This window comes from Sphingobacterium corticibacterium, assembly GCF_004208525.1.
Lineage (GTDB): Bacteria > Bacteroidota > Bacteroidia > Sphingobacteriales > Sphingobacteriaceae > Sphingobacterium > Sphingobacterium corticibacterium.
The window spans coordinates 288,358-403,700 of sequence record NZ_SGIT01000002.1; the positions used below are offsets into that span (position 1 = coordinate 288,358).

106 protein-coding genes and 3 tRNA genes (2 of these 109 only partly in view) are annotated in these 115,343 nt (G+C 40.7%); 64 read left to right on the forward strand and 45 right to left on the reverse strand.

Annotated elements, in window-relative coordinates; genetic code table 11:
• The 5 genes from EWE74_RS09935 to EWE74_RS09955 form a co-directional block, all read left to right on the forward strand.
• On the forward strand, window positions 1-603 hold the 3' portion of the coding sequence (locus EWE74_RS09935) for a FecR family protein (RefSeq protein ID WP_130141401.1). 537 nt of this gene lie to the left of the window's left edge; the window shows 603 of its 1,140 coding nt (coding positions 538-1,140); its start codon lies off the left edge, out of view; the stop codon is at window positions 601-603.
• A 204-nt stretch (window positions 604-807) separates the two neighbouring features.
• Window positions 808-4,023, forward strand: coding sequence for a TonB-dependent receptor (locus EWE74_RS09940; protein ID WP_165384685.1), 3,216 nt, complete (start codon window positions 808-810; stop codon window positions 4,021-4,023).
• Window positions 4,024-4,044: 21 nt separating this feature from the next.
• The gene (locus EWE74_RS09945) at window positions 4,045-5,697 is read left to right on the forward strand and encodes a RagB/SusD family nutrient uptake outer membrane protein (RefSeq protein ID WP_130141403.1); all 1,653 of its coding nucleotides are present in this window, start codon (window positions 4,045-4,047) and stop codon (window positions 5,695-5,697) included.
• Between the two features lie 101 nt (window positions 5,698-5,798).
• The gene (locus EWE74_RS09950) at window positions 5,799-8,231 is read left to right on the forward strand and encodes an endo-1,4-beta-xylanase (RefSeq protein WP_130141404.1); all 2,433 of its coding nucleotides are present in this window, start codon (window positions 5,799-5,801) and stop codon (window positions 8,229-8,231) included.
• Window positions 8,232-8,248: 17 nt separating this feature from the next.
• A complete protein-coding gene (locus EWE74_RS09955) occupies window positions 8,249-9,109 on the forward strand; it encodes a sugar phosphate isomerase/epimerase family protein (RefSeq protein WP_130141405.1) in 861 nt (286 codons plus the stop codon).
• 148 nt (window positions 9,110-9,257) lie between these two features.
• Here EWE74_RS09955 and tsf read toward each other — a convergent pair whose 3' ends face one another.
• From tsf to rplM, 4 genes are all read right to left on the reverse strand, one after another.
• On the reverse strand, window positions 9,258-10,094 hold the full coding sequence (gene tsf, locus EWE74_RS09960) for a translation elongation factor Ts (RefSeq protein WP_130141406.1): 837 nt from the start codon (window positions 10,092-10,094) through the stop codon (window positions 9,258-9,260).
• A gap of 181 nt (window positions 10,095-10,275) precedes the next feature.
• Window positions 10,276-11,082, reverse strand: coding sequence for a 30S ribosomal protein S2 (gene rpsB / locus EWE74_RS09965; protein ID WP_130141407.1), 807 nt, complete (start codon window positions 11,080-11,082; stop codon window positions 10,276-10,278).
• An 18-nt stretch (window positions 11,083-11,100) separates the two neighbouring features.
• A complete protein-coding gene (gene rpsI / locus EWE74_RS09970) occupies window positions 11,101-11,487 on the reverse strand; it encodes a 30S ribosomal protein S9 (protein WP_130141408.1) in 387 nt (128 codons plus the stop codon).
• Window positions 11,488-11,498: 11 nt separating this feature from the next.
• Window positions 11,499-11,942: a 50S ribosomal protein L13 gene (gene rplM, locus EWE74_RS09975; RefSeq protein WP_130141409.1), complete on the reverse strand. Its 444-nt coding sequence runs from the start codon at window positions 11,940-11,942 to the stop codon at window positions 11,499-11,501.
• A gap of 138 nt (window positions 11,943-12,080) precedes the next feature.
• Between rplM and EWE74_RS09980 the strand changes: the two genes are divergently transcribed.
• Window positions 12,081-13,172: an SGNH/GDSL hydrolase family protein gene (locus EWE74_RS09980; protein WP_130141410.1), complete on the forward strand. Its 1,092-nt coding sequence runs from the start codon at window positions 12,081-12,083 to the stop codon at window positions 13,170-13,172.
• A gap of 38 nt (window positions 13,173-13,210) precedes the next feature.
• Entirely contained in the window at window positions 13,211-14,269 is a 1,059-nt protein-coding gene (locus tag EWE74_RS09985; RefSeq protein WP_130141411.1) for an AI-2E family transporter, read from the forward strand.
• Between the two features lie 33 nt (window positions 14,270-14,302).
• On the opposite strand, the gene EWE74_RS09990 is transcribed toward EWE74_RS09985, so the two are convergent.
• The 17 genes from EWE74_RS09990 to EWE74_RS10075 form a co-directional block, all read right to left on the reverse strand.
• On the reverse strand, window positions 14,303-16,927 hold the full coding sequence (locus EWE74_RS09990; RefSeq protein WP_130141412.1) for an alpha-L-rhamnosidase: 2,625 nt from the start codon (window positions 16,925-16,927) through the stop codon (window positions 14,303-14,305).
• Between the two features lie 27 nt (window positions 16,928-16,954).
• Window positions 16,955-18,247 carry a bifunctional folylpolyglutamate synthase/dihydrofolate synthase gene (locus EWE74_RS09995; protein WP_130142359.1) on the reverse strand — a complete coding sequence of 431 codons (1,293 nt, stop codon included), beginning with the start codon at window positions 18,245-18,247 and terminating at the stop codon, window positions 16,955-16,957.
• A 10-nt stretch (window positions 18,248-18,257) separates the two neighbouring features.
• A complete protein-coding gene (locus tag EWE74_RS10000; RefSeq protein WP_130141413.1) occupies window positions 18,258-19,079 on the reverse strand; it encodes an energy transducer TonB family protein in 822 nt (273 codons plus the stop codon).
• Between the two features lie 48 nt (window positions 19,080-19,127).
• Window positions 19,128-19,535 (reverse strand): ExbD/TolR family protein, encoded by a 408-nt coding sequence (locus EWE74_RS10005; RefSeq protein ID WP_130141414.1) that lies wholly within the window; start codon window positions 19,533-19,535, stop codon window positions 19,128-19,130.
• Window positions 19,536-19,546: 11 nt separating this feature from the next.
• A complete protein-coding gene (locus EWE74_RS10010; RefSeq protein WP_223857538.1) occupies window positions 19,547-20,221 on the reverse strand; it encodes a MotA/TolQ/ExbB proton channel family protein in 675 nt (224 codons plus the stop codon).
• Window positions 20,222-20,276: 55 nt separating this feature from the next.
• A complete protein-coding gene (locus tag EWE74_RS10015) occupies window positions 20,277-21,356 on the reverse strand; it encodes an HU domain-containing protein (protein ID WP_130141416.1) in 1,080 nt (359 codons plus the stop codon).
• Between the two features lie 40 nt (window positions 21,357-21,396).
• A complete protein-coding gene (locus EWE74_RS10020; RefSeq protein ID WP_130141417.1) occupies window positions 21,397-23,136 on the reverse strand; it encodes a porin family protein in 1,740 nt (579 codons plus the stop codon).
• A 15-nt stretch (window positions 23,137-23,151) separates the two neighbouring features.
• Window positions 23,152-26,181: a tetratricopeptide repeat protein gene (locus EWE74_RS10025; RefSeq protein WP_130141418.1), complete on the reverse strand. Its 3,030-nt coding sequence runs from the start codon at window positions 26,179-26,181 to the stop codon at window positions 23,152-23,154.
• Window positions 26,182-26,443: 262 nt separating this feature from the next.
• Window positions 26,444-27,382 carry an aspartate carbamoyltransferase catalytic subunit gene (locus EWE74_RS10030; protein ID WP_130141419.1) on the reverse strand — a complete coding sequence of 313 codons (939 nt, stop codon included), beginning with the start codon at window positions 27,380-27,382 and terminating at the stop codon, window positions 26,444-26,446.
• Between the two features lie 22 nt (window positions 27,383-27,404).
• On the reverse strand, window positions 27,405-27,950 hold the full coding sequence (gene pyrR, locus EWE74_RS10035) for a bifunctional pyr operon transcriptional regulator/uracil phosphoribosyltransferase PyrR (protein ID WP_130141420.1): 546 nt from the start codon (window positions 27,948-27,950) through the stop codon (window positions 27,405-27,407).
• A 50-nt stretch (window positions 27,951-28,000) separates the two neighbouring features.
• Window positions 28,001-31,030, reverse strand: a complete 3,030-nt coding sequence (locus EWE74_RS10040) for a glycosyltransferase family 117 protein (RefSeq protein ID WP_130141421.1) — start codon at window positions 31,028-31,030, stop codon at window positions 28,001-28,003.
• A gap of 515 nt (window positions 31,031-31,545) precedes the next feature.
• Window positions 31,546-32,004 (reverse strand): immunoglobulin-like domain-containing protein, encoded by a 459-nt coding sequence (locus EWE74_RS10050; RefSeq protein WP_130141422.1) that lies wholly within the window; start codon window positions 32,002-32,004, stop codon window positions 31,546-31,548.
• Window positions 32,005-32,067: 63 nt separating this feature from the next.
• Window positions 32,068-32,559, reverse strand: coding sequence for a YeeE/YedE family protein (locus tag EWE74_RS10055; protein ID WP_130141423.1), 492 nt, complete (start codon window positions 32,557-32,559; stop codon window positions 32,068-32,070).
• Between the two features lie 15 nt (window positions 32,560-32,574).
• Window positions 32,575-33,138, reverse strand: coding sequence for a YeeE/YedE family protein (locus EWE74_RS10060; RefSeq protein WP_130141424.1), 564 nt, complete (start codon window positions 33,136-33,138; stop codon window positions 32,575-32,577).
• Window positions 33,139-33,297: 159 nt separating this feature from the next.
• The gene (locus tag EWE74_RS10065) at window positions 33,298-34,887 is read right to left on the reverse strand and encodes a peptidase associated/transthyretin-like domain-containing protein (protein ID WP_130141425.1); all 1,590 of its coding nucleotides are present in this window, start codon (window positions 34,885-34,887) and stop codon (window positions 33,298-33,300) included.
• A 154-nt stretch (window positions 34,888-35,041) separates the two neighbouring features.
• Window positions 35,042-35,971: a FecR domain-containing protein gene (locus EWE74_RS10070; protein WP_130141426.1), complete on the reverse strand. Its 930-nt coding sequence runs from the start codon at window positions 35,969-35,971 to the stop codon at window positions 35,042-35,044.
• Window positions 35,968-36,498, reverse strand: a complete 531-nt coding sequence (locus EWE74_RS10075; RefSeq protein WP_130141427.1) for an RNA polymerase sigma-70 factor — start codon at window positions 36,496-36,498, stop codon at window positions 35,968-35,970. The genes EWE74_RS10070 and EWE74_RS10075 overlap by 4 nt, the downstream gene beginning before the upstream one ends.
• 226 nt (window positions 36,499-36,724) lie before the next feature.
• Between EWE74_RS10075 and EWE74_RS10080 the strand changes: the two genes are divergently transcribed.
• From EWE74_RS10080 to EWE74_RS10120, 9 genes are all read left to right on the forward strand, one after another.
• Complete coding sequence (locus EWE74_RS10080) at window positions 36,725-37,309, forward strand: porin family protein (RefSeq protein ID WP_239018618.1); 585 nt, start codon at window positions 36,725-36,727, stop codon at window positions 37,307-37,309.
• Window positions 37,310-37,681: 372 nt separating this feature from the next.
• A complete protein-coding gene (locus tag EWE74_RS10085; RefSeq protein ID WP_130141428.1) occupies window positions 37,682-39,013 on the forward strand; it encodes a site-specific integrase in 1,332 nt (443 codons plus the stop codon).
• Window positions 39,014-39,016: 3 nt separating this feature from the next.
• The gene (locus tag EWE74_RS10090) at window positions 39,017-39,919 is read left to right on the forward strand and encodes a hypothetical protein (RefSeq protein ID WP_130141429.1); all 903 of its coding nucleotides are present in this window, start codon (window positions 39,017-39,019) and stop codon (window positions 39,917-39,919) included.
• A gap of 164 nt (window positions 39,920-40,083) precedes the next feature.
• The gene (locus tag EWE74_RS10095; RefSeq protein ID WP_099372537.1) at window positions 40,084-40,383 is read left to right on the forward strand and encodes a helix-turn-helix domain-containing protein; all 300 of its coding nucleotides are present in this window, start codon (window positions 40,084-40,086) and stop codon (window positions 40,381-40,383) included.
• Window positions 40,380-41,429, forward strand: coding sequence for an AAA family ATPase (locus EWE74_RS10100; RefSeq protein WP_239018619.1), 1,050 nt, complete (start codon window positions 40,380-40,382; stop codon window positions 41,427-41,429). The genes EWE74_RS10095 and EWE74_RS10100 overlap by 4 nt, the downstream gene beginning before the upstream one ends.
• Window positions 41,430-41,499: 70 nt before the next feature.
• Window positions 41,500-42,453: a toprim domain-containing protein gene (locus tag EWE74_RS10105; protein ID WP_130141430.1), complete on the forward strand. Its 954-nt coding sequence runs from the start codon at window positions 41,500-41,502 to the stop codon at window positions 42,451-42,453.
• Between the two features lie 70 nt (window positions 42,454-42,523).
• On the forward strand, window positions 42,524-42,886 hold the full coding sequence (locus EWE74_RS10110) for a plasmid mobilization protein (RefSeq protein ID WP_130141431.1): 363 nt from the start codon (window positions 42,524-42,526) through the stop codon (window positions 42,884-42,886).
• The gene (locus EWE74_RS10115) at window positions 42,867-43,778 is read left to right on the forward strand and encodes a relaxase/mobilization nuclease domain-containing protein (protein ID WP_130141432.1); all 912 of its coding nucleotides are present in this window, start codon (window positions 42,867-42,869) and stop codon (window positions 43,776-43,778) included. Before EWE74_RS10110 ends, EWE74_RS10115 begins: the two co-directional genes overlap by 20 nt.
• A gap of 4 nt (window positions 43,779-43,782) precedes the next feature.
• Window positions 43,783-44,481: a hypothetical protein gene (locus tag EWE74_RS10120; RefSeq protein WP_130141433.1), complete on the forward strand. Its 699-nt coding sequence runs from the start codon at window positions 43,783-43,785 to the stop codon at window positions 44,479-44,481.
• Between the two features lie 67 nt (window positions 44,482-44,548).
• Here the strand turns inward: EWE74_RS10120 and EWE74_RS10125 are convergent, their stop codons facing one another.
• The 6 genes from EWE74_RS10125 to EWE74_RS10150 all read right to left on the reverse strand — a co-directional run bounded on the left by EWE74_RS10125 (window position 44,549) and on the right by EWE74_RS10150 (window position 49,419).
• Window positions 44,549-45,031 (reverse strand): hypothetical protein, encoded by a 483-nt coding sequence (locus EWE74_RS10125; protein ID WP_130141434.1) that lies wholly within the window; start codon window positions 45,029-45,031, stop codon window positions 44,549-44,551.
• A 20-nt stretch (window positions 45,032-45,051) separates the two neighbouring features.
• The gene (locus EWE74_RS10130) at window positions 45,052-45,294 is read right to left on the reverse strand and encodes a hypothetical protein (RefSeq protein WP_130141435.1); all 243 of its coding nucleotides are present in this window, start codon (window positions 45,292-45,294) and stop codon (window positions 45,052-45,054) included.
• 5 nt (window positions 45,295-45,299) lie between these two features.
• On the reverse strand, window positions 45,300-46,442 hold the full coding sequence (locus EWE74_RS10135) for a clostripain-related cysteine peptidase (RefSeq protein WP_130141436.1): 1,143 nt from the start codon (window positions 46,440-46,442) through the stop codon (window positions 45,300-45,302).
• Window positions 46,442-47,017, reverse strand: coding sequence for a DUF5025 domain-containing protein (locus EWE74_RS10140; RefSeq protein ID WP_130141437.1), 576 nt, complete (start codon window positions 47,015-47,017; stop codon window positions 46,442-46,444). The genes EWE74_RS10135 and EWE74_RS10140 overlap by 1 nt, the downstream gene beginning before the upstream one ends.
• 75 nt (window positions 47,018-47,092) lie before the next feature.
• The gene (locus EWE74_RS10145; protein WP_130141438.1) at window positions 47,093-48,691 is read right to left on the reverse strand and encodes a hypothetical protein; all 1,599 of its coding nucleotides are present in this window, start codon (window positions 48,689-48,691) and stop codon (window positions 47,093-47,095) included.
• Window positions 48,692-48,789: 98 nt separating this feature from the next.
• Window positions 48,790-49,419, reverse strand: coding sequence for a hypothetical protein (locus EWE74_RS10150; RefSeq protein ID WP_130141439.1), 630 nt, complete (start codon window positions 49,417-49,419; stop codon window positions 48,790-48,792).
• Between the two features lie 166 nt (window positions 49,420-49,585).
• Here EWE74_RS10150 and EWE74_RS10155 point away from each other — a divergent pair, with 166 nt between their 5' ends.
• Window positions 49,586-50,335, forward strand: coding sequence for a helix-turn-helix domain-containing protein (locus EWE74_RS10155; RefSeq protein WP_130141440.1), 750 nt, complete (start codon window positions 49,586-49,588; stop codon window positions 50,333-50,335).
• Here the strand turns inward: EWE74_RS10155 and EWE74_RS10160 are convergent.
• Window positions 50,332-51,096 (reverse strand): HesA/MoeB/ThiF family protein, encoded by a 765-nt coding sequence (locus EWE74_RS10160; RefSeq protein WP_130141441.1) that lies wholly within the window; start codon window positions 51,094-51,096, stop codon window positions 50,332-50,334. The two genes, EWE74_RS10155 and EWE74_RS10160, sit on opposite strands and share 4 nt — an antisense overlap.
• Before the next feature lie 208 nt (window positions 51,097-51,304).
• Window positions 51,305-51,378: transfer RNA gene (locus EWE74_RS10165), tRNA-Pro, on the reverse strand.
• A gap of 379 nt (window positions 51,379-51,757) precedes the next feature.
• Here EWE74_RS10165 and rplS point away from each other — a divergent pair.
• From rplS to yidC, 3 genes are all read left to right on the forward strand, one after another.
• Complete coding sequence (gene rplS, locus EWE74_RS10170) at window positions 51,758-52,105, forward strand: 50S ribosomal protein L19 (RefSeq protein ID WP_130141442.1); 348 nt, start codon at window positions 51,758-51,760, stop codon at window positions 52,103-52,105.
• Window positions 52,106-52,263: 158 nt separating this feature from the next.
• On the forward strand, window positions 52,264-53,871 hold the full coding sequence (locus EWE74_RS10175; protein WP_130141443.1) for a CTP synthase: 1,608 nt from the start codon (window positions 52,264-52,266) through the stop codon (window positions 53,869-53,871).
• A 42-nt stretch (window positions 53,872-53,913) separates the two neighbouring features.
• The gene (gene yidC / locus EWE74_RS10180; RefSeq protein WP_130141444.1) at window positions 53,914-55,734 is read left to right on the forward strand and encodes a membrane protein insertase YidC; all 1,821 of its coding nucleotides are present in this window, start codon (window positions 53,914-53,916) and stop codon (window positions 55,732-55,734) included.
• A 37-nt stretch (window positions 55,735-55,771) separates the two neighbouring features.
• Here the strand turns inward: yidC and EWE74_RS10185 are convergent, their stop codons facing one another.
• Window positions 55,772-56,560 (reverse strand): M48 family metallopeptidase, encoded by a 789-nt coding sequence (locus EWE74_RS10185; protein ID WP_130141445.1) that lies wholly within the window; start codon window positions 56,558-56,560, stop codon window positions 55,772-55,774.
• 90 nt (window positions 56,561-56,650) lie between these two features.
• Window positions 56,651-58,000 carry an acyl-CoA dehydrogenase family protein gene (locus EWE74_RS10190; protein ID WP_130141446.1) on the reverse strand — a complete coding sequence of 450 codons (1,350 nt, stop codon included), beginning with the start codon at window positions 57,998-58,000 and terminating at the stop codon, window positions 56,651-56,653.
• Between the two features lie 234 nt (window positions 58,001-58,234).
• Here EWE74_RS10190 and EWE74_RS10195 point away from each other — a divergent pair, with 234 nt between their 5' ends.
• The 10 genes from EWE74_RS10195 to EWE74_RS10240 all read left to right on the forward strand — a co-directional run bounded on the left by EWE74_RS10195 (window position 58,235) and on the right by EWE74_RS10240 (window position 66,470).
• Complete coding sequence (locus tag EWE74_RS10195; protein ID WP_130141447.1) at window positions 58,235-58,453, forward strand: hypothetical protein; 219 nt, start codon at window positions 58,235-58,237, stop codon at window positions 58,451-58,453.
• A 157-nt stretch (window positions 58,454-58,610) separates the two neighbouring features.
• Entirely contained in the window at window positions 58,611-59,960 is a 1,350-nt protein-coding gene (gene purB / locus EWE74_RS10200) for an adenylosuccinate lyase (protein WP_130141448.1), read from the forward strand.
• A 74-nt stretch (window positions 59,961-60,034) separates the two neighbouring features.
• Window positions 60,035-60,589, forward strand: coding sequence for a NifU family protein (locus EWE74_RS10205; protein ID WP_130141449.1), 555 nt, complete (start codon window positions 60,035-60,037; stop codon window positions 60,587-60,589).
• Between the two features lie 128 nt (window positions 60,590-60,717).
• Entirely contained in the window at window positions 60,718-61,566 is an 849-nt protein-coding gene (locus EWE74_RS10210) for a transketolase (RefSeq protein ID WP_130141450.1), read from the forward strand.
• 21 nt (window positions 61,567-61,587) lie between these two features.
• Window positions 61,588-62,541, forward strand: a complete 954-nt coding sequence (locus EWE74_RS10215) for a transketolase family protein (RefSeq protein WP_130141451.1) — start codon at window positions 61,588-61,590, stop codon at window positions 62,539-62,541.
• A 13-nt stretch (window positions 62,542-62,554) separates the two neighbouring features.
• Window positions 62,555-63,100, forward strand: a complete 546-nt coding sequence (locus EWE74_RS10220; RefSeq protein WP_130141452.1) for an RNA polymerase sigma factor — start codon at window positions 62,555-62,557, stop codon at window positions 63,098-63,100.
• A gap of 35 nt (window positions 63,101-63,135) precedes the next feature.
• Window positions 63,136-63,954 (forward strand): hypothetical protein, encoded by an 819-nt coding sequence (locus tag EWE74_RS10225; protein WP_130141453.1) that lies wholly within the window; start codon window positions 63,136-63,138, stop codon window positions 63,952-63,954.
• Window positions 63,954-64,406: a hypothetical protein gene (locus EWE74_RS10230; protein ID WP_130141454.1), complete on the forward strand. Its 453-nt coding sequence runs from the start codon at window positions 63,954-63,956 to the stop codon at window positions 64,404-64,406. The genes EWE74_RS10225 and EWE74_RS10230 overlap by 1 nt, the downstream gene beginning before the upstream one ends.
• An 87-nt stretch (window positions 64,407-64,493) precedes the next feature.
• The gene (locus tag EWE74_RS10235) at window positions 64,494-65,681 is read left to right on the forward strand and encodes an aspartate aminotransferase family protein (protein ID WP_130141455.1); all 1,188 of its coding nucleotides are present in this window, start codon (window positions 64,494-64,496) and stop codon (window positions 65,679-65,681) included.
• A 36-nt stretch (window positions 65,682-65,717) separates the two neighbouring features.
• Window positions 65,718-66,470, forward strand: a complete 753-nt coding sequence (locus EWE74_RS10240; protein WP_130141456.1) for an SGNH/GDSL hydrolase family protein — start codon at window positions 65,718-65,720, stop codon at window positions 66,468-66,470.
• A 23-nt stretch (window positions 66,471-66,493) separates the two neighbouring features.
• On the opposite strand, the gene EWE74_RS10245 is transcribed toward EWE74_RS10240, so the two are convergent.
• From EWE74_RS10245 to EWE74_RS10255, 3 genes are read right to left on the reverse strand one after another with little or no spacing between them, the layout of a single operon-like run.
• Window positions 66,494-68,395, reverse strand: coding sequence for a RecQ family ATP-dependent DNA helicase (locus EWE74_RS10245; protein ID WP_130141457.1), 1,902 nt, complete (start codon window positions 68,393-68,395; stop codon window positions 66,494-66,496).
• Complete coding sequence (locus tag EWE74_RS10250) at window positions 68,395-70,485, reverse strand: ComEC/Rec2 family competence protein (protein WP_130141458.1); 2,091 nt, start codon at window positions 70,483-70,485, stop codon at window positions 68,395-68,397. The genes EWE74_RS10245 and EWE74_RS10250 overlap by 1 nt, the downstream gene beginning before the upstream one ends.
• Complete coding sequence (locus EWE74_RS10255; protein ID WP_130141459.1) at window positions 70,479-72,533, reverse strand: helix-hairpin-helix domain-containing protein; 2,055 nt, start codon at window positions 72,531-72,533, stop codon at window positions 70,479-70,481. The genes EWE74_RS10250 and EWE74_RS10255 overlap by 7 nt, the downstream gene beginning before the upstream one ends.
• A gap of 328 nt (window positions 72,534-72,861) precedes the next feature.
• Here EWE74_RS10255 and EWE74_RS10260 point away from each other — a divergent pair.
• Together EWE74_RS10260 and EWE74_RS10265 are read left to right on the forward strand one after the other, a co-directional pair.
• A tRNA-Met gene (locus EWE74_RS10260) sits at window positions 72,862-72,934 on the forward strand.
• Window positions 72,935-72,983: 49 nt separating this feature from the next.
• Window positions 72,984-73,056 (forward strand) — tRNA-Met (locus EWE74_RS10265).
• A gap of 108 nt (window positions 73,057-73,164) precedes the next feature.
• Here the strand turns inward: EWE74_RS10265 and EWE74_RS10270 are convergent.
• Window positions 73,165-74,121, reverse strand: a complete 957-nt coding sequence (locus tag EWE74_RS10270) for a ribose-phosphate pyrophosphokinase (protein ID WP_130141460.1) — start codon at window positions 74,119-74,121, stop codon at window positions 73,165-73,167.
• 394 nt (window positions 74,122-74,515) lie between these two features.
• On the opposite strand from EWE74_RS10270, the gene EWE74_RS10280 reads away from it, so the two are divergent.
• Together EWE74_RS10280 and pth are read left to right on the forward strand one after the other, a co-directional pair.
• Window positions 74,516-75,112 (forward strand): 50S ribosomal protein L25/general stress protein Ctc, encoded by a 597-nt coding sequence (locus EWE74_RS10280; RefSeq protein WP_130141461.1) that lies wholly within the window; start codon window positions 74,516-74,518, stop codon window positions 75,110-75,112.
• 89 nt (window positions 75,113-75,201) lie between these two features.
• Complete coding sequence (pth, locus tag EWE74_RS10285) at window positions 75,202-75,765, forward strand: aminoacyl-tRNA hydrolase (protein ID WP_130141462.1); 564 nt, start codon at window positions 75,202-75,204, stop codon at window positions 75,763-75,765.
• 23 nt (window positions 75,766-75,788) lie between these two features.
• On the opposite strand, the gene EWE74_RS10290 is transcribed toward pth, so the two are convergent.
• Both EWE74_RS10290 and EWE74_RS10295 read right to left on the reverse strand, forming a co-directional pair.
• Window positions 75,789-77,774, reverse strand: a complete 1,986-nt coding sequence (locus tag EWE74_RS10290; protein WP_130141463.1) for a M56 family metallopeptidase — start codon at window positions 77,772-77,774, stop codon at window positions 75,789-75,791.
• Window positions 77,775-77,777: 3 nt separating this feature from the next.
• Window positions 77,778-78,140 (reverse strand): BlaI/MecI/CopY family transcriptional regulator, encoded by a 363-nt coding sequence (locus EWE74_RS10295; protein WP_130141464.1) that lies wholly within the window; start codon window positions 78,138-78,140, stop codon window positions 77,778-77,780.
• A gap of 184 nt (window positions 78,141-78,324) precedes the next feature.
• Between EWE74_RS10295 and EWE74_RS10300 the strand changes: the two genes are divergently transcribed.
• Window positions 78,325-79,611, forward strand: a complete 1,287-nt coding sequence (locus EWE74_RS10300; RefSeq protein WP_130141465.1) for a citrate synthase — start codon at window positions 78,325-78,327, stop codon at window positions 79,609-79,611.
• Between the two features lie 46 nt (window positions 79,612-79,657).
• Here EWE74_RS10300 and EWE74_RS10305 read toward each other — a convergent pair whose 3' ends face one another.
• Window positions 79,658-80,434 (reverse strand): META domain-containing protein, encoded by a 777-nt coding sequence (locus tag EWE74_RS10305; protein WP_130141466.1) that lies wholly within the window; start codon window positions 80,432-80,434, stop codon window positions 79,658-79,660.
• Between the two features lie 399 nt (window positions 80,435-80,833).
• On the opposite strand from EWE74_RS10305, the gene nuoH reads away from it, so the two are divergent.
• The 9 genes from nuoH to EWE74_RS10350 are packed head-to-tail and all read left to right on the forward strand — an operon-like array spanning window position 80,834 to window position 90,093.
• On the forward strand, window positions 80,834-81,907 hold the full coding sequence (gene nuoH, locus EWE74_RS10310; protein ID WP_206365198.1) for an NADH-quinone oxidoreductase subunit NuoH: 1,074 nt from the start codon (window positions 80,834-80,836) through the stop codon (window positions 81,905-81,907).
• A gap of 13 nt (window positions 81,908-81,920) precedes the next feature.
• Window positions 81,921-82,484, forward strand: a complete 564-nt coding sequence (locus EWE74_RS10315) for a 4Fe-4S binding protein (protein WP_130141467.1) — start codon at window positions 81,921-81,923, stop codon at window positions 82,482-82,484.
• A 5-nt stretch (window positions 82,485-82,489) separates the two neighbouring features.
• Window positions 82,490-83,032: an NADH-quinone oxidoreductase subunit J family protein gene (locus tag EWE74_RS10320; RefSeq protein ID WP_239018620.1), complete on the forward strand. Its 543-nt coding sequence runs from the start codon at window positions 82,490-82,492 to the stop codon at window positions 83,030-83,032.
• Complete coding sequence (gene nuoK, locus EWE74_RS10325; RefSeq protein ID WP_130141469.1) at window positions 83,029-83,334, forward strand: NADH-quinone oxidoreductase subunit NuoK; 306 nt, start codon at window positions 83,029-83,031, stop codon at window positions 83,332-83,334. Before EWE74_RS10320 ends, nuoK begins: the two co-directional genes overlap by 4 nt.
• A 2-nt stretch (window positions 83,335-83,336) precedes the next feature.
• Window positions 83,337-85,346 carry an NADH-quinone oxidoreductase subunit 5 family protein gene (locus EWE74_RS10330; protein WP_130141470.1) on the forward strand — a complete coding sequence of 670 codons (2,010 nt, stop codon included), beginning with the start codon at window positions 83,337-83,339 and terminating at the stop codon, window positions 85,344-85,346.
• A gap of 3 nt (window positions 85,347-85,349) precedes the next feature.
• Window positions 85,350-86,954: a complex I subunit 4 family protein gene (locus tag EWE74_RS10335; protein ID WP_130141471.1), complete on the forward strand. Its 1,605-nt coding sequence runs from the start codon at window positions 85,350-85,352 to the stop codon at window positions 86,952-86,954.
• A 13-nt stretch (window positions 86,955-86,967) separates the two neighbouring features.
• Window positions 86,968-88,431, forward strand: coding sequence for an NADH-quinone oxidoreductase subunit N (locus EWE74_RS10340; protein ID WP_130141472.1), 1,464 nt, complete (start codon window positions 86,968-86,970; stop codon window positions 88,429-88,431).
• Between the two features lie 31 nt (window positions 88,432-88,462).
• Window positions 88,463-89,068: a DUF4254 domain-containing protein gene (locus tag EWE74_RS10345; protein WP_130141473.1), complete on the forward strand. Its 606-nt coding sequence runs from the start codon at window positions 88,463-88,465 to the stop codon at window positions 89,066-89,068.
• A 5-nt stretch (window positions 89,069-89,073) separates the two neighbouring features.
• Window positions 89,074-90,093, forward strand: coding sequence for a glycosyltransferase family 9 protein (locus EWE74_RS10350; protein WP_130141474.1), 1,020 nt, complete (start codon window positions 89,074-89,076; stop codon window positions 90,091-90,093).
• Between the two features lie 12 nt (window positions 90,094-90,105).
• Here EWE74_RS10350 and EWE74_RS10355 read toward each other — a convergent pair whose 3' ends face one another.
• Window positions 90,106-90,873: a glycosyltransferase family 32 protein gene (locus EWE74_RS10355; protein WP_165384688.1), complete on the reverse strand. Its 768-nt coding sequence runs from the start codon at window positions 90,871-90,873 to the stop codon at window positions 90,106-90,108.
• A 160-nt stretch (window positions 90,874-91,033) separates the two neighbouring features.
• Between EWE74_RS10355 and EWE74_RS10360 the strand changes: the two genes are divergently transcribed.
• The 5 genes from EWE74_RS10360 (at window position 91,034) to EWE74_RS10380 (ending at window position 95,740) form a co-directional block, all read left to right on the forward strand.
• Window positions 91,034-91,789 carry a glycosyltransferase family 2 protein gene (locus EWE74_RS10360; RefSeq protein WP_130141476.1) on the forward strand — a complete coding sequence of 252 codons (756 nt, stop codon included), beginning with the start codon at window positions 91,034-91,036 and terminating at the stop codon, window positions 91,787-91,789.
• Between the two features lie 74 nt (window positions 91,790-91,863).
• On the forward strand, window positions 91,864-92,961 hold the full coding sequence (locus tag EWE74_RS10365; protein ID WP_130141477.1) for a glycosyltransferase family 8 protein: 1,098 nt from the start codon (window positions 91,864-91,866) through the stop codon (window positions 92,959-92,961).
• Between the two features lie 32 nt (window positions 92,962-92,993).
• Entirely contained in the window at window positions 92,994-94,019 is a 1,026-nt protein-coding gene (locus EWE74_RS10370) for a CgeB family protein (RefSeq protein ID WP_130141478.1), read from the forward strand.
• Between the two features lie 15 nt (window positions 94,020-94,034).
• Window positions 94,035-94,880, forward strand: a complete 846-nt coding sequence (locus EWE74_RS10375) for a glycosyltransferase family 2 protein (protein ID WP_130141479.1) — start codon at window positions 94,035-94,037, stop codon at window positions 94,878-94,880.
• A 59-nt stretch (window positions 94,881-94,939) separates the two neighbouring features.
• Window positions 94,940-95,740: a glycosyltransferase gene (locus EWE74_RS10380; protein ID WP_130141480.1), complete on the forward strand. Its 801-nt coding sequence runs from the start codon at window positions 94,940-94,942 to the stop codon at window positions 95,738-95,740.
• Window positions 95,741-95,764: 24 nt separating this feature from the next.
• On the opposite strand, the gene EWE74_RS10385 is transcribed toward EWE74_RS10380, so the two are convergent.
• Window positions 95,765-96,625 carry a glycosyltransferase family 2 protein gene (locus EWE74_RS10385; protein ID WP_165384689.1) on the reverse strand — a complete coding sequence of 287 codons (861 nt, stop codon included), beginning with the start codon at window positions 96,623-96,625 and terminating at the stop codon, window positions 95,765-95,767.
• Window positions 96,626-96,857: 232 nt separating this feature from the next.
• Between EWE74_RS10385 and EWE74_RS10390 the strand changes: the two genes are divergently transcribed.
• Complete coding sequence (locus EWE74_RS10390) at window positions 96,858-97,637, forward strand: glycosyltransferase family 2 protein (RefSeq protein WP_130141482.1); 780 nt, start codon at window positions 96,858-96,860, stop codon at window positions 97,635-97,637.
• A 307-nt stretch (window positions 97,638-97,944) separates the two neighbouring features.
• Window positions 97,945-99,015, forward strand: a complete 1,071-nt coding sequence (locus tag EWE74_RS10395) for an MAC/perforin domain-containing protein (protein ID WP_130141483.1) — start codon at window positions 97,945-97,947, stop codon at window positions 99,013-99,015.
• A gap of 299 nt (window positions 99,016-99,314) precedes the next feature.
• Here EWE74_RS10395 and EWE74_RS10400 read toward each other — a convergent pair whose 3' ends face one another.
• Window positions 99,315-99,698, reverse strand: a complete 384-nt coding sequence (locus tag EWE74_RS10400; RefSeq protein ID WP_130141484.1) for an HU family DNA-binding protein — start codon at window positions 99,696-99,698, stop codon at window positions 99,315-99,317.
• 467 nt (window positions 99,699-100,165) lie between these two features.
• Between EWE74_RS10400 and EWE74_RS10405 the strand changes: the two genes are divergently transcribed.
• From EWE74_RS10405 to EWE74_RS10415, 3 genes are all read left to right on the forward strand, one after another.
• A complete protein-coding gene (locus EWE74_RS10405; protein WP_130141485.1) occupies window positions 100,166-101,035 on the forward strand; it encodes an alpha-1,2-fucosyltransferase in 870 nt (289 codons plus the stop codon).
• A gap of 170 nt (window positions 101,036-101,205) precedes the next feature.
• Entirely contained in the window at window positions 101,206-102,246 is a 1,041-nt protein-coding gene (locus tag EWE74_RS10410; RefSeq protein WP_130141486.1) for a glycosyltransferase family 2 protein, read from the forward strand.
• A 266-nt stretch (window positions 102,247-102,512) separates the two neighbouring features.
• Complete coding sequence (locus EWE74_RS10415) at window positions 102,513-103,496, forward strand: glycosyltransferase family 2 protein (protein ID WP_165384691.1); 984 nt, start codon at window positions 102,513-102,515, stop codon at window positions 103,494-103,496.
• Window positions 103,497-104,409: 913 nt separating this feature from the next.
• Here EWE74_RS10415 and EWE74_RS21445 read toward each other — a convergent pair.
• Both EWE74_RS21445 and EWE74_RS21450 read right to left on the reverse strand, forming a co-directional pair.
• Window positions 104,410-104,811 carry a PD-(D/E)XK nuclease family transposase gene (locus EWE74_RS21445; protein ID WP_262708748.1) on the reverse strand — a complete coding sequence of 134 codons (402 nt, stop codon included), beginning with the start codon at window positions 104,809-104,811 and terminating at the stop codon, window positions 104,410-104,412.
• Window positions 104,812-104,831: 20 nt separating this feature from the next.
• Window positions 104,832-105,350 (reverse strand): Rpn family recombination-promoting nuclease/putative transposase, encoded by a 519-nt coding sequence (locus EWE74_RS21450; protein ID WP_262708749.1) that lies wholly within the window; start codon window positions 105,348-105,350, stop codon window positions 104,832-104,834.
• Window positions 105,351-105,759: 409 nt separating this feature from the next.
• On the opposite strand from EWE74_RS21450, the gene EWE74_RS10425 reads away from it, so the two are divergent.
• The 6 genes from EWE74_RS10425 to purE all read left to right on the forward strand — a co-directional run bounded on the left by EWE74_RS10425 (window position 105,760) and on the right by purE (window position 110,741).
• Window positions 105,760-106,446 (forward strand): zinc metallopeptidase, encoded by a 687-nt coding sequence (locus tag EWE74_RS10425; protein WP_130141488.1) that lies wholly within the window; start codon window positions 105,760-105,762, stop codon window positions 106,444-106,446.
• 157 nt (window positions 106,447-106,603) lie between these two features.
• On the forward strand, window positions 106,604-107,947 hold the full coding sequence (ffh, locus tag EWE74_RS10430) for a signal recognition particle protein (protein WP_130141489.1): 1,344 nt from the start codon (window positions 106,604-106,606) through the stop codon (window positions 107,945-107,947).
• Between the two features lie 23 nt (window positions 107,948-107,970).
• Window positions 107,971-108,558 carry an NADH-quinone oxidoreductase subunit A gene (locus EWE74_RS10435; RefSeq protein ID WP_130141490.1) on the forward strand — a complete coding sequence of 196 codons (588 nt, stop codon included), beginning with the start codon at window positions 107,971-107,973 and terminating at the stop codon, window positions 108,556-108,558.
• A 3-nt stretch (window positions 108,559-108,561) separates the two neighbouring features.
• Window positions 108,562-109,068, forward strand: coding sequence for an NADH-quinone oxidoreductase subunit B (locus EWE74_RS10440; protein ID WP_130141491.1), 507 nt, complete (start codon window positions 108,562-108,564; stop codon window positions 109,066-109,068).
• 18 nt (window positions 109,069-109,086) lie between these two features.
• Window positions 109,087-110,229, forward strand: a complete 1,143-nt coding sequence (locus tag EWE74_RS10445; RefSeq protein ID WP_130141492.1) for a 5-(carboxyamino)imidazole ribonucleotide synthase — start codon at window positions 109,087-109,089, stop codon at window positions 110,227-110,229.
• A gap of 2 nt (window positions 110,230-110,231) precedes the next feature.
• Complete coding sequence (gene purE / locus EWE74_RS10450; RefSeq protein WP_130141493.1) at window positions 110,232-110,741, forward strand: 5-(carboxyamino)imidazole ribonucleotide mutase; 510 nt, start codon at window positions 110,232-110,234, stop codon at window positions 110,739-110,741.
• Here purE and EWE74_RS10455 read toward each other — a convergent pair.
• Window positions 110,738-111,328, reverse strand: a complete 591-nt coding sequence (locus EWE74_RS10455; protein WP_130141494.1) for an RNA polymerase sigma factor — start codon at window positions 111,326-111,328, stop codon at window positions 110,738-110,740. The two genes, purE and EWE74_RS10455, sit on opposite strands and share 4 nt — an antisense overlap.
• A 283-nt stretch (window positions 111,329-111,611) precedes the next feature.
• Window positions 111,612-112,883, reverse strand: a complete 1,272-nt coding sequence (glyA, locus tag EWE74_RS10460; protein WP_130141495.1) for a serine hydroxymethyltransferase — start codon at window positions 112,881-112,883, stop codon at window positions 111,612-111,614.
• Window positions 112,884-113,056: 173 nt separating this feature from the next.
• Here glyA and EWE74_RS10465 point away from each other — a divergent pair, with 173 nt between their 5' ends.
• The 4 genes from EWE74_RS10465 to ileS form a co-directional block, all read left to right on the forward strand.
• Window positions 113,057-113,410 carry a HesB/IscA family protein gene (locus EWE74_RS10465; RefSeq protein WP_130141496.1) on the forward strand — a complete coding sequence of 118 codons (354 nt, stop codon included), beginning with the start codon at window positions 113,057-113,059 and terminating at the stop codon, window positions 113,408-113,410.
• Window positions 113,411-113,467: 57 nt separating this feature from the next.
• Window positions 113,468-113,665, forward strand: coding sequence for a hypothetical protein (locus EWE74_RS10470; protein WP_130141497.1), 198 nt, complete (start codon window positions 113,468-113,470; stop codon window positions 113,663-113,665).
• A complete protein-coding gene (locus tag EWE74_RS21545) occupies window positions 113,665-113,937 on the forward strand; it encodes a type II toxin-antitoxin system RelE/ParE family toxin (RefSeq protein WP_130141498.1) in 273 nt (90 codons plus the stop codon). Before EWE74_RS10470 ends, EWE74_RS21545 begins: the two co-directional genes overlap by 1 nt.
• A 104-nt stretch (window positions 113,938-114,041) precedes the next feature.
• Window positions 114,042-115,343: the start of an isoleucine--tRNA ligase gene (gene ileS / locus EWE74_RS10480; RefSeq protein ID WP_130141499.1), read on the forward strand. 2,115 nt of this gene lie beyond the right edge of the window; 1,302 of the gene's 3,417 nt are visible here — the first part of the coding sequence; its start codon is at window positions 114,042-114,044; the stop codon falls past the right edge of the window.

The following is a 115,343-nucleotide window of genomic DNA, read 5'->3' on the forward strand; positions in this document are numbered from 1 at the left end:
AAGGTTGTCCTACCGGACAATTCCATCGTGTGGCTCAATGCCGCTTCCTCTCTTCGGTTTCCGATTGCCTTTACAGGGAATACACGTGAAGTAGAGCTCGTTGGCGAGGGGTATTTTGAGGTCGCCCATCATAAACAAAAACCTTTTATCGTTACATCCACAGATCAGCAAACCATCGTCAAAGGAACCAAATTTAATATTACGTCCTATCCAGATGATGTCAAAAAAACGACTACGTTGCTAGAGGGATCGGTGTTGGTGAAAAAAACATCCGATATGGGACATGATGATCTATTGCTTCAACCTAATGAACAAGTAGTATTACAGCATAACCGCTTTACTAAATCACATGTTAACGCTGCTGATGCTATCTCTTGGAAAAACGGGAAGTTTGTGTTTAACGATACACCTTTAAAGAATATCATGCAACAACTTGCACGTTGGTATGATGTGGAGATTGTTTATTTGGAATCTACAGAAGGAATTACTTTCACTGGCTCCATATCTCGATTCGATGACATACAAGATGTATTACGTAAGATATCACTCACCGAAAGCGTACAATTTCAAACAAAAGAAAGGAGGATTATGGTACGACGCTAACGCCAATCTGTGGAGTATCCCAAAATGAAAACCGGATTCCGATTGCAGCGGAACCCGGCGAAAATCATTAGGGAGTCGCAGATCAAATCTTATAATAAGGACATAAAATATATTGCTAACCCTAAAATTCAATTCAAATATATGAATTTTTACAACCATGTTATTGTATGGAGGGGATTTATACACACAATAACATTTAGAAGAATGATGATGAGAATACAGCTCGTATTACTATCTCTTTTTTTAATCATACAAATACATGCCAACGACCTGAAGGCACAAAGATTGACATTGAATGCCAACCAAATGTCGTTGGAAAATGTACTAAAAGAGGTAACAAAACAGACCGCTTATGATTTTCTGTACAATCCGGATTTGCTAATAAAACATGCTGTACCGGTAACGCTAAGCCAGATAAACAAACCGTTGGAAGACGTGCTCGAGTACATTTTCAAAGGACAACCACGTCTCACTTATACCGTGGATCAGAAAACGGTTATTATTCGACCAAAAAAAGAAACAGCGACACCTATCAGCACAACAAACACAGCCACATTGCAAGCGGTTATTCGCGGCCGTGTGATCAACGAACAAGGTGAACCAATGTCAGATGTGACTGTGCAATTCCAAGGGACGACAAGGGGAACCAAGACAAATGAACAGGGATTGTACGACATCGAAATTATCGGAAATAACACGACCTTAGTCTTCAGTTATGTAGGTTATACCACAGAAGAAGTTTCCATTGCCGGGAAACAGGAAATAAATGTGGTATTGAAAATACAGGACGCCAACCTAGATGAAGTTGTCGTGGTTGGATATGGCACACAGAAAAGAAGCGACGTAACAGGTGCCATTGTATCCATCAGACCACAAGAACTCGAAAATATGCCCTACTCCAATGTGGTGCAATCGTTACAAGGCAAGCTTCCGGGGGTGAACATCACCAACACCGGAACCAGTGCCGAAGGAGATACCCGGCTACGGGTACGCGCACAGAATTCGATCAACGCCGATGCCGGACCATTGATCGTATTGGACGGTATCCAGTTCGAAGGATTCCTTTCGGAAATCAGTCCGAACGATATCGAATCGATCGAAGTACTAAAGGACGCTTCTTCTGCCGCGATCTATGGGGCACGTGGAGCTAATGGTGTCATGTTGATCACCACTAAGCGGGGCCTTGCAGGTAAAACCCGTATCGCGCTGGAATCCATGTTCAGCACCAGCAACATCATCAACCGGCCGGATATGATGGATGCTACACAGTTTTATAATTTCAAACAACAGCGCATGGGGTTCGTCAGTTCGTTTGAGGAACAGCAATACCAAAACGGCGTGAATACCGATTGGCTGGACTATGCGACACAGACCGGCTTTAAACAGGATCACAACCTATCCATTTCGGGTGGAGCGGAAAAAACAAAGTTTTTTATCGCCGGAAATGCTTCCCGAACCGATGGTGTCGCCCGTAATGACGTATACAATCGTTATGCATTGCGGATCAATATGGATACCGAGATCACCCCGTGGCTAACGTTCGGTACAGCATCTACCATAGGCTATTACGATCGTCCCGGTGAGGGAGCCAATATCAGCAACGCCAGCCGGATGAATCCGCTGACAGCACCCTATGACGAGGACGGAAACTTGAATTTCCAACCCAATCCGGACGACTTGAACATTGTAAGTCCATTGGAAGGATTAAACATCCAAAAAGAAGATGTAGCCAGACGGATATTGACCAACAACTACATTCAGGTCGATTTCCCCTTTGTCGAAGGGCTTTCGTTCAAGACGTTGACGGGCTACAATTACCGAACCAGGCTAATCGAACAATACAGTTCTGCCTCCAACACGCTACGAGGCAGCCAGGTGGGTGGCTCTGCAACGGTAAACAATCAAAACCGAGAAGAATGGTCCATTGAAAACATCCTAAGTTATACGCGGGATTTCGGGCCGCATAATATCTTCCTAACTGGGGTCTATACCGCCCGGGCGTACGAAACGAAGTTTCACGACAATTCCGGTGTAGGGTTTCCGGGCGATCACATGTCGTACTACCAATTCAGGTTGGCCACCACCCTGACCCCATCGGATCAATATACCAAAGAATCTTCCTTATCACAAATGTTTCGTGCGAACTACAGCTACGACAGCAGGTATCTGTTTACCTTCACGGTGCGCCGCGATGGCTTTTCCGCTTTTGGCGCGAACAACAAATACAGCGTCTTTCCTTCTGCAGCTGTTGGGTGGAATATGGAACGGGAATCTTTTATGCAATCCCTCACTTGGCTAAATCGCTCGAAGCTGCGGCTTTCGCTGGGCGAAAGCGGCAACCAGGCCATCAGTGCCTATTCGTCAATGCCGACCATGGCCAACCAATATTACCTGGATAACGCTGGCGACCCATTGATCGGCTTCTATCCTAACCAGCTGGCCGATCCCACCCTTAGTTGGGAAACCACGCGCCAGCTCAATATCGGATGGGATTTCGCCCTACTCAAAAATCGGTTATCCGGAACTGTGGACGCCTATTTTTCCAATACCCGGTCCTTGTTACTGAACAAACAAATCCCTCAAATCAACGGCGTGACTACCATCCGGCAGAACATTGGTCAGACAAAGAGTAACGGTATTGAGGTGGCGTTATCTTCAATCAATGTACAAAGCGATAACTTCTCTTGGCAAACCAATGCCAACTTTACCTACGCCAAAAACGAAATTGTAGACGTCGGATTGTTTGATGAAGCAGGGAATCCGTTGGATAACGTGGCCAGCAGTTGGTTTATCGGCAAGCCAATAGGTGTCATTTATACCTATGGGTTTGACGGGATATGGCAGGAAACCGACGATATACTCAACTCGCACATGCCCACGGCAAGACCAGGCGATGTTCGGGTAAAGGACTACAACAACGACGGTGCCATCACGGTGGATGACCGGCATATAATCGGCCAGAACTTCCCGAAATACACGATTGGCTTCACCAACACGTTCGCTTACAGGGATCTCTCGCTAAGCTTCTTCATCTATGCATCTCAGGGGGCTACTCGTTATACCGAACATATGAATACCTACTTCAATGGATCAACAACCATCCGTCAACGGGAATGGTGGACACCGGAAAATAAAATCAACACTTACCCCGCGAATCGGGACGATTCCAACCCCTATGGCCTCAATTATTTCGGGAAGACGAACGACGCTTCGTTTATTCGCTTGAGCGATATTTCGCTGGCGTATAAACTGCCCCTATCGATTACCAATAAAATACATGTAGATCGTCTAGAACTTTTTAACAACGTGAAAAATGTACTAACGTTAACTCGTTACATAGGGATGGATCCCGAATACGAATCTGACTTCGGCATTCCGCAAATACGAACATTTCTTTTCGGTGCGCGAATCGGATTTTAATCATTTCAATCACACCCAATCATGAAAACATACGCATACAAGCTATTCATACTACTGACACTGACCGTATTACTGGTCGGATGCAGCGACAGCTTTCTTGACGAAGTTGCAAAAGACGAGACTTACGCAGATAACCTCTATACCGACCTGAACGGCTTTAAACTGGCCAAAAACGCACTGCTCCATTTCCCAAGGCAGGAACGCATGGAGCCCATTCAATCCGCCGAGTTAGGTGTAATATGGAAAATCGGCACGGACATCGGCTGGGCAAATACAGAACTTTCGTGGACGAGAGGCCTCAATCAATATACGACAGCCGACCTAAACGGAATGATGCAATTTTTAAATGGTGACACCGAAGGAAGACCAGGAATATTCCTCATCCTGTACAGATGTATCAGTTCCGCCAATTTACTGATTGCCCGTTCGGACAACCCCGAGGTCGATTGGCAAGGGGGAAATGAAGTGGAAAACGAGGCAAATAAGAATGAAATGGTCGCCCATGCCAGGCTCATCCGTGCGTGGGCCTATCGTCATCTGGTCATGACGTTCGGACCCGTTCCGATCAATACGACCGAAATCACCGGAGAGAATTACCGGGACGATTGGCAACGGGATCCGGTAGAAAGCATCCAAGCCTTAATTGAAGAGGATCTGCTTTTTGCAGAACAATGGTTGCCAGATAATTCCAACGATGTCGCTCGGTTGTCAAAGGCGATTGCGCAGCATTATCTCGCTGAATTGTATCTTTGGCAAAATAAACCCGAACAGGCAGAGGCCAAGGCTAGGGCAGTAGTTGATAACCCAAACTACCGATTGATTACCGAGCGCTACGGCGTCCGCAGAAACGAGCCAGGATGCGCGTTTATGGATCAATTCTATGACGGCAACATCCTACCCAGCCAGGGCAATACCGAAGCTCTTTGGGTATTTCCAAATTCCGATGTCGACAATATCCTGGGGGCGTACGGCAATACGATGCGTCGCACGTGGGTCTCGGCATACAACAACCGAAACATCGAGTATTCGCCTGAGTATGGCGGAAGGGGTATCGGGCGTGCCGCAATTACGGCTTGGGTATTTTCTATATATGAGTCGTCGGACGATCGGTTTAGCGAACATGCTATTCGGAAAAGCTATGTGGATCGGGATGGAAATACCATCATGTGCCACATGTCTGCATCTCAAATGACAACCAATAACCACATTTGGGCTAGTACCCGAAAATGGGATTGGACGTACGATAATCCTTCGCGGTATGGAGAGAGCTATTCCTATGCTGACCAGACCTATCTGCGATTGGCGGACACCTACCTGTTACTTGCCGAAGCACTACATATGCAAGGAAATAATAGTGAGAGTAATGGTGCCGCATTTTTCATCAACCAAGTGCGCCAACGCGCCAATGCAACGCCTGTTTCCACGGGCGACGTTACATTGGATTATATCCTTGACGAAAGAGCCCGCGAGCTTGTGACGGAAGAACCGCGTCGGGAAACACTCATGCGTACCGGTAAATTGATCGAGCGGACACGATTGTACAACCCGATTGCATCTGGTCAGCGCGACGGTGGTACAGGCATTCAATCGTTCCATACGCTCTTGCCGTTCCCACAGCGAATCATTGACGCCAATACCGGGCATCCACTTAAACAGAATCCTGGGTATAACTAATAGAAACCTAAACGATGAAACCGAGATGTAAATAAGCATTGACAAACCAGGCAGTAATTATATACTCGAGCTCTCATCAGCCATAAGAAAAAAATAAATAGATGAAAACGATACTATATCTAACATTTTTTTTGACCGCCTTTACCACATGTAAAGTCGAAAAATTTGAATCAGACAACCGTATTTCCGGCTACCCTGAAGCAGCTATTGAAACACTACGTGAGGCTCCATACCCCATGGGAGCAGCCATCACAATGGGCGCGCTGCGCGATAACGAAACCTACCGTCAAACGGTAATTAAAGAAATGAGCAGCATCACAGCCGAAAATGCCATGAAAATGAATTTCATCAGCACAGGCCGTGGGGAATACTTCTGGGACGATGCCGACTATTTGGTTGATTTTGCAGTACAAAACGACATCCGGATACATGGCCACACGTTACTGTGGTACCGACATACACCAGATTGGGTCAGCGGATTTTCGGGAACCAAAGAAGAATGGATAGCGATTATGCGTGAATATATTCAGACCGTAGTAGGTCGCTACCGAGGGAAAATCGCCTCCTGGGATGTCCTCAATGAAATCATCCTGGATGACGGTTCCTTACGCCCTTCGGTTTGGTTGACCAATATTGGCCAGGAGTACATTGGCTTAGCTTACCAGTTTGCACACGAAGCTGATCCCGACGCACTGCTTTTCTACAATGATTATGGGCATGAATACAGCCACAACCGTCGGTTAGCAACCAAACAATTGGCAGACAGCTTGGTGGATGCCGGTGTTCCTATCCATGGCATCGGACTGCAAATGCATACCAACACCAACCGGTCGATCAACGATCTGCGGTATGCCATCATGTCCGCGGCCACAACCAAACTGTTGATACATGTGTCAGAGCTCGATGTTGCAGTAAACCCGGATCAAAATCCTAACGCGACATTTACAGAGGCTTTAGCGATCCGGCAACAGGAGGCTTATCGGGCGGTAGCCCAGGCCATGTTGGATTTGCCGGAAGAACAGCAGTTCGGCATTACTTTTTGGGGAGTATCTGATGCCAATTCGTTCATGCGGGATAATCCGGATTGGCCATTGGTTTTCGACAGCAACTATCAACGGAAAACAGCCTATCGAGGACTTTTGCAAGGAATTTACCGAAAAGGCGATAAAATGGTACCCGTATCTCTTGACCAAGCATCACTGAATTTGTTTTCGGATGCCCAAGTGGAAATAGCCATTTCGGGGGGGATGTCACCGTATGTTGTAAGCGAAAATTCCAACCCGGCGGCAGCAACGGCTGTTATTAAAGGAACTAAACTTGTCATAACGGGTACAACAGAAGGAACAACAAACATTGCCATCACAGGAGAAGACGGAAGCAGTGCCCAGCTACTGGTAACAGTAAAGAGGACGCCAAATCTGATTACTTTTGAACAATTGAAAGCTAACTTATCATCACAAGAATCTATTATTTTACCTGATGACATTAAAATCAAAGGCATCGTTATCTCGGATAATAAAAGCAGAAATATTGACAATAAAACTATTGTATTACAAGAAGATAACAACAAAGGGGGGCTTTTTATAGAGATGACAGGAGAAGCCGATTTGAATATAGGAGATGAAGTAGAAGTGATTGTATCACAACGTACGCTGGCGAAGGTATATGATGAGTTTACATTAAAGGATATTCCGACGGATCATATTCAAAAACTGGGAGACAAAATCATTATACCTAATGAAACAACTATCGACCAGATACTTGCCAACAAAAAAGATTGGACAGGTACATTGGTAAAATTAGGTAGCGGCAGTTTTTCGGGAGGAAATGGGAAGTATACCGGGATATTGGAATATACCAATGCAAGTGGTGCCGTTAAATCAATGATACGACAAAACGCGACTTTTGCAGGTAATGATTATCCGGAACAGGTTGACAACCTCATCGGTATCATACGAAGTGAAGGAGGTGATATCAGATTGGATATTCGGAATACCGACGACGTCATGGGGAAAGTAAGGCCGCACACCTTTATTTTAGATAATTTTGAAAGTGGGGTGAAGGATATCAAATTTAGAGGAGGACCGGATGCTGCCGTTGTAGAAGTGGTGAACAACCCCTTGAAATCGGGCTTAAATACCAGTGATAAAGTGCTCATGGTAACAAAGAGCTTTGCAAGCCAGCAATTAAATATTTATATTAGAAGAGCGAGCAATCCAACCGTGGATATATCCGACGAGGTATGGGGGAAGAATTTCAACCGTGTCAGGTTTATGTATTACAACCCGATTACCTCCGGAAGGTTTGTTAGCTGGAAGTATAATGGACAAGATCCGACACTCAATATTACGCCTCAACCGGAATTTGGTGTTTGGTCTTACGTAGATATAGCCGTGACACCAAATCAGATGGATGCCCTTACGTCAATACATTTACGTTTAAATGACGGAGGAAATAGCGATAATGATGTCGTCTATATAGATAATATTGAATTTTATAACGCAGAGCTTATGGAAGAATGGATGGGGCAATAAGAATAACTAAATTAAATATGAAAAAACTATTTGTGCCGGCAATAGCCTCAGGACTATTATCAATTATGATTTTATGTTCCTTTACCTGGAAACCGCTTACTCCCGAAACAATCGGCATGGTATCTTATACCTATCGGAAGAGTTTACAGAAAGATATGGCTGCAACTCTTGATACGATCAAGTCCCTAGGTGTTGTGGATATGGAGTTTTCTAACCTATTCGGTAAAACTGCCGGGGAAATACGTAAGCTACTTGACGAAAGAGGAATGTATTGTTCGTCTTTCGGCGTCGGCTATGATGATTTGACCAATAAAACAAGAGAGGTAGGCGAGAATGCCCGGATATTAGGTGCGAAATACGTACGAGTCGCTTGGATATCCCACAACGCGCCATTTTCTATTGAAGATGCTCAAAAAGCGGTGAAAGATTTCAATACAGCGGGGAAAATATTGAAGGATGAGTTTGATATTACGTTCTGTTACCATAACCACGGATACGAGTTTCATCCGTATGAAAACGGGACCATTTTTGATTATATCATGAAAAACACAAACCCTGAATATGTTAGCTTCGAACTGGATATATTTTGGGCATTCTTTCCGGGAGCAGATCCGATACAACTGTTAGAGAACTACGGAAAAAGATTCAAGTTAATGCATCTGAAGGATCTAAAAAAAGGGGTTACTGGAAATTTATCGGGGGGAACGGATGTGAAAAATGGCGTAGCATTGGGAACCGGGCAGTTGGATCTACCTGCTATCTTGAAGGCAGCAGAACAATCTGCTATTGAACATTATTATATTGAAGATGAAAGTCCGATTTATTACAAACAGGTACCTCAGTCTATTGCTTATTTAAACGACATTCTTCAGAAATAACAGGATTTTTTCTGTGTAACAAGGATAAAAACTGTAAAGTGTTTGCAAAAAACGCTTTACAGTTCCTTCGGGATCGAATCACGTTTTCGTAATATAAAATCCCCGACACAAAAATGTATCGGGGATTTCCTTATTTTAAACACTAAAATTACGCGCCTAACTGTACACGTTTAAACGCTGTAACAGTCAATCCTTTCGATACAGAATCTAAGAATTGAGCAATATTTTTAGAAGAATCTTTCACAAATTCCTGGTTCAACAATGTTGTGTCTTTGAAGAATTTGTTCAATTTCCCTTGTGCAATTTTCTCTGCCATCTCAGCAGGCTTTCCTTCAGCAATTATTTGCTCTTTTGCAATGGCAATTTCACGATCAATTGTTTCTTGATCTACACCATCTTTATCAATAGCAATAGGATTCATAGCAGCAATTTGCATCGCCACATCTTTACCAGCTTCATCAGCACTAGCCGCATCCGCAGAAAGACCAACCAATACCCCTAGACGGTAATTTCCGTGGATATACGCAACAACTTTTTCCGCAGAAACAGCTTCATATTTAGAAACATCAATTTTCTCACCGATTACACCTGTTTGCTCGATTAAAGCATCGGCAATTTTCTTACCGTCCAATTCTAGATCTTTTAGTTCTTCTACGGAAGTAGGACCATTTTGCAATGCAACGTCAGCAATTTTTTCTGCGAAAGCGACGAAGTCTGCATTTTTTGCGACGAAATCTGTCTCACAGTTTACTTCTACGACGATGCCTGATTTACCATCAGCAGAAGCTTTAGCGATAACAACACCTTCGTTAGAATCACGGTCCTGACGACTAGCTGCTACCTTAGCACCTTTTTTACGCAAGTAGTCGATAGCCGCTTCGAAATCACCGTTTGATTCTACTAATGCTTTTTTACAATCCATCATACCAGCGCCAGTTTGTTGACGCAATTTGTTTACATCTGATGCAGAAATTTGTACTGACATGTTTTTATTTCTTTAATAAATTTTACGATTCGATAGCCTGACAAGTATAACATATACATGCAACACAGGCATTAAACTTTTGTTAAATAATAAAAAACCGGACAAACTTATGTAGACTCCGCGAAGCAAGGCTTCATAAAGGCTAACACTTGTTTATCCGGCTTCCACACGGAGAGGAATATTATTCTCCGTCTTTTGCTTTACGAGGACGTTTTCCAGTGTTAGCTTCTTCAGCTTCACCGTTATCTATTGCAGCTTTAGCAGCTACAGCTTCTTTTTCAGCCTCTTCTTCTTTATCGCGTTTGCGTTCTTCCAAGCCTTCTTGAATAGCTTTTCCTATAATTCCCGCGATCAAGCTAATTGATTTTGTAGCATCATCATTTGCCGGAATAGGAAAATCGATATTGGAAGGATCAGAGTTGGTATCTACCATTGCGAACGTAGGAATATTCAACTTAATTGCTTCCGAAACTGCGATATGTTCTTTTTTCACATCGATGATAAACAAAGCAGCAGGTAGACGGTTCAAATCAGCGATACCTCCTAAAAGGCTCTCTAACTTCACGCGCTCGCGTTGAATCATCAACTTCTCCTTTTTAGACAATACAGCATATGTACCGTCTTTTTGCATTTTGTCAATGTTAGACATTTTCTTGATAGACTTACGCACTGTTGCAAAGTTTGTAAGCATACCACCCAACCATCTTTCCGTAACGAAAGGCATGTTTACCGCTTTCGCCTGCTCAGAGATGATTTCTTTTGCTTGTTTTTTCGTTGCTACGAATAGCACTTTACGACCCGATTTCACGATTTGTTTGATAGCTGAAGCAGCTTCTTCTAATTTCGTTAAGGTTTTATTCAAGTCGATAATGTGGATACCGTTGCGTTCCATGAAAATGTACTTAGCCATTTTCGGATCCCACTTACGAGTAAGGTGACCAAAGTGAACACCTGCATCCAATAGTTCTTGATATGTTGTTCTTGCCATTTTTTGATCCTCCTTTGATTAACGTTTACTGAATTGGAATCTTCTACGTGCTTTACGACGTCCTGGTTTTTTACGCTCAACCATACGGTCATCACGTGTCATTAAACCTTTAGCACGCAAAGCTGGTTTTACTTCTGGGTCAAGTTCCACTAAAGCTTTAGCTATTGCTAAACGTACTGCTTCAGCCTGTCCTTTAACACCACCCCCATTTACGTTAACTTTCACATCAAAATTTCCTGCAGCACCCGCTACCTCAATAGATTGCGTAACGATGTATTGCAATGGCAATGTTGGGAAATATTCTTTATAATCTTTACCATTTACGGTAATGTTTCCGCCACCAGCAGATAAGTAAATGCGGGCAACAGCTGTTTTTCTTCTTCCTGAAGTATTCGTTGTTGACATATTTGCTCTCCTTAAAATTTAACTGGTTTCGGTTTTTGGGCCTCATGTTTGTGCTCTGTTCCTGCATAAACAAAAAGGTTTTTGAATAATTGACGACCTAAACGGTTTTTAGGTAACATCCCGCGAACTGCTTTTTCAACAAGACGCTCTGGGTGTTTAGCCAACAACTCTTTTGGAGAGATAAAGCGCTGACCACCCGGGTAGCCTGTGTAGCGTACGTACACTTTGTCGCTTAATTTGTTCCCAGTCAACTTAACTTTGTCTGCGTTGATAACAATAACGTTATCTCCACAGTCTACGTGTGGGGTGAACTCCGGCTTATGCTTACCACGAATCACTTTCGCAATCTGGCTTGCTAAGCGCCCCAAAATCTCTCCTTCAGCGTCAACAACAATCCACTCCTTGTTAACGGTGTTTTTGTTGGCAGAGACAGTTTTGTAACTTAACGTATTCACTTGCTTTTGCTTAAATAAAATAATTAATAAAATGTTCTATTCCCTTGTAATCTCTACAATAAGGTCTGCAAAGGTACAATAATGAATTTGAAAATACAAAACATTTTATCTAAGTTTGAGAAACCTAATAGATAGCATATGCGCATGAAGTATCTCCTGATGATTATAGTATTGTTGAGTAGCCTAGCTGAGGTACAGGCGCAACAAATCATCCCATCGTCCAAACTTACTATTCAAGGCCGAGCATTTCCAGAAAGCCCTGCTTTCCATCGAATTGACACCGCAAAATATGCCAATCTCCCAATTACCGTAAAGCAACTATACACCCATGCTGCAGGCCTGTTTATCACATTCCGCACGAATAGCACAAAGCTTTCCATCGACTGGGAAACGGCGGATGCAGCGCTAGGCAACAACTCTACCCCGATCATGTCCCGTGGCTTTGATGCTTATGTCAAAGAACCTGATGGCTGGCGTTTTGCTGGTGTAGCACGTCCAAACTTGAAGAAGGCGGAGAGTAGCTATACCATAGTGGAAAATATGGAGAAAACCGAAAAAGAATTCCTCCTTTACTTTCCGCTTTATAAGGAACTTCGTTCGTTTCAGTTGCGTATAGACGAGGAAGCCAACTTTTCGCCCACCGTACAGCAATTCCATAAAAAAATAATTGTTTACGGTTCTAGTATTGTACATGGGGCATCGGCAAGTCGCCCGGGCCTCGCGTACCCGGCGAAGATCTCCCGTAATATGCACGCCGATGTCATTAACATGGGCGTAAGTGGAAATGCACGTATGGAAATCGCCGTTGCACAAATGATAAATGACATCCAAAATGTGGATCTCATCGTCATGGACTGCGTACCGAACTGTTCACCAGAACAGGTTACCGAACGTACTTTTGCTTTTGTACAGGAGCTTCGAAAAACACATCCGCAAACACCGATTCTAATGATGGAAAGTATCATTAGACAAATCGGAAATTACAACCTAGAGTGGAAGAAAAAGCGACATGAACAAAATGTCAATTTCAGAACGGAATACGACCGATTGTTGGCAGCAGGATATAAAAACCTTTTTTATCTTCCAGCTGATCACTTACTCGGCGACGATTATGAAGGTACGATAGATGGCACACACCCTACAGATGTAGGCTTCGAACGCATGGTAAAAATCATTCAACCTGAAATAGAAAAGATATTAAATTTCAGGTCAAAAATAGGTGAAAAATAAAGCGAATTATGTATTTTGTGACAGTATAGCGTCACACCATGAAATACAAACAAATTAATAACAATTCCATCAATCAGATTATGCTGATCATTATCATTGTATTGATATTGATCCTCGTTTTTAGTAATCTATTGTACTATCTACCTGGTTTTCTGGGAGCTATTACACTTTATATCTTGTTCCGTAAATCTTATTTTCATCTTACGGAAGTTCGTCGCTGGAAAAAATCGTTGGCCAGCATCTTTTTTATTGTATTATCGATCGTATTTATCGTCTTGCCCCTGTGGGCTTTAATAGATTATTTGATCGCACAGCTCAACAGCTTTTTAGGCAATCGCGAGGAGATCATTGAAAAATTTAACATGTTAAAGGAATACATGGCCGATAAGCCTCTCCTAAGGGATATCGACATGTCAGATGCCGCTTTATTAGCTTTTTTGCAAAACTTGACACGTTACGTACCTAGCATCTTAAACTCCGTTGCAGAGGTGGGCGTCAATATTATTGTCACGCTGTTTGTTTTATATTTCATGCAAGTACACGCAAAAAAGATGGAAATTACCATTTATCGCGCTATCCCCTTTAGCCGTATGAGCAAACAGGAGATATGGGATGAAGTAAACATGATGGTTCGCTCGAATGCACTAGGCATCCCTATACTTGGATTTTTTCAGGGAATCGTGGCAATGATAGGATACTGGATTTTCGGAGTCGAAAGCTACATCTTACTGGGACTATTGACGGGCATTGCATCGATTATTCCTATTTTAGGAACGATGACGATCTACGTTCCTATTTGTCTCATTGCTTTCGCAACAGGTTCTCTTGGCAACGCTATCGGACTAACGCTTTACTGTTTTTTCTTAGTAGGCGGAATCGACAATATTTTACGTTTCACCATTTTAAAAACCATCGGAAACGTTCCTCCCATGATTACGGTATTTGGTGTATTATTGGGCTTGAATCTCTTCGGCATGCTTGGTCTTATTTTTGGACCGTTGATTCTTTCTTCCATTGGCGTATTGGTAAAAGTATACAGCAATGAATACGGGAAAGGTATTATACGGGATTATACACACCGGCGTCGTATACCCTAACGATCAAAAACGGAGCGCTATATCGGTTTATCTTTACCAAATTATGGCGTGCGTACCAGCTTGTAAATTTCTCTCACTACCATCAGGTAGAATCAAAGTTGCACCGCTGTTTGCTGGTATCACAATATCTAGAAAGATTTTTTCGCCGCTTCTCCGCCAACTACTTTTTATTTCACCGTATGGGCCATCAAATCTGACACTAAAAGTATCTAATCCTTTCACAAAATGAGGCTGGAGAAGAATGTTCTTAAAACCCGGTGCATTCTCATCCGGTTTAATTCCGCCTAATGCCTTAAAAAACCATGCACCAATCTCTCCGAACATCATATGGTTATCGGAAATATCGCGAGTCGCATGTAGATCCCAGTTTTCTAAAAAGGTAGTTGCTCCCGCAGCAATCCAAGCCCCCCAGGACGGATAAGTATCACGCGATGCGAGCTGATAAGCTAAATCGGGATAACCATTTTCACTCAGCGCATTTAAGATCGCCTTTGCACCCAAAACGCCAACATCTATCTGGTTTCCATCAGCACGGACACGTTCTGACAAGCTTTTTGCCACAGCCTTAACCTTGTCGTCAGGAACAACGCCCCACATCAAAGCCATACTCAACTCTGTCTGTGTCCCCGAAGCATATAGTGCGCGTTCTTCATCGAAGTATTTGCTATTGATAGCGTCACGTACTTTACGCGCTAATGCCGTATATTTCAAATGGTCGTCGTCACGCCTCAACAACTTAGCAGCTTTTGCTAAAATTACAGCGTCTGTATAATAATAAATAGATGATGTTAGTTCTAACGATGACGTAGTTTTCACCGGAACCCAGTCCCCACGCCCCCAAGAAGTCAAACCGGCTGGACTTATCCATGTGACATAGTCTACATATCTTTTTATAGCGTCGTAATTATCTTTCAAGGGACGAAGATCTCCATAAAACAAATATAGGTTCCACGGGATGATGGCTATCGTACTTGTCCAATCTGTACCGTTAGCAGTACCATATCCCCATCCACCAGTGGGTATGATATCGGGTAAAACACCGTTGGGTTGTTGTTCGTCTCTATGATCAGCTAACCATTTTTCATACACAGTTATCCCGTCAAAATTATATAAAGCCGTCTCTATAGCAAAGTGCCCGTCTCCTGTCCATCCGTTCTTTTCTCGTTGCGGGCAGTCTGTCGGATAACCAAAAAGATTCGAAAGGTAAGAGTTGTTGTTAGCCCATGCAATACGGTTTATTAGCGAATCTGAAGAGGTGATATTCCCGATTGGCGGCACATCACTATGCATAAAATACCCCAGCAGATTGTCTTTCGTCAGATCAATCGGAGTCGAGGAGACTACTTCAATATAACGAAACCCCTTATAATTGAATTTTGGCATGAATGTATCCACACCTTTTCCACTCAAAATTACGATATCGGTTTGGAATGGATCTGTGTCATCCGTAGGGCGATAGTAGACATCAATATTCGACATATCTACGTGACCATTCTCTCGAAGACGTTCACCATGTATAAGTTTTATGACGGTACCTGCTTCTCCTTCGGCACTGAACTGCGTCACCCCAGCTATATTCCGTCCTAAGTCATAAAGATATGTCGAGTCATTCAACTTGCTGACCGATTGCGGAGATATTGCGTTCACATTCCGAATAGGATGAAGAGCTTGAGCAGTCACCAACGGAGCAGGAGCAGATCGATACATTACCTGCTGCCATTTACGATCATCAAAACCTACAGTATTCCACCCCACTTGTTCTAACCTAGCGTCATAATGTTCCGCCGTATATATATTATTCGATATAATCTCCCCTAGACTTGTTTTCCAATCTCGCTCAGACACGATGACCTCCGAACTACCGTCATCATATGTAATATGAAGATCCATACAAAATGCGGGTCGATTCCGCCAGGGAGCCTGGTCAAAATTCCACACGGCTTTAGCTTGATGGTTATACCAACCATTTCCTAAAATCACACCAACAGCATTTGCCCCCGATTGCAGTTCTTTCGTTATGTCATAGGTCACGTATAATATTCGTCTATCATAACGTGTATACATGGGATCAAGACGATGATCTCCTACGCGCTCCCCATTTAGCGAAACGTCATGTAACCCCGCAGTCGCTATATAAATCCGCGCATATTTCACGGTTTTTTTCACCATAAATTCTTTACGGAAGTAGGGCGCTTCCCGCTGATGGATGTCGTGATGATCACTAATCCACGCGCCTTTCCAATGAGCTACTCCCATCATACCCATTTCGAAAACGGCTACCTCCGAAGGCTTAGCCTTCCCGTCCCTATCCCATACAATAACTTTCCAAAAATAGCGTGTGAGCGGTCGAAGCCTCTCTCCCGCATAAGAAACCAACATATCCGACTCAGCCTGTTTACCTGTATCCCACACTGTCCCCAAATTATCAACTACTGACATGGAATCCGTATCCACTATAACCTGATATGCGGTTTGAAAAGCACCTTGTCTACTATCTTCCATCTTCCAAGTTAATCTTGGATTAGAAATATCAATCCCTATAGGATCCGTAAGATACTCACATTTTAATTGAACAGGTTTACCATTTTTGGCGAGAACTGCGGTGGAAAAAAGTAGACCAAACAGCATCAACGCAATGAATGTATTTATCTCTCTCATGTTCAGATATTTAGGTTCTGCCAGACGCTAGCTCAATACTTCAGCGACGACAAAGTTACTTCCTCCCACAAAAATTAAATCCCCTTCCTGATAGGCATCTCTTGCTGAAGTCAAAGCATTGCCTACAGAGGGGTATGCTTCTCCCTTCAATCCGTAGGACGCTGCTTTATCTTTCAACTCCACGGCGGGCATGGCGCGTGGCATAGCTGGGTTACAAAAATAATAAACGGCTTTTTTCGGAAGTTGAGGCAGCATATGACTGATGTCTTTATCACGCATCGCACCAATAATAACATGCAATACCGTATGTGGGGTGGATTGGATATTGACCATAACCTCCCGAATACCATCTTCGTTATGACCTGTATCACATATAATAAGTGGATTCGCTGACAGTGTTTGCCACCTTCCCTGTAGGCCCGTATTCCGCACCACATCAGCAAGTCCCTCACGCAACTGCTCTTCTCCGATTTCCCACCCACGTTTCTTAAGTTCATCCACTGCCGTCAATACGCCCAAAACATTTTTTTGTTGATAATGCCCTGCCAAACCGACATATATCTCTGTGCGCTGCTGATTTACGTAGTCTAGTATTCTTAATGCTAATCCTTCTTCTTTACGTTCGTAGGTCTGTACAGCGAATTCTGTTGAGGCAAAACGCAATGGAGCATTCATTTCATGGGCTTTCTGTTCAAAGACATAAGCGACGGTCTCATCCCGTTCCGATAAAACAACGGGTATCTGTGGCTTGATAATGCCGGCTTTCTCGCTTGCGATTTCAGCTAATGTATTCCCAAGCAAATCCGTATGATCCATCCCGATATTGGTGATGATACATAACTCCGGACGTAAAATATTAGTACTATCCAATCTGCCGCCAAGTCCTACTTCGATAACCGCAACGTCTACCTGCTCCGCAGCAAAATAATCGAATGCCATGGCTACCGTCACCTCAAAAAAAGATGGTTGTATATCTTCTATCAAGGACCGGTGTTGATTCACAAAATCGATTACGTTTTCTTTTGGGATCATGGCTCCATTTATTCGGATCCGTTCTCTAAAATCAACAAGATGAGGTGATGTGTATAATCCCGTTTTGTATCCGGCAGAAGCCAAAATAGAAGCCAATAGATGGGAGGTGGAACCTTTTCCGTTTGTACCGGCAACATGGATAGACTTAAATTTGGTATGGGGATTCCCTAATGCCTGACATAAACGCACCGTATTGTCGGTATCTTTTTTTATCGCGCTTGCACCGTCACGGGTAAACATGGGTAATCGAGCAAACAGATACTCGATTACCTCATTATATGTTTTTATCATGGAAAGGCTACCTAGACTTGAAATTGAAAACGATTGTCCCCTGTTGAGATTCTGGCGCATTAGGTAATTGGTTTAGTCGAGCCGATAGGACAGCCCGTTCAATTTTCTCCCATAATCCCGGCTCTGACAACGTTGTACCCGACCGACCAGCCCGGGCGGAAGTAATTCTTCCTTCCTTGTTTACCGTAAATAATACCACAACGCGGCCTGGTCGTTGACCTTTATCATCAAATCTGGGAGGTACCGCCCAATTTCTATTTTCTATAGATAACATCATATTACCATCACCAGATCCCCCATCCCCATAATTGCTCGCCAATGGATCGCCTAGATTACTGCCCTGATTTCCGGGTACAGTTCCCGTTCCATCTCCTTTTCCGGTAGCATTATTTTGCTTGCCCCTATATAACGCATTTGGATTAACCGCAGGTTTTGATTCTTTCTTTTCAGGGGTAGCCACATCTGCATTCGCCACTACCGGCTTTTCCTGTTTCGGCACCGCAGGAGCATCGTCCATATCTTGTGTTGCGACGACTTTATCCGTTACCTGTTGTGATGGTGTTGGTACAGGTGTTGTATTTGGGTCTACTTTATCGGGCTTCACATTATTGGCATCTTCACTCATCGATGGTTCGTCGACACTCATATAGTCGTCTCCCATTCCCTCATCAGCGGTACCATAGTTAACAATGATCCCTCCCATACCATAACGTGGTATATCTCCCCCAAAAACGATAAAGAAACCGATTAACACGAATAAACCCATCACCGCAGTCGATAGACCGAGTGCCTTGGGCATATTATTTTCCTCTTGTGTATGGTAGTACATGTCTAATTCATTTACCTTTTGACCATGTGATTGTCAAATCGTTTAATGCTAATCCCTCTTCGGTTCCGTTGCTAAAACCATCCTTACGCTATTCCTATTCGCGATATCCATGACAGAAATAACATTCTGGATAGGAACCGCACTATCTGCATATAACATAATTGTCAATTCTTCACCTTGGGCTATATTCGATTGAATAAGAGGCTCCAATTGTTCTAAACTGACAGGTTGCTTATCTACATGATAGATCAAGTCCGACGTAATGGAAACTGTCATGGTCTTTTTTGCGACCGATTGTTCGCCTGCGCTAGACTTCGGCAACAACAACTTGACTACTTGAGGATTTGCCACCGCAGAGGCCAACAAGAAAAACAACATCAAGAAAAACATAATATCGTTCAACGCCGCGGTATGTACCTCCGCTGTAGGCTTATGTCGTCTATTCCTTAAATTCATTTTAAAAAGTTTTATGCCCCCGGCTCATCCAATAAATCGATAAACTCTACCGCCTCGGTTTCCATCCGAAGAATCAACCGCTCTACCATCATGTTCAATACGTGATAACCAATATACGCCAAGATACCTACCGTCAATCCACTAGCCGACGCAATCATTTTCACATAAAGGCCACCCGAAACTGTACCAATATCAATACCTCCTGCCATCTCTACCTCACGGAAGATCTGGATAACCCCAAAAATGGTTCCGACGAAACCCATCATCGGTGCGATACCCGCTACGATACCCAAAATATTGATATTTTTCTCCAATTTAGAAACCTCTAGTTTACCAGCATTTTCAATAGCGCCTTCGATATCTTTAATCGGCCTCCCTACGCGTGCTAAGCCTTTTTGGAGCATCCGTCCCAAAGCGGAATTGTTGGAGCGACATATGGCAACTGCTGCATCTAAACGTCCCGACATCACATTACTCTTTACCTGTGACATTAAACCTGTATCCGATTTTGTCGCTTTCCTAATTGTTATATACCGCTCAAAGAAGATAACCAATGCGAGAAATAAAAGAAACGTGATGGGAATCATGATCCATCCTCCTTTCATCAACATCTGAATCATGTTTAGGCTCTCCTCCGTTGTCGCTAACTGTATAGCCTGTTGTTGAACTGTGTTCAAAGAATCCATCTCTTGCATAAATAACATTGTCTTTTTATAATATTTGTTATAGGGTTTATTTACTTTATTTAATCTGATCCGGCCAAGCATCCCGAATGTGATGTCTTTGCACATATTTTAATGCCGAATCCGCCTCCTGTTTTGTTGCGTAAGAATCCCAGATCACTTTCTTACGATTTTTCGCTAAGTTGCTTGGAATGACCCTCACCCGAGGGAATCCAGCTTTTTGGTACGATTCCGCTTGTTCATAAGCTTGCGCCAATGTTTTGTGTGAACCTATTACAATCTGCCAAGTGTGGTGTTCGGGAACCAACGGCTCCTTCGCCCCTACTTTTATTTCCGTACTGTCTATAGTATTCTGTATTAGTGAATCAGCGACAAGCGTAGAGTCTCCCACAAGAGAAAACGCGGCTGTATCTTGTTCATTCCGGTTCGAGTCGACAGTCGGCACAGATACCTGCTCGCGTGACACTGTTGGTTGGTTTTGGTTCGCCAAATACAACGCGACCATGATACCCAACGCGACCAACACCATAATAACATACCATATCGTGTTACTGCGCGATGCCGGCGCTTCCTCTTCATCGGCAGTTTCTGGAATCACAATATCTGCTGCAACAGGTTGCTCTATCTCTGCAGTTGTTTGTATTTCCTCCTGCGGTTCCTCTTCAACAACAGCAGGCTCATCGTCTAAATGCGTCACCGCTGGTTGTTCTGGTTCCGGTATTTCCTCTTTTACAGATTGTGGCGGACCGGCTATTGCTTCTACGGGCTCATAATGAAAGCCCGATAAATCCAATGCTTTAAACACATAACTGTCTCCGTAGCTTACCAAATGACCTAAGTCATCCAATTTGGCCTGACCATCGGCATGTACGCGGCGAAGCAAATCCGCTACTTGAGACGCTACAGATTCTTCAGCTTCCTTCCGGTCGATAAGCTGAAGCTGTTGTATATATTGGATGAAATCGTATCCTTTCTGGCTTGTCCGATCAAAATCAATATACGTAATGGGAGGAAGATAGACATTCCGCTTCTCATCATACGTTGCTGGCGTATGATTCCGTCTAAAAGAGCCTAACCCTTCTACGTATACTTCAGGTTGCCTTTTTAACAGATTATAAACGTTTTTACCTAAATTCATCCTAGTTTCTATTAACTTACAAAGTTATAATGTTCTGCGCTTAAAATGAAAAATTTAAACCGCCGAGCACGTTAAATCCGAGCTTCGGATAATATAAATATGTTTGATATTCGGTATTGAACATATTATTTGCTTTCACAAAGAGTCCCAGCTGTTTGGTTGCCTTATATTCTGCTCCAGCACTCAAGTCGAAAAAAGAAGGTACTTCTTTTCTGTAATAATCTGCCGAAATTACGGTACCTGTACCTGCATCGTAATCAAAGGTTTTTCCATAGGAAACACCGTGGAATAACGCTTCTGCATCTATATATAATTTCTCCGAAATATTAAATCGTGCATTTGCGGCCAACCGTAGCTTTGGTGTGTGCCAAGCCTCTTCTTGTTGTGCAGTCGTATATTGGTCAATATTCAGTCGACCGCCCAAATTTACGAGTTCGGAAAGGCGTACATTAAGTTCTCCCTCTATCCCCACATGTTTTACCGCTTTATCGCCATCGCCGTCATATACTATATCAAACTGAAAAGGAGTCCCCATATTGTTAACAAACAAAGGCATCCCTTCCAATTGCCTATATATCGCTTTTACCTTATATCCGAATGTAGCCCCTGCATTGCCTTTAATCCCTCCAAAGACGTGTAAACGCTCTACCATATTCTGAATAGCTAAGTTAGGTCCTAAGAACGGATTTTGTCTGGCAAATTCCCGGTAAGAAGCCTTTTTCACACCACCATTTACCCCTCCAAAAATATGGAAATATTCGGGAGCCAATGCAAAGTCCACTTCCGCGGACGGAAAAATATTGAAGCTGGTACTATCACCAAATTCAGGAATAAAATTAGCGCCTAACGTAATAGCGTAATTATCTCCTTTAAAACGGATATAAGGATTTAAAATGGCTAGAGAATTCTTTGTTCTTCCCCCATTAGCCACATTGTTAGTCCCATCTACACTGTTGACATCCACACTCACATTCGCGCCAATGTTAAAAGCACTTACACGCTTGTTTAAATAAGCAGATAACGCAACAGACGTTTCCTTCGCGTCAAACTTATCACTAAACGAATAAGCATCCAACTTTGCGGAATAGCTTAATGCTTGATCGTCATTCGGGTCGTAATTACTAGTCAACTCACCAGTAAAGTAGATATCGTTGAATGCCTGGCTCTCCGGTGACGGGTTCAAGGTCGTCATGCCGTCATTTGCCAAGGGTATTCCGTAAAAGTTGGTGGCATAACGGTTATAGCCGACTAAACCATCTACCGTAAATAAAGGTAGAATTCGCTTGCCGAATACCCCCACTTCTTGACGAGAAAACTTTTGTCCTTCCAGACTTCCTTTTTGACTTAAATGTTTCAGGAAACCGCCTACCTGCATATCCTCATATTCATCATAAGAGAAATAGCCTTCACCCAAAATGGTGTTGAAATTTCCGAGACCAAACTTCACATAATTACTTCGTAGATCTTGTGCTTGCGAAAAAGGTGTTTCCTGCACATTTAGTTCTTTTAATCCCGTGTTAATATCCAACTTTTTGTCAGGTATATTTCCATAGGACAGTTTCGGCATATAGCTGCGCTTGTTTGTCATATCCGGACTGCGGCGAATTTTAACCGCATCTGCAAGAATAGGTCTATAATCACGGACGATATCAAAAGAATCGACCGTTACCGGTCTATCAGGAACGGTATCCCGCCCCTGTGCATATCCCTCCACACCTATACCAAGTAATAACGCCGTGATGGCGTACTTCCCAAATACTGTTTTATGCAAGTTCATCATTCTCACCTATGCTTATTATTTCAATTTTTGTAAACGAGACTTGGCTTCTTTTAGCACATCGTCCTCTTGATTATCATAATTATCGATTACACTTTCCAATGTTGATTTCGCTTGGAAGTTATCTCCTTTGCCAGCGTATGCATCTGCCATCAAGATAAATCCTTTTGCTACCCAATAATCATAAGACGAAAAGGTATTGGCAATATCAAATGCGGATTCGATTGCTTTATCATATTGCTTCGATTTCAACTGTTGTTCCGCCACACGGTATCTTGCTTCTGCTCCAGTAATTGTATTACTCTTTAATGCCGCTAGATTAAATTCTTTAAGTGCATCTGCAGGTTTGTTGGTCGCGACATACGCTTTGCCAGCATAAAGATGTGCCAAGGCGATATCTTCTTCGGAAGATTTATCGTGTTCCTTCACCAATTTCGCATAGTTCTGCGTTTCCACATAATCGCCTATATGATAGTAGGCCATCAACTGGTTATTGATGGCAAAACCGTAATTCGACTTATACTCGGACGTTAATTCTAATTTCCTTAATACCTGCACAGCCTCGTTATAGGCCTTCTTCTTCAAATGTAGCCGGGCAACACTGACCAGTGTTTGCTCGGTATAAGCACTCGTCCAGTCGTTCATAATAATATTAAAATCATGAAGCGCTTCACTGTCTTTGCCTAGCCGGGCATAACTTTCTCCTCGGATAAATCGTGCATGTTTCTCCTGAATGGGTTTTGGAAATTTATCAAAATAGGCGTTGATAGCTTCTACGGCTCCCTGATAGTTACCTCTATCAAATAGTGTTTTTGCGACGCTAAAAGTATGTCCGTCTTGTTCCGCTGTGCTTAGATCACCGATATTTGTACTCGTTGCATAGCGAATATAGCCGGTAGCATCTCCTTTATCCAGGTAAATATTCTCGATAGAACGCATGGCTTGTTGTGCCTCATCCGTTATAGCATATTGGTCTACTACACGCTGAAAAGTCTTTAATGCCGCATCGTTATCATTTTTATTATACTGAACTAATCCAATCGTAACCAATGCCCTCGGTACGTAGCTACTACGCGGGTAATCTTCCACCATCTGCTGTAAGCCACCAATTGCACGGTCATGGTCTCCCATTAAGAAATAAGTATAGGGAATTTCAAAAGCCACGTCGTCCGCATAATTTGATTTAGGATATTTTTGGATAACAGAATTTAATGTAGCGATTTTTGCATTATTATCGCCTTGCAACCCCTGTATAATTCCTCTTTGGAATAAGGCATAATCTTGGCTTGCGGCATTCGAATTAATCAAGCGGTTATATTGCTCCATAGCCCTACCGTAGTTCTTCATACCGAAATAAGAGTCGGCCAAGCGGGCAATAGCATCGTTGCGTGTGTTCAATTCTATGCCATCTTTACCTCCGGTTGCCAAGAAGCGTTCAAAATAATTAGCGGCCGTATTATAACGATCGTTACGAAACGCAGCATAAGCTAGTGCATAATTCGCGTAGCTATAAACATCGGTTTTACGAGCTGCCGGCAGTTGCATGAACTTATTGAAATTTCCTACTGCCTCCCCATATTTACGCACTTCGTACATCGCTTCTGCTTTCCAATATAACGCCAATGCATATATCTCTTCATCATACCGGTTAGCTTCAGAACGCATGAACATAGATATAGCATTCTCAAAAGCACGTTCATTGTAGAATTCCAAGCCACGATAATATGTTACCTTCTGATAGGCCGCATTTGCCTCCCGACCGCGTTTTCCGATACTCTCCAAAATATCTACTGCCGCACGGTAGTTTTTTGTGCTCAATAATACCTCCGCCAATAAGGTTTTTGCTTCTTCCAAACGTGCAGAACGTGGGTATGTATCAAGGTACTCCTGCGTTGCGTCCAAGGCCACCTGGTGAAATTCCAATTCATAAGACAACTTGGCGTAATTAAAAAGTCCCTCTTCTTTAAGCTCAGGATCAAAATCCAGCTTTGAAGCCCGAAAGAAAGCGTTACGTGCACTTTGCTTATTTCCGGTTTTCAAAAAAGCATCTCCCAGGGTAATCATAGCGCTCTGGTAATAGGCATCTGGCTCGCTCAATTTCTCCAATTCAGTGATCGCTTTTTCATAGTCTTTCAACCTATAGGCAATATAACCTATCTGATAGCTATCTTGGTTATTTTGTGTTTTGCCTTGATCTTGGGCTTGAAATTTATCGTAATAGTTTTTTGATTTTTCTAAATCTCCTTTGATAAAATAAGTCGCTGCCACAATACGGAAAAGCTCCGTTTCGTTCTCTTGCTTGGTACGATCTAGAATCGGCAGCGCATAATTTAAGACATCATCGTAGCGCTTATCCAAGAAATACAGTGCCGTGATATAATAAGGATAACTATTCTCATAAGTCTTCGAACCCTCTAATCGCTCAAACTCATTGAGGGCCGTTTTATATTCTGCGTCTAAATAAGACAAATAAGCATAGTAGTAAATAGATGCTTCCTGATACGAACCGCTTTCATCTTTCAATCGCTCAAAAAGGGGTTTGGAAGCCTCATAATCATCGGTCATAAATTTTGCGTAAGCTAGTTTAAAACGATACTCTACATTCTCCGCTCCCGCGAGGTTTTTACTATCAATCTTCTCAAACCATTCGATGGCCTTGGTATAATCTTTTTTTGCGTAATATGACCGACCAATCTGAAAATAGGCTGCTTTAGAATTCGCGCTTGCCGGATAATCTTTAATATATTTCAAGAAACGGGATTCGGCATTGGTATCGCCTAACTCAAGCGCACAGATGGCCTGATAAAAGCGAACATTTTCTTTGATTAAGGTCAGCTCCTCCGTCTCGTCCAGTTGCAAGGTAGATTTAGTCCGGATGTCTTCGACTCGATCAAACTGCTTTGCTGCAGAGCTAAATTTCCCTCTTTCAAACAACTCCATTCCGGATTTGTACGCATTGTTTATCTGTTGCCAGGCCGTTTGTTGTCCAAACGCAGTAGCCCCCATTAAACTCAATGCCACTCCTACACCATAAATTTTCTTATTCATACTGATGAATTATTCAACAACTAAATCTTCGCATTATACATGAAAACGCCTCACCTCAAGGCTCAATTCTTCAGGATACTAAATTATAACTAAACTTTCACGTTTTCCTCAAAAGTTCTTAACATCTGTTGGTAACCATGCATTTATAACGAACTTTTTACCCAAAAAATATGCCCAACTTCTAAAAGCCGAGCATATCGCTATTTTTTAACTTTTTTTGATCACAAACCCATTATTCTCCACTCACCACTCTTCACTCAATTTACCCTCTCTGTCCGGCAAGCAGATAAAGAACAGCCATACGTACAGCTACTCCGTTTTCGACCTGTTCCAAGATAATAGAATGTTTACTATCCGCCACATCCGACGTAATCTCCACTCCCCTATTAATGGGTCCCGGGTGCATAATTGTAATCTCCTTGTCTAGCGAATCTAATATTTCTTTATTAAGGCCATAAAGCATCGTATATTCCCGTAAAGACGGAAAATAACCTATATCTTGCCGCTCTAGCTGTATACGTAGCATATTCGCAACATCACACCACTGCAAAGCTTTACGTAAATTATGTTCTACCTTAACGCCTAGTGAACCGATATATTTCGGAATAAGCGTTGTCGGCCCGCACACCATAACCTCCGCACCCTGTTTTTGTAAGCAGAGAATATTTGACAACGCTACACGGGAATGCAGTATATCACCAATGATGGCCACTTTCCGTCCCGCAACATCACCAAATCGTTCCCGAATAGAAAAAGAATCAAGTAACGCCTGCGTAGGGTGCTCATGAGCCCCATCTCCGGCGTTGACAATCTGTGCATCGATGTGTTTACTCAAAAAAACACCAGCTCCGGCATAAGGGTGACGCATGACAATCATATCGACTTTCATGGCTAAAATATTATTGATCGTATCAATCAGGGTTTCGCCTTTACTAACCGAGGAAGAAGAAGCGGCAAAGTTGATGGTATCTGCAGAAAGGCGTTTTTCCGCGAGTTCAAAAGACAGACGTGTACGCGTAGAATTTTCGAAAAACACATTTGCTATGGTAATATCCCTTAGGGAAGGCACTTTCTTTATGGGTCGATTTAATACTTCCTTAAAATTTGCTGCTGTATCCAGGATAAGTTGAATATCATTTTCATTCAAATCCTTTATTCCTAGAAGATGTCTTGTACTTAGTTGCTCTATTGTAGTTGACATGTTATGAAAATTTTCTGTCGCTTTATTTCTTGTCTGTAATCAGCACGATACTATCCGCCTCGTCAATATCCTGCCAGCTCACAATTACCTTTTGTGAATCTATAGAATCTACCTGTATGCCAATATAATCAGGCTGAATAGGTATTTGGCGCGAAAAACGACGATCGACAAGCACAAGGAGTTCCATTTTCCCCGGTCTACCGAAAGCCTGTATCGCATCCATAGCGGAACGAATCGTTCGCCCGGTCCAGAGCACATCGTCAATCAAAATAACCTCTTTATCATCGACCATAAAGTCGATATCGGTACTATTTGCAATCAACGGATTAGCACCTTTCATTCGAAAATCATCCCGATAAAACGTAATGTCTAGAATACCGAGCTGAACCTCTACACCGGTCATCGCTTTAAGTTCCTTTTGGATACGTTTTGCCAAATAGGTACCACGCGGTTGGATTCCGATGAGCACAGCATTGGAAAAATCGCAGTGATTCTCAATCAGTTGTTGACACAGACGCTTGATTGTTATCTGAAATTTAGCTCCTTCTAATAAAATAGATTGCTTCATTTTGGGAATATTTAAGCAAAAATAACGTATTTTTTGTGCTTTTCCTCTTTTTATTCGCCAGCTTGTTCAAAATAATGCCTGTACATATTGAATAATGCATCGACTTGTTTTTGCAATTCGGGCTGGTTGACTTCATCCAATAGTTGTTTATAGCGCTGAATCGATGCCAAACCGAAACGCATATTCCGATATTCCAGATTAGACTTCGTTTGTGCTACCGATTCGTAATAAGCCATATTCTCCCGGATAAATGTTAGGTTTCGCTGTGTAATTTCATTTGCCTTTGCCGATTCACCCACCTCATACATAGCACTTAGCAACGGCACATACCCCATTACCTCCGACATTAGATAAGCCCTTTTTGGCATATTTTCGTAAGCGTTCAACACCAAATTTTTCGCTTTGTCTTTCTCCTCTGCCGACAGTAATTGCTGGGCCGACTGACCATATATAGAGCCCACATACATACTGATATAGCGATAGGAGTCCGGATCAATATACGACGCATTTCCAATATTACCCCATGAAAACTTATTCATTACATTGTCATATATCTGGTCTATGTTCTCAATCGTCGAAGGATCTCCCTCCTGCAATCCGAAATCTACCGGCATCAAACGATAAGCAAAGCCTTCATTCACTAAATACCTATCCAATCCCATATAGTTGCTTTCTGGCGTCGTAATCGTATAATATATGGGGCGTTCCCAATTGTTGTTCGCTAGAATCGCCAACATAGAAAGCTCGGCTCGGCTTGCATAGTTCTGGCTGTATGTCCAACGCATCGTATCCACAATATTACTTTCCCATTCTTTAGGAACAACATTATGGGCTAGTACCGCTTGTCTATCCACCGTCAATTCCATTTTCTTGGTCGGCAATACATTGACGAACTCACCGCTTTGCAATTGCGCCTTATTCTGTGGATTGTCGGATAACATTACTTTTAAGAGGTCTTGTACAGGAACATATCCCGGAATATTATAATCTTGATAATAAATGACATCACGCACGCCATCTTTAATCAATTCGGGATCAATATTGATCGGTAATGCGTCGGCATCATTGACTTTCTTCATCATCTGTTTCATATACCAATCGGCACTAAGCAAACTCAAATTGACAACGCGCACATCTGTACGAAAACCTTCCACCTCTTGCACATACCATAGTGGATAGGTGTCGTTATCGCCATAACTGAATAGAATCGCATTGGGGGCACAGGATTCCAGATAATTTCGAGCCATGTCCCGGGCGAGGGATTTCTCCGAACGGTTGTGATCGTTATAATTTTGCGCGATCAGAATGACTGGACCTGCTAATACGCCGATGATTGCTGCGGCATACCCTGCAACCTTTACGTTTGTCTTTTTTCGGAAAAAGTCTGCAATCGCCAAGACGCCTAAGCCTATCCAGATACTGAAGGCATAAAAAGAACCCGCATAAGCATAGTCTCGCTCCCGAGGCTGCAATGGGTTTTGGTTCAGGTACAATACGATGGCAATACCGGTAAAGAAAAATAGTAACCCCACGACACCAGCGTCACGCTGCCGCCTACCAAAATGCCAGAAAGCTCCCAATAACCCCAAGATAAGCGGAAGGAAGAAATAAGTATTACGAGAGGGGTCTGTTTTCGCCGAGGTAGGCAGTGTATCCTGTCCGCCAACCAGCATATTGTCGATTGGCTTAATACCACTGATCCAATTCCCTTCGGTAAACGAGCCATGTCCTTGTTGGTCATTTTGGCGACCTGCAAAATTCCACAAGAAATATCGTCCGTACATGTGTCCTATCTGGTAGCCAAAGAAGAACTTCAGATTATCGGCAAATGTAGGCGTTTCATCAGGTCCTAATCCCAAATATTCACGATAATATTCGGCGTGCCCCCCTTTGTCACTATAAATTCGAGGAAAAATCGTTTCCCTATCGTAGGTATATACCGGATTACGTTTAGCAACGACATATTTATCACCGTCTTTTCGGTATACTTTTTTACCATCTTCTACCCCCGTCGGGCGGGCATCAAAGAACTTACCTTTAAAAAGTGGTTCATCACCGTATTGTTCCCTGTTCAAATAGCTAAGAAATGAAAACGCATTATCTGGATCGCTATTATTCAACGTCGGATTCGCTTTTGCCCGGATCATAATCATGGCGAAAGAACTGTATCCCAAAATAATAAAAGCCGTACTAATCATGGCTATATTTAAGACATACTTCTTCTTTTTAACGGAATAATAGATCCCGTAGATCAATCCGCCAACGAGTAGTATAATAAAGAAAGCAAGTCCGGATCCAAAACCTAAGCCTAGCGTGTTCACAAAAAACAAGTCAAAATACGCCGCAAACTTAACGGAATATTGAATAACACCCCAGAGGATAAAGCCTAACACAACTACCCCTATCGCCAATGCCTTTAAAATTCCCGCCCCACTACTTTCTTTTGTTTTCCGGAAATAAATAACCAAGGCGATAGCAGGGATAACCAACAAGTTCAGCAAATGCACACCAATAGACAATCCCATCACATACGCAATGAGGATGAGCCACTTATCTGCTTGGGGTTCATTTGCTCGTGCTTCCCACTTCAATATTGCCCAGAAAACAACGGCCGTGCACAAGGAAGACATGGCATATACTTCAGATTCAACCGCAGAGAACCAAAAAGTATCCGTAAAAGCATATGCAAGCGCACCTACTACGCCGGAAGCCATCACCATAAATAACTGAGAAGAACTAAGTTCCGCGTCACCTGATGTACCGACAAATATCTTCCGCGCCAAGGCTGTAATGGTCCAAAACAAAAAGAGAATCGTCAGCCCGCTACATACAGTCGACCCGATATTCATCCAAAAAGCGATCCGGGCGGTGTCTCCCATGGCTAAGTTAGAAAAGAGATTCTGTATCATCAAAAACAGCGGTGCACCGGGCTGGTGTACAATCTGCATTTTATAAGCGGAGGCAATAAATTCACCACAATCCCACCAACTCACCGTACGTTCAACCGTCATGACATATACTACCGTCGCGATGACTGCACATATCCATCCCAAAAGGTTATTGATCTTCTTGTAATCCATTCTATACTAGATAAGGTTATTCTAAAATACGCTCCGAAAATAAGGAATACTAACCGACTATTAAATATTATTTGCACATTTTAACGAAGTTTGTTAAAAACAATAATGCCAAGAGGCAAGGTATCGTGCCTCATCTAAAAAATATTTCATTGAGAATCAGTCTGGATATAGGATTTTGGATATTTTTTTTTGTAAGTTTTAAAAACTGACGTATATTTGCATCGTCAAAACGGAAACAAGCTGTTTCGACAAATGTTTGTCCCATAGTATAAGGGTAGTACAAGTGATTTTGGTTCATTTAGTCTTGGTTCGAATCCAGGTGGGACAACAAAAAAGAGCGCAGATTTTGCGCTCTTTTTTTGTTTCTAACACCTTGATTTATGAAAGTCCAAATATTTCATCAAGCATATTAAATCGTCAACCAAGCGCTACATAAAATGCATCCCTAAAATGTGCTGCACACCGAAAATCATAACGACTCTTGTATGAAAATATGTTTGGATGAAGCCTTCTTATCATGGTTCAAAAACTTTCTGGTTACCAATGCTGTCTGTTGGAAAAGCAACTTCAAACTCGGCATAGACTCGAAATTCTTCTTTTGTTTCTTGATAATCAGATTTTAGGTAATACTTCACAATTCTGTATTTCCCGACTTTGTAATCAATTTCTTCGGTGAAAAGGCTTTTTTCATAGGTATAAAAAACCGATGGTGAGAAGTTATAACCTATATCCTCGAAAGCTTGCTCGGGCGACACGTTTATCCACTCCTTATTCTCATAACGTTCAATCCAATAATGTAATCCCGCCGATATGGTTTCTCGCGTATTATTTGTCATGGTTACTTCTACTGTCTCGGGGAGTTCGGAGAGCTTAACTAAATTTGGTTTCACCGATAAGGTCACGGCATCCTCTTGTATTGGCGTGCCACTTGATATAAAAGTTGCCGAGATGATAAATAAAATAATTTTTTTCATACTGTTTTTTTATCCGAAAACAGAAACCCTCAAAATTGAGCGTTGTAAAGATTAAGATTATTACTAATGGGGCAATCTTTCTCTAAAATAGCCATATACCCATGTTCCAGCCACCGCACATAGCAGGGTTACGGCAATGACGGATGCGCCTGTACCAATCTGTGCAAACAATGGCCCGGGACAAGCTCCGGTTATCGCCCAGCCGAAACCAAAAATCAATCCTCCGTATACCTGACCTTTGTTAAATTTCTTTGGCGAAATGGTAATTTTCTCTCCATGAATTGTTTTCACGTCTAACTTTTTGATCAACCAAACAGAGAGCATCCCTACGACAACAGCACTACCAATAATTCCATACATATGAAACGATTGCAGACGGAACATCTCCTGTATACGGAACCAGCTGATGACTTCCGATTTAACAAACAGTAAACCGAAAATCATTCCAACAAAAAGATATTGGAGGTTAGCATACCACTTACGATTCAACTGACTTTCGCCGACACACATTGTAGTCTGCGATTTTTTTTCTGCGTTTGTATTGGTATTGTTCATCTTGTTTTTTGCTTTTTAAAGTGAAAGTATATAGGGCAAAATCCAGTTTGCCATCACGAATCCACCTATCATGAAGCATATCGTGGCAACAAATGACGGCCACTGTAAATTCGACAATCCCATTATAGAATGTCCACTGGTACAGCCACCAGCATATCGGGTACCGAATCCCACCAGAAAGCCCCCTACAACGATCAATATAAACCCTCGCGGGCTAAACAGCGCATGCCAATTAATGACTTCCTCTGGGATAAGGTTATTGTAATTGGTAATACCGTAGCCCGCCAACTCATCGGTTAATGCCGGATTTACCTCCATAGGTTGTGGGTTCGCCAAAAATACTGTTGCCAGTATTCCGCCAAGGAAAATACCGAAAACAAAGAATAGGTTCCATGTTTCCTTTTTCCAATCGTAATGAAAAAACGGTATTTTCGCCGGCATACAGGCGGCACAAATGTGACGGAGGGAGGAGCTGATTCCAAAAGATTTATTACCCAATAGGAGCAATGCAGGCACCGTCAGCCCAATCATTGGCCCCGCAATATACCAGGGCCACGGTTGTCTCAAAAAATCCAACATATTTGCTTTTTTTATGTAAATGTTTCCACATACAAATCTATACAAATTAACATATCTGATTTGTCACATTGGTTACATAGTGTTATTTTTTTGCTTAGCAGTATACCGGAAATAATGAATACATTAGAACATTTAAAGGTGATGCAAAGTTATGTGACGCTAGAAAAGATAAGTCAACCCAATCGTTCCACCACCATGAAAAGTATTTCTTTTCCGATCGGCTCCCCAAAATTTCCATATCACCCCTTTAGTTCCGGGTTCGCGATCAATCGCTTCCGCATAGGTAAATGATGGCGCTGCATATACTTGAAGATACCGGTTCAAGTTGACTGCAGGAATAAGACGTAATGAACTTCTATTGGGATCCACATACCTAACGTGTTTATCAAAATGAGTCCGATGAACCAGTTCTGTTGACAACATAAACCGTGGTTTATGTACGAGATGCGCCCCAATGCCCGCTTCAACACCATACTTAACGTTGTAGTCGTTTACATAGGTCCCTATAGCTAAAACACTATACATCACCCGTCCACCACTTCTGAGACTCAAATTAACAAACTTGCTTTCATCGACTCCTAATGAAAGTTGACGAGAACCATTTCTGATCCAGTTAAATACCCCTATAGGGTAATCACTACTATCTGCAATATTAAGAACAGCAAGCTGGACGCCATGCACCTTTTTGGCTACATTAATGCCGCCTGCAAATTGGTTTCCCACCTCACCCTTCGTTAAATTCATCACGCCGGCCAATTGTATATTCTTTGCCGCATGGTTAGCCAGATTGATTCCACCTGTCAGTTGCATTCCCGAAACGAGCGTATCTGCACTGTTCCATGCTCCTGCCAATTGTATACCGGAAAGCTTATTCAAACTAACATTGCTAATTCCCGCAGCCTGCAATCCTTCAACATTTCCTCCAACCACGTTAAATAAACCTGCAAATTGAACACCATGCATATTAAACTGATTGACATTAAAGGCTCCCGCAAGTTCCGTTCCCGTTACACCAGCGGTATATCCACCTATGATATTTAAGGAGAATTTATTAACCACCTGTGAATTAAAAAGACCATGTGTACTCAACCCAGGAGTCATCGATACCTGAAAAGGACTATACACAAAGAAGCCTCCTAAGTTGAGGTTTTGTACCCGTTGCCTAGAACTTGTAAAAAACCTACCAAACATGGTATTTGAAATCATCTTACTGGAATCAGAAGCATAGTAATATCCTGTTTTCCTCTCCTTCCCTACATATGCAACCTCTACCGGAAGCAATAAGACAAGCATTGTATCACGGTAATTTTCTTTACTCAAGGCTATTGTAAAAGTAGTCTCTGGATGCTTGACGTCCAATTCAAAATAGCCACGCTTATTGGTGAGCGTAGCGGTCTGATATGTTGTCCGGTCATACACGGTCGCAAAACTAACAGGCACGTCTGTACGGATATTCTTGACATAACCCGAAATCCTTGTTCTATTATTTTTGATCGTATCCAATTCAACCGTGCTTATGTCCATCCGTTGCGGCGCATATCTTATAATAACATGCGAATTGGTCTCTTTAAAACTATATTGTGTCCCAAGCAGTTGTTCTAAATAATCTACTAACAAACCTTGATAACGATCTACATAAACTTCTTTATCTAAATCCAGTAACTTACTGTCGTAAGAAAACAATATCGACTGATTATGTTTCAGCACTTCAAAAACTTCTCTTATACTCGCACCGTCGAATTTTGGCACTTGTATATGGCCTGAAAGTATATTTTGGCTGCAAGCAGGTAAACAGTTGAAAATTATAATTAATGCAACTAGTGCAAAAAGTTTAGATTTACGGATTATATATAGGATGATTTTCAAATGGTTATTAAAGTTATTATACATAGACACGAGGCGCTTAATTAATGTAATAGACGTCATCTTTTTTACTCATTTTTAAGTCGAACGTTTTCAGAATTACATCTATAATTTCCGTTAGATTCTGCTGTTCGAATGTTGCTGTATAGGTTAGATTCTTTACTTCTGGATCCTCAATCAAAAACTTTTTTTGATAAGCTTTCCCTAAGATTTCGAAAACTCGCGGCAAAGGTGTGTTCTCAAATGTAAATTCCTGATGGACATAATACCGATAAAGCTGATCCGGCACGGTGTCAATACGAACCTTCTGATCAGAAGTATCTGAAACGACGATCATCTGATTCGGCTTTAAAACGATTTTCTGTTTGTTATAGGCGACTTGTACAGCACCACTTGCGACAATGACCTCTGTATCCATTCCGTCACGCCGAACATGAAAGCTTGTTCCCAACACTGTGATTTTACTTTTACCACTTTCGATAACAAAAGGATTATCTGGGTCTTTTTTCACGTCAAAAAAGACTTCTCCGGCAAACAATCGAACCCTCCGATCTTTCCCAAGCCAGTCTTTTCGATAAATCATTTCCGCGCGCGTATTTAGATGTACTGTACTCCCATCTGGTAGTCCAACATGCTGAACTTGCATATCCGTTTTTAATTTCTTTTCTACACGCAATATAGATTGGAGTCCCCAAAAAACAAATGCTCCGAACAACAATAGCGATGCTGCCACGCGTATCCAATTCAGGTGATTTCGTTTTCTATTGTCACGCATCCGAACAAAATCTGACCAAGCCTTGTCAACATCTATTTCAGGAACCTGTTTACGTTCTTCTCCAATATCCCATACTCTTTTCATTTCCTCCAATTCCTTTTTATTGTCGCTATGTTCAGCAGCCCAAGTTTCCACCAAAAGACGCTCTTGATGATCAGCTTCTCCGACGATGTATTTTATTAATAGTTCTTTCATAATCCTATCATGATGATTAAGGTCAACACATTTAAATAATCTGCAAGATGATGCCGCAAGTGTTTCAATGCTTTAGTCATATGGCCTTCCACCGTTTTCAACGACAACGTCAGCATCTCGGCTATTTCTTGGTATTTCAACTCCTGAAACCGGCTCATCTCGAACACCATTCGACTTTTTTCAGGCAATTGGGACAGTGCCATATGCAGCTGTTTCCGCAATTCGGCGTCACTTTGTTGGGCGCAGGTATAATCACCTCTATGCTGCTGATCTATTTCATATCTCATTTTTATTTGTTCTCGTTTGATAAGATTTACACTTTCATTATATACTGCACGGTATAGGTAGGAACGGACAGAAGTATGGATACCTCGTTGCCAATCTTTTTCCCACAGTCTCAAAAAAACCTGCTGAACAGTTTCTTCAGCCGTATCAGCATCTCCTAATATCTTAAAAGCATATCGATGCAGTTCTCTAAAATGAGTCCTGAAAACTTCTTCAAATTTTTTCTCTTTATCTAACAGCATAGTTGTATCCTGAATGCACTACTATTTATGAAGACAATCAAATTGACTTCCACCCTTAAAAATTTTCACCTTTTATTTTTACCACGTTGCTTTTCCATTGAAACAAAAATAGACAAAGCCTTTTTTATTTATTTTTTTCATTTCCGGTAAGGGTATGGCTGGAATAAACTGTCATAGTTCTAAAACAATAGGATAGATAACATTAAATCTTAAACGTAATCACAAAATGAAAAAAACGCGAAAAATTCAAAAACAAGTCAAGTACGGATTGATGATTTCCACATTATGTCTTGGCTTACAGCTAACAGCAGATGCCCAGGACATAACATACGGCTTAAAGGTGGGCGCTCTATACAACATGCCAAGCTATGGCAATAAAGCGGTTAGTAATTCTGAATCGAAGTTTGGTATACAAGCGGGAGTTTTTGCCCGAACTTCTGAAAAGCTCTATTTGCAGGGAGAATTAAGCTTTTCCACTTTTAAATCGAAGTATGCTTTCCAACAGCAGAACCACAACCCAACATTCTATCAATTGAATTTACCTATCCAATTGGGATACAAAATTGTCGAAACCGAACAAATGAATTTGAGAGCTTCGGTAGGACCTCAGGTAAACTACAACCTAAAAAAAGTTAACGCCACTAATAACACAAATTTCAATACGTTTACTTATGACGGTGTCGTGAACATCGGAACCGATATCAATCGTTTTATGATAGATCTTCGATATAATCACTCGGTTAACAAAACGAGTAAAGCTCTTGATAGTCGAGATCGAATAGTTGGCTTATCTGTCGGATATAAGTTTTAGGTTGCAAAGTATCTGTCAGGGACAGATTTCATTATAGAGCTTTCTTCATTTGAGGAAAGCTTTATCTTATCTAAAAACGCTCACCTTAAAATAATCATCCAATAGGTCTCTCTAGTTTCGTCAACAAATAATTATTCACTTTCTATGATGTCTGTTATGGCTTTTTCTATCTAAAACAAAAAAAGCCCGACTTTTGTCGAGCTTTTTTGTCGGGGTGGCAGGATTCGAACCATTATCATACCCTACTTTTACTTTTCTTATTTTATTCTGATTATTAGGTGTTTATAAAAATTAATTCCTAACTTTACCTATCTTTACAAAGGTAAAATATGGTAATATTAAGCATTTCTGTCCGAAATATGTCCGAGAAATATGAAAGTGAATTTTTATTTAGATAAGCCCTATAATCCCAACGTTGCCCCTGAAAAGATCAAGCAGGAACTGGCTAAGGTTGGCGGAAAAAAGAAGAATTTTGCGCCCAAGTTCTGGAATCCATCCCCGACTGCGCTGTATCTTTTCTTTTCACCGGATAAGTCCTGCAGGATAAAATACAGAACCAACTACAAGATACTGTCCAAGAACTGGGATTTTGAAAAGGAGCGTATGAAGCCAAGTGTCAGCGGTGCATTGGAGTTCAATGTCGAATTGAACAACCTTGCAAACAGCTGTACAAGGGAAGCAATGCGCAAAAAAGACAAAAACCAGTTTCTTTCCAAAGAGGATTATAAACAGATTGTACAAGACTGTATCGACAGGGACAATGCCGTCAACAGCGAAATATCCATTTCCCACCTAAAAACCCAGTTCCTTTCCTACAAATCCAATTTTGTCAAAGAGGGTACGATAAAAGAATACCGGACAGTCTTTAAGGGGTTGGAGGATTTTGAGAAGCATAAGGGAACAAAACTTATCCTTAGGGAAATGGACGGTAAATTTCTCGATCAGTTTGAGGTATTTTTAAGCAAGAAAAAGAACACGAACGATGATGATAAGACAGGTTTGCTGAATGATACCATACACAAGTACATATCCACGTTAAAGGTATTTCTAAAGTGGTGCAACGACAATGATTATTTAGTGCATCCCGATGTTTTTAAGACACAGAAAACAAATTTTAAAAAGAAAGCATATAACGAAATCATTGCGCTGTCTGAAAAGGAAATAGAGAAGATACTGAACCATGATCTTTCGAACAAGCCCAGCCTGGAAAGGGTACGGGATCTGTTCTGTCTATTGTGCTACACGGGACAGAGGTTTGAGGATCTGATCAACTTTGATCCAAAGGACATCAGGAACAATGCTTGGGACTTTATTTCGATCAAGGTCAAGAAAAGGGTAATCGTACCATTTGAGGGGTACATCGCCCCCGCAAAGGATATTCTGGAACGTATCGGTTACAAAATACCCAAAATATCGAACCAGAAGTTCAATGAATATATTAAAACGGTCGGAAAACTGGCAGGGCTGAACGATACCATAAAGATAACGAGGTATTCGGGCAAGCAAAAACTGGTGATAGAAAAAAAGAAGTACGACTTTCTATCGAGCCATGTCGGTAGGCGGTCAATGGTCACAAATCTATTGAGCAGGAACGTACCGATTACACTTGTACAGAAACTGACGGCACATTCCGATATACGGACTTTAATGAAATATGAATCGGCAAGCACGGACTCGCTAATCGATGCACTAAATAAATTTTGAGTTATGGACGAAAAATACTTTAAGTTGAGAAAAACATGGAGAAAACGAAAGAACAGATTTGATATAGGACCGTTGTTCAATATGAATCCTATCCACATTTCGGGGTATTTTGTCATGCGGATATTTAACATAACCGAACAGGAATATATCCCTTTCTATCAACACCATAAAAAGTACTACCTTGCAGGCAACCCTGACGGCAATGAAGAAACGTTTTTAGCAAAAGTACTGGAAATTGTCGATAAGGACAGGAAATCACGGGAAACGTTATACTACTACAATACACGATCTAAGACAAGGATACACAAATTGACCAGATTTCGGGAAGCTCTTAAAGAGGTGGACAGATGGGGTCTGACGGTGACCAACGAAGAACGTTTACGGCAGTCCGTCTCCTATGTGCAGGAAATAATGAACTGGCAGAATACCAACGACACAAAATCCGTATTGTCCAAATTCTTGTTTGACGAGAGGGGTTCTGACCAGTTTTTTATAGAATATCAACGGATCATTGAGAGGAAAAATGAATTGGAGGTACTTTTGGAAAAAGAACAGTCAACCGTAAAGGATTTGCAGGATCAATTGAAAAATGTTGCTCCGGAATATAGGATTGCAATTTTGAACGGAGACCAAAAACTATTAATTGACCTTTTCATGCAATTGAGAGACTTAAAAGTTCCCAGAACAGATAATAATTTCCTATCGGCAAAGCCTGAATTATGGGCAAGATTGATCCATAACTATTTCACGTTGTCTCGCACAAACAGCAAAGAAGACAACCGTCAACTACTTAGCTATGATACGATACTTGATTACTTTAAGGACAACTTGGGAAAAGAGATGCTCAAATCAAAAAACAGGAGTAAATATTTCAATATTAAAGAATCTAACAGAATATATACGTAAAACACACATGTCTGTTTTTCAGTAATTTGCAAATCAAAAATCCCCTCAAAATTAATTTTGAGGGGATTTTTGATTTGTGTACTTCCCAACTTTGCCCATGTTAACTCACTCGGAGAAAGTGGCCACGACTTCGATATTCTTACATTGATAAACATGAGCAAACTATGATTTTACTCGACCAAAAAGCCCTCAAAGACTGCATCAAGGATGCCGTAAGGGAGGAACTGCACCTTTTCATTACGGACGTCAAGAAGACGGCTGACAATCCACAGAAACCACAGACAGCGAAACTGTTGACCAAAAAGGAAATGGCGGACGAACTGGATATTTCACTTGTGAGCCTGACCGAATGGATGAAGCAGGGACGCATTCCGTACAGGCGTATGGGAAAACGCATTTACTTCAACAAAGAAGACGTTATGGCATCCATGACGAACTTCAACCATAACAGGGGAGGTAAATGATGATGCTGTTCAAGCAGGAGACCGTTGAAGCTTTCGACCGCTCACTGGTCAGGATTACAGATAAATTTTTAGAGCCACCCATCATGATAAAGATATGCAGTTCGAATTCCGTCATCGGAACACTCGGGAATTTCAGTGCCTCTACGGGAAAGGCAAAGAGCAGAAAAACATTCAATGTCATTTCGTTGATCGCATCGGCATTGAGCGGAAAGCAGATATTACAGTACAGGGTGGACGTGCCACGCAACCGCCCAATGGTACTGTACTGCGATACCGAGCAAGGGAAATACCATTGCCACAGGCTTCTTTCAAGAGTGTATAAGCTCATAGGTTATCCAACGACCGAAGTCCACGAGAACCTGAATTTTATCGCTCTGCGGGAGTACCCTACCAAAGAGCGTATCAATATCATCGAATACGCACTTTTCAAGTACGCAGGCAAGATCGGACTGGTTGTCATTGACGGCATCCGTGACCTTGTCTTTGACATCAACAATGCCACCGAAGCCACCGAAATAACGGGTAAGCTCATGAAATGGTCACAGGAACTCAATGTACATATCCACGTTGTCCTGCACCTCAACAAAGGCGATGACAATACACGGGGGCATCTGGGAACGGAAATCAACAACAAGGCAGAAACTGTCCTACAGATAAGCAAAAACGATCTGGATGCAAATTACAGCATCGTATCGCCGAAGTTTATCCGTGACATCGAATTTGAGCCGTTCGCATTCTATATCGAGGACGGTTTGCCCCGACTGGAAGAGAATATGGAAATGGCAATCCCCAAAGCAAGGAAAGGCTTCGATTATCAGGAACTGTCTGCCGATAATCACCGAGAGGTGTTACAGGCGTTGTTCACTGACGGAGAAATAACGTGTAGTTATGGCGACTTCGTGAGCAAGCTACAGGAGGGGTATTTGGCACATGGGTTCAATTTCGGAACGAACAAGGCAAAACAGCTAAAGACGTTCCTTGAAAACAAAAGGATGATTGTAAAGAATGACAAGACCTATCGGTTCAACCCCGAGTTTTATTACTGAAAAACAGGTTTAGTTTAGTCTGCCCCTATATATAGATAGACTAAACTAAACCTCTCTAAAAATCAAGAATATGACATGTGAAGAATTAAAGCGAATACCGCTCATATCCATATTACAGCATTTACAGATTCCGTGCGCCAAGATAAACAGCAGGGAAGCATGGTTTAAGAACCCCTTTAACGGAGGGGATGAACGGACGGCATCGACAAAGGTGGACGTACACCGGAATATATGGTACTCCCATTCCGAGGGTGTCGGTGGGAACAACATTGATTTCCTGATGAAGTTCTTAGGCACGTCCGAACTCGCAAAAGTCTTGGAGTGGGCTGATGAAAGAAAAAATATCCTTTCTTTTCAACAGCAGACCGTTCTGGATAGTCGGCACGCCGTACAGACAGAAAAAGATACAGGCTACACGATACTATCCGTAAAACCGCTTGAAAACAAAGCATTGCTCGGCTACCTGTCCAATGAGCGTAAGATCGACCCCGATATTGCCAGGGCTTTCTGCAAGGAAATCTATTACCGGACGGCAAACGGGCAGACGTATTTTGCCGTATGCTCTGCCAATGATTCAGGAGGGTTTGAACTGCGCAATCCCTATGACAAACGTTCGTTAATGACAAAGGACATCACCACCGTAGACAACGGAAGCGACAGGGTTATCCTGTTCGAGGGGTTTATGGACTGGCTTTCTTTTTTGACCCTAAGAAAGATTACAGACCGACCGTTTCCGAGTACAGATTATTGCATCCTGAACACCACCGCGAACCTGAAAAGGTCATTCCCTTTTTTGGAACGGCACAAAAATATCGTCAGCTATCTGGACACGGACGGATCGGGAACAAAGGCGTACAGGAACTTGGAAATCCGCTTTGGAAAAACACACGAACTTAAAAACGGAATGCAGGAACTACAGCGCAGGAACAGTCTGATAAAAGACGTGAATGATTATCTGGTGCATGGTCTATCCGACACCAAAACCGGAAATCGCCACATCGGCAGAAAACTATCGAATAGGTAGGGAGCAAGGTTGTGTTTTGGTGACCCCAAAACCTATTGGCTCCCGATGGTCACAGCTAAAAAAGAACATCATGAAAGACACAAGGAAGAAAGGCGGAAGACCCACGCTCGAAAATAAAAAGAAGTTCAGGATCAATGTCCGTTTCGATGAAACGGAACATAAGCGGGTTCTGCAGAACGCACGGACCGCAGGCATGAGCAAATCAGAATGGGTACGCAAAAGTGCCATCATGCGAAAGATCGTACCGAGGTTTAACGAAGAGCAGATTAAGGCACTAAGGGCTGTCACAGGGGCTTCGAACAACCTCAACCAGCTGACGAAAAAGGCACACCAGACAGGGCTGTTTGAGGTGGCACGGGAATGTCGGGATACGATCAGCCATATCAACCATTGTATCGATAAACTATTGCACCATGATAGCGAAGATAATTGAGGGGCGGTCATTTGGGGGATGCGTGGGATATGTATTAAAGAAAGACAGCGAGGTCATCCATTCGGAGGGATTGCGGAGGGATTCGGCAAAGACCATTGTACAGGATTTCAATTTTCAGCGGATGCTGAACCCCAGATTGGGCAAAGCCGTGGGACACATTATCCTCTCGTGGAATACGGCAGATAAGAATATGCTGAGCAACGATATCATGGTATCATCTGCTAAACGCTACCTTTCCAAAATGGGCATCAGGGATACACAGTGCCTGATGGTCAGACATCACGACCGTCAGCACGACCACATCCATATCATTTACAACCGGGTGAACGATTATGGCAAGACCATATCCAATAGCAATCAGCGGTACAAGAGCTTCAAGGCATGCAAGGAACTGAATGCGCTGTATGGCTTTAAGCAGTCCGAGGGCAAAAAGAACGTCAACAGGGGACGGCTTAAAGGCAACGACAGGACAAGATACCAGATTTACGATGCCGTAAAGGCGGGTATCCGCAACAGCAGGAACTGGTCGGAACTAAAGAGCTATATCCGCTATAGAGGTGTGGAATTGCAGTTTAAATACAGATCGGGGACGGATGAGGTTCAGGGAATTTCATTCAGCAAAAACGGACAGACATTTCGTGGATCGGCTATTGACCGCTCATTGAGCTATGTACAGATCGACAGGGCATTGAATGGGATCGATAACGTTATGGAACAAAATCACGGTATGGAGAGCGATGTTTCGACAGACCGGTCGATGGCTACCAATATGGGGGAGACCATCGGTTACTTAGCATCCGCTTTGTTTTCGATACCTGAAATTGTACCGGAGCAGGAAGATCCATGTATCAAAAAGAGAAAAAAGAAAGAAAATTACAGATTAAGACGTTAAGAATATGCGCACAGAATTAGAAAACTTACAGCAACAGGTAAACACTTTAGAGGAGAATGCAGACCTTATTACACAGGATATTGTACGGATCATGCCGACCATAGTATCCCTGCTTTCCGAAAATGAAAAGAATATGAAGGAATTCCATGATACACGCGCAAAGGATCAGGAAGTATTACGACAGATACAGACTTTTATCAGACAGGAACACGAAATACTGTCCAAGATCATCAAGGATTACGGCTCACTGCAACATGTAGCCAATACCATCTCCGAAACGGCGAACCAACAGTTTTCGGCATTCGCTGAAAAGGAAAAGGAGATAGTAACCAAACTTTCCCAGATACCTGACAGTGTGAATATAAGATACATTTATGGCATTGACCTAAAGTCTACGCCAGTCATCATTATCATGATATTGTTTTCTGTCGTTATCTCATTGGGCTTGGGCGTTTTACTGGAAAAAGACAGGCAGATTAGCGATAAAAAATCATACGAAACGCGTTACCGTATGGTGGGATTAGAGTTGCCAGAGGTTACTTCAAGTATTGATTCGAGTTATTCAGTTGATCCCAATAAATTCCATAATCTGGTCATCAAGCGAGAGGAAGAGCAAAAGTTAAAATTCAATATTAAAAGAAAACAAAAAGAAATTGAAGACTTGAAAAATACTACGACGCCAAAAATTAAAAGGAAATATTAGCCGAGTAAGCCATTTATTATTGCCCCCCTATTTCGTACAAAACAAAATAGGGGGCAAATAGAACCTATTATTTCCAAGAGTACCCAATTCCTACTCCGATCCAAAATGGCATGGTGCCTTCCGTTGTTTTGAAAAGTGGTGTATATGTTGCCTGAAAACTAAAGCCATTATTTGTAGGTGTATACCGGTATCCTACATCCGCCGAGAATATGACCGACCTAAAATCGTCAGATTTTTTTTCTTTCGGTTCACCATTTATTGCGAAGACACTGTTTGCTCCTACAATTAGGCCATTTTTACCCTTTCCGAAGATGTAATTTATTCCTACAGGGGCAGTGTAAATTTTGTCGATATCAAATGCCCCAAAACTACTCCCGGCACCTACACGGAAACCCAAGCCATCATTGCTTTCTTTCGTAAATCTCATGTCGAAATTCACAGAGGTAAAAATACTTGAACCTCCTAACTCTGCGTATCCGAATTTCCTGTGCTGTGCAAATAGATTAAGCGATATAATCGATAATAAAAAAATTAGTGATATTCTTTTCATTGTTATATTTTTTTTCAAATCTACTTGCTTTTTTCAATAATAGCACCATTCCATTCATTTCCAAATCTTGCCACTCCATAAATAGAAGCAAATTGCATTTCCATTTTGGCAGCGTCTTTAGTGCCTACTACACTATTCACTGCTGTCTTTTGCCAATTTATATTTCCTCCATTTATTGTAAAAGTAAATACGAAATCTGTAAATCTAGCCAACTGAATTTTCAATTCCTCTGTATGTTGTACAGAGATTTCCCTTGATATCATAGGGATTAAGGCTTCTCCTCAGGTAAATATATCTTCGTTCTCTTGCTCCATTCTAAGTTCGCATAATATGGATAATATGGGTCAGATTTAGGTAAGGCGGAAAGCGTAAGCCCTGAAAACGAATGTAATGTATTGCCAAGAAATTCAGGTGTATTGTTTTTGTATACTAAAGCATCCTCTAGCAGTTTTTCTATGGAAGCGATATGTTCGTATGAGTAGTTCTTTGATATAAAGTCTCCAAAGTCGTACAAGGGAACTGGAAACCCATGGGTAAAATCCATTCGTTGTACACCAACAGTACTAAGTGAACGTCCATCCTCTTGATCTAAAGAGCTGATGTATTTCGAAAGTGACTCCAGTCTAGAAAGGTCTATAACGGAAATAGTGGCCGACCGATGAAGACCTGTTTGTACGTTATAATAGTTAAAGTAAGCTGAAGCAATTTTCTTAACGTCCTCTTTTGAGCCTGAATTAATGTGAGGCAATATGTTCTGATAGGGAAAACCATCCGAAAGGACATCCGTTGGCGAAGCTATTATATAATTTGCTTTGTTTCGGAATTCGAAAAGGACTTCCACGCTTGCCATTGAGCATGCGTCAAATATGATATAGTTAAAATGCATAGGAAGGGCATCCTTCAAATCCAATATATCAATCTGATTTCCCCGATCTTCTCCAAATGACCGGGTTTTCGGCTGACTGGAAAACTGTGCTGCGGGAGCCCAAGCTGTGCCGTGAGACCAAAGTATCAAGTTATAATAATTAGCTTGATAACTATTCCTAATATAAGTCAACACGTTGCTTATCTGGGCTGCACCAGACGGGTCTGATGCATCGAATGCTTTTAGCGTGTCGCTTGATATTTTAAGTGGGTTATTATCCGGAGATATTTTAAGTAGGTATCCGTATCGATCGTTATCCTTTACATATGCAAGGATCAATGAAGTGGTATTGTTCGACTTTGATGAGCCTTGTTCAAGATCATTGATTGCTTTCCGTGCTTCCTGTCTCAAATCATTGTTGGCTTCTAGATAGAGAATAGTAACAGTGTTTGAAACCGTTGGCATATTGGGATCATCGGCTTTCTTACATGAGTAGATTAGCGAAGATAGAATAAAGCTAAATATCCAACATTTTAGATGATCCATCAGTTTTTGTATTGTTTTGTTCTGAATGTGGCTTCCACTAGGATACTGTCGTTTAAATCGCTTGTATTGAATAAATAGCCTTTGATTTCCCCTTCTACGATTTTTGACTCAGTGACAGGATCCATATCTACCCGGTTTACTGACAGGTGTACAGGTTTTTTCAAAGAAGGGATATACGTTAACTTTTGAGTTTTTGTTGGATTAACCGCTACCCTTTCAATATAATCACATACGATACCTTGGTGCACGATATCGCCACTTTCAATAAGGTCAGTAATCGTATATTTTTTGCCTACCATAGGATTAGAAATATTGATCTGCATTTGTACTGACGATAACCCCAAAACATTCGGCATTTCGTCAAAAGTATCGGAAAGTACTATGCAATAGAGCGGATTTTCTTGAATTGTCCTGATAAGTTTTTGGGTACGGAATTCATTTGGAATATTATCATATAAAGTTGATCCAATTTTCCCATCGAAAAATGTATCGTCTTTCTCTATAGATTCACCTTCTTTTTTACAACCAAAAAGGACATTAATCGCTAATAATAAGAATAAGATTTTCGCTTTCATGAAATAAGAAATTTAAGACAAAATGACCTCCTGTGCTAACTTAGGACAGGAGGTAAGTTTATTAAACAGGCAATATTATAGTTTTTTAGGCAATACCTGCATTGTAACTGCACCATTGCTGATCGTATAAGCATCTGAAAAAAACCATGGACTATTGTCTATTTTCTTTTTACCGGAACTTGTCCGAAGTATAGGGTCTGAAAAATATAGGGTCAAACTACCCAAATCGTCGCTGGTCTTAGTTGTAACAATCTTTGTAGATTCTGTTTTCTCAGTGGATTTGTTAGACGAATAACCAAAACCCAGGTCTAGTTTTACAATCTGCTTAATTATATTTCCTAGTCCTATGTCTATTTTAAAATTGGTACTATTGGCATACGTATTTTTGTAGCTGTAACTTTTCTCAATCGTCTCAGAATCGTCTCTTTCAAAAATCTGAAAATTTAAATTCATAGCTTCCTGTGCCACGTCCCATTTTTCTAATGGGTATCCAGCACCATTGTACGGAAAATACCATTTAGATTCTATATCATCACGTGATTCGATCCAGTAAGTGTGCCTATCCCTATGAAACCAACCTCCGCCTTTTATTTTATGCTTTATTTTTCGGAACCGAAATATTTCCGTTGGGTGCACATTCATTACAATGGATTGAGCTGCCGCACTATTACCGTCTCTTTTGCCTTTTGAAACGTAAATTCGGAACTCGAAGTTACCGTCTGTCCATAATGCCCTACTGATCTGATCGTATGAAAGCGGATTTTTATCGTCGCTTTTATGTTGATGGTTATCTTTCAGAAACGGATCACCCGTTTGGTCTGAAATAGTATATAGAATCGAAGGTTCAAATTTAATCATTTCAATATGCTCCCTAATCTGTGGGTTAAGTTGACCATCTTTAGGATTAGAATGTGACATTCCGTAATAGATATAATCCCTCTGCCAGTATTGCGGATCGACACCGAACTCTTGCCAAGCGCCAACTATCATTCCTTCGTTGTCCGTTGAGGTTGCTGGTGTTGCTTTCGTATTTAACCTTTTATCAAAAGCATTATCTACAAATTCATAATCCAATTTTTCTGGCGCACCTTTAACTTTTATATCGTTCTTTTTCTTTAATCTTTCACTGTTTTTCACAACCAAAATGGGAAATCCTGGAATTTCATTGGGCTCAAGAGTGGACATCCTCTCACCATTACCATAAATTACATGAGGATCATTATTACGATTTAGAGCAGTAACCGCAATTTCTTTTTCCTCAGAATTCCACTTATCCGCACTAAACTCGAAAAAAGCAGTCAAATCTGGCAAAAGTATATTCAGCAAAGGAAGTTCTTCTTCAATCTTGTTTAGTGTATTTGGATCATCACAGTATTTCTCAAGTATCGTTCGAAAAGTTTGGCCCTCACTAACGATCTCGTCCTTCACAAAGGGATAAAATACATCATAATCATTGTCAAATTGTTCTAGCGCCTTAACCTTAATAAAATTTCTTAAATCAGGTTCGTTGTAGACAGCTTTGGATAGAATTTTTGAAAATTCTGTTCTGGCAGAATCTGCCGATAACGCAGCATTTTCATGTCCCGGTTCCACCGGATTTGAATGATCTTTCTGACAGCCGCTTAAAACGACCCCGCTAATTAGTAATGGGAAAAGTAAATGTTTAATTCTCATAATATGATTGTTTTAAAAAAGTTTTCATCCTATAGACTGACCTAATTTTCAAGCTACGTTTGCAATCGAGAGCCTTAAGAAGGCTACTAACTCGCTATTTAACCGAAAACTGGATTCCGAATATTAAGAAGTCGATTAGGCGAAGTATGCCTGCCATAAAACGTTTTTAATGACTTAACGTCTATACGTACCGGCACGGTTTCTGAACCTAAATAGATGAGCGGTTCACCAATGATCTCTGATTCAATTCCCATTTTCGAAAGAGTGCTTAAAAGTTTGGTGTCACATTCTGCGAAGACTATCGAATCAGAGGCTTCACAAATAGGTGAGATGCCGGATATAATCAACTGCTTGAATAACTCAATAGAGCCTGCCCCCTTACGTGTTGCAAACCGCCCAATATGCCACACTGTGGATTCCGGAGAAATGTCACAGCGATCAACAACATGTAAACCGAACACCTTTTCAATAGGAAGTTGGTTGATTTTGTTCCATTTCAGCGTCCTGATACTTCCGATGATGGTTTTAAAGTGATCTTCTGCTATGAAAAAAGATGATTGATGGTAATGTATTATTTCTTCTTCATATACCGTGCGGACTAATTCAAAATGGTTTGTCGTAAATGCAGTTTGCAAATGCCTTGTGAAATTCTGATTCACAACAAACTCTGCGGCGTCAAATAGCCGATCCACAGAGATCTTTTTTATTTCAATTGTACCTGTTGACATAACTGATAACAAAGTTAACCTTCGTTCATACGGATAGTATTACCCAAAAGTGTAGTTACGAGAAACTACACTTTTGGGTAATACGTTTTTGAAAAACCTATTGCAAACTATTATTTGAACATGAACATTGAATTACATAACTTTATAGAAAAAGGTTCAAATAACAATGAATAGATTTTTCTTCCCAAAGAATAAAATAGAGAAGTTGTCAGAAATTGATTTACGCCAATTGTCGGACTATCAGGAGATTTTACATGCCTTTGCCAGAACGACATATACAAGTGTGTATGTAATCGACTACGAAAAGCAGGCTTTTGAATACATGTCGGAGAATCCGTTATTCCTATGTGGGCATTCTGCCGAGGAAGTTAAAGAAATGGGATACGCCTTTTACTTCAAATATGTAACCGAGGAAGATATGGATCTTTTAGCCAGGATCAACAGAATTGGGTTTGATTTTTTTGAGGGAATACCTATCGATGAAAGGACTCGTTATACAATTTCATATGATTTCCATATGAAAAGCGATAACAGAAAAAAGATTCTTGTACATCATAAATTAACACCGGTGTTTTTGACAGGATCCGGAAAGCTCTGGAAGGCAATCTGTGTGGTCTCGCTTTCGACAGAAAGAGGTTCAGGTAATATAAAAATCACCAAACAGGGAGATAAAGAGATTTTTCTATTTGATCTGATGGAAGACCGGTGGAAAAATGTTGAAACAATCAATCTTTCTGATCGGGAACGGGAAATCCTCCAATTATCCATACGTGGCTTTACTATTAACGAAATCGCAGAGGAAACGTTTGTTTCACCCGAGACTATTAAATTCCACCGGAAAAAACTGTTTAACAAGCTGAAGGTAACCAACATTTCCGAAGCCATATTTCACGCAGTAAACAACAGGTTGCTTTAGCTTTCCTTTATCGAACTGAAATAAAAATCCGGGAACTTTTTTATCTGGCCCCCTGTAGAAATATCAAAGAGTATGGATGTGCACATTGATGCTACAAGCCATGAGCCGATAGACAATTGAGGAGGTGGGATATCTCCATCTTCGGCAATATAGCTGTTCAGTACTTCGGTCGCCCATTGCTGCGGGTTTCCCCAAAACGCAAGATGGCTTAGCGCATATTCGACAAACTCTATTTCATTGAATTTCCTGCCGGGTCGGACTATTGCATCAAGCCCAGCGCCATCTGGTGTTATTACAGCGACAAGACCTCCCCATCCGATATTATACGGATGGAGTACCGGTATATCATTTTCTTGGCAAAGCTTATCAAACAACAGAGGTACAGCAGATGAAAAATCTAACGCATTAATTGCTATTTCATGATCTTTAACAAATTGCAGTAGATTTTCTTCCGTAATAAAACAATTATGAATCTTTATTGAGGCTTTACTATTTATTTGCTCAAGGCGTAGCTTTATCGCTTCAACTTTTGATTGTGAAATATCCTTCTCAATGAAGTTCTGCCTATTTAAATTTGACTCTTCAACGATATCTCCATCAATGATTGTAAGGTTTTCAAAACCAAGTCTCAGTGCGCATTCAGCAATGACGCTTCCTATTCCACAGCCAGCGATAAGAATTGGAGTTTCCTTAATGACCTCTTGTTGACTGTAGTCTAAATAAATACGGTTTCTTACGTACCTTTTATAGGTTGTTTCCATAACCACAAAGCTAATTAAGAAACCGTGTTTAGCAACTACCTAAAAGTGTAGTTCGGATTGAAGTAATAGAATAATTAAGGAATTAAAGCGATGCATCTAATATGATTTAACAGTACTGTTCACAGCTTAACATTAATTTTAAAATATACGAATTCTGTCCGAAATAAGTCCGAAAATAGCAAAAGCCACTGATTATCAGTGGCTTTTGTCGGGGTGGCAGGATTCGAACCTACGACCTCCACATCCCAAATGTGGCGCGATACCGGGCTACGCTACACCCCGAAAGGCATCACCTTTTTTTCTGTGGCACAAATATACGGCATATTTTGTTACTGTCAAGACTTTTTTAACATTATTTTCTAACCCCCTCATTAATTGCACAATAATATCTTACATAATTTTTATATCCCCAGGAACACTACACTTTATGTTGTCCACGCCAAAACACACATCAGCTTTTCCGACGCTAACAAATATCTTCAAAAACATTACACATAATAATTTTAATCATAATAATGATATTTTTTCTTATCTTTGCACCCGCTTATCAAAAAGCGTTTATTAGGTTTTTAAAAAAGTATTTTTTTATTCAAAATAAAAGCTGTAATATTGCATTCCGATTTTTACAGGATATAAAATCGTTTAATAATTACTCGAAATCATGGATTTAGTAAAATTTGTAGAAGAACAAGCGGTAGTGAAAAATGAAATCCCCGCTTTCAAAGCCGGAGATACCATCAGCGTTCATTATAAAATTCGCGAGGGAAATAAAGAGCGTATTCAGGTGTACCAAGGTGTAGTTATCCAGTTAAACAGCGAAGGCGCTAACGCTACTTTTACCGTACGTAAAATCTCTAACGGTGTAGGTGTTGAACGTATTTTCCCTGTAAATTCACCTAACATTCAAAAAATAGAAGTGAATAGTGTTGGTAAAGTCCGTCGCGCTAAATTATTCTATTTACGTGGCCTTACTGGTAAAGCTGCACGTATCAAAGCAAAACGTGTATAATCACCGCTTCAAAACATAAAAAAGCCTCATCGATGTGAGGCTTTTTTTATGCTTTAATTTCGGTTCATATCGAAAAAAAACTTATCTTTGTATCCCGTACATAAAGCAGATTTAAAGCCATATTTAGGTCTTAAAATAGCTGAAATTTCATTATTGCTATGAGTAAATATATCTTCGTTACGGGCGGCGTAACTTCGTCGTTAGGAAAAGGCATTATCGCTGCTTCCCTAGCTAAACTTCTACAGGCTCGGGGGCTTAAAGTCACCATTCAGAAATTCGACCCTTACATTAACATCGATCCGGGAACATTGAATCCTTATGAACATGGCGAATGTTATGTAACGGAGGATGGAGCAGAAACTGATCTGGACCTAGGCCATTACGAAAGATTCTTAAATGTTTCCACCTCGCAAGCTAACAATGTCACTACGGGAAGAATATATCAACATGTTATTGCCCAAGAACGCGCAGGAGCTTATTTAGGCAAAACGGTTCAAGTCGTGCCACATATTACCGATGAAATCAAACGGAGGATGCAGCTCTTAGGACAAACTGGAGAATATGATATCGTCATTACTGAGCTAGGTGGCACCGTAGGCGATATAGAATCACTTCCATTTATTGAAGCAGTAAGACAATTACGTTGGGAACTTGGCAACAGTGATTCTTTAGTCATACACCTCACACTGGTGCCTTATTTAGCCGCTGCGGGGGAATTAAAAACCAAACCCACCCAACATTCCGTAAAGACACTTTTAGAATACGGTATACAACCCGATATTCTCGTGTGTCGTACAGAGCATAAGCTAACACACGATATTAGAAAAAAACTCGCCCAGTTTTGTAACGTCAACATCAACGCCGTAGTCGAATCCATCGATGCACCGACCATATACGATGTGCCATTGAATATGCTTAAAGAACAATTGGATAAAACAGCTTTAGCAAAATTGAAATTATCCAACAAGAACGAACCGGATTTAGAAAATTGGAAAACGTTTCTGGGCAAGCTCAAAAATCCAACCAGTGAAGTATGTATAGGCTTAGTTGGAAAATACGTGGAACTTCCCGACGCCTATAAATCAATTATGGAGGCTTTTATTCACGCAGGCGCTATCAACGAGACTAAAGTAAAAGTAAAGTATATCGCAGCAGAAAGTATAAACGAAGAAAACGTAATCGAAAAATTAAGAGATCTTAACGGTGTTTTAGTTGCCCCAGGTTTCGGTGAACGTGGATTAGACGGGAAACTGGTGGCTATTAAATTCGTACGGGAGAATAAGATTCCGTTCTTTGGTATTTGTTTGGGCATGCAATGCTCCGTTATTGAATTCGGGCGAAATGTACTTGGATTAAAAAAGGCAAACAGCTTTGAGATGGATGAAAAAACACCTGATCCTGTCATTAACTTGATGGAAGAACAAAAATCCATTACCAATATGGGAGGTACCATGCGTTTGGGAGCCTACGCCTGCGAGATCAAAAAAGGTACAAAAGCCCATTCGATTTATGGCAAAACCAAAATATCGGAACGCCACCGGCATCGTTACGAATTTAACAACGCATATCTAAAACAATATGAAGAAGCGGGTATGATTGCTTCGGGAAAAAATCCAGAAACAGGATTGGTAGAGATTGTCGAATTAAAAAATCATCCATTCTTTGTTGCAGGCCAATTCCATCCCGAATTGAAATCGACCGTAGCAAATCCTCACCCACTTTTTGTTAGCTTTGTAGCCGCTGCCATCGCCCATAAAAAAGGTTAAGGAATAGATGTAATATATCACTAAAAAATTAAAAAATTAAAAATGGATAGAAATACCCTCATTGGATTGGTGCTGATTTTCGGAATCCTAGCAGGCTCTTTTTATTTAATGAAACCCACGGAGCAAGAGCTTAAACAAGAACAAAGACTCCAAGATTCGTTGAAAAGAGTTAGAGATGGCCTACCTCCTATTGCAGATACATTAAGCGCTAATTCGCAAACCATCATAGACACTGCCGAAATATCCGATAAACCATTTGGTCGTGCCCGCCTAGGGGATGAGCAGATTGTCACATTGGAAAACGAATTAATTATCGCCAAAATAAGCTCTAAGGGTGGACAAGTCAGATCTGTTCAGTTAAAGAACGAAACAAATTATGACGGCAAACCACTTATGATTATTGATGAAGGCCAAAACCAGTTTGGTTTCGTTTTCAAAGCAAACGGCGAGAACATCAATACCAGTGACTTAAACTTTACGCCACAAAGTGGGAACATTTCGGTTACAGGTGAATCTACGCAATCAATAGGCTTCAGATTGGATTATAGTGAAACCCAATATTTGGAGTATACCTATACTATTAAAGGCGACGATTATAACGTAGGCCTTGAGGTAAAAGCCATAGGCATCCAAAACCTCATGGACATTAAGACCAGCTCCATCGGATTGAACTGGGAAACAACCTTGCTAAGAAAAGAACGGAATGCAAAATCCGAACGCGAACGGTCCACGATATTTTATAAAGAACTTGCCGGAAATGTAGACAACCTTTCCGAAACGAGTGACGACAAAGAGAAAATTGAGGACAAACTAAGCTGGATTGCGTTCAAGCAGCACTTCTTTTCTGCCGCATTAACGTCAAGTCAACCGCTAAACAACACCGAGCTTAATGTAGCTTTTGACTCAAACGACGGTGTTATAAAACACTACAAAGCATCGGCAGATTTAGACTTCTCTGCTCAAAAAGACAACCATTACACCTTCAATTTCTTTTTCGGTCCCAACCAATATAAAATACTAAAAGCACATGGAGATGATTTCGAAAAAATCATCAAGATGGGTTGGGGGCCTATGGGCTGGATAAATAAGTTCATCACTGTACCTATTTTTGATGTTCTCGATGGTCTTCATCTGAGTTATGGTATTATTATATTAATACTAACACTTATTTTGAAAGGCGTATTGTTCCCATTGACCTACAAATCATACCAGTCCATGGCGAAGATGCGTGTATTGAAACCGCAAATCGACGAAATTAAGGAGAAAGTAGGCGATGACAATCCAATGCTTCTCCAACAGGAGACCATGAAACTATATAAGCAGGCGGGCGTAAATCCGTTAGGAGGATGTCTGCCACTTGTATTGCAGATGCCTTTCACACTCGCTTTCTTCTTCTTCTTCCCCAACTTATTTGAGTTACGGGGCGAAAGTTTCCTTTGGGTAAAAGATTTGTCTACATATGATGCTCCTATTACTTTTGCTCCGATTTTCGGGATTGGACATATCTCTTTTATGTGTGTGCTGATGACGTTAACCACGTTATTAACGACGTGGTATAACAACGCGACATCTGGAGCAGCGGCTAACAACCAAATGAAATACATTGGATACTTTATGCCATTGATATTCTTCTTTGTATTGAATAGCTTCCCTGCGGGATTAAACTACTATTATTTCTTGTCAGCGGTATTAACACTTCTCACGCAGTTTATTATCCGTCAGTTTATAGACGATGATAAAATATTAGCTAAAATTGAGGAGCACAAGAAAAATCCGAAAGCGGCAAAAAAATCGTCTTTCCAACAAAAAATGGAAGAAATGATGCGCCAACAACAAGCACAACAGCAAAACAAAAAGAAATAAAAAAGAAAAGCCCGAGTAATGTTCGGGCTTTTCTTTTTTATTTAGACGGTTTTTCGAATCCGTCTTTTTCTGCTTTTTTTGCCATTTCCTCTACCCGTTTTTTAGTATCGGGATGGGAAGAGAAAAGCTTTTTAGTCAATCCTCCTTCCGAAGTATCTCCAGATAACTCCAGTAAGCGCTCGAAAGACATGGACATATACCAAGGGTTCACACCATTATCTTTTAAAAATTTATACCCATAGTCATCCGCCGCACTCTCCTGCTTGCGTGAAAAACTCATATTTGCCACCTGTTCGCCGAGTTCGCCTAATTGCGAATTTGATAGGGCACCCGCTGTTCCCCCTTGTGAAGACACACCGTCTTTCAGCGCCGAAGTCATCAAGGCATTTTTGAACGCATCCCGCGAATCCATATTTTTTACATGTCCTATTTCATGTCCGATAACGCCAAGGACCTCTTGATCATCCATCTCCTGCATTAACCCAGCACATACACGTACGCTTCCGTCTGCACAGGCAAACGCATTCACGTCTCGCACAAGATATACTTTAAAATTTAGGTCAAGACCATCGTAGCTGCTCAAATTCTCCGTGAGCTTTTTCAAGCGTACCGCAAACTCATGATCGTCTGGTGCCACGGGATTATTTTCATCCATCCACTGGATATACTCTTTTGTATAGTTGATAACATCCTCATTCGAGAGGGTGACAGCCTGTACGGCTTTTGTAGCTGCTCCAATTGATTTCGTGTTAATCTTGATTTGGCCGAAAGCCACCGAAGTGAACAGCATTGCTGACGCGCCTAATAAAATTCGTTTGTGAACCATAAGTTTGATATTTTAGCCTTGTTTAACCTTATAATACGATTAATATTCCTGCTCCATGTAACAAAAATGAGACCAAAACATATATCTTCCTTATACGAATGCGCTTATTCCGGTTATGCTTCTTCCCACGATAAGGGAATTAATTTCTTTTGTACCTTCATACGAATAAATCGCTTCCGCATCAGCCAAAAAACGAGCGACGTTGTACTCCAATAAGATTCCATTCCCTCCCATTACTTCACGTGCTCTCGACACGATATCTCGTGTACGCAATGTACAAAAGACTTTAGCTAAGGAAGCATGCTCATCTTTCAATTTCCCTTCATCTTGCAATTCTGATAATCGGAAAACAAGCGTCTGCATAGCTGTTAAATTAGAAAGCATCTCTACCAAATGATTTTGGATCAACTGAAAGGAAGCGATGGGTTTCCCGAATTGCTTACGGTTTAACGTATAATCCAGTGCGTTTTCATAAGCGCCGCGAGCACAGCCAACGGCCATCCAAGCCACACCGGCACGCGTCATCTGCAAGACTTTAGCCGTGTCTTTAAAGCTATTCGCTAGGGGTAAGCGGTCAGATTCCTGCACCAAACAATCTGTTAACGTTATCAATCCGTTTTGTACAATGCGCAATGCCATTTTACCTTTGATCTTCTCTACCATAAAACCTGGGTTATCTTTCTGGACGATAAATCCTTTCACTTGGTTATCATCCAGATCCCGCGCCCAAATGATCGTGATATCGGAGAACGTAGAATTGCCAATCCATTTCTTTTGTCCGTTCAACACCCAGCCTTCTGCTGTCTTACGACAAGTTGTCGTTAAACCACCCGCCGTACCCGATCCTACTTCCGGCTCTGTCAATCCAAATGCACCAATTTTTTCCAGTCGCTGCATTTTAGGTAACCATTTCTGTTTTTGCGCTTCCGAACCGCACATATAAATCGAGCCCATTGCCAGCCCACTTTGGACGCCCAGAAATGTCGCAATAGAAGGGTCTATTCGTCCAAACTCTGCCGCGATGATACCATCCATCAACGAAGTCCCCCCTGCACAACCATACCCCTCATAAACATATCCGCATACGTTCAACTCCGCTAATTTGGGAATAATTTCAAAAGGGAATTCGTCGTGTAGCCAATACTTATTTACTATCGGCTTAATCTCCCGCTCTAAAAAATCCCTCACTTTCAATTGTAAGGTTCGGTCATCAGCAGATAGCTTAGCCTCTATATCATAAAAATCCGCATCAATCGCCGGTGCCTCCCGTTTCTTTGCGTTACCAGTTAATAGCTTAGCCATACCTTTCAACTGCTCCTCACTCATTTTGGACATTCCCGTCATAAGCGTTGGAATATCGACTTTCTTAGACAGTGCATCCAGCTGCTCTAAATCTACATGCTTCAATAGTTGAAGTATATTTTTCAGTTTTTTTATCATGTTCAGTTATTTGGATTATCCCCCTCAATTGTAACACTTTTTTTATGGAAAATGTTTTTTATTGTTGTTTTTCAGCAAAACACTACTATCTTTGCGCCTGCTTTATAAAAGTTCTTTATTTCGATAGGATTAATTTTTATTTATTCTTTTGTAAAAAAATGGGTTACCTTTTATAATCGCTGGTATTAAAATGTAATAAACAAATTTGTTTCAATTAAAAATAGAAAATTAAAAATGAAAAATTTATTCAAATTCGGATTTTTAGGTTTAGCTTTAACAATTGCATTCGCTTCTTGTGGCGGTCAGCAAACTCAAACTGAAGAAACTGCTGATTCTTTAGCGGAAGGTATCGAAAACCAAACTGAGCAAGTTGCTGATTCATTGGAAAACGTAGCTGATTCAGTTAGAGCTGAAGGTGATTCTATCGCTGATTCTTTAGAGAACGTACAGTAATCCGAGCAGTATTAAAAAAATACATCAAAACCCACACAGTTGTGTGGGTTTTCTTGTTTCTGAAAGTGCTTCTTTTCGAGTTTTTCTTATTTTTGTCCTGTAGTTCAGTCTGCCTCAAAGGGCAGCTGTTTAATTTTAACTTTTATTTTTCGTGATCATGAGCTTATCATCTTTAACTGCTGTCTCTCCTATCGACGGACGTTACCATAACAACACTAAAGAACTCGCTAATTATTTCTCCGAATTTGCTTTAATTAAATACCGTGTTCTAGTGGAAGTAGAATATTTCATCGCGTTGTGTGGATCGGGGATTCCACAATTAGCTCATTTTGATGGTTCTCTGAACGAACGCCTTCGTCAGATCTACGAAAACTTTTCGTTAGAAAACGCGCAATGGGTCAAAGACACCGAGAAAGTCACTAATCACGACGTTAAGGCTGTGGAATACTTCTTAAAGAACGAATTTGAAAAACTAGGGTTGCACGACTCACTCGAATTCATCCATTTCGGATTGACCTCACAAGACATAAACAATACCGCTATCCCTTATTCTTGGAAGGAAGCGCTAGGCCAAACTTACCTTCCGAACATCCAGGAATTAGTAGGAGAATTGAAATCACTTGCTGACGAATGGCAAGACGTACCCATGCTGGCCAGAACACATGGACAACCTGCTTCTCCTACCCGTTTAGGAAAAGAAGTTAAGGTTTTCATTGAACGGATAGAAAAACAACTCGAGTTACTACAACAGATACCGTTATCGGCAAAATTCGGCGGCGCCACAGGCAATTTCAACGCTCACCATGTTGCCTATCCGAAGACGGATTGGGTAGCCTTCGGCAATAAATTTGTGAATGAAAACCTTGGTCTGTCCCGTTCACAAACGACGACCCAAATTGAACATTACGACAATTTTGCAGCAAGTTGTGATGCCTTCAAACGCGTTAACAATATCCTCATAGACTTATGCCGGGACATGTGGACTTATATCTCCATGGAATATTTCAAACAGAAAATAACCGCAGGACAAATCGGGTCATCGGCTATGCCGCACAAAGTAAATCCCATAGATTTTGAAAATGCAGAGGGCAATTTGGGTATCGCCAATGCGCTGTTTGAACATCTGGCGGCAAAGCTCCCTATTTCACGCTTACAGCGTGATTTGACTGATTCGACAGTTCTACGCAATATAGGCGTGCCTTTTGCTCATACCATTATCGCTATTAAGTCTACCCTAAGGGGCTTGCGAAAACTCATTCTTAATAAATCTGCCCTCCAAGCAGATTTAGAAAACAATTGGGCAGTAGTAGCAGAAGCTATTCAAACAATATTGCGAAGAGAAGGATATCCAAAACCTTATGAGGCACTGAAAGACTTAACCCGTACCAACACGCATGTAACCCAGGAAACAATCGCAACTTTCGTTGACGGATTAAATGTAAGTGAGGAAATCAAAGAAGAAATCAAAGCGATTTCTCCGAGCAATTATACCGGCATCATACGATAAGCTTTGACGTCAAAATGACCTGCATTGGTACATTTTTGACGTATATTTGTTCAATATTATAGATTACACGAAATATGGCAACTATTAACGTATATACAGAAACGACTCCCAATCCTTCCACAATGAAGTTTTTGGTCAATAAGTTATTAATCAACGGTAGTTTGGATTACCCCGACCGGGAAAAGGCCCAAGCATCCGAATTTGCCAGGGAACTGTTCAAGTTCAACTTTGTAGAAGGTGTTTTTTTTGCGAGCAATTTCGTTACCATCACAAAAACTGACGGAGTAGAATGGCCTGATATCGAGCCTTTATTAAAGGACTTTGTAAAAGAAGCCGTCGAATCGGAATTAGCGGTTAAACCTATCGAACACTCCGAGGAGATAAATTTTGAGGGGACAGAGGTAGAAGTAAAAATCCAACAGGTTTTGCACGATTACGTTCGCCCAGCCGTAGAACAAGATGGCGGAGCTATCGCTTATAGATCATTTGACAACGGCGTGGTCACTGTGGAACTACGTGGCTCTTGTAGCGGTTGTCCATCTTCTACTATTACTTTGAAAGCTGGTATAGAGGGCTTATTGAAAAGAATGGTTCCAGAAGTTGAAGAAGTCGTTGCGGAAGCATTATAACTCGAAATAAAACAAAGAAAAAGGGAAGATTGTACGATCTTCCCTTTTTTAGTTACGCTTTTTAGCCGCTACTCTGCTAAAAATCATTAACTTTATAGCCAAAATAACCGAAACATTATATTTCAAAAATGAGTGCAGATATCAACAAACTAGAACAGATCGCTTCACAAGTAAGACGTGACATCGTTCGTATGGTGCATGCTTGCCAATCGGGTCACCCGGGCGGTTCGCTTGGTTGTACGGACTATTTTGTAGCGTTGTACTTCTATGCGATGAAACATGACCCTTCTTTTAATATGGACGGCGTCGGAGAAGATTTATTTTTCTTATCAAACGGACACATTTCTCCCGTTTTCTACAGTACTTTAGCGCATGCCGGATATTTCCCTCCGAGTGAACTTAGTACATTTAGAAAAATAGACTCCCGCATACAAGGCCACCCCACCACACACGAAGGATTACCGGGTATCCGCATTGCGTCAGGCTCGTTGGGACAAGGACTGTCCGTGGCTATCGGTGCTGCACAAGCTAAAAAATTAAACAAAGACAATAGTTTAGTATATGTGTTGATGGGCGATGGGGAACTCCAGGAAGGACAGGTATGGGAAGCGGCGATGTACGCTCCACACAACAAAATGGATAACATTATTGCTGCCATTGATTATAATGGTGCGCAGATTGATGGTGCCACAGAGGAGGTACTATCGCTCGGAAATCTTCGTGCAAAATGGGAAGCATTCGGCTGGGATGTGCTGGACATAAAACAGGGAAATGATATGGCATCGGTCATCCAAGGTTTAGACGAAGCTAAATCGCGCGCTGGAAAAGGCAAACCTGTTATGATACTACTACACACGGAAATGGGGAATGGGGTTGATTTTATGATGGGATCACACAAATGGCATGGTATTGCCCCTAACGACGAACAGCTAGCTGCTGCATTGGCACAGAATGCGGAAACTTTGGGAGACTATTAATAGATAGGAAGATACTAAGAAATGAAGAAATATACCTACACAGAATCAAAAGATACCCGTTCTGGCTTCGGCGCGGGCCTACTGGAAGCAGGAAGACAGAATGAGAACGTGGTGGCACTTTGTGCCGATTTGATCGGATCGTTAAAGATGAACGATTTCATCAAAGAATTTCCGGAACGCTTCTTCCAGATCGGAATCGCAGAAGCAAATATGATGGGTATTGCAGCAGGTCTGACCATCGGTGGCAAAATTCCTTTTACGGGTACATTTGCTAACTTTTCAACGGGCCGTGTATACGACCAGATTAGACAGTCCATTGCCTACTCGGACAAAAACGTAAAGATATGTGCTTCTCACGCCGGATTAACACTAGGTGAAGATGGTGCTACACACCAGATCCTCGAAGACATCGGATTGATGAAGATGCTCCCGGGAATGACGGTAATCAATCCTTGCGACTTTAACCAGACGAAGGCTGCTACCTTAGCATTGGTTAACCATCATGGTCCTGCGTACCTACGCTTTGGCCGTCCGGTCGTACCGAACTTTACGCCATCCGATCAGGTATTTGAAATCGGTAAAGCCGTTATGTTAAACGAAGGTGCCGATGTAACCATTATCGCTACCGGACACTTGGTCTGGGAAGCTATCCAAGCAGGAGAGGAATTAGAAAAGCTGGGCATCGACGCCGAGATTATTAATATACACACGATTAAACCACTGGATGAGGAAGCGGTCTTGAAATCCGTGACCAAAACAGGCTGTGTCGTTACGGCGGAAGAACATAATCGTCTAGGAGGACTAGGAGACAGCGTTGCACAACTTTTGGCAACCAAGAGACCTACTCCACAAGAATTTGTTGCGGTAAATGATAGCTTTGGTGAATCGGGCAAACCAGCACAGCTGATGGAAAAATATGGCCTTAATGCCGCTTCTATCGTAGCAGCAGCAAGAAAAGTGATTACCAGAAAATAGTGACGAAGAACAAATGGAAGACGCCTTAATTATATCAAAATTTGCTGATGAACGCACACGCGAAGAGGCGTTTGGCCATTTGCTCCAAAAATACCAACAAAAAATATATTGGCACGTTCGTCGGATGGTCATTGACCATGACGATGCAGATGATGTCGTGCAAGATATATTCATCAAAGTATGGCGAAACCTCGAAAAATTCCGGGAAGACTCCCAGCTTTATACTTGGTTATATCGTATAGCCACAAATGAATGTATCACTTTTCTAAATAGAAAAAAACAAAAGCAGAGCATGTCGTTAGACGACGACAGCTCTGCTTATCTCGCAGAAACATTAGCGGAGGGAAGTTATTTTAATGGTGATCAGGCACAAATGAAATTGCAACAGGCGCTATTGACTCTTCCCGACAAACAACGGTTGGTATTTAACATGAAATATTTTGAGGATCTCAAATACGACGAAATATCAGAGATTCTAGGTACTAGCGTTGGCGCATTAAAAGCTTCTTATCATTTGGCAGTAAAAAAAATAGAGCACTTTTTCACATCACACGATTAAACCCTAGGGGATTTTTCGACTCTAAACAAGTGACTATGAAGGAAGACAATACATATTACGATGGAATGGATGGTTTAAACCTACCGGGATCATTACGTATAAATCCCTTTGTAGTACCTGAAAATTACTTTGACCAACTCTCTTCTTCAGTTTTGTCTCAAGCACGTTTAGATCGTTTGCCAACTGCAGAAAGAATAGGCTTCACCGTACCAGAATCCTACTTTTCTCAATTAACAAACAACATACAACTCCACATAAAGGTGGAGCAGTATAAAGATACTACACATAGAGAATGGGATGTCCCTAAAGGATACTTTGAAGATCTATCAGACAAGATTCTTTCGCAAACGAAAATAGAAGCTGTTGCAAAACAAGAAGAGTTCGAAGTCCCGATAGACTATTTTGAAAGCCTGTCAGCACGCATTCAAACAAAAATATTTGAAGATAAGCTAAAAACGCAAGTATCTGATGATGGCTTTACAATTCCAGAAGACTATACTGGAATACTGAAAGATAAAATTGTTGCACAAACTATAGGGAAAGAAAAACAGAAAACAATTGTACGAAAGCTAAATTTCAACAAATGGGTTTCCTATGTGTCAGCAGCTTGCGTTGCTGTGGTAATTGGAGTCGTTTCCTATAACAGCATAAACAATCGAACGCAGGGAAGTATCAGCGAATCACATCTGGCTTCCATTCCCGATGACGAAATTATTAATTATCTGAGTGCGCTGAATGATAGTCATGACATTCTTTATATCATGGAATGTATTGACCATTCTCATGATTCTGAAGGGATTTGTACGCATGTAAAGGAAAATGATATTGAAGACTATTTAAATTATGCATTATAATGTTACGTTTTAAACATTTGTTTGTTACGATAGGTGTAGTCATACTCTGTATATTATCTGCGAGTGCACAGCCGCGGGATTCCAAACGATTTGCAGCGATTGAGAACGAAAAAATTGCCTATATTACGAAAGAGCTGAGCTTAACACCTGCTGAAGCCCAGCGTTTCTTCCCGATATACAATCAATATAGCCAAGAAATATGGGCTATTCGATCGAAAAAGAAAGAAAGCACCTCGACCCCTTCTCCAAGGGGAGTAAATGCTTTCAATAGATCGAATAAATCTGAAAAACAGGATGTACTCTCTTATGATGCAAAAGAATTGGAAATTAAGAGAGACTATCGAAAAAAGTTCACGGAGGTGATTGGTTCAGCTAGGGCCTCTCAGTTTTTCGAGGTTGAACAGAGCTTCCGGGAATTGCTCTACAAAGAATTACAAAGAAGAAATCGTTAAATAAAGTGACGACGTAATCAGTGACGAAGTAACAAAAAACCATTACTGATTACGCATCACTGTTTACGGATTACTTGTCACTAAAAAATGATTAGCAACAGAGAACTTTTCCTTAAAAACACTGCTCAAACGTCTTCATCTCCTCGTCTATTCGAAATCGTAAAAGCCGAGGGAGTCTATCTATATGGACCTAACGGTGAACGTTATTTGGATTTGGTATCGGGTTTCAACGTTAGCAATATTGGACATCGACATCCCAGCGTCATAGCGGCTATCCAACAACAATTGGAGAAATACCTCCATGTTACGGTATATGGGGAGTTTGTACAAGCACCGCAAGTAAAGTTTGCAACCGAATTACTCGCGAATCTTCCTTCTTCATTCGGATCTGTTTACCTCACGAACAGTGGAGCAGAGGCTGTCGAAGGATCCATGAAAATCGCAAAGAAGTACACTGGACGTCGGCAGATTATTGCTGCTGAAAAAGCATATCATGGTAGCACACAGGGGGCTTTAAGTTTAATCGGCAACCCAGCATATCAAGAGGCCTATGCTCCACTACTCCCCGAAATAGAATTTATCCAGTTCAATGACATAAGCAGTTTAGACATTATCACAAACCAAACCGCTGCGGTTATCGTGGAAGCCATCCAAGGAGAGGCTGGCGTGCGTGTTCCGTCTACGGAATTTATGCGGGCTCTCCGTAGGAAATGTGACGAAACGGGCGCCATTCTGGTTTTTGACGAAATACAAACAGGTTTCGGAAGAACAGGGAAGATGTTTGCTTTTGAACATTTTGGGATCGTACCGGATGTTTTGATGTTAGCAAAAGGTATAGGAGGCGGTATGCCACTCGGCGCATTTGTTGCACGAAAAGAAGTTATGGATGTCATCAAAGACAACCCTATGCTCGGTCATATCACTACTTTTGGCGGCCACCCGGTAAGTTGTGCGGCTGCCCTAGCTTCTTTGCAGGTGATTCAAAACGAAAAACTGCTAGATACAGTAGAAATAAAAGCAGCTTTGTTCCGCAAAGAGTTGAACCATCCTGCAATAAAAGAGATCAGGGGAATGGGATTAATGATGTGCCTACAATTAGAAACTTTTGAGCACGTATATCAAGTCAGTAACTTTTGTGCAGAACACGGTGTGATGATTGATTGGTATTTACATTGCGAAACAGCCCTACGCATAGCACCTCCACTGACGATATCAGAAACCGAAATAAAACATGCCTGCGAAATAATAAGACAAGGTATTGAAAAGTTCATTTGAAAAAGCTAACTTGGTTTTCTTAAACCTTCATTTTATATGGAAACAAGAAGAAAATTCTTAGTGAAAAGTCTCCTCACTTTGGGAGCGGCCACGATAGGCACAAAAACGTTATTTGCAACCGAAAACAACCTAGCAAAAAGTGGTAAGTTAGTTATACAACAGAACGATGTCATTCTATTTCAAGGTGATTCGATTACCGATGCAGGACGTAATCGAGATAATTTAAAACCAAACGACACCGGCGCTTTTGGTCATGGATATGCGCTGATGGCCGCAGCCACGCTGCTAAATAAATATGCGGATAAAAACATACAGGTTTATAATCGGGGGATCAGCGGAAATAGGGTGCCAGACCTTATCAGCAGATGGGATACCGATGCGCTCCAACTTCGGCCGACGATATTAAGCATTCTTATCGGCGTAAACGATTTTTGGCGTACGATCGATCGAGGTGCTCAAAACACGCCACAACAATATAAACAGCAATATCAACAATTGTTGGACATTACTTTAAAACAACTTCCACAAGTTAAATTGATTATCGGCGAACCATTTGGCGTGAAAGATGTAAAACATGTCACGGATGCTTGGTATCCCGACTTTCTGGGTTATCAACAAGTCGCCAAGGAAATAGCAAAAGAGTATAATGCGACATTTCTGCCTTATCAATCGGTATTCGATAAAGCGGCAAGCCGCGGTGGGGGCGATTATTGGACAACAGACGGCGTACATACTTCCTTAGCGGGTGCAAACCTCATGGCGGAAGCTTGGTTGGGACTAATCAAATAATTTTTAGAGCAGGGAAACCTGCTCTAAAAATCACTATTCCAGCGATACATACCGTCTCGCAAGAGAATCTGCTCTCGATCCAGAAGCAATCGAATTACGTGCAACTTTATATCATCATCCCCGAGTGTTAGCTCGTCAACGAGGTCCTTCACATCTTTTTCGCCTGCCAGTAATACGTTTTTTATTTCTTCATGTAGTTTTTCCTGGATATCTGCACGATGCTGGCGCACCAGACACAAATCACAAACCCCACAAAACGCTTTCTCTTTTTCCCCAAAATAAGTCTGCAACGCGATACTTCGGCAGTCCTTCGTATCGAGATAAGTATAGATAGCTTTTATTTGTTGTTCTTTAATATTCTTTCTTTCCTCGATAAAGGAAGTATCGATAAAGAGATGTTTGTAATCTACACGTGCCTGACGAAATTCCAGTTGAGGGGCATCCGTTTTAGGAAGATAAGAAGCCACCTCCAATTGTTGTAGCCCGCGCAACATCCCCACTACTACGTCATGCGAAACGTTAAGCTTTTTTGCCAGTTCATACTCGTTCAACCCGATATAAAAATCAAATGCGCCACCTGTTGTGCGCAAAATCAATTTGATGAGCATATCATACTTCGCCGACTGTACTTGAAATTTATATAATTCCTGGTAATCGATTTCAAACTTAAATCGCGAGGGGATAAAAACAGCTTCGGATAAGGCAATCCACCCATCTCTTTCCAAAAACTTCAAAGCACTTAATGTGGGAAGAATATCAATCTTATAACATTTACAGAAATCGACTACATCAAAATCAAAAAAAAGACCTTTCCCAGCGCCATAAGCGATTTGAAAGTAGTTTCCTAAATGATGATAGACCTGTTGAATAAACGGTATCGGCGGAAAACCGGCTATAAAATTCTCCCACAATTTTTCACGATCCGCTTGTTGAAACATCAATACTGGGAATGCTTTCTTCCCATCGCGACCCGCGCGACCTGCTTCTTGGTAATAAGCTTCTAATGAATCAGGAATATCCAGATGTAGTACAAATCGCACATCCGATTTATCGATCCCCATCCCAAATGCATTGGTTGCCACAATGACACGCATCCGATTTTCCATCCAGCTGTCCTGCTTTTGCGAACGGGTCTGTGGATCAAGCCCAGCATGGTAAAAATCCGCTGGTATACCGTGGTTAATTAAATACTGTGCCACTTCTTGTGTCTCCCGGCGGTTACGGACGTATATCACTCCCGATCCGCCAATCTTATGGATCATCCGCAACATACGTCCCATTTTATCCTCCTCGGCCAATACCATATAGGCTAAGTTCTCCCTTCGGAAGCTTTTCTGAAACACTTGTTTTCCTACGAAACCTAACTTATCTTGGATATCTTCCACTACACGTGGAGTTGCCGTGGCCGTCAACGCCAAAAAAGGCGTGCTTGGATGAATCTCCCGCAACTTCGCCAGTTCTAGATAAGCAGGACGAAAATCATACCCCCATTGTGAAATACAATGTGCTTCGTCAATGGCAAAAAGACTCACTTTCATGTAGCGTATCCGTTCTTTTACCAAATCATTATAAAGACGTTCCGGGGCAAGATAAAGAAATTTAATTTTTCCGTACACACAATTATCCAATGCAATATCCACCTCCCTATGGGACATACCAGAAAAAATGGCCACCGCTTCGATACCTTTTTTTCGCAAGTTTTGGACCTGATCTTTCATCAATGCAATAAGTGGACTCACGACAATACATATACCCGCCAACTGAAGTGCCGGCACTTGAAAACAAATAGATTTCCCTCCACCTGTGGGCATTAACGCCAGGGTGTCACGCCCCTGCAGCACAGCATTGATAATGTCTTCCTGCAACGGACGAAAGGCTTCATGTCCCCAATATTGTTTTAATATATCCAGGTTTTTATTTTCCATCACTTCTTCTCCCAAACATAAGCAAAATTATTTTTCAAGACGTAATAGCGTAGATCTAAAGAATCTGCCATTTTTATCATCGCTGGCAATCTCTCCGTTTTATTCGACCCGTCAAATATCGCGAGAGCAACATGGCTGAAATTTTTATCATTTACCTTATCATAAGATGATATGTTGCGCCACAACAAAATATCACATACCATAGGTCCCATTTCTCCCCTACCGCCCTCTATAATACCCAACGTACCTATAGAAGTTTGAATTTTCACCCGATCACCTCTTTTTAACTGCAATGGGTAAAAAGCGATATCCGTCATCCGTATATAATGGTTAAGGTCTGGCAGCACCTGCCTCTTTATATACGGATGTGCCACGCTATCTAACGTAGAAATAAGAGAAACCTTACCGTGATTAATTACGGCAATGGCAACCTCACGACCGACATTATATATTTTTATGCCTTGATAAGAAGTATATTTTATAGAGGAGATGACAGCAGAGAATAACAATATTCCTATAGCGATAAAGGTACACCATAAAAATTGTTTACGCAGACTATACCAGGTAATAAGCAAAAAGATGATAACGAGCAGAAACAAAGCAAGTTGTACTCCCGAAAAGGCAACACCTTGTACTGTAGCAAATGGTAATTCTTCGATAGTCTGCAAGCCCCATAAGAGGAAACGACACAAATAGGTTAATCCCTGTGCCAAATACGCGTTGACAAGCGGAAAAGGACATGTGGCTAGTGCTATACCCATATACATTAATGCCGTCGCAGGCAGTGATACAAATAAATTTCCAAGCAGAAAGTAATTGGGAAACTGCTGAAAGTAATACAAGGCTAGTGGTGTGGTAAAGAGCTGAGCACTGACAGAAACTAATACGGCTTGCCATGTCATACGTAACCCCTTATTGTTTATCAGCAATACCTTATTAAGCAATGGATAGAGCGTAAATAAACCCAAAACAGCCAAATAGGACAATTGAAAGCCCATGTCGAAGATCATAAACGGATCCACCAAAAGTAAACAGCATGCTGATGCAAAAAGCGAATTTAGATTTTGATTAGCTCGTTGGCTCCATCTGGCTACCAACAAAAAAGAAATCATCACGCCTGCCCGCAGGATAGAGGGAGCCATTCCCGTCAACAAAACATAGCCCCATATGGCTACTAGAATAAGCACGAAGCGAATAGGCCTACCATAAGGGAACCGGTCTAGAAAACCCAGTAAAAAATTCAGCAGGAAGAACACCATACCGACATGCAAACCTGACACACTCAAAACATGTACCGTACCTGTATTAATAAAAGCCGTTAGTGTTTCCATCGGAAAATGGGCACGGTATCCTAAAATGAGAGCTGCGCAAATATCCAACGCATCCTTATTCGATATAAACCGGCTGAACTTATGCACAAAATAACGGCGTATCGCCAACGCTTGTGCTATAACGGTATTTCCGTAGTTATTTCCGAGCAGCCGAATATCCGCAGGCTTTATATAGGCTTGATGATAAATATTTTTATGGGCCAGATATCGTTTATAATCAAATTGTTTAGGATTATAAGGTTCACGTATGTCCATTACCTCATTACGGAACAACAACTTGTCGCCATAAGACAACGATAAATCAGATTCCTTATTTTTATGCACGATACGCAGCATGATTTGCCCTGTTGCCGGGCTTACTTTTTCATCGTCGACAATATGACGAATTTCTAAAGGAAAGTGTATACTAGCCTCGCCATATACAGGTTCGTCCGTAACCACCCCTATCAAATAGTCCGCTTTTTTACCTACAAAATATTGTGATTGCTGTGCAGGAAGTTCTCGTTCTATCCATACAATACCCAATAAGAACAACCAACCGTAAAAAATTGGTGGAAAGAAAATACGGCGCAATTGTCGACCATAAGCCTCCATTCCCACCAAAAACAGGAATATAATTATCATACATCCGACTATAATTCGAAACAGCAATATCGATAATGGTAAATAATAACCGCTCATTATACCTGTTCCAAAAAATAAGAAAACGCTGGCAAACGGCACTTTCCGCAAAGCCAGATAGATTGCGTGCCCTACCATCGGTATCGGAATTGAATTTTAATATCGGACCGACGTGCACCCTCGCTTTGATCCAACCCAGAACCTACCGTTTCTACATCCAAATAGTGATTTAAGCTATAACGAAGCCAAAAATCTATTTTTCGACCTATACGATAAAGCAAGTTAATATAGGAACGACCGCCTTTTCCATTATACATAGGGAAGGCACTCGCATATAACACATCATTTTCGTATGCATATAGCCTCGCATCATACGAATCAGTAGCAAATACAGCTAAACGTACATTTGCTTGTAATGGCAGACGAGCAGGTTTCCAGAATACATCCTGATAAGCCAACCAGCCCAAATCGATTCTCCCATCCTTTTCATATCGCACCCCCTCCGTTCTTGTCCGGATTTCCCACTGGTTAGAAAGTTTATACTGAAAGACAAGGCGCAGCTGATCTTTCAACACATCCACCACAGATCTGTCTGGCGGTTGTGCACTATTGTTTTCTTGCTTTAGTCGATGGCGGTAACGCAACGAAATACGCCCTATCTTGTACCAAAGATACGTAAATTGGGATAGAACGTCCATTCCCGCACTAGGTTCGTCAACACGATAGCGTAACCAAGGGAAACGAAATACGTCAATATAATTCATCCATTCTATCTTTCTATTGGGATGGAACATCCATCCCGCATAGATTCCCTCTTCGTTGACAACCGCACTACCCTCCCCCAACGCTTGTGCAAAAACAGCATGGTAGTTAGGTTGGTAATTTCTATAGTTAACAAACGTTGATACTTTCGGATGCAAACTGGCGATCAGGCCATGGAGCGTAGCCCAACCTCGTCGATACTCGTGTGCCGTTTCGCCAAAAAGATATACATTCTTATAGGTGTATTGGTAATTGACGCCGATATTGAGTATTCGCCTCCCTTCAAAAGAATAGGTCTGACGAGGCGAACCATCGTGTACAATTGTGCCATTATATTGCGTATAAACACCCACAGCACCTAGCTTCAAACGCTTATATCGGTAGGTTACGTCTGTCCCGATCGCATTTTGTTTGATCGCTCGACGATTACGAAGTTCATTAGGCGTTCGATGTAATCCAGATGCTGAAATAGAACTGATCGTATAATTACCGTCTTCCGCTCCCGAACGATTACCAGATAGCTTTCGCCAAGAAACAAATGGTGTAATTTCCCAATTATCAAAAGATAACCGCGTAGCAAAACCGGAGAGATAGTTGTGTTCATTCATAGATGTGTAGCTCCTCAACCCTCCCCCTTGCCTAGCACTACTCGTCATCATCGCTCCTTTGCCAAAACTCAAACCATTCCACATTACCAATCCTTGTCCAGCCTGCAAAGCATAATTCCCCAATATCAATTCCTTAAATATACCTAGGTCTTTTGCATATAGACTAACGCCATTGTGATCAAAACCATAGCGCTGCCTTTCCCGAAAGAAGGGTTCCCCGGCATCTTTTTCCATATTAATCGCCAAACGCAACCGATTACGAAAATTGAAACGATAACGCAGCATATAACGGTTTGCATCTCCAAGATAACGAGAACGGGTACTATCGGTAATGAAATAACCTCGTTGTTTCTGAAAGATAGTGCCATAACGTAACATAAGCTGCTGCTCGCTATCATCATAAAGCTTCCGCCAAGTTAATCCCTCCAAGCTCGATACGGATGAGACCGTAATAAAAGGACTCAATCGTTCAATAGTCGGCAGATCAAAATGAGCAATCCCTTGTAGCTCCAAAACGGAGATAAACTTTCCGGTCTGTTCGCGATGTGCTAAAAGGCTAGCAATTTGCAAAGGTGATAGAAATGAAAGGTTAGCCAGCTCATGCCCATCCGTTTTATTTAAATCAATGGGGCGTGTACGGTAGTGACGAAGAAGCTCTAGAACTTCATCAACATCGACTTCCTCCTCTAATTCTTCGACAAGTTGTTCTACAATTTGCTCCGCTACCGAGCTTTCGCCCGATGTTTGGCTTCTTACCAGCGTACTATACCCCAGTAAGAACACCGCTGTCATAACTCGTACACTGGCAAAACGCATAGATTATGAGCATTTGAAATAAGCAGATGGGATTTGCTGGTACAGGTGGTGTTGTCCGCCAGACTATCTGGCAGAAAAAAACTCTTTTTACACGTTAACGCATTACTTTTCCTCCAATATGAAAAGGATAAATAAAAGTGCTGAACGGATAAATAGAGCGTTACAACGGTTAGTAGTAATCTTCTTTTCATCACAATTCATTATAATTGATACAGTGAAAGTACAGAATATTAGAACATTATCCAATTCTCGTAGTCAATCTTTTTAAAAAAGAAGATTTCGTTTTGGTTTAAACACAAAAAACGCTATCTTTGTGTCACCAAAAAATTGCGGGGTGGAGCAGTTGGTAGCTCGTCGGGCTCATAACCCGAAGGTCATCAGTTCGAGTCTGATCCCCGCTACTAACAAAAGCAAAGCGCGAGGCTAAGCTTAAAAAAATTCAAGAAATATTGCGGGGTGGAGCAGTTGGTAGCTCGTCGGGCTCATAACCCGAAGGTCATCAGTTCGAGTCTGATCCCCGCTACTAACAAAAAGCGCTAAGGAAACTTGGCGCTTTTTTATTTCCATCCGTATGAGATCATAAAAAAGGCGACACTTAGGTCGCCTCTACTCTTTAACTAAAATGTTATCGTTATTTAATATCAAACAGATCCGAAATTGATCCGTGTTCATTCACATTCTTAATCGCGCCGGCAAATAGATCAGCCGTCGATAATACTTTAATTTTACTGCAGCTTCTTTGCTTCTCCGGCTTTAACTGAATAGTGTCTGTGACAATCATTTCTGTTAAAACCGAATTTTCGATGGTATCATAAGCCTTTCCCGATAAGACTGCATGCGTACAGACAGCCCTTACCGAACGAGCGCCGTTTTCCATAATCAACGCAGCCGCTTTAGACAACGTACCAGCCGTATCACATATATCGTCTATCAAGACTACATCTTGATCTTTCACATCTCCAATAATTGACATGGATTCAATCTCATTGGCACGTTTACGACGTTTGTCACAGATGATAACCTCCGCATTGAAAAATTTGGCAAATGTGCGGGCACGATATGACCCCCCCATATCCGGAGATGCAATGGTCAGGTTCGGCAGTTTCAAGGATTTGATATACGGTACAAATATAATTGATCCATCTAGATGGTCCACTGGGATATCAAAGAATCCTTGTATCTGCGCAGCGTGCAAATCCATGGTCATGATACGATGCGCACCGGCGGCCACAATGAGGTTTGCAATTAACTTCGCGCCAATAGCGACACGCGGTTTGTCTTTTCTATCTTGACGGGCATAACCGAGATAAGGAACGACCACCGTGATATAATGGGCAGAAGCACGCTTTGCCGCATCAATCATAAATAAAAGCTCTAAAAGATTGTCGTTTGGTTGGTTTGTGGATTGGATTAAGAACACGTCGCTGCCGCGTACGGATTCATTGTAAAAAGGCTGAATTTCCCCATCGCTGAACTTGGATAAGGTCATATCGCCAAGCGGCTTTCCATAGGATGTGGAGATTTTTTCCGCTAATTCCACTGTTCCAGACCCTGCGAACAGCTTCACCGTGTTAAATTGCAAAGGCATTTCTTATGCGTGTTTTATATGTTGGATTTATTTAATATTCCAATTAGAAGAAAACAAAATTAAAAAAGTTGTCCGACCTGGATTCGAACCAAGACTAAATGAACCAAAATCACTTGTACTACCCTTATACTATCGGACAAACTCCAAGATTAACTTAGTTTTGCGACAAAGTTAGCCAAATGTTTCTTAAAACAAAAGGTTTAAATTGTGATAAGTTATTGCCAATAGGCCGCAAACTCCAGGAAGGCTAACCATACAAACAGCGTCAAATAAAATTTGATTAATCGGAAAAAACGCCGTATTTTTGCACCTTAAATTTAGATGATTAAGAAATGAAACCGACCCGGTATCGGGGGAGTTCTCATCAACAATTAAAAATTAAAAAACAAATTAGATGAAATCAATTGCTATTAGCGGTTCTGTTAGACAGAACGTAGGGAAAAGAGATGCAAAAGAATTGCGTTACGAAGGAAATATTCCTGCAGTTCTTTATGGTGGTAAAGAACAAACCCACCTTGCTGTATCCGCAGCTGATTTGAAATCTGTTCTTTATACTGCTGATGTGGTATTTGTAGAACTGGAGATCGACGGCAAAAAAACACGTGCTATTGTTCAAGACACACAATTCCACCCACTTACCGACTTGGTAACGCATGTGGATTTCTTAGAATTGTTTGATGATAAGCAAGTTTCTGTAAATATTCCTATCAAATTAACAGGAGATTCTCCAGGCGTTAAAATGGGGGGTAAACTTGTTCAGAAATTGCGCAGCCTTCGTGTGAAAGCATTACCAAATGACCTTCCTCAAGAAATTGAAGTTCCTATGGAATCATTAGAGGTTGGTAAATCTTACCGTGTTGGACAAGTATCGTTAGAAAATGCCAAAGTTCTTAACAATGCTGACGACACCATCGTGTCGGTAGTAATGTCTCGTGCATTGCGTCAAGCAGAGCAAGAAGCAGCTAAAGCAGCTAAAGGAGGCAAGAAATAATACCGAGGTATTTAGACAAATAAAAAAGCATCGCAACATGTTGCGATGCTTTTTTATTTGTCTAACATGTAATTCCTATATTTGCGACCATGAATTATTTAATTGTCGGACTAGGCAACATTGGCAAAGAATATGCAGACACGCGCCACAACATCGGTTTTATGGTAGCAGACGAGGCTGCAAACCAAGCCGGAGCGACCTGGTCATTGATGAAGCTCGCCTACTACACGGAATTTAAACTTAAAGGCAGAAACGTATACATGATTAAGCCTACGACTTTTATGAATTTAAGTGGCAAGGCCGTCAACTATTGGATGCAGGAGCTAAAAGTTCCCATACAAAATGTACTAGTTGTGGTAGACGATCTTGCTATTCCATTTGGTTCGCTGCGAATCAAGCCGAAAGGTTCCGCCGCAGGCCATAACGGACTACGCTCCATAGAGGCTACTTGTGGCGGACAAAACTATCCTCGTCTACGTTTCGGCATCGGCGATAATTTCCCCAAAGGACGCCAAGTAGATTATGTATTGAGCCCTTTCGATCGCGATGAACAGAAAGAATTGCCTGCACTTATCGATCACGCCGTGAAGATGATACAAAGTTTTGTTCACATTGGTATCGAATTGACCATGACGAATTTGAATACGAAGTAGGGGCATACAATCCCCACCCCGCTTTACTTCGTCTTTACTTCGTAACGACGGCCCTTCTTTTCGGGATATGGGCTTGTAACCACTAATCTATCTGGTTTTTCTTCTAGCATCTTCTTAAACTCATTCTTAGATACAGCTCTACCATCAACAAAGAAAACATCGTCATCCGTATATGGATATACATTTTTACTTTTATTAAAAACCTTGCCTGCTGTATTTGTTTTAGTAGTCACCAAAATCACACCATCCTTCCCTCTCTCTCCATAAGCCAATCGAGCGTCATTATCTTTCAACACAGTCACGGATTCTATTGTATTCGGATCTATAGCGTCCAATTTTCCTTTCGGTTGCACGACCCCGTCAATAACATACAGCGGATTGGTGTCCCCACTTATCCCCTGACCGCGTATCCTAATCCTCGGGCGTTCTGTTGTATCCGATTCCGTCAACTTGTTGCGAGCCGAATAACCTACTACCACAACTTCGTCATCATCACCTTTTGAAAGGTCTCCTTTTAAACCTGCACGCCCGTCATTTCCTTTTTTCGTTGTTATCTTGATCACGCCGTATTTCGCATTTTCACCATAAGCTGCCATTTGATCAGAAGCATCTTTCAAAACTTCAACAGATTCTATTGCATTACGGTCTAAGACGTCCAATGCTGCTTTTCCCTCTTTCTGCACTACCCCATCAATCACATACACAATTTTCTTCGCGTCCTCCTGCCGTTTATCATACCCTTCTTTGGACAACGCAGAAACTACCCCTTCTTTATCTGGAGAGTTGGGGAATTGCAGTTGCATCCATTTTACGGAACCAAGCCGCAGATCATACAATTCACTATTGTCTTTTTGAAGAAACGCTGCTTTCGATATCACCTGGTTATCATATACATATAAATAGCCCTTACTTTGATCGATATCCGCTTTACTGTCCAATTTCAGTAGATGATCTTCTACATCACCCGTTCCACCAACAACTTGTATCTGTGGCGTTCTGTCTGCTACACTTTCCTTCACGGTATCCGTCTCAATAGTAATCCCTTCTAGAATTTCTTCACTACCCTTCGGTTTTACTTCTCTACTATCCGGCTTAAAAACTTCCAGCTTAAAGTCCCGAGCCACTTCTACGGCTTCGGCTATCCGGCTATCTGCCTTGCTGATCGTAAATGCTCCTGCCGAGAAAATGAAGATCGGTAGCAGGAACGCATATTTGCTTAATTCGAGTTTGGACGATTTTTTTTTGTTCATCATCATAATGCGCTTTTTTAAAAATTTAAAATTAAACCGATTGCTCAAGCCCAACGAAGCACCTTGCTTCGAGACGTTCAGCAACGAATACTGATAGGTTTGCCGATCCACACCCTTATTCAGCACTTGTTGATCAGTCAAGTATTCCAAATTTTGACGTACAGCTCTGCGCATGAGCCATACGAAGGGATTATACCAACAAACTATCAGTAAGATTTCAAACATTAATATATCCATACTGTGAAGGCCTTTCACGTGGACATCCTCATGTTCAAAAATATCATAGAGTTCCGGTTCCTGGTGTTGTTCTTTATGAAGGTAAATCTTGTTTAGAAAAGAAAAAGGAACAATAGGAAATAATACATCTTGATACCAATATGTTTTCCATATAGCTTTCCTCGAGTAGAGATGAATACGCAATAAACTCAGCAGTTGTATACATAACCGTATAGCAAACCATAATCCAACGACCGCGATACCGCTATATATTGCATTCTCTAACGTATAAACAGATTCTTCTACTTGTCTCATATAAAAGTCAGGCAAATATGTCATCCACTCACCTACAGGTTCTATATGCTGCCGAACAAGAGACTTAATATCCAAAAAAGGGTACACAAACGCGAAAACAAGCCCTACCAGAAAATATCCTCTATTCAGACGATAGAATGTCAATTTCCTTAGCAATACGTGATATCCGATGTACACAATAATCAGCAGAATATTGACTTGGGCGATATAGGCAAGTAAAGAGTACATAATCTAAGACTGTTTTTTCTGTATCATATCCATGATTTCCTTCAATTCCGTTGCAGAAAGTTTCTCTTCTTTCACAAAGAAAGAAACCATTTCTTTATAGGAGTTTTTAAAATAATGTCCTACGAACCCATGCATAAACCTCCCTTTATATTCCTCTTCAGAAATAATAGATTCATAGCGTTTAGCATTAGCATATTTGACAGCTTTCACATAGCCTTTGCGTTCCAAGTTTCTAATCGTCGATGCTAATGTGGTATAAGGCGGCTTCTCTCCTTTTAAATTATCTAATATTTCTTTCACAAATCCGCCATCTAATTGCCAAATAGACAACATGGCTTCTTCTTCTTGAATGGTTAACTTTTCCATAATCAATACTAATCTTTCACAATACTACGAAAATTTCGTAAACACCAAAAATATTTAACAGAAAAGATTACAAGATTAAAAATGAATAGTGACAGTTCTTTGTCATTTAAATTGCAACGTTATTAGATTTTATCACCGATTTTTTTACATTTGTAAAATAAGAGATTATTTATATTACTAACATATGTCGGATAAAGCAACAATAAATTTAGGCGGAAAATCATACGAATTGCCAGTTGTTATTGGTACTGAAAACGAAAAAGCAATTGACATCTCCAAATTAAGAGGTGAATCGGGATATATTACACTAGATCCGGGATTTAAAAATACAGGATCCACGGAAAGTGCCATTACTTTTCTTGATGGCGAACAAGGTATTTTACATTATAGAGGCTATCCTATTGAGCAATTAGCAGAGAAATCTACTTTTTTAGAAGTGGCCTACCTTTTGATATATGGGGAACTTCCGACAAAAGAGGTGCTAGAACAATTCCGTTCCGCGATTAGAAAACAGATGATGATTCACGAGGATATGAAGAATTTCTTCGTAGGCTTCCCGTCCAAATCCCACCCTATGGGGCAATTATCTTGTTTGGTTGGCGCATTGTCTGCATTCTACCCAGAATCGTTGAATCCGAATGCTACAGAAGAGGAAGATAATAAAACCATCATCAATCTATTGGCTAAGATGCCTACAATCGTGTCCTGGATTCAGAAAAAATCATTAGGACAGCCGGTCGTGTACCCTAAAAATAATTACGGTTATATCGAGAACTTCTTGAATATGATTTTTGGAGAAGTGACGGGCGAAACAACATTTGATCCGGTTGTCATCAGTGCTATGCATAAATTATTGATCTTACATGCAGACCACGAACAAAATTGTTCTACATCGACCGTTCGTATCGTAGGTTCATCTAATGCTAATTTATACGCTTCCATTTCGGCAGGCATCAATGCATTGTGGGGTCCACTACATGGAGGAGCCAACCAAGCCGTTATCGAAATGTTAGAAGCCATTAAAAATGATGGTGGCGACGCTGATAAATACCTTGCGAAAGCAAAAGACAAAAACGATCCATTCCGCTTGATGGGCTTTGGACACCGTGTATACAAGAATTTCGATCCCCGCGCAAAAATTATCAAAAAAGCTTGTGATGATATCTTAGAAAAATTAGGGGTAAACGATCCGGTATTGGATATTGCAAAAAAATTAGAAGAAGCAGCATTAAACGACCAATATTTCGTTGACAGAAAATTATATCCGAACGTGGATTTCTATTCCGGCATCATATATCGCGCTTTAGGATTTGAGTCGGATATGTTTACGGTACTATTTGCATTAGGACGTCTTCCGGGATGGATTGCGCAATGGAAAGAAATGCGTGACAATAAAGAGCCAATCGGCCGGCCGCGTCAAGTTTATGTCGGAGAAACAAAACGTGACTACGTTGACTTCGATAAGCGATAATCAAAAAAACGCGATGAATTTAGTTTTCATCGCGTTTTTTTATAGTTTATTTTTTCTTCCAACGCATGATGGCGATATCATCCATCATCATCGTCAACACGCTATCTTGTACATCAAAACCGGTAACGCGCTCTATATTTTTAAAAAACACTTGTTCTCCATTTCCTGGACAAGCCATCTTGGTTGACATCAGTGGCCCAAATGAAATTGCATGTCCATCGATTTTTACATTCCCTGAGAAGTTATTACAGCTACTGTTGCCGTTCACTTTCTTTTCGGCCATATCAAATATAATGGTAGGCTTCCGTGAAGAATACAAGGTATTAAAATCGCCTGATTCTATGATATAATCTAACTCCCATGTACCAGCTAGTTTATCCGACTGGTCCGAAACCAAGATAAATTTAGCTAATGCCGCTCCATCCTTTCCTTTTGATAAAATCAGCGTACCTTCATTAACGATATAGGTATCCGCCTCTTCGAATAAAGTACGTAACTCATTTTCAACACGCATATCTGCACAAGCCATCATCGTAGACATACCACGAGAAAAGGTTATACCATTGTTCTTTTGCAATGTATATTCTCCCCCAATACCATTACAGCCTCCACTGGCGCTGTAACGACCATTTTCTTCGTCCAATTTCAAAAATGGTATTTTGCCGTTTACTTTTGCAGACACCCCCTCACCTTGGAGTTCCACCAATTGCCACTGTTTTCCAATCAAATCTGACATGCCGTTATTTGATGTTTTCCGAACGGCACAGCTAGCCATTAGGATCACCACAAGTCCTACTAAAATAAAGTTGATTTTCATATGCATTTTAATTTGTTTTTTTAAATGTAATGAAGCTATCAGATTTATTCATTTCTTTATATGTATTGAATAAATCATGATGGTTTTTTCATTGCTATAAAATTAAATATCGTTCTTTTATCACAACACCTCTTTAAACGAAAGGATTATCCCAAATGCTACACAATAATATTTTGAATCGTCTTTTTTATACAATATTATTTTTTAAACATTATACTATTTTAACAATACAAAAAGCCTACCAATCTTTTACAGACACCTCTATAGATCAAACAACATAGCGTTATATATACCACCATCAAAAATAAAATCTACTATTCTAGTATATTTTCTTCAAATATTATGGCGTTTTGCTACGTTTTCCGTATGTTTGCATCCAATTAAGAACTATTCTAAAAAGACAACTTGGCCGATCTTATTGTCCATATTATTGTACCAGTCGCAATTTTCGCTTTCATCGCGGGATTCACGCTATTTGCCGTCTACGCAGAGCGTAAAATCGCTGGTTTTGTACAAGATCGTTTAGGCCCAATGGAAACGGGAAAATATGGACTGATTCAAACATTGGCTGATATTTTAAAACTATTACAGAAAGAGTTTATAACGCCCTCAGCGGCAGATAGAATTTTGTTTGCAGCTGCGCCTATTGTCATATTTGTAGCTGTCTTCATTGGCTTTAGTGTTGTGCCATGGGCACCTGACTTTATACCAGCAAATACAAATACGGGCCTCTTTTTTATTATGGCCGTTGTTTCCATTGATGCCATCGGTATTTTAATGGCCGGCTGGGGATCCAACAATAAATATTCACTACTGGGTTCTATTCGCGCTATAGCGCAGATGGTTTCCTACGAACTACCGGTGGGTCTTTCACTGATTGCAGCCGTCATGATCACACAGACGTTGAACCTTAACGATATAGCTTATCTCCAGGGGATTTCTTCACCGGAGCAGATCTATTTTATGGGATTTTGGGATGTAACCGATATCGGTGGAATTTTTGCCTGGCACATCTTTCAAGCTCCCCATCTCCTCATCGTTTATGCTATTTTCTTTATCGCTTCGCTTGCCGAATGTAATCGTGCTCCTTTTGATATCCCAGAAGCTGAATCGGAGCTTATCGGGGGCTTTCACACCGAATATGGCGGGATTAAATTTGCTTTTTTATTTCTTGCCGAATATGCAATGATGTTCCTGGTCGCTATATTGGGTGTGGTTATTTTCTTAGGCGGATGGAACAGTCCATTACCCAACATTGGCAGTTTACGTCTTGCCGACTGGACAACCGGACTGGGATGGGGAATTGTGTGGACGCTATTAAAATCACTGACAATTGTCGGTGTACAAATGTGGATTCGTTGGACACTGCCCCGTTTTCGGGCCGACCAACTGTTGACGCTATGCTGGAAAGTTTTAATCCCCTTAGCGTTTGTTTGTCTCGCTATATCGGGATTATGGAGAATATTGGTTATGTTGTAAATGTAAGATCGCATTGGTATTAAAAACAACCATACAAGGATTTATAACGGCTGTTAAAGGTTTATTTTTAACGGTCAGACACTTGTTTGGCGCCCGGAAATCACGCAATATACGAGACATTCGTAACGAAAATTACTTTAAGGAACAACAAGGTATTACGACCGTGCAATACCCAAAGGAAAAGATGCCTATCCCGGAAGTCGCACGTTATCAATTACAGGTTGATATTGAAGACTGTATCGTCTGTGACCTGTGTGCGAAAGCATGTCCGGTGGATTGTATAGACATCCAGTCTATCAAATCTGTAGGTGTTATTGGCAAAACATCGGACGGCAGCGTAAAACGATTATATCCAGAGAAGTTTGATATCGATATGGCGAAATGTATGTATTGTGGACTGTGTACCGTGGTATGTCCTACGGAATGTATCACGATGACCGACCAATACGACCGCAGCACGACCAAACTGACGGATCTGATCTACGGCTTTTCCGATATGACAGATGAAGAAATAGCAAAACGAAAAGAAGAGTGGACACGATTTCAAGCTGATAAGGAGGCGGCAAAGAAGAAATAATGACAATGGAATCTTTATTATTCTATGCTTTTGCCGGCATGGCAATCGTTTCTGCCCTGCTATTGGTCAATATACGTAATACTGCCCGAGCGCTGTTTCTACTCTTTATTGTCCTTTTTGCAATGGCAGGACTATACCTTTTCGCGCTGGCAGACTTTATCGCGATTACACAGATTTTAGTCTATGTCGGAGGTGTACTTATTCTGTTGATTTTTGCCTTCATGCTGTCCAACAAGGAATTGCTCGATGACCTACAATCTACATCAAAGCGTTTTATTTCGTTGCCTAACTGGCAGGCTTTGGTTTTAGCGCTTATTTTCATGAGTGTTATGGTATACAGTTATATCAGTTGGTCTGAACATATCCCCCAATGGATCCAGCAATCAGAAGCCAAAGGAAAAATAATTTTGTCAACAGACAATAACATCGAAGTGTTGGGTTTCAAATTCATGACGCAGTATGTATTACCATTCGAAATTATATCCGTCTTCCTCATGATGGCGCTTATCGGAGCTGCACACTTATCACGAAAGGAGGACAATAAATGATAACGCTCACTCATTTTTTAGTTGTTAGCGCATGTATTTTTTGTATTGGCTTGTACGCCGTGCTGGCTAAGCGGAACACAATCATGATCCTTGTCGGTATCGAACTCATGATTAATGCCGCGATATTGAATTTTGTAGCTTTCGGAAAGTACGACAAACTAAATTACGCAGGTCAAGTATTTGCACTATTTGCCATCGTTCTTGCCGCAGCGGCTGTTGCGGTGGGGCTAGCGATTATATTAAATGTATATCGGAGTTTTAAAACCATTAATCCCAAAAACATCCACGAATTGAAAGACTGAGCGTGAACATCTTCCTCCACATATCGCCCGTTACTGCTAGCATTCTCGTGATGTTGTGTCCATTGTTGGCTTTCCTTATCCAGGCTTTATTGGGTAAAAAATCAATTTCCGGCAACATCGCATTAGTCGCTATTTTAGCAAGCACCCTAATAAGTCTATTTGGTGTATTCCTGCCGATATGGAACGAAACAACTGTTTTGCAAAAATGGGCATGGTTCACTATTGGACAACATACACTCCATGTAGGGATACTTGTTAATAATCTAACCGCATTGATGCAACTGGTCGTTTGTATTATTGCGTTGCCTGTACATATCTATTCCCGTGCCTATATGAAAGGCGATAGCGGCATACACCGTTATTGGATGTATCTCAGCCTGTTCTGCTTTGCAATGTTAGGATTAACCGTTTCTCTCAATCTATTGCAATTATATATCTTTTGGGAATTGGTAGGTTTTGCTTCTTACTTGTTAATTGGCTTTTGGTTTACCAAAGAGACTGCTGCGCAAGCCAATAAAAAAGCGTTCCTAATCAATAGAATCGGAGACATCGGCTTTCTCATTGGGATAGCCCTTGTTTATGCAAATTGCGGCACATTAGACCTGTCCACTTTGTTTGGCGAAACAAGCGTCCTATCATCTATTGATAAGAACACGTCTTGGGTTACCTTCGCAGGACTGGCGTTTTTCTTGGGCGCTATGGCAAAATCGGCTCAGTTTCCATTACATATATGGCTACCCGATGCGATGGAGGGACCTACTGCGGTATCATCCCTTATCCATGCTGCGACGATGGTTGCAGCAGGTGTGTTCCTACTATGCACCGTTTTTCCGCTATTTAACGAGACGGTTCTCTTAGTTATCACTATTATTGGTACACTTACTGCACTGTCCGCTGCTCTTTTCGCCTTAGGGCAATATGATATTAAAAAAGTACTTGCCTTTTCGACCATCTCCCAGCTGGGTTTTATGATGGTAGGCGTGGGTATTGGTGCCTGGAATGCCGCGATGTTTCACCTCACCACACATGCCTTTTTTAAATGTTTACTGTTCCTCTCTGCAGGTGCGGTTATCCACGAAATGGCACATTTGAAAGCAAAAGCACAACTAGCTATTGATCCACAGGATTTACGTCATATGGGCGGTTTAAGACATTTTATGCCGAAGACTTTTGTGTGTATGGTTATCGCTTCGTTATCCCTTGCGGGGTTCCCACTCACGTCCGGTTATCTTTCTAAGGACAGCATTGTGATTACCGCATACGAATGGGCGAATCATCTCGGTGCAGCTTACATGTTAATCCCTATATTATTGATTATCGTTAGTTTACTTACGGCCTTCTATATCGGTCGACTTATTTTCAAGACATTTTTTGGTTCTTTTAAATACCGTTCTCTTACCGCAGCAGGTATCTCGTTCCATGAGGCACCGAAAGCTATGCTTATTCCGATGTTTTTCCTTGCTGCGGGCAGTCTATTCCCATTTTTCGGAATATCGTTAACCGATTATCATAGTGCTTGGATTATGCATACATTGGAAACGGACAGCAGCTACCCCACCCTTGCGCAGGCTCATTTATTCATTCCTGCGCTGTTAACGGGAGGAGCAATCTTGGTATGGCTTATCGGATGGAATTGGTATGTCAAACAGAAATATCCCTTATCGGAAAACAACGTATTGGTATATTTTGCCCATAAGCAAGGTTATATAAATGAGTTTAACGAACGCGTGTTTGTCAATGGAGTCATAAAACTAAGCCGTATACTATATACTTTCGACCGCTATGTGGTAGATGGACTTACCAAATTTTTCTCTTGGTTTGTACGTCAGCTTTCCGTGGTCGTTTATTGGTTTGACAAGCATATTGTCGATGGGTTGGTCAATTTAGCCGCTAACGCAACGTACTATATCGGCCATCTTGTTCGGCATGTTCAAAATGGGCAGTTACAAACGTATTTGGGTTTTGCACTAACCATAGTTGTTTTGGGAATACTTTATCTGATAATTAAATAGAAAATGGGCTTGTTATCCATATTGATATTTTTACCACTTGTTGCTACGTTGCTGATTTTGGTCTTGCCCACATCAGCCAAAGCAACCTATAAATACATCGCATTAGGTTTCACCTTTCTGCAATTCGGGCTTTCACTTTATCTCTACGGAAATTTTGAAGCATCATTGGGCGGTATTCAACAGCTAGAGGCTTACCAATTTGTGGAACAGCTGTCGTGGATACGCATGGACTTAGGTGCCATCGGAAAACTAGAGATTGACTATCTCGTCGGTGTAGACGGGATTTCCTTACCTCTTATCGTGCTAAGCACATTGGTTATGCTGATGGGCGTAGGTGCTTCGTGGAACATAGATAAAAGTCCGAAGGGGTATTTTGCCTTATTAATGATACTGAATACGGCCGTGATGGGTATTTTCTCCGCGCTGGACTTCTTCCTATTCTATGTATTTTACGAAGTGATGCTGCTCCCTCTTTATTTCCTCATTGGCATATGGGGAGGAGAACGCCGTGAATATGCCGCTATCAAGTTCTTTATCTATACTTTGTTGGGGTCGGTACTCATGCTTTTGGTTATCGTCGGGCTTTATTTCTCGGTCATCAACCCGGTAACAGGAGCGCATACATTCAATATGCTGCACATGATGAATCCCGCCAACTATGTGGACGGTTCTTTCTTTGCTTATATTGCCAACTATCATGATATCTTCGGCATACCAGCTCGTCTGATCGGATTTATTGTCTTATTTTTCGCCTTTGCCATTAAAGTACCGATTGTTCCATTACACACCTGGCTACCTGATGCACACGTAGAAGCACCCACGCCGGTCTCTATTATTCTTGCCGGTATATTGTTGAAAATAGGCGGATATGGGATTATCCGGGTCTGTTACAGCATTTTTCCCGATATCGCGGCTACTACTAATTGGTGGCTCGCATTGATTGGCGTCGTATCCATATTATATGGCGCATTGAATGCATTGGCACAAAAGGATCTAAAACGCATGATCGCCTATTCTTCGGTATCACATATGGGATTCGTACTACTGGGAATCGCCTCCTTAACCGCAGAGGGAGTATCGGGTGCTATGTTCCAAATGGTTTCCCACGGATTCCTCAGTGCTGCGTTGTTTTTCTTGGTTGGCGTCCTATACGATCGCGTACACGACCGTTATATTTATAATTTCCGCGGACTTGCTTCACTTATGCCCAAGTATACCGCTTATGTGGCTATCGCATTTTTTGCTTCCTTGGGGCTGCCCGGTTTCTCTGCTTTCATTGGAGAGGCCTTCGTCATTATTGGGGCGTTCAATGCAGAAAGCATGACGACAGGTGTACCTCGTTGGATGGCGATAGGTGGTTCTATCGGTATACTATTAAGTGCAGCGTACTTCTTATGGACGTTACAACGCATGTTTTTCGGACAGACACGCCTACAAGGTGGACAAGTATGGAAAGAAGCCCTCACTGATTTAAACACCCGTGAACAAGTAATCTTGTTTCCGGCACTTGCCCTGGCCTTACTGCTAGGCATTATGCCGTCCCTTATATTTAGCAATCTCAATGCTTCGGTACTGCAACTTATTGATTTAATACAACCCTACTTATAAAGTTAAGCATAACGTGAACGTATCCATACCCAACATACTCGACCAAATTATCGCTTCCGTTCCACTTTTTAAACCGGAACTAGCTCTAATTATCGGTTTTATTGTGTGCATCTTCACAGCCCTTTTCTTAGAGAAACGTTGGAGGAACAGTACGTTTATCGGCTGTATAGTTACACTGGGGTTTTCATTGTACTATCTCATCGGACAATTATCTACAACCGCAACAGGCTTCTCCGGCATGTGGTTGGTCGATACCTGGAGCACATACGCCCGCCTTGTAGTTCTATGTAGCACCGTCATTATCGCTATATTCTTGCAACAACAACATTCAAAAAACAATGGTGATGTGTATAGCATACTGATAGCTGCCACCTTAGGCATGCACGTATTAAGTAGCACAAGCCATTGGTTAATGGCATTCATCGGTATAGAAATGGTTTCTATTGCTTCCTATATATTGGTGGGTTATTTTTCCCAAAACAAAACCCAATCAGAAGCTGCCATGAAATATGTCCTTTTCGGATCGGTGTGTGCTGCAGTGATGCTTTACGGGCTTTCGCTTGTTTACGGGCTGACGGGCAATCTAGATTTTCAGTCGGCCGAGCACCTACAAGGGTTGATGGATGCCCCGGAGGCGATTATTACGTTGGCTTTGCTTTTTGTGTTTGCCGGTATCGGATTTAAACTCAGCTTTGTCCCCTTTCATGTATGGAGTCCCGACGTTTATCAAGGTGCACCTACAGCCATTACCGCTTTTCTATCCACTATCCCTAAAATAGGTGCTATCATATTATTTGCTCGTCTCTACCAATCATGGTCGTCCACGGCATTTTACTTTTCCGAATTAAGCACTTGGTTTATTACCATCGTGGCCATCGTCACCATGCTCGTGGGCAATCTCGCTGCACTTCGACAGCAGGACGTCAAACGGATGATGGCCTATTCGTCCATCGGGCATACGGGTTTACTACTCATGGCTGTATTTGCCTATCAAGATTTGAACAGCTATTTGCTATTCTACATCGTAGCCTATGTATTGATGAATCTAGCCACTTTTATCTTTATCGATCAAATAGAACAACAAACAGGGTCTACATCCCTTCTTTCTTACACAGGTCTGGGCAAGAAAATGCCGATATTGTTTACGGCGTTTACGTTAGTTGCGATCTCGCTTATTGGCATCCCCCCAACTGTAGGGTTTGTAGCAAAACTGATGGTGTTTACCTCCACTTTTTCCGTCTTTCAATCTTCCGGCGATACCGGTGCACTCCTTTTGCTTATTATCGGTGCACTTACGTCAGCTATCTCACTGTTTTTCTATTTTAAGATTCCATTATATGCATTTCTGCGTAATAGTGACCAACCTGTCATACTTAAGAAGCAGTTTGGTGTGCTGCTGGTGATAGCCTATATCTTAACGGTATTGGTTATTTTATTTGGAATATTCCCAAACTGGGTGATGCAGGTATTAGCGTAAAAGAACAAAAGAAAATATTATCTTTGCTGTTATGATCAGCGCAATTGCTAATACTATATTTCAACTTGTCATCGAGGATTATCATCGTTATGATGAGATCGACCATCCTATGGAAAATCCATACGATCGTCAGTCATTGGAACATCTATTGTATCGAAAATGTTGGATAGACACCGCGCAGTGGCACATGGAAGACGTCGTCCGCAATCCGGATATTACCCCAGAAGAAGGGTTAAACTGGAAGCGACGTATCGACAAACAAAACCAGATACGTACGGACACGGTAGAATATATCGACAGTTTTTATTTACAGCAGTATAGTGATGTGCAAGTAAAAGAGGATGCCCGTATCAATACCGAAAGCCCAGCTTGGGCTATCGACAGGCTATCCATTTTGGCATTGAAGATATACCACATGGAGGTCGAAACTAGTCGTATCGATGTGGACCAAGCACACATTGCCTCTTGTAAGTCAAAATTAAACGTCTTACTAGAACAACGTAAAGACCTATCACAAAGCATCGATGAGCTACTTACCGATATCGCCGCGGGAAATAAATACATGAAAGTGTACAAACAGATGAAAATGTATAACGACCCATCGTTGAATCCGGTCCTTTACAAAAAAACACCATAGGGAACATGAAAAAAGTCCGGGTATTGGTTATACGCTTCTCGGCAATGGGAGATGTGGCTATGGTAGCTTCTGTCTTGCGAGAGCTTAGCGCTCAACATAAGCAGATAGAACTCATCATGGTAAGCCGTCCGCAGTTTGCTGCATTTTTTGAAGGCATTCCTAATCTTATCTTCCATCCCATCTTTCCGGATCATCAACATAAAGGCCCCAAGGGGCTATGGCGACTTTTTAACGAGCTCAAAAAATATGAAATTGACTATGTAGCCGATCTGCATAACAATATCCGCTCACGCATTCTCACGCTATTTTTTAAAACGGCGGGCTATCATCTAGCTATACTCGATAAAGCGCGCCATCGAAAAAAAGAGCTGACCAGAAAAAGACATAAGATTTTCAAACCACTACGTACTACCGTGGAGCGCTATGCTGACGTATTCCGAGCACTCGGATTTTCATTAAAATTAAACCACCACCAGCTACAGCGAGAAGAACGCCCCGTACCCGAGGATTACCACACTTCATTAACATCTGAAACCATTAAAATCGGTATCGCTCCATTTGCCCAGCATCCTTACAAAGTATGGACGCTAAGTCATTGGGATACTATTTTCAAAACATTTCCAGCTTCTGCCTATACTTTTTTCATCTTCGGTGGTGGAAAACAGGAGTTAGAAACGGCAGCAACATGGAGTGCGCAATATCCACATGTATACAACACCATTGGCCAATTGGGATTAACGGGCGAGCTTGATCTCATAAGTCACTTAAACGTGATGATCAGCATGGATTCTTCCGGTATGCATATGGCCTCTTTAGTGGGCACACGCTGTATATCAATATGGGGAGCAACACATCCCTATGCAGGCTTCTTGGGATATGGACAATCTACAGCAGATTGCATTCAGGTAGAACATCCCAATCGCCCTAGTTCCATATATGGAAACAAATCCTGTATTTGTAACGGTATAGAAGCTATTGAGTTAGTAACACCCCAGATGGTTGTGGATAAGATTCGCAGCTTATAAAGCACGGTATCCTCAAGGTGTTTGAGTATATAAAAAGAAACGCTTCTTCTTTCCGAATGTATAAGCTAGCTGGGACACCAGGATTAATGGCGTGCGCTCTATTTTTCTGGACAACGACCGCCAATAATAAGCCAAATTCTTCTTTTTATTCCCCCAGGAATCCTCCCACCAGTGGATGGCCAGCGTATTTGGGGTGACACAACTTTCATGGAATGTTTCCATCCACGAAAAGGGATAAAAATAATCTTTCGTGAGGACGAGTACATCCGTTAATCGTTGGGTTTTATAGGTATCCACGCCATATTTATTCATCAACACTTCTGTCGAAACAACAGGGGCAGCCATAGGGTGATATTTCATACGCTGCAGCTTTTCGGTCTCTTGCAAGCAAAGTTCTATAAAGCTATTTCCTGGCTCACATCCGATAACGGCCGTATTAAACGGAAATTTCGACACACCGATTTCTGTCTGAAACCCGATGAATGCTTTTTCGTTAAGCAAACTATCAAAGGCTTTTATCACCTCCACATCGGTATCGAAATAAATTCCCCCTCGTTTAAACAACACATACAAACGCATATAATCAGCGATAAATGCCCATCGCTTCTGCTTGTATAAGATTTTCAGAAAAGGCATGCTGTCAAATGGTGTATTGGATTCGTCCCATCTTATAATTTCATAATCCGGCAGAAACGTTTCCCACGATTTAATACACTTTTGAATGGTTTCACTATATTTCCCACCCCCATACCAACAAAAATGAATTATTTTAGGAATCATCGTTTTACTTTCTAATTTATTTATCTTTGCCCACACGTAGACAAAATGCATAGCATTCACGAACCAAATGCATTGAGCTCATCCATGCTGTTAAAAACAAAGATAAATGAATACTATGAATAATGCCTAAAGAAAAAATTATCACGCGTAATTTAATAATATGGGGATAAGCGGACTGGTTATCACATTCAACGAAGAGAAGTACATCGAAAAATGTATAGTAGGTTTACAGAAAGTCTGTGATGAAATCATCATTATAGACTCTAATAGCCAAGACGAAACTGTCGAAATCGCTACCTCTCTGGGAGCAACCGTTATTTCTCAGCCTTTTTTGGGAGACGGTCCACAACGAACCTTTGGACTTCAATTCTGCCAGCACGATTGGATACTGAATGTGGATACAGACGAGTTTTTGGACAAGGACTGTTTTCCATTTTTTGAAAAAAAAGAATATCTCCAACTCCCTTATGATGCCTATAGTTTCAAAAGAAGGAATTTTCTAAAAGATAAAGAGATAAATTTTGCGGATTGGTACCCGGATTATGCTTGTCGTTTTTTTAATAAAAACACCGCCCACCCCTCTTCCCATCATGTACATCAGCGCGTCGTCGCCACTAATCTCCACAAATCCGACATGCATTTAATACATTATGCTTGGGATAGTTTCCATCAATTGATTGCCAAAAAAAACCAATACACCGATTGGCAAGTGGCAGAATTTATCAAAAAAGAAAAAAAAGTAAATACCTTTTCACCTGTTATACATGGTGCTACAGCGTTCTTTAAAGCCTATTTTTTAAAAAAAGGTATATTTCATGGTATAGATGGTGTAACGTTTTCGTTAATTCAATCGTTTTTCTCTTATATGAAGTATGCGAAGATGTTGGAAGTACAACGCAACCAACGTAAAATATAGAGGTGGCATATATTTTGCACAATAATACTTCATTTTTAAGGATGTAGATTAAGATAGGGACTAAACACGACTATATGGCATATACTTTACCCACGATTAAACAGAGTACGAAACCTGCAAAAAACAAAAAAGCTGTAGCGTTATGTGTAGATAATGCGTATTTACCTTATGCTTCTTTTGTTTCGGGCCAGATTTTGGAAAAAGAGAAGCAGCGTGATTTCGACATTGTGATCTGTCTACCGGACACAGAAAAACTCCCGGTATCAATCCATGAAGATATACGTTATTGCACTGTTGATTTTTCAGCTATCAATGAACTCCCTGTTGGTCGCCTCTCATCAGCAACCTATCACAAGATATTTCTGCCCAGCATTTTTAAAGATCAATATGAGCAGATATTGTATCTAGATGCCGATGTTTACATAAATGCACCTTGCATTTCACAAATTTTAGACAGTAATAAAGACGGAAAGGGGTTGATGATGGCCATCGATATATCGGAGATCGAGCGCAAATCGGGCTTCAATTTCCACAATGCTTACCTAAATCGATATATTGCGCTAAAACATCAGTACAGAAATGCAGGCGTCATTTTATTTAATACCAAGCGTTTGCTCAAGATAGACTATTTGACGCAAATGATGGACTATGCGAAAAAGCATAGACATAAACTTTTACGGCACGATCAAACTTTGATCAACACCGTGCTTCATGACGAAATTGGATCTCTATCCTTTTTGTATAACTATCAGCTTATCGACACAACTATACCTTTATTAGAAGAATTTCAGCCTAAAATCCTACATTTTGTAGGGGAGCTCAAACCATGGAATACAGAAGAAGGCTTTATCGGCTCATTCCATACGGAATATGAGCACTACATCGGACAACATTTCCCTGCTCACCAGATTGACTCCAAAACAGAATTTGAGTTGAAGTTTGAGAGCCGTAAGAAAAAACGTAAATACAAGAATGTTGTTCGTGAGCAGCTGTCGCTAGGCGTATTTATCGGTAAAGAAAAGCTAAAGCATGTGCTTTCTTTCTTCGACGAGGAGTCTCCGGACAATGTGATGAATAACCCTAAAATACGCCGGATCCTGTCACGGTTCAGAAGTACGATTGACACCTCTATTTATGAGTGCGAAATAGGTGCTTCGAGAGGTGTATTATAATTTCTCCTGTCAAATAAGATAAAGGCTTTTACATGTTCAGCGATAAGACAATTATACTCGCAGTACACGAATACGCAAATTTTTCGACTACTATCAGAAAAGGTCTTGAACACCTGGGCTTTAAGGTAATAGTACTCGACACGCATCAACCTTCTTTTAAATATAAAAATTTAAGGGAACGCCTCCATAATTTTATACGAAAAACTTTTTTAAAGGATCGAAATTATAAGCAACAGCTTAGACAGAAAACTATTGAAGAAAAGCTACTGCAACAACTCGAGCCTCATACACATGCCGACTACGCTTTACTTATTCGAGCCGATATTTTACCAGAATCTGTCGTTGACACTATCAGAAAAAAAACGGATCTAGTAGCTGCTTACCAGTGGGACGGATTGAATCGTTTCCCAATAATTTACGATTATATACCTAAATTTGATCGCTTTTTTGTATTTGATGTAAAAGATTTATCAATAGGCGGCACCCTCCCTATTACTAATTTTTATTTTAATCACTTTAAGATTGATAATAAGCGTAAAACGGAGAACAAAGCTTTTTTTATAGGCAGCTATTTTGAACCTAGAAATCAAATTCTGAAAGATATTTCGCAAAGATTGCTAGATATGAGAGTTAAAACTGATATCTCCATTTTTAGCGAACATGAGCACGAGATAGAAAAAATACAAAATCTAGGCTTTTGTCATTTAGATACTACCATAAGCTACGAAGACAACTTGCGAAAAACAATATCTTCCAAGATATTAATTGATGTTCATATAAATGAACATAAAGGTCTTTCTTTTCGAATATTCGAAGCATTAGGATATGATAAAAAAATCATTACAACCAATAGCATCGTGAAATTGTACGATTTTTATGACGAAAACAATATCTTTGTGTGGGAAAACAACAATATGGGCAATTTAGAGTATTTTCTTAATGCGCCTTACAAAAAAGTCGCAAAGGAAATTAAAGAAAAATATGCTTTTGAAAATTGGATCCATTACGTTCTAGATGATGAAGAATATTATCCAATTAATCTTCCTAAAGAATATTAAGTAAAAAACTCATTCATGACACTATCTCACTCGAACATCCCTATTGTATCGATTATTATTCCTTGTTATAATCAGGCGGACTGGTTACCAGACACGCTTCTTTCAGTATATGAGCAGACGTTTACCAATTGGGAATGTTTAATTGTGAATGATGGATCTCCCGACGACACTGCCGAAATTGGAGAATTATGGGAACAAAAAGACTCTCGCTTCAAGCTTATTCAAAAAGAAAATGGAGGGTTAGGAAGTGCACGAAATTTCGGACTAGATCACTCCCAAGGTAAATACGTTTTATTTTTAGATTCAGATGATCTAATTTCCCGGACCAAACTGGAAACGAGTATAAAAATTTTTAACGAAGATAATGCTGACGTTGTAGTAACCAACTTCTATCATCTTATAAATGATAAAGTAAAACCACCTTTTTGTAGGCTACAACAGGATTTCCTTTCTTATGAAAATATTTTGCTCAAATGGGATTATGAATTCTCAATCCCAATTCATTGTGGAATTTTCAAGAAGGAGCTGATTAATGAAACACGTTTTAACGAAACTTTGAAAGCAGGCGAAGACTGGATATTTTGGTTAGCCTTGTTCAAAAACAATCCTAAAGCAGTCTATATAGATGAAGAACTTGTGTGTTACAGATTACACAAAAAAGGTGTGACTCGAAACCCCGAGGTTATGCTTGAAAACAAAAGGTTAGCACATATCTATATTTTCAAAGATTTAGATGATAATTCCAAAATAGCTTTTTTTGATAGATTTTCTTACCGCACACTTTTACTTTACGAAAGGGATAGAAAAAAAATAGAGAAAAGAAAGCTAAAAAACATAATCAAACGTCTTTTTGGCCATTAAGTACCTTTCATATACAAACTAAATCGTAGAAAAATAAAATATCTAATACGTGTAATGAAATGAAAAAACAATTGAAAGCTCTACGAAAATCGATTCTATATACATATACAATATTTTTTAACTCCTTTGTTAGAAAGCAAAGGAAAAGTCCTAACAGCATTCCTGTAATTATTATAAACTTTAATCAGCTTGGAAATTTAAAAAAGCTAATTGATTTCCTTTTAGAAAGAAAAATAGAGAACATTGTTATCGTTGACAATAAATCAAATTACCCTCCTTTACTAGAATATTATAAAACAATTCAACAGGAAGTAAAAGTTGAGATAATGGACAAAAATTATGGGCACATGGTTTTTTTTGAAAACGAACGACTTCAAAAAAAATATGGGCGTGGTTATTATTTTGTTACAGATGCTGATATCTTGCCAAACCCAGATTTACCAAACGACTTTATTAAGACAATGATAAATAAAATGGATAAGTACAACAAGAAAATTGTAAAGGTGGGCTTTGCATTAGATATTGATACTATACCCGACTATTACCCTTTAAAAGAGAAAGTAATCAATTGGGAAAAACAATATTGGACAAATGAACTGGAAAAAAATATTTTCTTTGCGTTAGTCGATACAACTTTCGCTTTGTACAAACCTCAATATCCGTCCAAGTTCAAAGTAAAACCTCTTCAATTCTACGACGCTATTCGGATTGGTGGGAATTTCACTTGCAAACACATGGGGTGGTATCTCAATCCCCAATCCCTTACAGAAGAGGAGGTTCATTATATGAAAACTTCGTCAACATCCAATTCATGGAAGTTTGATGAGGAGGGAAATTTAGATTCCCCCTCAGCATATTAAATACCATTATTTTTTATTCAAAACTTACCTATCAAAAATTGATTTATAAAAATTTGGTTTGAAAAGACGATAGAATAATTTTCTATACCAAATGCCGTAATATCTCGTCTCATACTTTCTCACCTTCTTTCTGAGATAAAATACTTCATTCCTAATTTTAAACAATTCGTTAACGCTCAAGCCCTCTTTTTGATAAAGCGTATAATGTTTTTTATAGATGTAAAGTTGAGCTTGTTCCGATATATTATTAATTTTATTTAAGTCTGTCTTTGAATCCTTAGAATGTCTTCTTCGATAATAAAATAGAGGCTCTTCAATTTTAACTACATTTTCATTGTATCTAGTGTATCTAATCCATAATTCCCAATCTTCTGCATACGGAAGAGATGTATCACACATACCAACAGCTTGAAAAATATCTCTTCTTATAAGTGCTGTAGCGGGGATACTGTTGTCAATCAATATTTCATTTGGGGAATAATCAGGAATATCCAAAAGCCCATTCTCCGCCTCAAAAAGAATAGTATTGGTATATACTAATCCAACCTCTGGATTCTCAGCGAATTTACTATAACATGCTTCAAGATATGTCGGTGCAAACAAATCATCACCGTCTAGGAAAACTATATATTCTCCCGACGATTGTAGAAATCCCGTATTTCTTGCAGATGAGGATCCTTTGTTCTCTTGCTCACAAACAATTATATTCGATTGCTGAGAAGCAATATTCTTCACTATATCCGCCGTATTATCTGTCGCACCGTCAATTACTACTATCACTTCAAACGATGGGTAAGTTTGCTTAATTACAGACTCTAATGTTTCTTGTATTGTCTTTCCTACATTGAAACAGGGTATGATTACGCTTACTAAGGGTTTACTCATATAATTTAACATCACTTGCTTATAGTTATAAACGATCCTCCTATAAGTTTTGATACACTATAAGTGAAATTTAGAATCCTCACAAAGGAATAAGAAAATACAACAACCACTCTCTATCATCGCAAAAATAGTACTATATTTGGTATTGTGATCAATAAATCTTTGCTCCGAAGAAAGTAGCATTTCCCAATACACAATAAAGGTTTTTGATTCACTGGTTAATGATTAATTTATGAAACTAAGTATTATTACAGTAAATCTTAATAATATTGAGGGGTTAAAAAACACACTCAAATCCATAAAACATCAAACTTATAAAGAATTTGAATTAATTGTAATAGATGGAGCTTCCGACGATGGAAGTGTGAATATAATTAAAGAGTCTTCTATAATAGACATCTGGATTTCTGAAAAAGATAAAGGTGTTTATGATGCAATGAACAAAGGAATAGAGAAAGCGTCTGGAGATTATCTCTTATTTCTTAATAGTGGAGATTTACTTTTCAACGAAGGTGTTCTCGAAGAGATTATTCCGAAGCTCACTTCAGAAGCTATCATTTATGGTAACATCCAAATTATAGGGCACAAAAGTAAACCTACACATATACACCATTATCCGAAAACTTTAACTTTTAAACATTTTTTTGTGGGGTCTTTAGGCCATCCTTCTACATTCATACGTAGAGATTTGTTTGAAAAATACGGTACATATGAAACAAAATATACTATTGTTGCTGACTGGGCATTCTTCACAAAGATAATCATAGGCAAACAGGTATCTACCAAATATATCCCGGATGTAATTTCTAGTTTTTATATGGATGGTATGAGTTCAGATCCAAAAAATAGAAATATTATAGATGCCGAACAAAATGCATTCTTAAAAGAAGAATTCCCTTTGTTTTATAATGACTATATAGAATATTTTAAACTCGAAGATAAGTTAAAAAGACTTCGGACGTCCAAAGGGTTTCGTTTGCTAAAGGCAATTGGCGTAAAAAAATTTCAGTGAATACAATTGTTTGTGACAGATAGGGATAGATAATCTCTATTCATTATGGTTTATTCCTAAAGCCTTTTAATTTAATATTTTCTATTTACGATCGCGGCGCATAAAACACAATATCGCAATTTGTATAATTCATATAATTCTTCTTTTTAGGAGTAAAAAATAATCTAAGTGTGCAGGGGATCTTCAATATAACCAATTAATTCTATTCAAGAAACGGCTCATTATAAAAAAAGAAAATGAGATTTAATATAAATACGTTAACTTGCGTAACCGCAAAAAATAGATTTTTACGGTTATAGATAAACAAATGAATACATTACAAATTAAACAAACATTCTTTTTTGCCCTATCGGTTGTCATTGCACTAAGTTCCTGTAAAAAAACAACTCTCGATAACCCGGAAACGATAGATCCAGAATTAGCGGAAAAGATAGAACTCGAATTTTCCGTAAAGAACCTTAGGGACGATGAAAATAATATAGATAAGGAAGGATACAACGATTATAACTTTTTAGGTTACGGATACGACATAACAGGTAAATGTGCAGATGCTACTTCTGTAAGAGAACCGGTGATCAATACCCCGGACTTCGTAAAAGATCATACCGGTCGTTTCGTCGTTGCACGTCTTTTGAGCTCAACTTTCACCCCCATATATGCTACTGACGCAGAACAGTTCACCAAAAACCTAACACATGTTTTCTTAAGACAGCATGAACCGCACAGTTATAGCTATTTTAAAGGAAATATCGTCCACGCATTCCCCGAAACAGAGGTAACCTCAGGCAATTATTTGTATGGTCTTTATGAACTAGAAATGAAATACCGTAGATTGTCATTGAATGCTTACGACCGTCTACTAACTCCTTACGTAACGGAGAGCTTTAAATATGATTGTCAGTCACTAAGTGCTCACGAACTTATAGAGAAATACGGCACACATGCGTTAATTTCATTAGAAATTGGAGCAAAATTAAGCATCAACTATCAAGCCCAATATAAAAAAGAAAGTAGGCGTCAAGCTGTGGAAAATAGTTTTAGAATAGGCTTGAAAGAATGTTTTGGATTATTTTCCGGATTTCTCGATCCGGTTGACTCAACGGCATTAAAGGGAGTGACAAACCCTAAAATAGCTTTCGAAGTAGTTGGCGGCGACCCCTCTAAAATTAAAATCGAAGAAAAAGCTGGGAAAAATCTTTTTGTGACAATAGATGAGTGGAGAGAAAGCGTCACCGAAGAGAATGCTAGATTCGCATATTTAGATGGATTAGAAAATTTATTACCCATTTCTGATCTCATTGAGGATGTAAAGAAAAAACAAGAAGTGGAAGAGTATATTCACAAATATATTAGAACCAATGAAGTTAAACTAAATTAAATCAGTCTTATACAAAAAATACATACCACACAAAACAAAATTAACCCATAGTAAAATAAAATTCCCTTAAAAGGGCTTTGAAAAGTCGAAAATAACTTTCCAAAAACTCACCACGGTAACTTTTCCAACTCAAAGTTTGTTTTTGGAAAGTGACCACGGTCGTTCGTACAAAACAAACTTTCTTTTTGAAAAATCAAACGCTCGTTTTTTTAGATGACCGTGGTCATTTTGAGGAATCTGAACACAAAAAAGCCGGCATCCTAAGATACCGGCCTACCTGATTAAACCAAAAGACGAACCTACTCGCTTTTCCTGAAAGTTAAATCCGTTATCGCCTTTTTGATACGCGCACCGTTATGGAACAGTATCCGTTTCTGCTGGATATTGGCAGCGGTTACTTCCTCTGCCGTCTCACTGCCGACGCTACTGGTCCCTAAACGGAAAGAGCCCAGTCCACCCAAACGGATGATATAGCCCTGCGAGATATTGCGCGGGATTTCCCGCACTAGGCTGTACAATACCGCCATCACATCCGCCTCGTTAATCGAAGATGCATGGGATATGTCCGAAGCCAGATCCTCTAAAGTGATCTCGCCGCTGCTTACCGGACGTGCGTAGAACTTCTTAGGGGCAGCCGCATCCTGCGGGTTGCCGATTTCCTGTACATTGAATTTAATTGCCATAATACTAAAATTTAAAAGTTTAAAAAAATGTTTGTCGGCTTCGGTCTACTCCTTCATCGGCGAGCTCTTTCCTTTTTAGGCGTTTCCCGTTACCTTGTTCTCGTTGTTCAGCTCCTCGCGAGGGAATGAACAACACAAACCTATAGATGGCACTTCCAAAAATTAAATTTTGATAGGATTTGATAGGATTTGATAGAAATTGATAAGATTTGATAAAAATTCTATCCCTATTTTGTGCTACTGTTGATATGTACGATCTACTCCTCGCGAGATAAACGAACAGCACAAACATAGGGTATCCTCAGAATTGCTTGAGCAAAATGACCACAAATGGGCACAAATGGGTTCAAATGGGCACAAATAACGACGACAATAACGTTACTTGAGGTAATTGTATTTTGTATAAACTGACTAAAACAGTATCTTTACTCTAGCAGATGCAAACCATTGTTACGGATATAATTTAGATGAAAATTGTCAAATTTTTAGGCGGACTTGGAAACCAAATGTTCCAATACGGATTTTATCTCGCCCTACAGAAAAAATTTAAAAAAGTCAAAGCTGATCTAAGCGATTTCGAAACCTATCCGCTTCATAATGGATTCGAGCTGAACGACATTTTCGACATCAATCTGAATATCGTGTCCAAATTCGATTTAAATCTCTACCTTCCCCATAATAGAAAATGGATTTGGCGTAAACTAAGAAGGTTATATAATACTAAACAAGCCTACATCGAGGAAACGATGCCATTTGCTTACAATAAAACAATCTTTAGCGATAAACAAAATCGATATTATTGGGGGTATTGGCAACATATCGATTACGTCAATATGGTCGCAGAAGAACTTCGTGAACATTTTCAGTTTCCGCAAATTACCGACATTAAAAATAAAGAGCTTATTCAACATATTCAGCAGCGTAATAGTGTTTCCCTTCACGTCCGTCGTGGAGATTACCTCATCGCGTCAAATCAACACCTGGGAAGTATATGTGACAATGCCTATTACGAGAAAGCGATCACTTATATAAACGAAAAGACGGACTCTCCCCTCTTTGTTATTTTTTCCAACGATATTCCTTGGTGTAAAGAAACGTTTAACAACATAGATGCTATTTTCGTAGATTGGAATACCGGAAACCAGAGTTATATAGACATGCAGTTGATGAGTTTATGCAAGCACAATATTATCGCCAACAGCAGTTTTAGCTGGTGGGGTGCTTGGCTGAACAACAATCCTGACAAAATCGTGGTATCTCCAAATAAGTGGATTAACGAAACGCGTCCGAACACGGATGGACGTGGCCTCATCTTAGATAGTTTCGTTATTTTTTAAACAAATTCTCATATTCTTTTATAAGAAAAAATACACAAACTGAACCAAAATAAAATTATATTTGCTGATATAAAGCCGTATCGATTAATTACAGACCGATGACAACAGTGATTAGTTTTGCAATGCACTCTCCATTATTTGTATAGGGAATACTTTTCAGTTGACATATTATGCCTAAAATTACAGTATTTATGGCAGCATACAATGCCGCGCCATTTATCTCGCAAGCTATCGCGAGTGTATTGAACCAAACTTTCGAAGATTTCGAATTGCTGATTGTGAACGACGGCTCTACGGACAATACCACAGCGATTGTCCGCAGTTTCACAGATCCTAGAATCAGGTTAATTGAGAATGAAAGCAACAAAGGACTCTCTTTTACAAGAAATGTCGCTCTCATAGAAGCCAAAGGCGAATTTATGGCCGTGCTCGACAGTGATGATATTGCCCACCCCAACAGGTTGGAAATACAAATCCAGCATTTCCTAAACCGGCCTAAATTAGCTGTTTTGGGAGGATACGCTTATGTCATCGATCATACCGGATGTAGAACAGGACAAGAGATGATCCCCATTTGTGGAACAAACACACTTCATGCGGGTTTGCTGTTCTATAATTCGTTTGTACACTCCACCGTTATGTTACGTATGTCCGCTTTCACAGAAGTGGGTGGTTACCCAGCTTATGTTGCCGCCGAAGACTACGGACTATTTTCAAGAATAGCCCTAAAGTATGAAGTTGACAACATTCCCGAATACCTCGTGGAATACAGAATACATGGAAATAATATCTCTTTGCAAAAAAAGGATATATTGGAAGCTCACCTTAACGATATTCTTGTTTACCAACTGGATAAACTGTTACCATCTATCACGAACCTGGATCCAGCGATATTACTTTCGCCCGTTATGGGTAGCAAATATTCTCCAAAAGAATACTATACTCTTTATCGTGAGATCATTCTCGAAAACAGGAAACACAAACAGTATCCTATTACAGAACTGGAACGCATCTTTTTTAATAATTGGTATGCCATTGTAATGGAAAAAGGAAAATCCAAGACCCTTCCACTGTTTCTTAGCAAACCTATTTTTAATTCGCAGTATGTGACTGCTAAACAAATCCGAAAAACATTTAAACTGTCGCTGAAATATCTGCTGGGAATCCGACGATCGCAAGGAGATATGATCAAAACACCTTCATTGCATTAACATCTTTTTTATCTCCCTTTAAGAAAAATAGCCTATATTTGAGATTCATTACTATCGTACATGGTGCGATATAGGCCATATATTGATCATTAGGGTTTCTTCTCCTACGGTCAATCCATAATAAAAGCGTTATCAAACTGTTTTTCCCACAAGACTATTGCATACGCAATAAATGGGCAAATATCCATCATACAGTGGTATAACGCCAAATGAGAGAGTAAAACATGTCGGACAAACGTAAAAATAAGATAAAAATAACTGTTTTCATGGCGGCGTACAACGCAGCAGATTATATAGCCACATCTATTGAGAGTGTATTAACACAAACATACCCCCACTTTGAACTCTTAATTGTAGACGATGGCTCTACAGATAACACAATCCAAATTGCTCAAAGTTTCGATGATTCTCGCGTTCGCCTGATTGAAAATGGCGAAAACAAAGGTCTTCCTTTTACCCGAAATGTTGCTCTCGAAGAGGCACAAGGTGAGTTTATCGCCGTGTTAGACAGCGATGACATTGCTTTCCGGAACAGGCTAGAAATACAACTCCAGCATTTTCTAGATCGACCTAAATTGGCATTATTGGGTGCATGCGCCTATATAATAGATAAGGATGGTAATCGTACGGGAGAAAAGATGATACCCATCTGCGATTCTGAAAAACTTCATGCAGAGCTCCTGTTCCACAACTCTTTTGTTCACTCTACTGTCATGTTCCGCACCGCGGTTTTCCGCGAAATGGGCGGATACCCCAATCATCCAGTCGCTCAGGATTACGGATTGTTTTCTCGGATAGCGTTAAAATACGAAGTCGATAATATTCCCCAGTACCTAGGTGAATACCGCATACATGACAACAATATCACAGACCGGAAAAGACATCTTGCCGACACGCAACTACGGGCCATCCTATTTTATCAACTGGACAAATTAATCTCACATGCAGATGATATTGAGCTAGATATACTTCGTAAGCCGGTTATCGGGAGCAAATATACACCTAAAGAGTACCACGCACTTTACACAGAAATTATTCTTCAAAACCGTAAACGAAAACAATATCCCATTAAGGAACTGGAGCAAATCCTTTACAACAATTGGTATATGATTGTGATGGAGAAAGGAAAATCCAAAACCTTTCCACTCTTACTTCGCAACCCTATCTTTAACAGACGATACGTTACTGCGAAACAAATCAGAAAAACATTCAAACAGTCGTTAAAATATTTGCTGGGTATCATTAGCTAAGAGAATTGCTGAAAGAACTGCAGAAAAAACGTAAATATTTCCGAGATTTGCCGAACGGTCGACGATGTTTGGCATTCCCTTTCTGATAAGAAGGGAATGGTTCTTTCTATCTTGTGATTACTTTTTCATAACAAGTGATCCCTTTTTTCCATCCGGTGATTCCTTTACGGGAAAAAGGAAACGGTCTAAACGATAACGTATCCCCTTTGCGTGATCAGGTGATCGCTTCGCTGTGTTTACCATTCGCTGTATCGTAAATGGTATCCCCTTTTCCGAAGAATGTGTTCCCTATAGAATATTCAGTAAACACTTAACGCCACCAAGTAGTTCCCTATTGGTGTAAAGGAAATGGTATATTCTATCGAGTGATCCCTTTCCGGCATTCAGTGTTTCCCTTCTGGTATAAGGTATCCCCGTATTGGTACAAAGGGAACGGTTCTTTCCAAGAAGTATTCCCTTTATACGATTAAGTGACTCCTTTTTAATGCTAGGTGTTCCCTTTCTCCGATAAAGCGTTTGGTATTTAGAGGAAAAGGGAACACATTATTTGATACAGTATTCCCTTTTCAGCTAAAAGCTTTCCCTTTCTGGGATATAGTGTTCCCGTTATAGGAGAAAGGGTTCGGTCAACGTCATAAACCGTACGATTTATGGGGCTATTTTGGGGCAGTATATTATTGACAGTATTGTAGCAAAATGAGGCTTTTTTAGTTTATTCGAACACTGTCCGTATTATCCGAAAATGAAAAAGTGATCGCTGACGACATAAAAGTGTCCACGAACGCGCCGTCTGTGTTAACTAACATATCAACGATTGTAAAAATAAAAGAATAATAATGCTACAATTTATAACGCAAGAAAGCCGAACAAAATAAAATGTTCGGCTTTCTTTGCTATTAGTTTTTAGCAAGGGCTATTTCAGTTTTTCGACCTGTTCAACCGTAAGTCCTAAATCTTCGGCTATATCTTCTACTGGAAGCCCTCTCTTTTTTAAATTCAACGCAGACTTCAGTTTTTCAGCTAACTTTTCAGCCTCGGCTTTGGCACGTTCTTCTTTGCGAGCCTTTTCCTCACCTTCTTGACGAGCATAGTCAAGCACTGCTTTATTATCCCACTTGCGTTTTAAACTAACATCGTACATTTTGCGTTCCTCCTTATTCAATTTGCTGTATTCAGCGATCTCAAATAATTTCTTGAAGATAGGCTTCTTTAGATAGGTCGATAATTTGTTCATCGATGACATATTCTTCAACACATACATCCATTGCTCCAAATCGCTCTCTAATTCCCCCTCTTCCTTTTCAAAATTAATCAATTTATCATTAATGTTTATTTTCAATGGAATGATAGAGCCCTTCGGGGTTCTATGTAAATAAATCCCAAATATTCATAGAATATTTTCCCTGTATCCCTATTACACAGGCAAATATCGTACAGAAAATCCTTGTCGTCCTCTCCATCGGGCATTGCAAAACCCTCCATTAATACGATGACATACACTTCCGTTACGGCATAGTTCCATTCCTTGCGGTTAACTTTCGGAGCTTGATCAGCTATGAGTTTGCTACCATAATATAGCATCCGGCGTTTAAGGTTGACCTGCGAACTCCGCTGAACTTCGATAATAAACTGTTCTCCGTTATCTGCCGTACAGGTGAGATCAAAAATAACCGTACCCGTTTCCTCTGCTTCACCAACATGTTCGTTTTTGTTGTATACCAAATCCGCTATGGTCTTCCTTCCCCGAAACAGGTCATTGAGCAATGCAATGAGAAAGTCCCGGTTTACTTCTGTTCCGAAAAGCCGATTAAAGCCATAATCCGTTGTCGGGTCTATGTATTTTGAGTGTTGCATGGCATTGTAGCCGCGACAGCTTCGGTCAATGACTTTATTCTTATCACTCGAAATACCACTGATTTCAGTAAGTTTACGAATTTACAAGTAGTCAATCCATATGACATAGGTTAATGGGTTACGCACGCTCGGTATCGCGATAGGTCAGATCAACAATATCTTTACGTCCCCGAAAGATGATGTTTAGAAAATTGATCAGATTTTTCTTATCTCTAAATAGGGGTTTTAATATAAGCAAGGGCGCCTGAAGCCGATAAATACAAGCAATAATGACAGGCTAATATCAATTTTTATTTTTAAAACTGACAAAATGAATCGTTTTTATTATCTTCAAGGCGAATCATAACGAATGGAATATAGTTTGTAGAGAAAAGAAAAATAGCGAAAGAATTAAAAAGAAATAAAGACTATGTATTGGATTATATTTATTGGGATTGCGGTTATCAGTTGGATCGTACAATCGAGGTTTAAGAACAAGTTTAAAAAATATTCAGAATTTCCGTTAAGTTCAGGACTTTCAGGAGCTGAAATTGCACAAAAAATGCTCCATGAAAATGGAATCTATGACGTGAAAGTACTAGTCGCCAATGAAGGTGGTCTGTCCGACCACTATAATCCGGCAAATAGGACGGTAAATTTAAGCAACGAAGTATACTACGGCCGCAGTGTAGCCGCTGCAGCTGTAGCCGCACACGAATGCGGCCATGCTGTACAGCACGCTACGGCTTATTCTTGGTTGCAGTTCCGTTCGGCGATGGTTCCTGTGGTGAGCATAGCTTCCAGATTGACATCGTGGGTGTTAATAGGCGGTGTATTGCTAATGGCTTTTAGTGGAAACCCTTGGGTATTAGCAGTTGGTGTAGGCGCATTGTTCTTGACAACGTTATTCGCTTTTGTGACCTTGCCGGTGGAATTTGATGCTTCCGGCAGAGCATTAAAATGGTTGGAAACAGCGAATGTAACACACAGCCGGGATGAACATGATGGCGCAAAAGATGCATTGAAATGGGCAGCAATGACTTACGTTGTAGCGGCATTATCAGCACTGGTAACGTTACTATATTATGCTTATATCCTTTTCGGAAGAAGAGATTAATTGCTGGAGGTGTGTCCTACACCTCCATTAAAACCAAAAATGCGGCCGGATACGTCGCATTTTTGGTTTTATAGCGGATTCGCATGGTTTGATGAAATAAAATTCGACACTATTTTGTAACTTTGGCACTTAGCACATTTTAAGACGAGAAATAAACATGTTTCAGAATTTACAGGATAAACTGGATAGGGCCTTTAAGGTATTAAAAGGGCAAGGAAGTATCACTGAAATAAACGTCGCAGAGACGATGAAAGAAATTCGCAAGGCATTATTGGATGCCGACGTGAATTATAAAACAGCCAAAACATTCACCGATGAGGTAAAGCAAAAGGCCTTGGGTCAGAATGTACTCACCAGCATTTCTCCTGGGCAATTGCTGACTAAAATTATGAATGATGAACTGACCTCCCTTATGGGGGGAACAGTCACGGATCTGGATATAACACATAACCCTACGGTCATCTTGATTGCCGGTTTGAACGGTGCTGGTAAAACCACATTCTCGGGTAAACTGGCAAACTATCTTCGTGATAAAAAAGGCAAGAAACCATTATTAGTTGCGGGAGACGTTTATCGTCCGGCTGCAATAGATCAACTGCAAGTATTGGGCGAGCAGGTAAATGTACCTGTCTACGTTAACCGCGAATCAACTGATCCCATTGCTATTGCACAAGAAGGCGTAGCGGAAGCCAAACGCAACGGAAACAATATCGTCATCATCGATACGGCTGGCCGACTTGCCATTGACGAAGCCCTGATGACAGAGATAACTGCGGTGAAAGAAGTGACACAACCGCACGAAATTCTATTTGTCGTCGATGCGATGACAGGCCAAGATGCTGTTAATACCGCCAAAGCGTTCAACGACCGTTTAGACTTCACGGGTGTAGTTCTCACAAAGTTAGATGGCGACACCCGTGGTGGTGCTGCACTTTCGATCAAATCCGTAGTCAATAAACCGATCAAGTTTATCGGTACAGGCGAAAAGATGGAAGCGCTTGATGTATTCCATCCCGACCGTATGGCATCCCGCATATTAGGGATGGGTGACGTGGTTTCGTTGGTAGAACGAGCCCAACAACAGTTTGACGAAAAAGAAGCCGCGGAATTACAAAAGAAAATCCGAAAAAATAAATTCGACTTCAACGACTTTAAATCGCAGATTCAACAGATTAAGAAAATGGGAAATATGAAAGACTTAATGGGTATGATTCCCGGGGTCGGAAAAGCCATTAAAGATGTTGAAATAGATGATAATGCTTTTACACCGATTGAAGCCATTATAGACTCTATGACACCTTACGAACGCGAAAATCCAGATGCGATCGACACGAAACGACGCATGCGTATCGCGAAAGGTTCGGGAACAGATATCAACGAGGTGAACAAGCTCATGAAACAATTTGCCGACATGCGTAAAGTGATGAAGCAAATGTCTAATCCGGGCATGGCTGCTAAGATGATGCGCAATATGCCTAAAATGCCAGGCAAACCTTTTTAAATAATATTTTGTAATTTTGTACTATGGATGACCCCGCGCAGCTGTCAGAATACGGAAAGATACTATTAATCGCAATAGTAGGTATCCTCTTGGTATGCGTAACCATTTTGTTGGCCAAAATACTATCGCCGAAAAAACCAAATCCCGAAAAACTAAGTACATACGAATGTGGCGAAGAAGCCATCGGCACAGCTTGGGTACAAATAAACCCTCGGTTTTATGTCATTGCTTTGGTCTTTCTATTGTTTGATGTAGAATTGATTTTCGTATTTCCTTGGGCTACGGTTTTTGGAAACAAGGAATTTATCGCCGCCGATGGGCGTTGGGGCTGGTTCACATTGGTGGAAATGGGCATGTTTTTAGGCATTCTGATCGTCGGATTGGTATATGTATGGAAGCGCGGAGACATTTCATGGATCAAACCTGCACATATACAACCTCGTGTTTCCGTCGGCATTCCGGCCACGGCCTATGAACAATTGAATAGCAAAAAATATCAGGTTCGTAACTACAAGGAATCTGTATCTTCTGAAACAGCCGATACCGATACAAAAGTAGCGCGCACTGCAGGGCTAGGATTTCGACCAAAATTCAAAAAATCAACTGATTAGAACATGGATGCAGGACAAAATCAAGCACAAAGTGGAGGCGTAATCATTGCAAAAATGGATGATTTACTGAATTGGGCAAGGCTGTCATCTATGTGGCCCGTCAGTTTTGGAATCGCTTGCTGTGCCATTGAGATGATGGGTGCCATGGCTTCGACATACGACTTGGATCGATTAGGTGTATTTCCGCGTCCGTCCCCCAGACAATCAGACGTGATGATTATTGCCGGCACCGTAACCTTTAAAATGGCAGATAGGATAAAAAAACTTTACGAACAGATGCCGGAACCCAAATACGTCATATCGATGGGCTCCTGCTCCAATTGTGGGGGGCCGTATTGGCAACATGGTTATCACGTAGTAAAAGGGGTTGATAGAGTTATTCCTGTAGATGTATATGTACAAGGTTGCCCACCTAGACCAGAGGCATTAATAGGCGCATTTTTAGAACTTCAAAAGAAAATAGAAACAGAGAATATATTACAAGATCAATATTTTTCTGAACAGGCTTAATATATTTTTTTAAACACTATGGCAAAAGATTTTTATGGCGAGTTGCAATTAGGTATTCTTGGCGGTGGCCAGTTAGGCCGCATGCTTATTCAAGAAGCCATCAATTACAACGTAAACGTGCATATATTAGATCCTGATAAAAATGCACCTTGCCGTAAATTATGTAACCGCTTTGAATGTGGTTCATTGAGTGATTTCGAAACCGTCTATAATTTTGGCAAGGATTTGGACATGATTACGATCGAAATCGAAAAAGTGAATGTAGATGCCTTGGAAAAACTTGAGGACGAAGGTGTCGTGGTATATCCACAATCCCGAATCATTCGATTGATTCAAGACAAAGGCATGCAAAAACAATTTTTTAAACAGAACGATATTCCGACAGCCGCTTTTCAGCTTATTTCCAATAAAGAAAATTTATACGAAACGGCTATCCCATTACCCTATATGCAGAAGCTTCGCAAGGACGGCTACGATGGCAAGGGTGTAAAGAAAATCAATAGTACAGCAGAAATAGAGCAGGCTTTTGAAGAGCCTTCTTTGGTGGAAGAGTTGGTGGATTTTGAAAAAGAGATTGCGGTAATTGTTGCCAGAAATGATAAAGGAGATGTATCCACCTTTCCGTTGGTGGAGATGGAGTTTAATCCCGATGCCAATTTGGTAGAGTTTTTGATTTCACCATCGACATTACCCTTTGAAATCCAAACACAAGCCGATGAAATTGCAAAGAAGATAGCGGAGGATTTACAAATTGTCGGTCTCCTAGCAGTGGAAATGTTTCTCACAAAAGAAGGTGAAATTTTGGTAAATGAACTTGCTCCTCGCCCTCACAATAGCGGCCATCATACCATCGAGGGCAATATGACATCACAATTTGCACAGCATTTACGTGCGATATTCAATTTGCCTTTAGGAGCAACAACAGCCCGAACAAATGCCGTGATGATAAATCTATTGGGCGAACCGCGGTATGAGGGGCTCGCTAAATATGAAGGCGTAGAGGATGTGCTCGCCGTTGAAGGTGTATTTGTCCATTTATATGGAAAAAAATATACAAAACCTTTCCGCAAAATGGGGCATGTATGCATTATAAATGACGACCGCGAGTTAGCGATAAAAAATGCACGTTGGGTGCAAGAAACATTGAAGGTAAAAGCTTAAAAATGAATCAAGAAAATATGGCGAAAGTAGGTATAATCATGGGAAGTAAATCCGACCTTCCCGTTATGCAAGATGCTATCGAAGTTTTAAAAAAATTAGGAGTGACTTTTGAAGTCTCCATTGTTTCTGCTCATCGTACACCCGAGCGTATGTACGAATATGCGAAGTCAGCTGCAACACGTGGGTTGAAAGTCATTATTGCTGGTGCCGGTGGGGCTGCTCATCTTCCAGGTATGGTTGCTTCTATTACGCATTTACCTGTGATCGGTGTGCCGGTAAAATCCTCCAACTCTATTGATGGTTGGGATTCCGTACTTTCTATATTACAAATGCCTAATGGAATTCCGGTAGCAACGGTCGCGCTAAATGCTGCGAAAAATGCCGGAATTTTAGCTGCTCAGATTTTAGCAACTTCTTCGGAAGAATTAGCAAAATCTGTTTTAGCTTTTAAAGCAGATTTGAAAGCCAAAGTAGAAGAAACGGCTACAGAAGTAGAGAATATGGGATTCTAACCCATATTCAACAGCATATTATGCTCTTCAATCATTTTACGCAAATTATTGAGGGCATAACGCATACGTCCTAATGCTGTATTGATACTTACATCCGTGATTTCGGCAATTTCTTTGAAGCTCATATCACAAAAATGACGCATGATCAGTACCTCCTTTTGGTCATCAGGTAATTTTTGAATAATCTTCCGTAAATCTATGTCGCGTTGATTCGTCATTAATTTGGATTCCGCGTTGTCATCGGCGAATTCCAATACACCAAAAATATCATACCCATCACTACTCACTACAGTCGGGCTCCGCTTTTCTTTCCGAAAATGGTCGATCACCATGTTTTGCGCAATACGTACTACCCAAGGCAAAAATTTACCTTCCTCGTTATATCGCCCGGATTTTAATGTTTTGATCACCTTTATAAAGGTTTCCTGAAAGATATCTTCTGCGAGATATTCGTCTTTCACTTGTAGGTAGATGGATGTATATATTTTCGACTTATATCTATTCAGCAATACCTCTATCCCCGTTTCATCCCCTGCCACATAAGCCTGAATTAACTCAAGGTCACTTTTTTCTTTTAATGTTTTCATAGTAAATCCCCAGATTTATGTTTGAATTTATTTTAAAGAGTAAAGTGTTTTATAGGCGTCCTTTCGTTTGTATAAACATATTTCAAAGCAAATGAAAAATAACGAAGATTCAAATTAAACGATTATATTTTAACATTTATTCACACATCTTTCGCTTTTCTCGATATAACAATTAAGTCCTTGAAATGGTTTATTTTATTTACCTTTTTTATCGTCGAAACAATAAAAAAGGTGAGCAAAAAGCATGCTCACCTTTTTTATAAAGCTAATATTATGTTATCATTTACTTATACAATGGAAATTGTGCCATCAAGGCTTTCACTTTGCCATGAATAGCATCTAAAGCACTTTCATTCGCCCGATTTGCCAATGCTTCATCAATAAGCTCACCGATCTGTATAATTTCGTTTTCTTTGAGACCACGTGTGGTAACAGCAGCTGTTCCAAAACGTACACCTGAGGTAACAAATGGTGAACGTGTATCAAAAGGAACCATATTTTTATTCGTAGTAATGCCAGCTTTGCCTAATACCGCTTCAGCCTCTTTTCCAGAAATATCCTTGTTACGCAAATCAACCAACATCAAATGGTTGTCTGTACCTCCGGAAATGATCTTGTAATCACGGTCAACAAAGAATTGCGCTAAAGCCTGTGCATTTTTACGCACTTGTTTAGCATATTCCAGGTATTCATCACTCAGTGCCTCACCATATGCAATAGCTTTCGCTGCAATCGTATGTTCCAAAGGCCCTCCTTGTGTGCCAGGGAATACAGCTAGATCCAGCAACTGTGTTATGGTACGGATTTCTCCTTTTGGTGTTTTAATACCCCATGGGTTTTCAAAATCCTGACCAACCATAATCATACCACCGCGAGGACCACGCAACGTTTTATGTGTAGTGGTGGTTACGATATGACAATGTGGAAGTGGATCGTTCAATAAACCTTTTGCTATTAATCCTGCAGGATGCGATATATCCGCTAATACAAGTGCTCCGATCTCATCGGCCACCTTACGGATACGAGCGTAGTCCCAATCACGTGAATACGCCGAAGCACCACATATGATCATTTTGGGTTTTTCGCGCAATGCAGTTTCCTCTAATTGCTCATAGTCGATAAGCCCCGTATCTTCCTTTACTCCATAAAATAACGGCTGGTAAATTTTACCCGAAAGATTCGCAGGCGAACCATGGGTTAAATGTCCACCATGAGATAGATCAAGTCCTAAAATCTTATCACCGGGTTGAATCGTTGCCAAGAAAACCGCGGCATTTGCCTGCGCACCGGAGTGAGGCTGTACGTTTACCCATGCAGCACCAAACAATTTTTTTGCACGGTCGATAGCAATCGCTTCAATTTCGTCAACCACTTCACAACCTCCGTAGTAACGCTTTCCGGGTAAGCCTTCCGCATATTTGTTCGTTAAGACCGAACCGGCTGCTTCCATTACTTGTTTACTGACAAAGTTTTCTGAAGCGATCAATTCGATGCCTTCTTCTTGACGCTTTAGCTCATCGGCTATGAGGTTAAAAATGACCTGATCTCTTTCCATTGTGTTATTGTTAAGGAGTATTATAAAAACTTTTAAATTTCGACGCAAAAGTACATATAAATCCATAAAAAATTTAGGAATGTTTTATTATTGTCAAAAATAGACGGTTTCCAAAAGCTTCTTTAAAAGAAAGATGTAAATTTGTAACAACGGAAAAAATTAAACAACGCGTAATGAGCACAGAAACAACAACAAATACTGCCCCTGTAACCCTAACTGAAGGTGCAGTTTCGGAACTGAAAAAGTTGATCGACCAACAGGAAATCGGCGCAGATTTCGGCTTACGTATTGGCGTTGAAGGCGGAGGCTGTTCGGGTATGAGCTACATACTGGGTTTCGACCAAAAGAAAGACGGTGACACAGAATATGTCTTAGAAGGTATCCGTGTTTTCATGAATAAAGCGCATGGACTCTATTTAGCCGGCATGGAAATCGATTTCAAAAGTGGCCTAGACGCCCGTGGCTTTACGTTCAACAATCCGAACGCTACGAGCACTTGCGGCTGCGGAAGTTCGTTCTCGGCATAATTTGCGGCAATAGATTACAAAAAAAATTGTAAATTCGCAATAGTCTAATTGGTTATTATGGTAACGGTAAGAATTAAGAGTAAAAATAAGCAGGCTAAAGCATTGATAGAGATGTTGAGAACTTTTTCTTTTGTAGAAGTAGAGGAAGAGCAACGCTATAATGCTGAAACAGAAAAAGCTATTCAAGAAGTTCGGAAAGGAAAAGTCGTTAAAGCTGAGAATTCTGAAGACCTATTCAAGCAGTTAGGAATTTGATGTACGACATCGTTTATTCTAATAAAATCAAAAAGGATATCCAACTTGCTCAAAAAAGAGGATTAAATTTAGCGTTATTTAAAGATATTATCCGAAAACTCGAAAAGCAAGAACCCCTACCTATAAAACACAAACCACATAAACTTACTGGCAACTACAAGGGACTTTGGGAATGTCATATTCAACCAGATTGGCTATTAATTTGGGAACAAAACGACGAGATCAAACTTATCTCACTTATCCGAACGGGTACACATGCTGATTTATTTTAATGTTTAGTTATATCCAGCCCTTATTTCTCAATCTACGTCACACACTACTATTTTCCATTTAAAATCACTAAATTAGCGACCTTTAAAAACAATCGCAATTTCGGATGTACAAGGAATATAAGCAGTTAAACTTGCCTGAAATAGGTAGAGAAATACTAGAACGGTGGGAGTCGAATAATATCTTTGAGAAAAGTATATCAAATCGTCCGGCCAACAAACCCTATACGTTTTATGAGGGTCCCCCATCCGCCAATGGTATGCCAGGCATCCACCACGTGATGGCGCGCTCGATTAAAGATATTTTCTGTCGCTATAAAACCTTGAAAGGATTCCAAGTGAAGCGCAAAGGAGGATGGGACACGCACGGGTTGCCTATTGAGCTAGCTGTCGAAAAAACATTGGGTATTACGAAAGAAGATATCGGCAAAAAAATCAGTGTCGAAGCTTATAATGATGCCTGCCGAAAAGAGGTGATGAAATATACGGATGTGTGGAATGACCTTACCCAGAAAATGGGCTATTGGGTTGATCTTAGTGATCCGTATATCACCTATCAGAATGAATACATCGAAACCTTATGGTATTTGCTTAAAGAGCTTTACAAGAAAGGGCTTTTATACAAAGGCTATACCATACAACCCTATTCTCCCGCGGCTGGAACAGGTTTGAGTTCACATGAGCTGAACCAACCGGGAACATACAAGGATGTCAAAGACACTACGATTGTTGCCGAGTTCCGCTTAGATAAAACACAGGTACATCCGCTTATGACCACCTTAGTGGAATCTGAGGAAGAAGACGTTGCTTTTATCGCATGGACAACCACCCCTTGGACATTACCGGGCAACTCCGCATTGGTCGTCGGTAAGAACATCGACTATGTCAAGATAAAAACCTTTAACCAATATACAGGTCTTCCGGTATCCGTTATCCTGGCAAAAAATCTGATCGGGAAGCATTTTAAAGCCGAGGGGCAACAAGCGTCTTTCCAAGACTATAAAGTGGGAGATAAAATCGTGCCTTGGGAAATCGCTGCTGAATTTAAAGGGGAAGCATTGGTAGGTTTGCGTTACCATCAACTCCTACCCTATGTGACCAATGAAGAATTATTGGAAAAAGCCTTTCGTGTAATTCCAGGAGATTTCGTAACCACCGAAGACGGTACAGGTATCGTACATGCATCGCCAACTTACGGTGCAGACGACTTTAGGGTCTGTAAGGAGCATGGAATCCCTGCTATTTTGGTACGCGATGAAAACGGGAAGGACGTCCCTACCGTAGACCGTACCGGACGTTTCGTCAACGAAATAACCGACTTTGCAGGTCGTTTTGTAAAAGAAGAATATTATTCCGCAGAAGAGCGTGCGGAAAAAGACTTTAAACCCACAGACGTCTTAATTGCTATT

Bases quoted from the DNA above. Each gene is read 5' to 3' on its own strand.
- EWE74_RS09940 (WP_165384685.1), top strand. From the start codon at position 808: ATGATGATGAGAATACAGCTCGTATTACTATCTCTTTTTTTAATCATA.
- EWE74_RS09945 (WP_130141403.1), top strand. From the start codon at position 4,045: ATGAAAACATACGCATACAAGCTATTCATACTACTGACACTGACCGTA.
- EWE74_RS09950 (WP_130141404.1), top strand. From the start codon at position 5,799: ATGAAAACGATACTATATCTAACATTTTTTTTGACCGCCTTTACCACA.
- EWE74_RS09955 (WP_130141405.1), top strand. From the start codon at position 8,249: ATGAAAAAACTATTTGTGCCGGCAATAGCCTCAGGACTATTATCAATT.
- tsf (WP_130141406.1), bottom strand. From the start codon at position 10,094: ATGTCAGTACAAATTTCTGCATCAGATGTAAACAAATTGCGTCAACAA.
- rpsB (WP_130141407.1), bottom strand. From the start codon at position 11,082: ATGGCAAGAACAACATATCAAGAACTATTGGATGCAGGTGTTCACTTT.
- rpsI (WP_130141408.1), bottom strand. From the start codon at position 11,487: ATGTCAACAACGAATACTTCAGGAAGAAGAAAAACAGCTGTTGCCCGC.
- EWE74_RS09980 (WP_130141410.1), top strand. From the start codon at position 12,081: ATGCGCATGAAGTATCTCCTGATGATTATAGTATTGTTGAGTAGCCTA.
- EWE74_RS09985 (WP_130141411.1), top strand. From the start codon at position 13,211: ATGAAATACAAACAAATTAATAACAATTCCATCAATCAGATTATGCTG.
- EWE74_RS09990 (WP_130141412.1), bottom strand. From the start codon at position 16,927: ATGAGAGAGATAAATACATTCATTGCGTTGATGCTGTTTGGTCTACTT.
- EWE74_RS10000 (WP_130141413.1), bottom strand. From the start codon at position 19,079: ATGTACTACCATACACAAGAGGAAAATAATATGCCCAAGGCACTCGGT.
- EWE74_RS10005 (WP_130141414.1), bottom strand. From the start codon at position 19,535: ATGAATTTAAGGAATAGACGACATAAGCCTACAGCGGAGGTACATACC.
- EWE74_RS10010 (WP_223857538.1), bottom strand. From the start codon at position 20,221: ATGGATTCTTTGAACACAGTTCAACAACAGGCTATACAGTTAGCGACA.
- EWE74_RS10015 (WP_130141416.1), bottom strand. From the start codon at position 21,356: ATGAATTTAGGTAAAAACGTTTATAATCTGTTAAAAAGGCAACCTGAA.
- EWE74_RS10020 (WP_130141417.1), bottom strand. From the start codon at position 23,136: ATGATGAACTTGCATAAAACAGTATTTGGGAAGTACGCCATCACGGCG.
- EWE74_RS10025 (WP_130141418.1), bottom strand. From the start codon at position 26,181: ATGAATAAGAAAATTTATGGTGTAGGAGTGGCATTGAGTTTAATGGGG.
- EWE74_RS10030 (WP_130141419.1), bottom strand. From the start codon at position 27,382: ATGTCAACTACAATAGAGCAACTAAGTACAAGACATCTTCTAGGAATA.
- pyrR (WP_130141420.1), bottom strand. From the start codon at position 27,950: ATGAAGCAATCTATTTTATTAGAAGGAGCTAAATTTCAGATAACAATC.
- EWE74_RS10040 (WP_130141421.1), bottom strand. From the start codon at position 31,030: ATGGATTACAAGAAGATCAATAACCTTTTGGGATGGATATGTGCAGTC.
- EWE74_RS10050 (WP_130141422.1), bottom strand. From the start codon at position 32,004: ATGAAAAAAATTATTTTATTTATCATCTCGGCAACTTTTATATCAAGT.
- EWE74_RS10055 (WP_130141423.1), bottom strand. From the start codon at position 32,559: ATGAACAATACCAATACAAACGCAGAAAAAAAATCGCAGACTACAATG.
- EWE74_RS10060 (WP_130141424.1), bottom strand. From the start codon at position 33,138: ATGTTGGATTTTTTGAGACAACCGTGGCCCTGGTATATTGCGGGGCCA.
- EWE74_RS10070 (WP_130141426.1), bottom strand. From the start codon at position 35,971: ATGAAAGAACTATTAATAAAATACATCGTCGGAGAAGCTGATCATCAA.
- EWE74_RS10075 (WP_130141427.1), bottom strand. From the start codon at position 36,498: ATGCTGTTAGATAAAGAGAAAAAATTTGAAGAAGTTTTCAGGACTCAT.
- EWE74_RS10080 (WP_239018618.1), top strand. From the start codon at position 36,725: ATGAAAAAAACGCGAAAAATTCAAAAACAAGTCAAGTACGGATTGATG.
- EWE74_RS10085 (WP_130141428.1), top strand. From the start codon at position 37,682: ATGAAAGTGAATTTTTATTTAGATAAGCCCTATAATCCCAACGTTGCC.
- EWE74_RS10090 (WP_130141429.1), top strand. From the start codon at position 39,017: ATGGACGAAAAATACTTTAAGTTGAGAAAAACATGGAGAAAACGAAAG.
- EWE74_RS10095 (WP_099372537.1), top strand. From the start codon at position 40,084: ATGATTTTACTCGACCAAAAAGCCCTCAAAGACTGCATCAAGGATGCC.
- EWE74_RS10100 (WP_239018619.1), top strand. From the start codon at position 40,380: ATGATGATGCTGTTCAAGCAGGAGACCGTTGAAGCTTTCGACCGCTCA.
- EWE74_RS10105 (WP_130141430.1), top strand. From the start codon at position 41,500: ATGACATGTGAAGAATTAAAGCGAATACCGCTCATATCCATATTACAG.
- EWE74_RS10110 (WP_130141431.1), top strand. From the start codon at position 42,524: ATGAAAGACACAAGGAAGAAAGGCGGAAGACCCACGCTCGAAAATAAA.
- EWE74_RS10115 (WP_130141432.1), top strand. From the start codon at position 42,867: ATGATAGCGAAGATAATTGAGGGGCGGTCATTTGGGGGATGCGTGGGA.
- EWE74_RS10120 (WP_130141433.1), top strand. From the start codon at position 43,783: ATGCGCACAGAATTAGAAAACTTACAGCAACAGGTAAACACTTTAGAG.
- EWE74_RS10125 (WP_130141434.1), bottom strand. From the start codon at position 45,031: ATGAAAAGAATATCACTAATTTTTTTATTATCGATTATATCGCTTAAT.
- EWE74_RS10130 (WP_130141435.1), bottom strand. From the start codon at position 45,294: ATGATATCAAGGGAAATCTCTGTACAACATACAGAGGAATTGAAAATT.
- EWE74_RS10135 (WP_130141436.1), bottom strand. From the start codon at position 46,442: ATGGATCATCTAAAATGTTGGATATTTAGCTTTATTCTATCTTCGCTA.
- EWE74_RS10140 (WP_130141437.1), bottom strand. From the start codon at position 47,017: ATGAAAGCGAAAATCTTATTCTTATTATTAGCGATTAATGTCCTTTTT.
- EWE74_RS10145 (WP_130141438.1), bottom strand. From the start codon at position 48,691: ATGAGAATTAAACATTTACTTTTCCCATTACTAATTAGCGGGGTCGTT.
- EWE74_RS10150 (WP_130141439.1), bottom strand. From the start codon at position 49,419: ATGTCAACAGGTACAATTGAAATAAAAAAGATCTCTGTGGATCGGCTA.
- EWE74_RS10155 (WP_130141440.1), top strand. From the start codon at position 49,586: ATGAATAGATTTTTCTTCCCAAAGAATAAAATAGAGAAGTTGTCAGAA.
- EWE74_RS10160 (WP_130141441.1), bottom strand. From the start codon at position 51,096: ATGGAAACAACCTATAAAAGGTACGTAAGAAACCGTATTTATTTAGAC.
- rplS (WP_130141442.1), top strand. From the start codon at position 51,758: ATGGATTTAGTAAAATTTGTAGAAGAACAAGCGGTAGTGAAAAATGAA.
- EWE74_RS10175 (WP_130141443.1), top strand. From the start codon at position 52,264: ATGAGTAAATATATCTTCGTTACGGGCGGCGTAACTTCGTCGTTAGGA.
- yidC (WP_130141444.1), top strand. From the start codon at position 53,914: ATGGATAGAAATACCCTCATTGGATTGGTGCTGATTTTCGGAATCCTA.
- EWE74_RS10185 (WP_130141445.1), bottom strand. From the start codon at position 56,560: ATGGTTCACAAACGAATTTTATTAGGCGCGTCAGCAATGCTGTTCACT.
- EWE74_RS10190 (WP_130141446.1), bottom strand. From the start codon at position 58,000: ATGATAAAAAAACTGAAAAATATACTTCAACTATTGAAGCATGTAGAT.
- EWE74_RS10195 (WP_130141447.1), top strand. From the start codon at position 58,235: ATGAAAAATTTATTCAAATTCGGATTTTTAGGTTTAGCTTTAACAATT.
- purB (WP_130141448.1), top strand. From the start codon at position 58,611: ATGAGCTTATCATCTTTAACTGCTGTCTCTCCTATCGACGGACGTTAC.
- EWE74_RS10205 (WP_130141449.1), top strand. From the start codon at position 60,035: ATGGCAACTATTAACGTATATACAGAAACGACTCCCAATCCTTCCACA.
- EWE74_RS10210 (WP_130141450.1), top strand. From the start codon at position 60,718: ATGAGTGCAGATATCAACAAACTAGAACAGATCGCTTCACAAGTAAGA.
- EWE74_RS10215 (WP_130141451.1), top strand. From the start codon at position 61,588: ATGAAGAAATATACCTACACAGAATCAAAAGATACCCGTTCTGGCTTC.
- EWE74_RS10220 (WP_130141452.1), top strand. From the start codon at position 62,555: ATGGAAGACGCCTTAATTATATCAAAATTTGCTGATGAACGCACACGC.
- EWE74_RS10225 (WP_130141453.1), top strand. From the start codon at position 63,136: ATGAAGGAAGACAATACATATTACGATGGAATGGATGGTTTAAACCTA.
- EWE74_RS10230 (WP_130141454.1), top strand. From the start codon at position 63,954: ATGTTACGTTTTAAACATTTGTTTGTTACGATAGGTGTAGTCATACTC.
- EWE74_RS10235 (WP_130141455.1), top strand. From the start codon at position 64,494: ATGATTAGCAACAGAGAACTTTTCCTTAAAAACACTGCTCAAACGTCT.
- EWE74_RS10240 (WP_130141456.1), top strand. From the start codon at position 65,718: ATGGAAACAAGAAGAAAATTCTTAGTGAAAAGTCTCCTCACTTTGGGA.
- EWE74_RS10245 (WP_130141457.1), bottom strand. From the start codon at position 68,395: ATGGAAAATAAAAACCTGGATATATTAAAACAATATTGGGGACATGAA.
- EWE74_RS10250 (WP_130141458.1), bottom strand. From the start codon at position 70,485: ATGGTAGGGCACGCAATCTATCTGGCTTTGCGGAAAGTGCCGTTTGCC.
- EWE74_RS10255 (WP_130141459.1), bottom strand. From the start codon at position 72,533: ATGCGTTTTGCCAGTGTACGAGTTATGACAGCGGTGTTCTTACTGGGG.
- EWE74_RS10270 (WP_130141460.1), bottom strand. From the start codon at position 74,121: ATGCCTTTGCAATTTAACACGGTGAAGCTGTTCGCAGGGTCTGGAACA.
- EWE74_RS10280 (WP_130141461.1), top strand. From the start codon at position 74,516: ATGAAATCAATTGCTATTAGCGGTTCTGTTAGACAGAACGTAGGGAAA.
- pth (WP_130141462.1), top strand. From the start codon at position 75,202: ATGAATTATTTAATTGTCGGACTAGGCAACATTGGCAAAGAATATGCA.
- EWE74_RS10290 (WP_130141463.1), bottom strand. From the start codon at position 77,774: ATGTACTCTTTACTTGCCTATATCGCCCAAGTCAATATTCTGCTGATT.
- EWE74_RS10295 (WP_130141464.1), bottom strand. From the start codon at position 78,140: ATGGAAAAGTTAACCATTCAAGAAGAAGAAGCCATGTTGTCTATTTGG.
- EWE74_RS10300 (WP_130141465.1), top strand. From the start codon at position 78,325: ATGTCGGATAAAGCAACAATAAATTTAGGCGGAAAATCATACGAATTG.
- EWE74_RS10305 (WP_130141466.1), bottom strand. From the start codon at position 80,434: ATGCATATGAAAATCAACTTTATTTTAGTAGGACTTGTGGTGATCCTA.
- EWE74_RS10320 (WP_239018620.1), top strand. From the start codon at position 82,490: ATGGAATCTTTATTATTCTATGCTTTTGCCGGCATGGCAATCGTTTCT.
- nuoK (WP_130141469.1), top strand. From the start codon at position 83,029: ATGATAACGCTCACTCATTTTTTAGTTGTTAGCGCATGTATTTTTTGT.
- EWE74_RS10335 (WP_130141471.1), top strand. From the start codon at position 85,350: ATGGGCTTGTTATCCATATTGATATTTTTACCACTTGTTGCTACGTTG.
- EWE74_RS10345 (WP_130141473.1), top strand. From the start codon at position 88,463: ATGATCAGCGCAATTGCTAATACTATATTTCAACTTGTCATCGAGGAT.
- EWE74_RS10350 (WP_130141474.1), top strand. From the start codon at position 89,074: ATGAAAAAAGTCCGGGTATTGGTTATACGCTTCTCGGCAATGGGAGAT.
- EWE74_RS10355 (WP_165384688.1), bottom strand. From the start codon at position 90,873: ATGATTCCTAAAATAATTCATTTTTGTTGGTATGGGGGTGGGAAATAT.
- EWE74_RS10360 (WP_130141476.1), top strand. From the start codon at position 91,034: ATGGGGATAAGCGGACTGGTTATCACATTCAACGAAGAGAAGTACATC.
- EWE74_RS10365 (WP_130141477.1), top strand. From the start codon at position 91,864: ATGGCATATACTTTACCCACGATTAAACAGAGTACGAAACCTGCAAAA.
- EWE74_RS10370 (WP_130141478.1), top strand. From the start codon at position 92,994: ATGTTCAGCGATAAGACAATTATACTCGCAGTACACGAATACGCAAAT.
- EWE74_RS10375 (WP_130141479.1), top strand. From the start codon at position 94,035: ATGACACTATCTCACTCGAACATCCCTATTGTATCGATTATTATTCCT.
- EWE74_RS10380 (WP_130141480.1), top strand. From the start codon at position 94,940: ATGAAAAAACAATTGAAAGCTCTACGAAAATCGATTCTATATACATAT.
- EWE74_RS10385 (WP_165384689.1), bottom strand. From the start codon at position 96,625: ATGAGTAAACCCTTAGTAAGCGTAATCATACCCTGTTTCAATGTAGGA.
- EWE74_RS10390 (WP_130141482.1), top strand. From the start codon at position 96,858: ATGAAACTAAGTATTATTACAGTAAATCTTAATAATATTGAGGGGTTA.
- EWE74_RS10395 (WP_130141483.1), top strand. From the start codon at position 97,945: ATGAATACATTACAAATTAAACAAACATTCTTTTTTGCCCTATCGGTT.
- EWE74_RS10400 (WP_130141484.1), bottom strand. From the start codon at position 99,698: ATGGCAATTAAATTCAATGTACAGGAAATCGGCAACCCGCAGGATGCG.
- EWE74_RS10405 (WP_130141485.1), top strand. From the start codon at position 100,166: ATGAAAATTGTCAAATTTTTAGGCGGACTTGGAAACCAAATGTTCCAA.
- EWE74_RS10410 (WP_130141486.1), top strand. From the start codon at position 101,206: ATGCCTAAAATTACAGTATTTATGGCAGCATACAATGCCGCGCCATTT.
- EWE74_RS10415 (WP_165384691.1), top strand. From the start codon at position 102,513: ATGGCGGCGTACAACGCAGCAGATTATATAGCCACATCTATTGAGAGT.
- EWE74_RS21450 (WP_262708749.1), bottom strand. From the start codon at position 105,350: ATGCAACACTCAAAATACATAGACCCGACAACGGATTATGGCTTTAAT.
- EWE74_RS10425 (WP_130141488.1), top strand. From the start codon at position 105,760: ATGTATTGGATTATATTTATTGGGATTGCGGTTATCAGTTGGATCGTA.
- ffh (WP_130141489.1), top strand. From the start codon at position 106,604: ATGTTTCAGAATTTACAGGATAAACTGGATAGGGCCTTTAAGGTATTA.
- EWE74_RS10435 (WP_130141490.1), top strand. From the start codon at position 107,971: ATGGATGACCCCGCGCAGCTGTCAGAATACGGAAAGATACTATTAATC.
- EWE74_RS10440 (WP_130141491.1), top strand. From the start codon at position 108,562: ATGGATGCAGGACAAAATCAAGCACAAAGTGGAGGCGTAATCATTGCA.
- EWE74_RS10445 (WP_130141492.1), top strand. From the start codon at position 109,087: ATGGCAAAAGATTTTTATGGCGAGTTGCAATTAGGTATTCTTGGCGGT.
- purE (WP_130141493.1), top strand. From the start codon at position 110,232: ATGAATCAAGAAAATATGGCGAAAGTAGGTATAATCATGGGAAGTAAA.
- EWE74_RS10455 (WP_130141494.1), bottom strand. From the start codon at position 111,328: ATGAAAACATTAAAAGAAAAAAGTGACCTTGAGTTAATTCAGGCTTAT.
- glyA (WP_130141495.1), bottom strand. From the start codon at position 112,883: ATGGAAAGAGATCAGGTCATTTTTAACCTCATAGCCGATGAGCTAAAG.
- EWE74_RS10465 (WP_130141496.1), top strand. From the start codon at position 113,057: ATGAGCACAGAAACAACAACAAATACTGCCCCTGTAACCCTAACTGAA.
- EWE74_RS10470 (WP_130141497.1), top strand. From the start codon at position 113,468: ATGGTAACGGTAAGAATTAAGAGTAAAAATAAGCAGGCTAAAGCATTG.
- EWE74_RS21545 (WP_130141498.1), top strand. From the start codon at position 113,665: ATGTACGACATCGTTTATTCTAATAAAATCAAAAAGGATATCCAACTT.